A 112,805-nucleotide genomic window follows, 5' to 3' on the forward strand; every position below is an offset into this window, starting at 1 on the left:
AGACGTCAAGGCCCAGGACATCCAGGTCATCGACGTGCGCGAAAAGCACAGCCTGACCGACTACATGATCATTGCCACCGGTACCTCCAACCGCCAGATCAACGCGATGCTGGAAAAGGTCCGCGAAGCCGTGAAGGCCAAGGGCGCCCAACCACTGGGTGAAGAAGGCAAGGGCGACAGCGACTGGGTGCTGCTGGACCTGAACGACGTCATCGTGCACATGATGACTGCCGCTGCCCGCCAGTTCTACGACCTGGAGCGCCTGTGGCAGGGTGCCGAGCAAAGCCGTGCTGCCGATGGCAAGCACCACAGCCCGGACCACGCTCACGAGTACTCCGACAAGCTCAAAGACCGCGAATAAGGGCAGCGCTGTGCGTTTGCGCCTGATCGCGGTCGGCTCGCGCATGCCGAAGTGGGTCGAGGAAGGCTGGCATGAATATGCCAAGCGCCTGCCTGCCGAGCTGTCGCTGGAGCTGGTGGAAATCCCGCTGAACACCCGTGGCAAGAATGCCGACGTCGCCCGCCTGATCCGTCAGGAGGGCGAAGCCATGCTGAGCAAGGTGCAGCCTGGGGAACGCATTGTCACCCTCGAGGTCCATGGCAAGCCCTGGAGTACCGAGCAGCTGGCGACCGAGCTGGACCGCTGGCGCCTGGATGCGCGCACGGTGAATTTGATGGTGGGGGGCCCGGAAGGCCTTGCGCCTGAGGTCTGTGCGCGCGCCGAGCAACGTTGGTCGTTGTCGCCGCTGACCCTGCCGCACCCGTTGGTAAGGATACTCATCGGCGAGCAGATCTACCGCGCCTGGACCGTGTTGTCCGGGCACCCTTACCACAAATGAGTCTGTAAGCAGTCCGATGTCGCAGCCGATCCGTCTCAAGGACCACGAGAAAGACGCCCGCTTGGTGCGCAACCGCGTCGTGGTTGGCGCGGTGGCGATCATGCTGCTTATTTGTGTGCTGATCGCGCGGCTGTATTACCTGCAGATCATCCAGTACGACTACCACTCGACGCTGTCGGAGAACAACCGGGTGCATGTGCAGCCGATTCCGCCGACTCGCGGGCTGATTTTCGACCGCAACGGGGTGATCGTTGCCGACAACCGGCCCAGCTTCAGCCTGTCGATGACCCGCGAACGTGCAGGTAACTGGCAAGAAGTGCTGGATACTATCGTCGAAGTGCTGGAGCTGACTGCCGACGACCGGGCGCTGTTCGAGAAGCGCATGCGTCAGGGCCGTAGGCCTTTCGAGCCCGTGCCGATCCTGTTCGAGCTGAATGAAGAGCAGATCGCCCGGGTGGCAGTAAACCAGTTCCGCCTGCCAGGTGTGGAAGTGGTTGCGCAGCTGGTGCGGCATTATCCGCAGGGGGCGCATTTCGCCCATTCGGTGGGTTATGTGGGGCGCATCAACGAGAAAGAGCTGAAAACCCTTGACCCGGTGAACTACAGCGGCACCCACCATATCGGCAAGACCGGCATCGAGCGCTTCTACGAAGACGCCTTGCACGGCCAGGTCGGCTACGAGGAAGTCGAGACCAACGCCCGTGGCCGTGTGCTGCGAGTGCTCAAGCGCACCGACCCGAAACCTGGCAAGGACATCGTGCTGAGCCTGGACATCAAGCTGCAGGAAGCCGCCGAAGCCGCGCTGGGCGGCCGACGTGGCGCAGTGGTGGCGCTCGACCCGCGTACTGGCGAGGTGCTGGCGATGGTCAGTCAGCCAAGTTTCGACCCCAACCTGTTCGTGACGGGCATCAGCTTCAAGGCCTATGCCGAACTGCGCGACTCGATAGACCGGCCGCTGTTCAACCGCGTGCTGCGTGGCCTGTACCCGCCGGGTTCGACCATCAAGCCGGCCGTGGCGATTGCCGGCCTGGACAGTGGCGTGGTCAACGCCAGCAGCCGGGTGTTCGACCCGGGCTACTACCAGTTGCCCAACTATGACCACAAATACCGTAACTGGAACCGCTCCGGCGATGGCTGGGTCGATCTGGACACCGCGATCATGCGTTCCAACGACACCTACTTCTATGACCTTGCGCACAAGATGGGCATCGATCGGTTGTCCAGCTACATGAACAAGTTCGGCATCGGCCAGCGGGTTTCCCTCGACATGTTCGAGGAGTCCGCCGGGTTGATGCCATCGCGTGAATGGAAGCGTGCCACGCGCCGCCAGGCCTGGTTCCCGGGTGAAACCCTGATTCTCGGCATCGGCCAAGGCTACATGCAGGCCACGCCACTGCAACTGGCCCAGGCCACCGCATTGATCGCCAACAAGGGCGTGTGGAACCGCCCGCACCTGGCCAAGACCATCGAAGGCCAGCCGCCGGTGGACGAAAACCCCATGGACAACATCGTGCTGCGTGACAAGTCCGACTGGGCCAAGGTCACCCACGGCATGGAGCAGGTGATGCACAACGCCCGTGGTACCGCACGCAAGGCGGCTGCTGGCGCCCAGTACCGCATTGCCGGCAAGAGCGGTACCGCCCAGGTGGTGGCGATCAAGCAGGGTGAGAAGTACGACCGCAACAAACTTCAGGAGCGCCACCGCGACCACGCCCTGTTCGTCGCCTTTGCCCCGGCCGATGACCCGAAGATCGTGGTCTCGGTGATGGTCGAGAACGGTGAGTCCGGCTCTGGTGTTGCTGCCCCCGTGGTACGCCAGATCATGGACGCCTGGCTGCTCGACGAAAACGGCCGGCTCAAGCCCGAGTTCGCGCCTGCCACCGTGACCCAGGAATCGGCCCTGTGATGAACAATTTCGATCGCATGCTCTCCAGCGAGGATGTGATGCGTCGGCGCGCCAGCTTTCTGCAGCGCATCCATGTCGACGGCCCCTTGCTGGTCATTCTGCTCACCCTTGCGGCCGGCAGCCTGTTCGTACTGTATTCGGCCAGTGGCAAGAACTGGGACTTGCTGCTCAAGCAGGCCACCTCGTTCGGCATCGGCCTGGTGTCGATGTTCGTCATCGCCCAGCTCGAGCCACGCTTCATGGCCCGTTGGGTGCCGCTGGCCTACCTGACCGGTGTGCTGTTGCTGGTGGTGGTGGACGTGATGGGCCACAACGCCATGGGGGCCACGCGCTGGATCAATATCCCCGGGGTGATCCGCTTCCAGCCCTCGGAATTCATGAAAATCATCATGCCGGCGACCATCGCCTGGTACCTGTCCAAACGCACCTTGCCACCGCATTTGAAGCACGTGGCCATTAGCCTTGTGCTGATTGGCGTGCCGTTCATATTGATCGTACGCCAGCCCGACCTGGGCACCGCGCTGCTCATCCTTGCCTCCGGTGCCTTCGTGCTGTTCATGGGCGGCCTGCGCTGGCGCTGGATCCTCAGCGTGCTGGCAGCGGCAGTGCCGGTGGCGGTGGCGATGTGGTTCTTCGTGATGCACGACTACCAGAAGCAGCGGGTACTGACCTTCCTCGACCCGGAGAGCGACCCGTTGGGCACGGGCTGGAACATCATCCAGTCCAAGGCCGCAATCGGTTCGGGCGGAGTGTTCGGCAAGGGCTGGCTGCTCGGTACCCAATCGCACCTGGACTTTTTGCCCGAAAGCCACACCGACTTCATCATCGCCGTACTGGGCGAGGAATTCGGCCTGGTCGGCATCTGCCTGTTGCTGATTGTCTATCTGTTGCTGATCGGCCGTGGCCTGATGATCACAGCCCAGGCGCAGACCCTGTTCGGCAAGCTGCTCGCGGGCAGCCTGACCATGACCTTTTTTGTATACGTGTTCGTCAATATCGGAATGGTCAGCGGCCTTCTCCCCGTGGTGGGCGTGCCGCTGCCGTTTATCAGCTATGGCGGAACATCGTTGGTGACGCTGCTGTCAGCGTTTGGCGTTCTGATGTCGATCCACACGCACCGCAAATGGATCGCACAGGTTTGAATAAGGTGAAGAATTTCATGCAAGCAGTGCGTAACTGGGCTGCCCGTTGTGCGCCGTGGATCGGCGCGGTGGGCCTGTTCGGCGCTGTACAGCTGGCCCACGCCGGTGATTACCAAGGCTCGCCGCAGGTGGCCCAGTTTGTCGGCGAAATGAGCCGCGACTATGGCTTTGCCCCTGAGCAGCTGATGGGCGTGTTCGCTGACGTGCAGCGAAAGCAGTCGATCCTCGACGCTATCTCGCGCCCGGCCGAACGGGTCAAGCCGTGGAAGGACTACCGGCCGATGTTCCTCACCGACGCGCGCATCGCCCGTGGTGTGGACTTCTGGCGCCAGCACGAGGCGGTATTGGCCCGTGCCGAGCAGGAATACGGCGTGCCGGCACAGTACATCGTCGCCATCATCGGTGTGGAAACGTTCTTCGGCCGCAACACCGGCAACTACCGGGTGATCGATGCCCTGTCGACCCTGGGCTTCGACTACCCGCCTCGGGCTGAATTCTTCCGCAAGGAACTGCGCGAATTCCTGTTGCTGGCCCGCGATGAACAGCTCGACCCGCTCACGCTCAAAGGCTCCTACGCCGGCGCCATGGGCCTGCCGCAGTTCATGCCGAGCAGCTTCCGCAACTTTGCGGTGGACTTTGACGGCGATGGCCACATCAACATCTGGAACAACCCGGACGATGCCATTGGCAGCGTCGCCAGCTACTTCAAGCGCCATGGCTGGGTGGCCGGTGGGGGCGTGGTCAGCCGCGCCTGGGTGGATGGCGCGCGCGCCGACGAAGGCCTGACCACAGGCATCGAGCCTGTGAAAACCGTCGGGGAGTTGCGCACGCTCGGCTGGTCGGTTCATGATTCGCTGCGCGATGATCTGCCGGTTACCGCTTTCCGCCTTGAGGGTGACAATGGCCCCGAGTACTGGGTGGGCCTGAAGAACTTCTACGCGATCACGCGTTACAACCGCAGCGTGATGTATGCCATGGCGGTGCATCAGCTTGCGGAACAGCTGGTTCAAGTACGGGGCGTCAAGTAATGCGCGCAATCATCTCTGCCAATTCTTTCAAGCTGCTCACCTGCCTCGCCGTTGGCGTGGTGCTGGCCAGTTGCTCCTCCAACCGCCCGGCCCAGCAAAGCAGTGGCAACGTCGTGCGCAGTCAGCCAGGCCTGGACATCAACCGGGCACACAAGGACGGCGCGCCGTGGTGGGACGTGGATGTGAACAAGATCCCCGATGCCACGCCGACCGTGCATACGGGCAACTACAAGGCCAACCCGTACACGGTGCTGGGCAAGACCTATTACCCGATGCAGGACTCGCGCAACTACCGCGCCGAGGGCACCGCGTCGTGGTATGGCACCAAGTTCCATGGGCAGAACACCGCCAACGGCGAGCTGTATGACCTGTACGGCATGAGCGCAGCGCACAAGACGCTGCCGCTGCCGGCCTATGTGCGGGTGACCAACCTGGCCAACGGTCGCAGCGTAATCCTGCGTGTGAACGACCGTGGCCCGTTCTATTCCGACCGTATTATCGACCTGTCCTATGCGGCTGCGAAAAAGCTGGGTTACGCCGAGATCGGCACCGCGCATGTGCGCGTCGAGGGTATCGACCCGCAGCAGTGGTGGGCCCAGCGTGGCCAGACGCCGCCGATGGTGCTCAAAGAACCGCAGGTAGCCCAGACCCAGGCGATCCCGGCCAACACCGGGCGTGTCGAGCAATGGACCCCGCCGCCGCAGCAGCACGCAGCGCCGGTGGTGCCGGTGCAGGTGGGGGGCAACAACGTGCCGGCGGGCAACGGCGGCAGCTTCCTGCAGGTAGGCGCCTTTGCCAACCCGGACGCAGCCGAGCTGCTGCGCTCCAAGCTCAGCACCATGGTCAATGCGCCGGTGTTCATCAGCTCGATCGTGCGTAACCAGCAGACCCTGCACCGCGTACGCCTGGGGCCGATTGGCAGCCAGGGCGAGATCCAGCAGGCACAAGACAGCATCCGCCTGGCGAACTTGGGGCAGGCCAAGCTGGTCACAGCAGACTGACCGTTTATATGGGGCGGCCATCAGCGTGGCCGCAACCAAACTGTCGGTTTTGTCATGAATTGCCGGGCGCGCCCATGTACAATGACGGCTTTTGCCCGCAGCGACATAAAGCCGCACGTTCGTGGGCCAGGCCGACGGCCAAAAAACTAGACTGACTGGCGCTGGGCACACGATCTTGCCCAGGGAACATCTCAGACCATTAGCGATTTTCGAGAGACGGATGAACATCACCAACCTTGCCAAACGACTTTGCCTGCCTGTACTGCTGATGATCACGCCTGCCGCCTTCGCGGCTGAGCAGATGACGCCGGCACCACCTCAATTGGCAGCCAAGTCCTACGTACTCATGGACGCGTCCAGCGGCAACGTGCTGGTCGAGAACAACGGTGACGAGCGCCTGCCGCCGGCCAGCCTGACCAAGCTGATGACCGCCTACATCGCCACCCTGGACATCCGCCGTGGCCAGATCGGTGAAAACGACCCGGTCACCGTCAGCGAAAACGCCTGGCGTACTGGCGGTTCGCGCATGTTCATCAAGGTGGGCAGCCAGGTGACCGTCAGCGACCTGCTGCACGGCATCATCATCCAGTCCGGCAACGACGCTTCGGTCGCCCTGGCCGAGCACATCGCCGGCAGCGAAGATGCCTTCGCCGACATGATGAACAAGACGGCTGCCGACCTGGGCATGACCAACAGCCACTTCATGAACCCGACCGGCCTGCCGCACCCGGACCACTATTCGTCTGCGCACGACATGGCCACCCTGGCCCGTGCGATCATCACCGTCGACCCGGCCCACTACGCCATCTATTCGCAGAAGGAATTCTTCTGGAACAACATCAAGCAGCCGAACCGCAACCTGCTGTTGTGGCGTGACAAGACCGTCGATGGCCTGAAAACCGGCCACACCGACGAAGCTGGCTACTGCATGGTGGCTTCGGCCGTTCGCGACGGCCAGCGCCTGATCGCCGTGGTGTTCGGTACCAACAGCGAGCAATCGCGTGCTGCCGAAACCCAGAAGCTGCTGACCTATGGCTTCCGCTTCTTCGAAACCCAGACCTTCTACCAGAAGGGCACCGAGCTGACCCAGGCTCCTGTCTGGAAGGGCGCCACCGGCCAGATCAAGGCTGGCCTGGCCGACGACCTGACCATGACTATGCCTAAAGGCCAATTGAAGCGCCTGCAGGCTTCGATGACCATGAACCCGCAGCTCACCGCACCCATCGCCAAAGGTGACGTGATCGGCAAAGTGGAAGTCAAACTGGACGAGAAAGTGGTTCACAGTGCCGACCTGATCGCCCTCGATGGCGTCGAGGAAGGTGGTTTCTTCCGCCGTATGTGGGATAGCATCCGTCTATTCTTCTACGGGTTGTTCAACTGATACGTGACCTGCATGCCCCCGCGTATCTCGCGGGGGCATTGTTGTTGCCACGGCTTACGAGGCCGTTTCCGCCATGAGCGAACCAGACGTCAAGTCGCATAAAATCGAATTCCCTTGCGACGATTACCCGATCAAGGTAATCGGCGATACCGTTGTCGGCTTCAAGGACACCGTGATCGAAATCCTCAGCAAGCACGCCAAAGTCGACCTCTCCACCCTGGCCGAGCGCCAGAGCAAGGAAGGCAAGTACACCACCGTGCAATTGCACATCGTTGCCGAAAGCGAGAACCAGCTGCACGATATCAACAGCGCCCTGCGCGCTACCGGCATCGTGAAAATGGTGCTTTGATGTCCGCCTGCCTCGGTTTTCGCGAGCTCGGCCTGCAGCCCTACGAACCGGTGCTGGAGGCCATGCGTCGCTTCACCGAGCAGCGCACCCCGGACAGCCAGGATGAAATCTGGCTGGTCGAGCATCCCGCGGTCTTCACCCAGGGCCAGGCTGGCAAGGCCGAGCACCTGCTGGTGCCGGGCGACATCCCGGTGGTGCAGACCGACCGCGGCGGCCAGGTGACCTACCATGGCCCCGGGCAGTTGGTGGCCTACCTACTGCTGGATGTGCGCCGGCTGGGCTTTGGCGTGCGCGAGCTGGTCAGCCGTATCGAGCAGACGCTGGTCGACCTGCTCGCCAGTTACGACGTGCAGGCTTCTGCCAAGCCCGACGCCCCGGGCGTCTATGTCGATGGAGCGAAAATCGCCTCCCTCGGCCTGCGAATTCGCAACGGCCGTTCGTTCCACGGCCTTGCCCTGAACGTGGACATGGACCTTGCGCCATTCCGCCGAATCAACCCCTGCGGCTATGCGGGGCTGGCGATGACCCAGCTGCGCGACCTGGCAGGTCCGATCGAACTCGACGAGGTCAGGACAAGGCTGCGCGGACAGCTGGTCAAGCACCTCGACTACGCTGAGCAGACGACCCTCACGGGCGGAATCGACTGAATATGACAACTGTGCAAGAAGCCGTGCCGAACCTGATACCCACCCAGGATGTCACCCCGCGCCCAGCGCCGAAGAAGGTGGAAGCTGGGGTAAAACTGCGTGGCGCCGATAAGGTGGCGCGCATCCCGGTGAAGATCATCCCCACCGAAGAGCTGCCGAAAAAGCCTGACTGGATTCGCGTGCGTATTCCGGTATCGCCCGAGGTAGACCGCATCAAGCAACTGCTGCGCAAGCACAAGCTGCACAGCGTGTGTGAAGAGGCTTCCTGCCCGAACCTGGGCGAGTGCTTCTCCGGTGGTACCGCCACCTTCATGATCATGGGTGACATCTGCACCCGTCGTTGCCCGTTCTGTGACGTGGGCCACGGCCGGCCGAAGCCGCTGGACCTGGACGAGCCGAAAAACCTGGCGGTCGCCATTGCCGACCTGCGCCTGAAGTACGTGGTGATCACCTCGGTGGACCGCGACGACCTGCGTGACGGTGGTGCCCAGCACTTTGCCGACTGCATCCGCGAGATCCGCGCGCTGTCGCCGGGCGTGCAGCTGGAAACCCTGGTGCCGGACTACCGTGGCCGTATGGACGTCGCGCTGGAAATCACCGCGCAAGAGCCGCCAGATGTGTTCAACCACAACCTCGAAACCGTACCGCGCCTCTACAAGGCCGCGCGCCCGGGCTCGGACTACGACTGGTCGCTGGACCTGCTGCAGAAGTTCAAGCAGATGGTCCCGCATGTACCTACCAAGTCGGGCCTGATGCTCGGCTTGGGCGAGACCGACGAGGAAGTGATCGAAGTGATGCACCGCATGCGCGAGCATGACATAGACATGCTCACCCTCGGCCAGTACCTGCAGCCGTCGCGCAGCCACCTGCCAGTGCAGCGTTTCGTGCACCCGGACACCTTCGCCTGGTTCGCCGAGGAAGGTTACAAGATGGGCTTCAAGAACGTCGCCTCCGGCCCGCTGGTGCGTTCTTCGTACCACGCTGACCAGCAGGCCCACGAAGCCAAGATCAAGCTCTGAGCCTGGTCCGAGGCACGCATGCCGATGCACGCCGAAGGGCGGCATCGGCATTTTTGTTTGTGTACCAAGCGCTGCAAGGAGCCGCAATGAACTGCGCCGAAACCTTACTACCGAGCCTGCCAGCCGCGTTGCCGGCTAACGCCTGCTTTGCCATTGTCGCCCCGGCAGGCGCGGCGCGGCTGGATACGCACAAGGTCAGCCTGTGGTTTGCCGACCGTGGCTACAGCTGCCGCCTTTACCCCGGTGTACACCAGGCCCAGGGCTACCTGGCAGGCTCGGACCAGCAGCGCTTGCAAGACTTGCACGATGCCTTTGCCGATCCGGCCATCGACGCCATCCTGTGCATGCGCGGTGGTTACGGCAGCATGCGCCTGCTCGACCGGCTCGACTTTGACCTGATTCGGCGCAACCCCAAGCCGTTGATCGGCTACAGCGACATTACCGCGCTGCACGCTGCGATCTATCGGCATAGCGGGCTGCTTACCTTCCATGGTGGGATGCTCAATGCCGACCTTCTGGGGGCGAAGTTGCCTCCAACTGAATCGTCGTTGCTGGCGCAGCTGGCTGGGCATGTGCGGGCAGGCGAGCAGATCGTGCACCCGACGGACTATGCCTTGAGCAGTGTATTGGCAGGTGTGGCCAGTGGTCCGCTGCTGGGCGGCAACCTGTCGATGCTGGGTGCGACCATGGGGACGCTGGCCGAGCTGGATACGCAGGGCTGCATTTTGTTTATCGAGGACGTCAACGAGCCGTTGTATCGGGTGGACCGGTTGCTGACCCAGTTGCGCCTGGCAGGCAAGCTGGAAGGGGTCAAGGGCGTGCTGGTGGGGGATTTTGCCGGGATTACCACGGCGGCGCTTGCACCGTTGTTGGTGGAAACCTTTGCGCCTCTGGGGATACCGGTGCTGGCGGGGTGGCGCAGTGGGCATTGTGACCCGAACGTGTGCTTGCCGCTGGGGGCTCGGGTGAGGCTGGACAGTGATCGGCAGGTATTGGTGCTGGAACAGGACCTGTTCAAGGCTTGAGATTGCCGGGGGGGGCGCAACGCCCCCCCCCCGGCAATCTCACTGTTGGCGCAGGCTTTCCAGCAGCTTGTGGGTCGGATACCCATCCGCCGGCCACCCCAGCCCCTGCTGGGCATTGCGAATGGCCTTGCGGGTATTGGCGCCGATAATGCCATCAGCATTTCCGGCCTCATGCCCGTTGCTGTTCAGCAGGTTCTGCAATTCCATACGCTCGCTGCGGCTCAGCGGCAGGTCTTCCTTCGGCCAGCTGCCGGCAATGAAGCCCCAGCCGCTGAAGCGATCCCCCAGCAAGCTCACCGCCAGCGCGTAGGACGACGAGTTGTTGTACTTGAGGATGGCGCGGAAGTTGTCCAGGACCAGGAACGCCGGCCCACGCGCACCCGCCGGCAGCAGCAGGGCTGCAGACAACTGGTTGCTGTTGGCGGGCAGTTGCGTGCCTGCAGGCAGTTTCACGCCCATCGCCAGCCATTCGCTCACCGGTTTGCGCAGCGCGCCATCAGCTTGCCAGAAATCGAAACCAGCCGGCACCTGTACCTCGAAGCCCCACGGTTGGCCACTTTTCCAGCCCGAGCTCTGCAGGTAGTGCGCGGTCGAAGCCAGGGCATCCGGTTTGCTGTTCCAGATATCGCGGCGGCCATCGCCGTCGAAGTCCACGGCATGGGTGTTGTAGGTGGTCGGGATGAACTGGGTCTGGCCCATGGCGCCGGCCCACGAGCCGCGCATGGCTTCAGGCTCGATATCACCATGCTGGATGATTTGCAGCGCAGCGATCAGCTGGTCTTGGGCGAACTGTGGGCGGCGGCCTTCGTAGGCCAGGGTGGCCAGTGAGCGGATCACCGACTTGTTGCCCTGGAACTGACCGAAGTTGCTTTCCATGCCCCACACCGCGACCAGCACCTGGCGGTCCACGCCATAGCGTTGTTCGATACGTGTCAGCAGCTCGGCATTCTGCTCCAGCAGCTTCTTGCCGTTGCGCACGCGCAGGGGCGACAGGGCGCCTTCGAGGTATTCCCATACCGGGCGTGTGAACTCCGGCTGGCTACGGTCGGCCTTGATCACGTCCATGTCAGGGGTGACGCCGAGGAACGCGCGGTCGAAGGTGCTGGGTGAAATCCCGGCTTGCAGGGCCTGTTGGCGGAAGCCGGCCTGCCACTGGGCGAAGGTTTGCAGAGGCTGGATTTCAGTGCTGACGTCAGGCGTCGCGCCGGGCACGGTTACCACGGGAGCGGGTTGCGCAGGGGCCAGCGGCAGTGCGTCGGCGGCGGTGGGTTTTTCCGCGCAGGCCACAAGCAGGATGAAGCTGGAGGCCGCGATCAGCTGGCGGGTTTCCCAACGGGGGAGAAGACGGAAGAGCATGCACAGATCCAGAATTGCAGGTCAGGTGACGACCATACCATGCCTGCGCTTGCGATGCTTTCATGCAGCCAAAAAGTAGGAAGCCTCCCAATCTCTCGATTGGAAGGCTTCGCGGCGGTAGCTGCCTTTGCCCTTGGCCGGTTGTTCCTGGCGGCAGCGGAACAGCGGTTGGGCGATGATGGACTTGGCCTTGTTGGGGCCGTGCTTTTTCGGCTTTTTGCTCATGGCGGGGTTCCCGGGTTGGGTGGTTTTCGGGGCGCACTTTAGGGCTTGGTGCGGGTAGGGACCAATTGATAAAGTTTATGGTCGATCACAGTCTTGTGGGAGCGGGCATGCCCGCTCCCACCGCGACCCCAGTTATTCTGGAGGTAGCGCCAGGCGCTGACCAGCCATCAACAGGGAAAGCCGAGACAGCCCCGTCCAGGGCGACCCCTCGGCCTGCCCCTTGATCTGCGCGTCGATACGCTGGGCATCCTGCAACAACTGAGCCCAGCGTTGCGCCGACAAGCGCTGCAGGGCTTTGCTGACCAGCGGTCGGCGTTTGTCCCAGATCGGCGGGCGGGCCTGGCTGAAGGCCTTGTCCAGCGGTACACCCTGGCTGAACTGTTGGGCTAGCCCAGCCAGCTGGCGCAGCTCACGGGCCAAAGCCCAGAGGATGACCGGCGGTTCTACCCCCTCGCCACGCAACCCCTCAAGCATACGCAGGGCATGTGCAGCTTCGCCATTGAGAATGGCGTCCACCAGGCCGAAGACATCGAAGCGGGCGCTATCAGCAACAGCGGCCTGCACGGTTTCCACGGTGATCTGGTTGCCATCGGCCAGCAGCTTGAGCTTTTCGATTTCCTGCGCGGCTGCCAGCAAGTTGCCTTCCACGCGCGCGGCAATCAGCTCGACAGCGTCACGCTGTGCCGACAGGCCGGCCTGTTGCAGGCGCTGGTTGATCCACTGCGGCAACTGATGCACATCCACCGGCCAGATCTGGATGAACTGGCAATGCGCGCCTTCGATCAACGCCTTGCCCCACTTGGTCTTTTGCGCACTACCGTCGAGCTTGGGCAGGCTGACCAGCAGCAGGGTATCTTCGGCGGGGTTGGCGCAGTATTCCATCAGCGCCGCGGCGCCTTTGTCACCAGGTTTGCCCGAAGGCAGGCGCAGTTCCAGCAGGCGGCGTTGTGCGAACAGGGACAGGCTCGCTCCAGCCTGGAGCAGGGTGCCCCAGTCGAAGTTTGCGTCGGCACTGAACACCTGGCGCTCGTCGAAACCTTGTTGACGCGCGGCATTACGAATGGCGTCTGCGGCTTCCTGGCATAGCAACGGGTCGTCACCGCTGACCACGTAGACCGGTGCCAAGGTACCTTGCAGGTGCTTGTTGAGTTGGGCGGGGGCGAGTTTCATGGGAAACAGGGGGGCACCCGAAGGTGCCCCACACGGGCTTAGTTGCCCGGTACTTCCAGCGGCGACTGCTGAGGCGTTTCGGCCTGCTGACGGCGGGCAGCTTCCAGCGCGGCGGCTTCGGCCTGGGCGCGTTCGTCGGCTTTGCGCTGCAGCTCGTCCAGTTGGGACGGGCTCAGCATCTGTAGGCGAACGACCATGGCGTTGACCAGATCGCGGCGCATTTCTTCACGGGCGCGGTTGGCTTCCTGCTCGGAACCGGTGATGTTCGAGCCGTCGCGCAGGTAGATTTTGCGCACTTCCAGCTTGTCGCTCATCAGCTCCAGGTTGTTCAGGCCCTGAATGCTGTAGTTCAACACCGTGGTCAGCTCGTACTCGGCGGTGCGGTTACCACTGTTGTAGGTGGCCGCGCGCTCGCGCTCCTGTTCGTTGGTCAGTACCAGGCGATACGGTGCGCCAGCATGTACGTTGACGCCGCTACGCTCCAGTACTTCACGCAGCTGGACCACGGTCGGGCCATAGGCGTTGCGCGCGCTGACGTCCATTTCCTTCACGCTCAGCTCGGTAGAGCCGGTGCCGCGCAGCTGGAAACCGCAGGCGCTGAGCATGACCGCCAGGCCGATTACCAGCAAATTGCGTTTGATCATGTTGTTGCTCCCTTGTGGGCCTGTTACGCCCGCCCGCAGTGACTGCGAGCGGGCGCTGCCATCAGTTGGCGACGATGTTGACCAGCTTGCCCGGTACCACGATAACCTTGCGGATGGTCAGGCCATCGATGAAGCGCAAGACGTTCTCGTTGCTGCGGGCAGCGGCTTCGACTTCTTCGCGGCTGGCAGCAGCCGGCATTTCGACCTGGCCACGCAGCTTGCCGTTGACCTGCACCACCAGGGTGATGGTGTCCTGCACCAGGGCTGCTTCGTCGACAGCTGGCCAGCCAGCGTCGATCACGGCCTGCTGGTGGCCCAGTTGCTGCCACAGCTCGTGGGAAATGTGCGGGGTGATCGGTGCCAGCAACAGGGTGACGGCTTCAAGGCCTTCCTGCAGCAGGGCGCGGTCCTGTTCGCTGGCCTGCGGGGCCTTTTCCAGCACGTTCATCACGGTCATCACCTGGGCGATGGCGGTGTTGAACTTGTGGAACTGGCCCACGTCGTTGCTGGCCTGCTTGATGGCTGCGTGGATGGCGCGGCGGATGACCTTCTGCGCGTCGTCCAATGCGGTGACATCCAGCTTGCCCGGCAGGCCCTGGCTGACGTGAGCCTGAGCCAGGCGCCAGACGCGGCGCAGGAAGCGGCTGGCACCTTCGACGCCGGAGTCGGACCATTCCAGGCTCATGTCGGGCGGCGAGGCGAACATCATGAACAGGCGGCAGGTGTCGGCACCGTAGGCTTCGATCATCGACTGCGGGTCGACGCCGTTGTTCTTCGATTTCGACATTTTCTCGGTGCCGCCGATTTCCACCGGCAGGCCGTCGGTCTTCAGGCGAGCACCAATGATCTTGGCCTTGGCATCGCGCTCGATCTCGACATCGGCCGGGTTGAACCAGTCCTTGCCGCCGTTGCTGGCCACGCGGTAGTAGGTTTCGGCCACGACCATGCCCTGGGTCAGCAGGTTCTTGAACGGCTCGTTCGAAGTAACCAGGCCTTCGTCACGCATCAGCTTGTGGAAGAAGCGCGCGTACAGCAGGTGCAGGATCGCGTGCTCGATACCGCCGATGTACTGGTCGACAGGCAGCCAGTGGTTGGCGGCTTTCGGGTCTACCAGGCCCTTGTCGTAGTTCGGCGAAGCGTAGCGGGCGAAGTACCAGGACGACTCGACGAAGGTGTCCATGGTGTCGGTTTCGCGCTTGGCCGCAGTGCCGCATTTCGGGCAGGTGCACTCATAAAATTCCGGCATGCGCGCCAGCGGCGAGCCGGCGCCATCCGGCACCACGTTCTCGGGCAGGGTGACCGGCAGCTGGTCTTCCGGCACCGGCACGTCGCCACAGGACGGGCAGTGGATGATCGGGATCGGGCAGCCCCAGTAGCGCTGGCGGCTGATACCCCAGTCACGCAGGCGGAACTGGGTACGCGACTTGCCCAGTTCCTTGCGGATCAGGGCGGCTTCGATGGCATCGAAGGCGCCGGCGAAGTCCAGGCCGTCGAACTCGGCGGAGTTGATCAGCTGGCCGTGCTCGCCATAGGCGGCCTGCCACTCGCTGCCCACTTCATCGCCCGCGCTGGTGCGCACCACGGCCTTGACCGGCAGGTTGTACTTGTGGGCGAACTCGAAGTCGCGCTCGTCGTGGGCCGGCACGGCCATCACGGCGCCATCGCCATAGTGCATCAGCACGTAGTTGGCGACCCATACCGGCAGCTTCTCGCCGGTCAGCGGGTGCTCTACCAGCAGGGAAGTGGCCATGCCTTTCTTCTCCTGGGTGGCCATGTCGGCCTCGGCAACGCTGCCGCTCTTGCACTCGTCGATGAACGCCTGCAGCGCCGGGTTGCCCTGGGCCGCCTGGGTGGCCAGCGGGTGCTCGGCGGCGACGGCGACGTAGGTGGCGCCCATCAGCGTGTCGGGACGGGTGGTGAAGACTTTCAGGGTGCCTTCGTGGCCGATGGTGGCCTGGTCGTACGGGAACTGTACTTCCATGCCGCGCGACTTGCCGATCCAGTTGCGCTGCATGGTCTTGACCTGCTCAGGCCAGCCCGGCAGCTCGTCGAGGCTTTCCAGCAGCTCGTCGGCATAGTCGGTGATGCGGAAGTAGTACATCGGGATTTCGCGCTTTTCGATCAGCGCGCCCGAACGCCAGCCACGGCCGTCGATGACCTGTTCGTTGGCCAGTACGGTCTGGTCTGCCGGGTCCCAGTTCACGGTACCGTTCTTGCGGTAGATGATGCCTTTCTCGAACAGGCGGGTGAACAGCCACTGCTCCCAACGGTAGTAGTCGGGTTTGCAGGTGGTGACTTCACGTGCCCAGTCGATGGCCAGACCCAGGCTCTTGAGCTGGGTCTTCATGTAGTCGATGTTTTCGTATGTCCACTTGGCCGGGGCGACGTTGTTTTTCATCGCCGCGTTTTCCGCGGGCATGCCGAATGCGTCCCAGCCCATCGGCTGGAGGACGTTCTTGCCCAGCATACGCTGGTAACGGGCAATCACGTCGCCGATGGTGTAGTTGCGAACGTGGCCCATGTGTAGCTTGCCGCTCGGGTACGGGAACATCGAAAGGCAATAGTAGGTGTCTTTGCCTGGCTGTTCGGTAACAGCGAACGATTGTTGCTCGTCCCAGAACTTCTGGGCGGCGGCTTCGATATCACGGGGCGTGTATTGTTCGTGCATGGCTACTTTTGGCTGAGAGAGAAGAGACCTTGTTCCAGGCAGCGGAACCTCGCTGCGTCCGGCACTCCGGTGTCGTTTAGAGTGAACGCCGTAGCATACAGCAGCGCTGCGCATCGTGGGAAACCTTCGTTGCGAATGGCCGCTGGTCGCAGCACCCGGCTGCTTTTCATGGCGCCGCTAAGCTCAGGTGTGGGGGGAGATATTCTTTATCTTCAATTGAGGTGAACGGATGGGAGAGACGCAGCTACCCGCAATGAAACCGGAGCTTTACGAGCGCCTGATCGACCGGCTTGGCCTGGCACTGGAAGTGGCAAGGACCTCGGTACGATTGCGCGACGAGATGCCAGCCGAGCTGGAGTTGCGTGGCCTGAGCCACGCAGAGTTCGAAGTGATCAAGGCTTACCTGGAATCCCTCCCGGAGCGCCACAATGCCTCTGTCGGCAGTTACCCGCAAGCGGAGCCGACATCGGCCAAGATCATCTGGCTCAAGGACAAGAAACGCCCCGCCAATACGGCGAGATCCAGGACGCTGCCACATCGCTAGCCGTTCAGGACGCCAGGCGCGGGCGATCGCGCGCCGGTTCTTCACTATCACACAACTCACGATCGGCGCCGGCCGCACCCTTGTTGACCGGCGCCGATCCTTCTAGGCTGCACGCCTGCCAAGGAGGTGTGGCCGATGCCGATCCGATTCTTCATCAAACAATGGCTGATGCCGCCGGGCATCCTGTTTCTGCTGCTGCTTGCGGCGTGGTGGTTGCGTGCCCGACGGCCACGGTTGGCGGCGTTTTGCTTTGCCGTGGGGCTTGGTGGCCTGTGGCTCATGAGTTTGCCGCTGGTGGTGCAGGAAATCGCCCATAGGCTGGAAAGCGAGCCTCCCTTGGCCGTAAACGACTGGACCGCGCTTGCGCGGCGGGCGGATGCCATTGTGGTGCTGGGCGCAGGGCGTGAGCGCGGAGACCCGGCCTGGGGTGGTAGCGACCAGCCCACGGCCACGGCTTTGGAACGCCTGCGTTTTGCTGCGCAGTTGGCCAAGGCCTCAGGTTTGCCGGTGCTGACCAGTGGTGGGTTGCACTACGGCACGCCGCCGAGCGAAGCGCGGTTGATGGCGGATCGCCTTCACGAAGACTTTGCTGTTGAGGTGAAGTGGCGTGAAGAGGCCAGCCGCACGACCTGGGAAAATGCCCAGTTCACGGCCAAGGTGCTGCAGCCGTTGGGGATTCGTCGTGTGGTGGTGGTGACCCAGGCCTGGCACATGCAGCGCTCGCGCTGGAGCTTTGAGCAGGCGGGGTTCGAGGTGGTGCCGGCGCCGGTGGGGTTCCTGGGGCAGGATCATGCGCGGCCGTTTGGCGGGTTGCTGCCGGAGAGCCGGGCGATGTGGCAGAGCGGGCAGTTGTTCAATGAGGCGGTGGGGTTGGTGGGGTATCGGGTTTTCTATTGAGCCTTGCACTGCCTGTCCCGGCCTCTTCGCGGGCTTGCCCGCGAAGAGGCCGGGACAGGATAACTCAGACGGTTTTGGCGATGCGGCCTGCCAGCAATGCCCAGCCCAGCAGCAATGCGCAGACAATCGCCAACGGCCACGAACGCCATTGCAGGTAAGGCGTCAGTTGTTGCATTGGCACCACCTCACCATACAGCACCGCCTGCTGGAACTGCGGAATCTGCGTGGTAATACGGCCAAACGGGTCGATCAGCGCGGTCACGCCGTTGTTGGTGGCGCGGATCATCCAGCGGCCGGCTTCCAGTGCGCGCATCTGCGCCATCTGCAGGTGCTGCAGCGGGCCGATCGAGGTGCCGAACCAGGTGTCGTTGCTGATGGTCAGCAGCAGGTCGCTGCGTGACGCCAGGCCAGCAGCAAACTCGGGGTAGACCACTTCGTAGCAGATGTAGGGCGCAATCTGATAACCCTTGGCCTGCAGCAGTGGCTGGTCTTCCGGCCCACGGGCGAAGTCCGACATGGGCAGGTTGAAGAACTCGATGGCGCCACGCAGCATGTCCTGCAACGGGACGTACTCGCCAAACGGCACCAGCTTCTGCTTGAGGTAGGTGCCGTCACCCTCACCGGTCACGGTGATGCCGTTGTAGTAGCGGCGCTGATGGTGCACCACTTCCCGCACTGGCACGCCGGTGATCAGCGCTGAATGCCGCTCGGCAGCAAAACGGCCCATTACGTCGATGTAGCCTTGGGCCTGGTCCTTGAGCACCGGCACCGCCGTTTCTGGCCACACCAGCAAATCCACGGGCTTTGAGCTGAAACTCAAGTCACGGTACAGGGCCAGTTGCGCGTCGATGTGCGCAGGGTCCCATTTCAGGTCTTGCTCGACGTTGCCCTGAATGGCCGCCACTTTCAACGGGTCACCTACCGGTTTGGTCCAGGCGTGGCCCTTGAGCGCCAGGCCCAGTGCCCATGGGGCCAACAACAGCAGGCAGCCCACGGCCAGGAACGAGGGGCGGGCACGCAGGCGGTGCAGGTTGCACAGCAGGGCAGCAGTGAGCGCCAGCGTGAAGGAAATCAGCCACACGCCGCCCAGCGGCGCCAGGCCGGCCAACGGGCCGTCCAGCTGGCTGTAGCCGGCGTAAAGCCAGGGGAAACCGGTCAGGAACCAGCCGCGAAAGGCCTCTTGCAGCAGCCACAGCGCCGCGAAGCACAGGGCATCGGCCAGCGGCGCTTCGTTGCGCCGTAGCCAGCGTGCCCACAGCCAGGTGGGCAAGGCAAAGAACCAGGCCAGCGCGGCGAAGAACGCCAGCAGCAGCAGAATCGCCAGCAGCGGCGAGGCACCGCCGTAGGTGTTCATGCTGACGTAAATCCACCAGGTGCCGGCGCCATACAGGCCAAAACCGAACCACCAGCCACGCCACATGGCCTGGCGCGGGCTGAGCTCGCGCAGGCCAAGGTAGAGCATGGCGATGGACAACACGGCCAGCGGCCAGATGTCGAACGGCGCCAGGGCCAGGAGTGTGGAGGCACCGGCCGCCAGGGCCAGCAGGTTACCGGGCCAGCCGGGGCGGGTGATCCAACGCATGTTTGTCCTTAACGGGTGATCGGGGTCAGGCGCAGCAAGTGTATCCGCCGGCTGTCGGCGTTGAGAATACGGAACTTGTAAGACCCGATCTCGGTAGTTTCGTTGCGCTTGGGCAGGTGGCCGAAGGCGCTCATCACCAGGCCGCCAACCGTGTCGAACTCGTCATCGGAGAACTCGCTGTCGAAGAACTCGTTGAAGTTGTCGATCGGGGTAAGCGCCTTCACCAGGAAGTCACCGCTGGGCAGTGGTTTGATGTAGCTGTCTTCCTCGACGTCGTGCTCGTCCTCGATGTCGCCAACGATCTGCTCCAGCACGTCCTCGATGGTCACCAGGCCCGCCACACCGCCGTATTCGTCGATGACGATGGCCATGTGGTTATGGTTGGCACGGAACTCGCGCAGCAACACGTTCAGGCGCTTGGACTCGGGCACGAAGGTGGCCGGGCGCAGCAGGTCCTTGATGTTGAAGCTGTCGCCGTTTTCCTTGAGGATCAGCGGCAGCAGGTCTTTGGCGAGCAGGATCCCGAGTACGTCGTCATGGCTTTCGCCGATCACCGGGTAGCGCGAGTGCGCGGCGTCGATCACCGCCGGCAGGAATTCGCGCGGCGACTGGCTGGCCTTGATGCTGATCATCTGCGAACGCGGGACCATGATGTCGCGAACCTGCAGGTCGGCGACCTGGATGGCGCCTTCGACGATGGTCAGTGCTTCGCTGTCCAGCAGCTTGTTCTGGTGGGCTTCGCGCAGCAGCTCAAGCAGCTCCTGGCGGTTTTTCGGCTCATGGGCAAAAGCCTGGGTCAGTTTACCCAGCCAGGACTTCTGCCCGTTGCTCGATCGATCTTCGCTCATGGCGGTTCTCGTGATCCTTCGTGTATCAGTGTGTGATTGAGTCGGTTTCATCGTCGGCATACGGGTCGGGGTGACCCAGTTCTGCCAGCAATTCTCGTTCCAGGCCTTCCATTTCCTCGGCTTCCTCATCTTCGATGTGGTCGTAGCCGAGCAGGTGCAGGCAACCGTGGATGACCAGGTGTGCCCAGTGCGCTTCGAGCGATTTGCCCTGTTCGGCCGCTTCGCGCTCGACCACCGCCACGCAGATGACCAGGTCGCCCAGCAGCGGGATATCGAGCAGGTCGTCAGGCACGTCGGCCGGGAACGACAGCACGTTGGTCGCGTAGTCCTTGTGCCGGTAGGTGTGGTTCAGCTCGCGGCCTTCGGCTTCGTCGACCAGGCGAATGGTCATTTCCGAGTCGGCACTGCGCTGGCGCAGGGCCAGTTCGCACCAGCGGCGGAAGGCGGCGTCATCCGGGGCGGCAGCGTCCGTGGCCCGTTGAATATCAAGTTCAAGCATCTTTGCCGGGCGCCTCGGGCTTGGCCTGGCGGGCTTCGAAGCGGTCGTAGGCTTCGACAATGCGCTGCACCAGTGGGTGACGAACCACATCTTTGGGTTGGAAGTGGGTAAAGCTGATACCCGGAACGTCTTTCAGCACCTCGATGACGTGTGCCAGGCCCGATTTGGTGCCGCGCGGCAGGTCGACCTGGGTGATGTCGCCGGTGATCACCGCCGTGGAGCCGAAGCCGATGCGGGTGAGGAACATCTTCATCTGTTCCAGCGTGGTGTTCTGGCTTTCGTCGAGGATGATGAAGCTGTTGTTCAGGGTGCGGCCACGCATGTAGGCCAGCGGGGCGATCTCGATCACCTGGCGCTCGATCAGCTTGGCCACGTGTTCGAAGCCAAGCATTTCGTACAGCGCGTCGTACAGCGGGCGCAGGTACGGGTCGATCTTTTGCGCCAGGTCGCCGGGCAGGAAGCCGAGCTTTTCGCCCGCCTCGACCGCCGGGCGTACCAGCAGGATACGGCGTACCTGTTCACGCTCGAGCGCGTCCACGGCGCAGGCCACGGCCAGGTAGGTCTTGCCGGTACCGGCCGGGCCGATGCCGAAGTTGATGTCGTTGGCCAGGATTTCCTTCACGTAGCGCTGCTGGTTGAGCCCGCGCGGGCGAATGTTGCCTTTGCGCGTACGCAGCGACACGCTGACCTCGTTGACGGCCGGGTTGTCGATGTTCTCGACGGCCGACTCCTGCAGGTACAGGTGTACGGTTTCCGGCGACAGGTCGGTGGCCTTGGTCTCGCGGTAGAGACGGCGCAACAACTGTTCGGCAGCGGAAGTGGTCTTGGGTTCGCCGATCAGTTCGAACTGATTGCCGCGGTTGCGGATTTCGATGGCCAGGCGCTGTTCGATCAGGCGCAGGTGCTCGTCGAACTGGCCGCACAGGTTGGCGAAACGGTGGGCCTCGAAGGGCTCGAGGATGAAACGATGGGGTTCTATGGGTGCGTTCAAGGTCGTTTTTAGCCGCTCGACGGCAATGGATGTGAACTCAAGAATAACCCTTGAATGGCAGTGGCGAAAGCACTGAAACGTTCAACGGTATGTAGGGCCGTTACAGCCGACACAGATCAGCAAACCTGTCTGCTATGATGGCCGCCTTTTCTTACGCATGTGTTATCCCGCCGAACATGAGCAAACGCGAACCTGCCATCTATAAAGTGATCTTCCTCAACCAGGGGCAGGTCTTCGAGATGTATGCCAAGCAGATCTACCAGAGCGACCTGTGGGGCTTTCTGGAAATCGAGGAGTTCGTGTTCGGCGAGCGCTCGCAACTGGTGGTGGACCCGAGCGAGGAAAAGCTCAAGAGCCAGTTCGAAGGGGTAGTCCGCAGTTTTGTGCCGATGCACTCGATCGTGCGCATCGATGAGGTGGAGCGTCTGGGCACGGCCAAGATCAGCGAAGCCAAGGGCGGCGGCAATGTCATGCCGTTCCCGATGCCGATGCCGGAAAGGTAAGCCTCAGGGGAGCGGCGAGAACGGCGTACGCCCTTCGGCGTTCTGCAGTTCCAGCAGGTACTTGCGGAAGATCTGGCCGAGCACTTGAGTGGCGTGCTCAAGCTCGTCGCGGGGCATTTGCTCGGTCACTTCGTCGGCCATGTCCAGTGCATCTTCTGCGCCGTTGACGGCGGCCATCTTCAGCAGGATGTAGGCCTGCACGTTGTTGGCCTTGACCCCTTCGCCATGGAAGAACATGGCCCCCAGGCGGTACTGCGCGTCAGCGTGGCCTTGCAGCGAAGCCTTCTGGAACCAGTCCAGGGCTTTGTCGAGGTTTTTCGGCGTTTGCGTGTAGAAGTACTCGCCCAGTTCGAACTGCGCCTGGGCATCCCCTGCGGTTGCCGTCTGCTCGCAGGCCTTGAGGGCGTTTGCCAGGTCTTCAGGCTGAACGTTCAAGGTGCAGCGGCCCGTCGCTGGAATGAGCAACGAGTTACCGCCCTCCGCCAGGGCCAGCAGGGGCTGAAGAAGCAACAGGCAGCCCAGGGTCAGGGCGCGGCCGGTGCGGTTCATGGGGATCGACTTACCTCTGCAAAGCTGCGGCCAAGGTCTCTGGTGGCACATTATGGGATAAGCAGCGCCAACCTTACAAAGTTTTACTCGAATTTCTGCTTGGTTGGGGAAGTCAGCTGATTGTGCATGAATATTTCTTGCCTCCACCGGCCTCTTCGCGGGTAACCCGCTCCTACAATGACCGCGCCACCCGTGAAAGCGACGCAGCCCCTGTAGGAGCGGGTTTACCCGCGAAGAGGCCGGTACAGGCTGACCGTTACTTCAGGGCTGCAAAGGCCTTTTCAGCCGCATCGAGGGTGATCTGCAACTCTTTGTCGCCATGGGCGATGGAGGTGAAGCCTGCCTCGAATGCGCTTGGTGCCAGGTACACGCCACCGTCCAGCATCAAATGGAAGAAGCGCTTGAAGCGCTCGGCATCGCTGGCCATCACGTCTTCGAAGGTGACGATGTCGTCGGCACCGCTGAAGTACAGGCCGAACATGGCACCGGCCTGGGTGGTGACGAACGGTATGCCAGCGGCATCGGCGCGCTGTTGCAGGCCGTCGAGCATGCGGCTGGTGTAGTCGGTCAGCTCGGCGTGGAAGCCCGGACGGCTGATCAGCTTCAGCGTGGTCAGGCCGGCGGCCATGGCCAGCGGGTTGCCCGACAGGGTGCCGGCCTGGTAGACCGGGCCGAGCGGGGCGATGCAGCCCATGATTTCACGCTTGCCACCGAAGCAGCCGACCGGCATGCCGCCACCGACGATCTTGCCGAAGGTAGACAGGTCCGGCTTGATGCCGTAATGGCCCTGGGCGCCGCCCAGGGAAACGCGGAAGCCGGTCATCACTTCGTCGAAGATCAGTACCACGCCGTGCTTGTCGCACTGCTCGCGCAGGCCTTCGAGGAAGCCCGGTGCCGGCGGTACGCAGTTCATGTTGCCGGCCACCGGCTCGACGATGATGCAGGCCACGGTCTGGCCGACGTCGGCCAGGGTCTTCTCGACGGCGGCGATGTCGTTGAACGGCAGGGTCAGGGTGTGCTTGGCGAAGTCAGCCGGTACGCCCGCCGAGCTTGGCACGCCCTGGGTCAGCAGGCCGGAACCGGCTTTTACCAGCAGGCTGTCGGAGTGGCCGTGGTAGCAGCCTTCGAACTTGATGATGGCATCACGGCCGGTGTAGCCACGGGCCAGGCGGATGGCGCTCATGGTGGCTTCGGTGCCCGAGCTGACCATGCGCACCATTTCCATGGACGGCACCAGCGAGCAGACCAGGTCGGCCATGTCGGTTTCCATGGCGGTCGGTGCGCCATAGGACAGGCCGTGCTCCAGCTGCTTGCGTACCGACTCCAGCACGTCCGGATGGCCGTGGCCGAGGATCATCGGGCCCCAGGAACCGACATAGTCGACGTAGCGCTTGTCGTCCTCGTCAACAACGTAGGCGCCTTCGGCATGCTTGAAGAACAGCGGCGTGCCGCCCACGCTTTTGAAAGCGCGCACTGGCGAGTTGACGCCACCGGGGATGTGCTTCTGGGCTTTGGCGAACAGGTCTTCGGAACGGGACATGAAAGTTCTCTCGAAATCAGGATGCGAACAAGGCGTTGAAGGCGCGGGCGCGGCGGGTAACTTCCTGCGCGCTGTCGGCACCGAACAGGCCGTGGATCACCGCCAGCAGGTCGGCGCCGTGGGCGACCAGCGGGGCGGCGTTGTCGAGGGTGATGCCGCCGATCACCGCGATCGGCAGTTTCACCTGGGCGCGTGCCTGCTCCAGCAGTTGGACGTTGGCAGCGGGCGCACCCGGCTTGGTGACGGAATTGAAGAAGCGGCCGAAGGCCACGTAGCTGGCCCCTTCGCTGGCGGCCTGGGCGGCGAGGTCGAGGCTGGCGTGGCAGGTTGAGCCGATGATCGCCTGGCGGCCAAGCAGGGCACGGGCCGGGGTCAGCGGGCCATCGGTCTGCCCCAGGTGCACGCCGACGCCCAGGCGTGCGGCCAGTTCGGCGTCGTCGTTGATGAGCAGTCGGGTGCCGTAGCGCTCGCAGAGCTTCATCAGCCCTTCGGCTTCGCGCAAGCGGCGCGCTGCGTCGTCGCTTTTGTCGCGGTACTGCAGCAGGCACACGCCGCCTTCCAGTGCCGCCTCGACATGGGACAGGAAACGGCCGGCGAGCAGCTGGCTGTCGGTGATGGCGTACAGACCGCGTAGCTTCATGGAAGGCCTCGTATCAGGAGCAGAAGTCCAGGGGCAGGCGGCGCGGCACGTACTGGCCTTTGCCCAGCTGTTCGGCGTCACGCAGGGTGCGCCAGGTGTAGTCCAGTGCGCTGCGTACGGCGCTTACCAGTTGCTCGCCGAGGGCCAGGCGACCGGCCAGGGCGCTGGCCAGGGTGCAGCCCGAGCCGTGATAGCTGCCCGGCAGGCGCTGGCAGGTCCAGGTGTGGTGCTTGCCGTCCTGGGTGTACAGGCGGTTGTGGATTTCGTCTTCGTCGCCGTGACCGCCGGTAATCAGCAGGTGTCTACAGAACGGCAAGAGTTTCTCGGCACACTCGTCGGCGGTGCCCTCGGGCAGTTCGGCGAGGATGCGCGCCTCAGGCAGGTTTGGCGTGGCGATGGTCGCCAGCGGCAGCAGGCGTTCGCGCAGGGCATAGCCCACTTCGTCCTTGCCCAGGCGGCCACCGCCACCGGCACGCAGCACCGGATCGCACACCAGCGGCAGGTGCGGATGGGCAGCCAGCAGCTCGGCTACGGTGTCGACCATCTCGATCGAGCCGAGCATGCCCAGCTTGACGGCGGCCACGGTGGAGTCGGCCAGCACGGCATTGGCCTGGGCCAGTACCCACTCGCGGTCGAGCACGCGGAAGTCGGAAACGTTGACGGTATCCTGCACGGTCAGGGCGGTCACGGTGGGCGCGGCGTGACAGCCTTGGGCGATCAGGGCTTCGATATCTGCCTGCAAGCCGGCGCCGCCACTTGGGTCGTGGCCGGAGAGACAGAGGACAACGGGGCGGGAGCTGTAGGTATTCATGGTCGGCGAGCTTACCACCAAACCTGTTTGGGCGGATCGTCCGACAAACGAGTTTTGTTGATCGTTCGGTCAGAATTGTTTGTTGAATTTTTCTGAAAGTATTGATTTAGAGCCTTTTCTTTGATTTTTGATATGGCCGATTGCCAGGTTGCGAAGCTATGCTAGAGTGCTCGGATAACTCGATAAACGGGTTCTGCAGGATCACGTCGTCTCAAACGGATGGGAGGCAACCGCGACGCGACCGAGCAGGCCATGCTGGGGCTGTATGCGCTATTTGCTGATTGTGCTTCTGGGCTTGCTGCCCGTGCTGGCTGGAGCGGTCGATTTCGACAGCGCTACGCAGCACCTTCCATTGGGCAAGGCCATGCAGGTGTTTGAAGACCTTGATGGCAGTGCCAGCATCGCCCAGGTCAGTGCCCCCGGGTTTGCCAAACATTTCCGCCCCCACGATAAAGACGTGCTGAATGCCGGTTATTCCACCTCGGTGTTCTGGCTCAAGGTCGAGCTGCGCCCGGTTGCCGCGCCCGGCGCTGCCCCTCGGCAGTGGCTACTTGAGCTGGCTTACCCGCCGCTGGACCACCTGGAGCTGTACTTGCCTGATAGCGGCGGTGTCTACCGCCTGGCGCAGCGCACCGGCGATGCCTTGCCCTACGACAGCCGGCAGATCCGGCAGAACAACTACCTGTTCGAGCTGCAGTTGCCGCCAGGCGAGGTGACTACTGCCTACCTGCGCCTGCACAGCCAGGGCTCGGTGCAGGCACCGCTGGCGCTGTGGTCCCCTGAAGCCTATATGGAAGAGCAGCCCACGCGCCTGTATGTGCTGGGGATGATCTACGGCGTGTTGTTGGTGATGCTGGTGTACAACCTGTTCATCTACCTCAGTGTGCGGGACGTCAGCTACCTCTATTACATCCTGTACATCGCCTCGTTCGGTTTCTATCAGGTGTCGGTGAACGGTGCGGGTGTCGCTTATTTCTGGCCTGACAGCCCCTGGTGGGCGAATGCCTCGACACCACTGTTCATCGGTGCGGCAGGCTTGTTCGGTTGCCAGTTTGCCCGGCATTTCCTGCAATTGGGCAACATCAGCCGCGGCTTTGACCGTTTGCTGCAACTGCTGATGCTGGGTGGCGCGCTGGTCATGGTAATGGCGGTGAGCGTGCCCTATGGCATTGCCCTGCGCATGGCCACGCTGCTGGCCTTGCTGTTTACCGTGAGCATCTTCAGTGCGGGGCTGTACGCCTGGTGGCGGGGCTTGCGCGTGGCGCGTTGGTTCATCATCGCCTGGACGGCCTTCCTGCTCGGCGGCCTGGTCAACACCCTGATGGTGCTGGGCTACCTGCCGAACCTGTTCATCACCATGTATGCCAGCCAACTGGGTTCGGCGCTGGAGGTGGCACTGCTGTCGCTGGCGCTGGCCGACCGCATCAACAGCCTGCGCGAGCAGCAGGCGCAAACCTTGCGCGAATCCGGACGCACGCTGGAGCAGTTGAACCTGCAACTGGCCAGAAGCAACCGGTTGAAGGATGAGTTTCTGGCCAGTGTGACCCACGAACTGCGCACCCCGATGAATGGTGTGATCGGCTCGCTGGAACTGATGCACACCCTGCCGATGGAGGCCGAGATGGCCCAGTATCACCGCACGGCGGTGGGGTCTGCGCAGGGGATGATGGACATGGTCGATGCCATTCTCACCTTGTCTGAATTGCAGGCCGGTCGCCTGCGTGCGCAGCCGGCGCCGTTCAGCCTGCGCACACTGCTGCAGGGTTTGCGCGCCGGTTATGCCGGGCAGGCCTTGGGCAAGGGCTTGTACCTGAGCCTGGATATCCCGGCTGACCTGCCGGATGCGCTGGAGGGCGATGGAGAGAAATTGGCCCGCTGCCTTGGCTGCCTGGTGGAGAACGGGTTGAAGTTCACCCACCAGGGCGGGGTGATGATCCAGGTGCGCGGGCGCCGGGTAGGGCCGGGGGATCTGGCGTTGACCTTTACGGTCAGTGACAGCGGGATTGGTTTTGATGACCTTGAGCAGTCGACCCTGTACCAGCGGTTCTTCCAGGTGGATGGGTCGATGACCCGGCGCTATGGCGGGTTGGGGATTGGCTTGTCGATCTGCCGGCAGATGGGGGAATTGCTGGGCGCGCGGTTGGCGCATGAGTCGACGCGTGGGTTGGGGAGCCGGTTCGAGTTGAGTTTGAACATGGCGATTTCGCAGGTGCAGATGAGCCCGAGCATCCTGCAGGCGCGGCGTTCGCTTTGAAGGTGTGGGATTGGGGCAGGGCGGACACCTGTCAGCCCTGACACATCCTCAAATCATGCCCCCACCCCACGTTTCGTCATTAATGCCCCTTTGACTCCCCCGCAACCAGTGCTTCACTGGGGCTCTCAAGCCTACCCGGATCCAGGAGCCCCCGATGAACCTGCACCAGTACGCTGAAACCCACGAAGTCACCAACCAGCCTCCGCCCCTCGACGGCGCCAACCTCTACCGCCTCGACCTGCCGCTGCAGGACTGGTCCCGGCGTTTTGGCGCAGGCTGGGCCGAGTCGCGGATCGACGCCTATGGTGCCTTGGCTGGCGGCCCGCTGATGCAGGCCGGTTTCCTGGCCAACGCACACAAACCCGAATTCGTCAGCCACGACCGCTATGGTCATCGCATCGACCTGGTCGAGTTCCACCCCGCCTACCACGAGCTGATGCGCACCGCCGTCGAACACGGCCTGCCTTCTTTGCCCTGGGCCGAGGCCCGTGCTGGCGCCCACGTGGCGCGGGCTTCCATGACCTACCTGCACAGCCAGGCCGAGGCCGGGACCGGCTGCCCGTTGACCATGACCTTCGCCGCCGTGCCGGCGTTGCGCCTGCAACCCGAGCTGGCCGAGTACTGGCTGCCGAAAATCCTGGCCTGCGAATATGACCCTCGCAACATCGGCGACCGGCACAAGGCCGGGGTTACCCTGGGCATGGCCATGACCGAGAAGCAGGGCGGCACCGATGTGCGCGCCAATACCACGCGGGCCTATCCGGTGGGCGCTCCCGGCCCGGGCCAGGCCTACGAGCTGGTGGGGCACAAGTGGTTCTGCTCGGCGCCCATGTGTGATGCCTTCCTGACTTTGGCCCAGACCGAAAAAGGCCTGAGCTGCTTCCTGCTGCCGCGTCATCGCCCGGACGACAACCGCAATCAGTTCTACATCCAGCGGCTGAAGAACAAGCTCGGCAACAGCTCCAATGCCTCCAGCGAGGTGGAGTTCCGGGGGGCGCTGGCATGGATGATTGGCGAGGAAGGGCGGGGCGTGCCGACCATCATCGAGATGGTGGCCATGACCCGCTTCGACTGCATGGTCGGCTCCAGCGCCTTGATGCGCCAGGCGCTGACTCAGGCGGCTCACCACTGCGCGCACCGCAAGGTCGGTGGCCGGGTGTTGAACGAACAACCGCTGATGCAGAACGTGCTGGCCGACCTGGCGCTGGAAAGCGAGGCCGCGCTGGCCCTGAGCCTGCGCATGGGGCAGGCGCTGGAGCAGCTCGACGACCCGCAGCAGGCGCATTTCGCACGGCTGGTCACGGCCGTGGGCAAGTACTGGATCTGCAAGCGAGCGCCGGCCATGATCAACGAGGCAGCCGAATGCCTGGGCGGTGCGGGTTATGTGGAGGACAGCATCCTGCCGCGGCTGTACCGCGAAGCACCGGTCAACTCGACCTGGGAAGGCTCGGGCAATGTGCAATGCCTGGATGTGTTGCGGGCGTTGTCCAAGGAGCCGGGTGTGCTGGACGCGTTGTTCGCCGAACTGGGCGACGGGCATGGCGACCCACGGTTGGCCGCGCACATCGGTAACCTCAAAGGGGCGTTTGCCGACACGGGCGACATGCAGTACCGGGCGCGGCAGTTGACTGAGGACATTGCCCTGGCGTTGCAGGCCAAGCTGTTGCTGGAGGCGGGGAATGCGGTGGTGAGTGATGCGTTTATCGGAAGCCGGCTGGCGGGGAGCGGCCGGGTGTACGGAGCGTTACCACGGGGTGTAGATGTCGAGGCTCTGGTTACAAGGGCTACGCCCACCTGGCCGCTGTAGGTGCGGACGTGCCCGCGAATGCATGCAACACCGATCAATGGGGATGTTTTTACCCAAGAAGGCAGGCAAGATGGTCCACATGCATGTCCAGACAGGAAGCACAGTGTGAGCCACGCTTTTGTAGTCGTTGATACTCCCGAACAGGCCGTCGACCGTCTGGCGGCCTTGCATGAACAGGCCACCGGGGCCCTGAGCCAGGCCCTCAAGCGTTACCTGAAGGACCGTACCGAGCCGGGCGCCGATGAGCGGGACCTGTTCCGCTACCCGGCACTGCGCCTGACCTACCACAGCCACGGCGAAGTGGCCGCCACCACGCGGGCCTATGCCAAGGTCCAGGTGGCCGGCACCTACAGCGTTACCGTCACCCAGCCAGCCGCGTTCCGTAGCTACCTGCTGGAGCAACTGCGCCCATTGATGCACGACTACACCGTCACGGTAGAGGTCGGCGTCAGCGAACAGAACATCCCTTACCCCTACGTGGTCGACCAGGGCGACGAGCTGGCCGGCAGCGGTATTACCGCCGCGCAACTGGCGCGGGTGTTCCCCAGCACCGACCTTTCGGCCGCCACCGACAATATCGCCGATGGCCTGTACGACTGGGACCGTGCCGAAATTTTTCCGCTGGCACTGTTCGACGCCGCCCGCGTCGACTTCTCGCTGCGCCGCCTGGTGCACTACACCGGCAGCGACTGGCGCCATGTGCAGCCATGGATACTGCTGACCAACTATCACCGCTATGTCGACCAGTTCATCAGCCATGGCCTGGAGCAGCTGCGTGACGACCCGCGTTTCGTGCGCATGGTGCTGCCGGGCAATGTGGTGATCGAAAAGGGCATGGACCACGGTGAAACCCAGGCGCTGGTGGCCAGCGTGATCTGGCACCGCTACCAGATGCCGGCCTACCACCTGATCGCCGCCGACGGCGACGGCGTTACCTTGGTCAACATTGGTGTCGGCCCGTCCAACGCCAAGAACATCACCGACCACCTGGCCGTGCTGCGCCCGCACTGCTGGCTGATGATCGGCCACTGCGGCGGGCTGCGGCAATCGCAAACCATCGGCGACTATGTGCTGGCCCACGCCTACATGCGCCGTGACGGCATTCTCGACCGGGTGGTGCCGCCGAACATCCCGATTCCGGCCCTGGCCGAAGTGCAGCTGGCCTTGCAGGAGGCGGCTGCGCAGGTTACCGGCGAGCGTGGCGAACAGTTGAAGAAGCGCCTGCGCACCGGCACCGTGCTGACCTACGACGACCGCAACTGGGAGCTGCGCTGGGCTCAGGAACGCCCGCTCATCAACCTGTCGCGTGCCGTGGCGGTGGACATGGAAAGCGGTACCATCGCCGCCCAGGGTTACCGCCTGCGTGTGCCGTACGGCACCTTGCTGTGTGTGTCCGACAAGCCGCTGCACAGCGAGATCAAGCTGCCGGGCTCGGCCAACGCCTTCTACAACCGGGCGGTGAGCCAGCATCTGAAGATCGGCATTGCCGCCCTCGACCTGCTGCGCACCGAGCTCAACTCGCTGCACTCGCGTAAACTGCGCAGCTTCGATGAGCCGCCGTTCCGCTGAGGATCCATGTCACTGCCACCCCGTAACAAGCCGCGCCGTCCCCAGGCGCGGCCTGCCGCCGGCCCACGTCGCCAGCCGAAGGCGCCACCGGCCGAGCCGCGCCTGATCCTGTTCAACAAACCGTTCGACGTGCTGACCCAGTTCAGCGACGGCGACGGGCGGGCGACGCTCAAGGACTTCATCGACATCCCGGGTGTGTACCCGGCAGGGCGGCTGGACCGCGACAGTGAAGGCTTGCTGTTGCTCACCAACGATGGCGGGCTGCAGGCGCGCATTGCCGACCCCAAGCACAAGCTGGCCAAAACGTACTGGGTGCAGGTGGAGGGGGAACCGAGCGACGAGCAGTTGCAGCGCTTGCGTAATGGCGTGGAGCTGAACGATGGGCCTACCTTGCCCGCCGAGGCACGGCGGCTGGACGAACCCGAGCTGTGGCCGCGCAACCCGCCGGTACGGTTTCGCAAGAGCGTGCCAACCAGCTGGCTGGAGCTGGTGATACGCGAAGGGCGTAACCGCCAGGTGCGGCGGATGACGGCGGCGGTGGGGCTGCCGACCTTGCGTCTGGTGCGGGTACGGATCGGGGATTGGGCGCTGGATGGGTTGGAGCAGGGCTGCTGGCGCGACGTCCCCACCAGGCTTTAGGCCCTGAAGGTTCTACACGCCTTCCAGAAACCCCACCACCACGCTCTTGATGATAAAGGCCAACACCCCCAGCCCCAACACGAAGAACAGGATCAACGTACCGAACTTTCCGGCCTTGGACTTTTTCGCCAGGTCCCAGACGATGAAACCCATGAAACCGATCAGCACGGTGACCAGGATGATCATCATCCATTCTTCGAATACGGCGGGATCCATCGGTGTTCTCCAGGCAGTCTGAGCAGCCGATCATACGCCGGCTGCCATGGGCAATTAACGCAGGTGGGTCAATGGCATCTCGGTACTGGCCAGCACCTGGTTGAGCACGAAACTCGAACGCACGCTGGTGACGCCTTCGATACGCGTCAGGCTGCCTAGAAGCAGTTTCTGGTAGTGGTCCATGTCGGGTACCACCACTTTAAGCTGATAGTCGGCATCCATGCCGGTGACCAGGCTGCATTCGAGCACCTGTGGCAGGTTGCGGATGGCTGCCTCGAAGGTTTCGAAGCGCTCCGGGGTGTGGCGGTCCATGCCGATCAGCACGTAGGCGGTCAGGCTCAGGCCCAGCTTTTTGCGGTCGAGCAGGGCCACCTGGCGCGAGATGTAGCCGTCGTCCTCCAGTTGCTTGACCCGACGCGAGCATGGCGAAGGCGACAGGCCGATGCGTTCGGCCAGCTCCTGGTTGGAAATGCGCGCATCGCGCTGCAGTTCGGCGAGGATGCTCAGGTCGTAACGGTCAAGTTTGCTCATGGCATTTGCCCTTTTCTGTTCGTATTGCGGCGAATTATCAATCCAGGGTGAAAAATTGCGCAAGTGCTATTTATCCGAGCAATCTTCGCAATCCTCTGCCGCAACCTGTCCGGTATCTTTACCACCAGAATCACTGCCCGGACATCAGTCCACGGCGACGCGCCCTAGGCGGGCGGTCGCGGCCAGCCATCCAACAGGATCTGCAGGCCCCCGGGCTACACACCCTCCAGAAGACGGTGTGAGGTGAGCCGGCGCCACAAGTGCCGAGCACGGACGACAATTCCTGAAGGGAGGCCCTGCGGCCTCCCTTTTTTCATGTCTGGAAATTTAATTGGCCTGTGTGACGGGCGCGGTAGACTGGCTGTGGTTGCTGTATTTTCTACCGAGAGGAATACCATGAAGTCGCGCATCTGGCAGTTGGCAGGTGTTGGTTTGCTGGGTTTGAGCATCAGCCTCGGGGTACTGGCCGAAGGGCCGGGCGAGGGGCATGGCGAACGCGGCCAGCAGGTGCAAGGCGAGGGCGGGCCAGGCCGCTCGCTCAACTCGCGCGATGAAGTGCGCCAGACCCAGCCGCCGCGCCAGGGTTATTACCAGGACATTCCCCATCGCCATGGCGACGACCACCACTGGCAAGCCGGTGGCCCACGGCCCGGCGGTGACTGGCAGGGGCGCCCGGATGGCCATGGCAATGGCTGGGGGCCTGGGCCGCAGTATCGCCCGGGCCACACCATTGATCATTTGCCCGACCGTTACTGGAAGGTGCCCTACCGTGGCGCGGATTACTTCTATTCTGGTGGCTACTGGTACCGCCCACACGGTGGCAGTTACATCGTGGTGGCCCCGCCCTACGGCGTACGGGTCAGTTACCTGCCTTCCTATGCGCGTGAGGTCTGGCTGGGAGGGGCGCTGTTCTTCCTGGTGGCCGATACCTATTACCAGTACCTGGCGGACAGCCAGGAGTACGTGGTGGTCAACCCGCCGGTCGGCGTACCGGCGCCCGTGCCGGTGGCACCGGCAAACGGCGGCTATGACGTGGTGGCTTACCCGATGTATGGGCAGGGGCAACAGCAGCAGGACCAGGACCGCTACCAGTGCCATCGCTGGGCGGTGAGCCAGTCTGGCTTCGACCCCGCGACGGCGACGTATGCGCCACCTGCCAATGTGCTGGACAACTACCGGCGGGCGCTGGGGGCTTGCTTCAGTGGGCGAGGCTACAGCATCAACTGATCGCTATACCGGGTCTGCGTGCACCATCACATCCGCCTGTGGATAACGCTGGCGGATTACCTTTGATGCCTCAACGCACAACCCGTGCGCCTCATGCAGCGGCAGCTGCCCCGGCAGCTCCAGGTGCAACTGCACGAACCACTGGTTGCCCGATACCCGCGTGCGCAAGTCGTGCACGCCTTTCACGCCGGGAATGGCCAGTACCAGTGCGGCCATGCCTTCACCAACATCGCCGGGCAGTTCCTTGTCCATCAGGATCGCCGTACTTTCGCGGGCAATCTGCAGCGCGCTCCAGAGGATGTAGCAGGCTATGCCAAGGCCGAACAGCGCATCCAGTTGCGGCCAGCCAAAACGCGCCAGCAACAGGGCCAACAGGATGCTGCCGTTCAGCAGCAGGTCCGAGCGGTAGTGCAGGGAGTCGGCCCGCACGGCGGTGGAGCCGGTCAGGCGAATGACCTTGCGCTGCAATGCCAGCAGGGCAAGGGTCAGCACCAGTGACAGCAGCATCACGGCAATGCCGATACCGGTATCCCCCAAGGGTTGCGGTGTATGCAGGCGTTCGGCTGCCTGCACGCCGATCAGCACCGCACTGACGGCGATGAACAGCGCCTGCGCCATGCCTGCCAGCGCTTCGGCTTTGCCGTGGCCAAAGCGGTGGTCGTCGTCGGCCGGTCGCAGGGCGTAATGCACCGCCAGCAAGTTGAGAAACGAGGCAACGGCATCCAGTGCCGAGTCGGTCAGCCCGGCCAGCAAGCTCACCGAGCCGCTCAGCCACCAGGCCAGCGCCTTGCTCAGTACAAGGATGCTGGCCACCGTCAGTGATGCGCGGGTGGCCAGGCGTAGCAGGCGCTGGTGTTCAGCCGGGGTGATCATCCGTGGTCAATGTCCGTGGGGGTTTCAGGCTGCCGGCACCAGGCCAAGGCTGGCCAGTTGCTCGACGCTGCCGCGGTGCTGGATCAGCCTCGGGTCGTTCAGCGGCAGGCGTTGGCCCAGCTCGCTTTCAAGAATGGCCTGCAGCTTCAGGTTGTCGACCTTGCCGTCGGGGCTGACGGCTTCTTGCAGTTTGGTCGGGTCGACCTGGGCGGTGCGGCCACCCGGGTAGTAGATGGCGCCCGTGGCGAAGTCGATGCCGAAGGCGATCAGGCCCGGGATCACGTAGAACAGGATGCCAATGGCGTCCATTGCGGCAACCACAGGGTCGATCTTGCCGCCGATCTGGCCGCGCCGGTCTGGATAGAAAATGGTGCCGCAGGCCGTCAGTTGGGTCAGCAGGGTGGCGATGAGGGCGCCACCGATGACGCGGGTCGAGATGCGCATGTAAATCTCCGAGAAGGTATTCAGCAGGGCAAGCGAAGCGCCTGCGCCTGAAGCTTAAGACCATGATAGAGCAGGCTGGGTTCGCCGTTATACTCGCGAGACTGTTCGAGGACCACCATGATTTCATTACCGATCGATGCCGTCTTGCCCGCCTTGCGCCAAGCCCTGGAAAAACGTGACGAAGCGGTGCTTGAAGCACCACCAGGCGCCGGCAAGACCACCCGCGTGCCGCTGGCGCTGCTGAACGAGCCGTGGCTGGCCGGGCAGACCATTCTCATGCTGGAACCCCGGCGTCTGGCCGCGCGGGCGGCTGCCGAGCGGCTGGCCAGCGAACTGGGCGAGCAGGTGGGCCAGACCGTGGGCTACCGCATTCGCCTGGACAGCAAGGTCGGGCCGAACACCCGCATCGAAGTGGTAACCGAAGGTATCCTCACTCGCCGCCTGCAGGCCGACCCGGCGCTGGAAGGCGTAGGCTTGCTGATCTTCGATGAGTTTCATGAGCGTAGCCTGGATGCCGACCTTGCCCTTGCGCTGAGTCTTAATGGCCGCGAACTGCTGCGTGATGACCCGCCGCTGAAAATGCTGCTGATGTCTGCCACCCTGGAGGGCGAGCGGCTGTCGCGGCTGCTGGACGATGCCCCGGTGGTTCGCAGTGAAGGGCGCATGCATCCGGTGGACATCCGCTGGGGGCGGCCGTTTCAGCCGGGCGAATTCATCGAGCCACGGGTGGTGGACAGCGTGTTGCAGGCGCTGGCCGACCAGGCTGGCAGCGTGCTGGTATTCCTGCCCGGCCAGGCGGAGATCCGCCGGGTGCACCAAAGCCTTCAGGAGGCGCTGGGTGAGCGCCCCGAGATCCTGTTGTGCCCGCTGCACGGCGAACTCGACCTCAATGCCCAGCGCGCCGCCATCGACCCGGCGCCCAAGGGCCTGCGCAAGGTGGTGCTGGCGACTAACATCGCCGAAACCAGCCTGACCATCGACGGCGTGCGTGTGGTGATCGACGCAGGCCTGGCCCGCGTGCCGCGCTTCGACCCCGGCAGCGGCATGACCCGCCTGGACACCCAGCGCATTTCCCGCGCCAGTGCCACCCAGCGCGCCGGGCGTGCCGGCCGCCTGGAGCCTGGTGTCTGCTACCGCCTGTGGTCCGAGGCCCAGCATGACCAGCTGGCCGCCTATGGCAGTGCCGAGATCCTTCAGGCCGACCTGGCCGGCCTGGCCCTGCAACTGGCGCGCTGGGGCGTTACCCCCGAGCAGTTGTGCTGGCTCGACCAGCCGCCGCCTGCTGCATTCGCCCAGGCCCAGGACCTGCTGGCGCGGCTCAATGCCTTCAAGCCCGGCAGCCGTGACAGCCTCAGCGAACATGGCCAGGCCATGGCCGAACTGCCAGCTCATCCACGCATCGCGCATTTGTTGCTACGGGGCCAGAACCTGGGCCTGGCACAGATGGCGTGCGATGTGGCTGCGTTGCTGGGGGAGCGGGATATCCAGCGGGGCGGTGGCGCCGACTTGCACAGCCGGCTGGCGCTGGTGAGCGGCGAGAGCAAGGCTGCGCGTAGTGGCCAGGGCGGCGTGCAGCGTGCCCGCCAGCTGGCTCGCCAGTACCGCGGCCTGCTGCGTGGCAAGCCTGGGGCTGCGGTCGCCGACCCCGAACACCCGCGTTGGCTGGGCGCGCTGCTGGCGCTGGCCTACCCCGACCGTGTCGCCCAGCAGCGCCGCGAGGGCGGTGCGGAGTACCGGCTGGCCAACGGCCGTGCAGCGCTGTTCGCCGAGGTCGATGCATTGATGAAGTGCCCATGGTTGGTGATCGCCGACCTGGGGAGCCGCCAAGGGCAGCGCGAAGAGCGGATCTACCTCGCCGCCGAGTTCGATCCAGCCTTGCTCGACGGTGTGCTGGCCGAGCAGGTCGAGCGGGTCGATATCCTGGATTGGGACGAGCGTGAGCAGGTGTTGCGCGCAGAGCGTCAGGTCAAGGTTGGTGAACTGGTGCTCAGCCGTGAGCCGCTGCCGGGGCTGGATGATGACGCCAGGGCAAGGGCGCTGCTTGGCCTGGTCCGGCGTAAAGGCCTGAATCTGCTGACCTGGACCCCGGAGTTGCGCCAGTGGCAGGCACGGGTGGCACTGCTGCGTCAGCTCGACGTGGAAAAGACGGGCAACAGCGAGTGGCCCGACCTGGGGGACGAGGCGTTGCTCGCCAGCCTGGAAGACTGGCTGCAGCCTTATCTGGGCAAGGTATCGCGCCTTAGCCACTTCGCCGCACTGGACCTGCCGTCGATGCTGCGTAACCTGTTGCCCTGGCCGCTGCCACAGCGGCTGGAAGAACAGGCACCTGCGCACCTGGCCGTGCCTTCCGGCTCCCACATTCGGCTGGACTACAGTGAAAACCCGCCGATTCTCGCCGTGCGCCTGCAAGAGCTGTTCGGCCTTGCCGATACCCCACGCATTGCCAATGGCCGCCAGCAGGTCAAGCTGCACCTGCTGTCACCGGCCCGCCGCCCGGTGCAGGTGACCCAGGACTTGGCCAATTTCTGGCGTACGACTTATGCCGAGGTGAAGAAGGACCTGAAAGGGCGCTATCCAAAGCATTATTGGCCAGATGACCCGCTGGTGGCCGAGGCCACCGCGCGGGCCAAGCCTCGCGGAACCTGAAGGCCTGGTTGACTGCGGTCAGCCAATCGGTTTGAGAAGGAACGTAAGTACCACACCTTGCTCGACGTTCAGCAGCGCCACAAGGTCTCCGTTGATGTGGGGATCATCCATGATGCCCCCCACCCGGTAGCCTCGATGGTCGCGCAGATGGCAAACCAGGCCTTCCTCGGTCAATTGCAGCGGTTCGATTTTCCAGTCGTCGGTGACTTGGGCAAACCAGTAGAAACCCAGGTAGCCATTGAGGCTTACACCCAGCTTTTTGGCCTCTGGGCGCCCTGGAATGCTGATGTGGTAGTGCAGGCGGTTTTCGCTGCCTGACTGGTAATGAAAGTCCATCGTCGGCGAGTCCTGTTTGCCGCCGGCCTGCAACCAGTCATCCTCAGGGGTGACGCCCCAACTGAACTTGTCGGTGCTGCGGCTCAGGCGCAGTGGGATGTTGCCTTTGGCGCCGCGCACGTACAGCTTGCCGCGAAACGATCTGGCAAACCCGGTTTGAATGGCTTCGTTCATGGTGTGCTCCACGATTGGCATTGAGGGGGCACCCTAATGCCAAGTGCGCAGACCACAGCAGATCGAAGGCCTTCCCGTGTTGGTTCAAGTGCTGGCTTCGCTCTCCAGCAGCATGAACAGGCGGTACAACACCACCGTGCTGAACAGCTGCAGGAAGCCGCTGAGGCTGTCCATGGCCAGCTCCATGCCGGGCGATGGCTCGGGGAAGGCCATCAGCAGCAGCCCGTCGATCAGCCAGATCGGTGCCAGCACGGCCACCACGCAGATCATGATGCGCATGAAGTGCCCGGTGGTCATGGCTGCGCTTTCGCGCATCGCCTGCACCACGGGGCGGCCGCGCAGTACCAGCAGGTACTCGGCGAACACCAGGTTGATCATGATCCACACGCCCGGGAAGATGAACAGCGCCAGGCCCGCCATGATCAGCAGTGAGCTGATGAGGATCAGCAGGGCCAGCTGCGGCCACAGTTGCAGGGCGCGGGCGAACAGGTCGCGCTTGGCGATGTCCTGGCCGTTGCTGCGGGTGTGCAGGTAAAGGATCAGCGCGGCGCTGTACAGTGGGTAGAACAGCAGGCTGACCAGCATGCCGTAGGCCGGTGATGCCTGGTCGCCCAGCTGCCGGTACAGCAGTTGGGTGAGCAGGGCTTCCAGCACCACCAGCGGCAGGCACAGCTGGAGGATGTTCGGCAGGTGGCGGCGGAAGAAGTACAGGGAGTCGCGCAGAACGCTCAGCGGATTCATCAGTCAACATCGCATGGCAGTTAAAACAGGGGCCTAACTTTAGCCCAAAGCGGGCTTGCGGCTGTCACTTGCTGAAAAAAGTTTCACCGCAGCGGTGATTGAATCCTGCGCCTGTACGCCCCATCTTTGACGCTGTCCGTTGTCCCGCTACCCCACGAGGTCGCCCCATGAACACTGAAGAACAAACCCTGATCGACGGCCTGTTCGGCCGCATCAAGCAAGCCGAAGACCCGAGCCAGCCGCGTGACGCGCAGGCCCAGGCGTGTATCGAGCAACACCTGCGCCAGCAGCCGGCGGCGCCTTACTACATGGCCCAGGCCATCCTGGTGCAGGAGGCGGCAATCAAGCGCCTCGACGAGCAGAACAAGCAACTGGAGGCCGAGTTGCAGCAGGCCCGGGCTCAGGCCCAGGCCGCACAAGCCGCCACCAGTGCGCCAAGCAATGGCGGTGGTGGTTTCCTGTCCAGCATCTTTGGTTCGGGTGGGCGTAACGCGGCCCCGGCTGTGCAGCCTCAGCGCCCTTCGGCGCCGCCTGTAGCGTCCGGTGGTGGCTGGCGCGAGCCGTCGGCACCTGGCTTCTCCCAGCCGCAAGCGCAACAGCCCGGCTTTGGCGCGGGGCCAGCGCGCAGTGGTGCCAGCAGCTTCTTGGGCGGCGCCATGCAGACAGCAGCAGGTGTAGCCGGTGGTGTGTTGCTGGCGCAGGGCATCAGCAGCCTGTTCAACCACAACTCGCAGCCGCAAGAGGTGGTCGAGGTGATCAAGGAAGAGCCGACACCGGCCAGTGACAGCGGCGGCTGGAACGACCAGGGCGGGCAGCAGCAAGTGGCTGACAACGGTGGTTGGGGCAATGACCAAGGCGGTTATGCCGACACCGATTACGGCAGCGATGATGGCGGGTTCTTCTCGGACGACGATTCGTACGTCTGACAGGTCTGGCATACTGCTGGCATTTCTGGGGGCTGCTTTGCAGCCCTCTGTATTCCAGGCCGACCATGAGGTTCAAGGTGAAAAAGATCGCGCTGTTCGCCGATGTGCAGAACCTCTACTACACCGTGCGCCAGGCCCATGGCTGCCATTTCAACTACACCGAATTGTGGGCCGACGTCAGCCGTGAAGGCCAGATCGTCGAAGCCGTGGCCTATGCCATCGACCGTGGCGACAGCAAGCAACAGCAGTTCCAGCAGATCTTGCGCAACCTCGGTTTCGATGTGCGCCTCAAACCCTTCATCCAGCGCAGCGACGGCTCGGCCAAAGGTGACTGGGATGTGGGTATCACCCTGGATGTAATCGATGCAGCCAGCCGGGTCGACCAGGTGGTGCTGGCCTCTGGTGATGGCGATTTCGACTTGCTGCTGGAGCGGGTGATCCAGCGCCATGGCACCGAGGCCGTGGTATATGGCGTGCCGGGGCTCACCGCCTTGTCGCTGATCCGTGCCGCCACCCGTTATGTGCCCATCGAGGGTAAGCTATTGCTCAAACATTGAGGCCCTTGCATGGAACGTATTGCTGTCATCGACTTTGAAACCACCGGTATCACCCCCAGTGCAGGTTGCCGTGCCACCGAAGTGGCGGTGGTGATGCTGGAGGACGGGCGCATCGTCGAGCGCTACCAGAGCCTGATGAACGCGGGCGTGCCGGTACCGGCCTTCGTTGCCGGGTTGACCGGGATCACCACTGCCATGCTGCGCAGCGCGCCGCCGGTGGACAAGGTAATGAACGAAGTGGCCGAGTTTGTCGGCGACACCCCGTTGCTGGCACACAATGCGGCGTTCGACCAGAAGTTCTGGGATTACGAACTGAGCCGCATCGGTCGTAGCCGCCGCCAGTCGTTCGCCTGCTCCCTGCTGTTGTCGCGGCGCCTGCTGCCAATGGCGCCGAACCACAAGCTGGGCACCCTGACCCGCTGGGCCGGGCTGCCGGACACCGGTACCGCGCACCGGGCCATGGCCGATGCCGAGATGGCGGCCAACCTGTTGCAACACCTGGCCGGTGAACTGCGTCAGGCCCATGGTATCCAGCAACTTTCACACGACTTCCTGTGCCGCTTGCAGAAAGTGCCCGCCGCGAAGATTCGCGAAACCTTGGCCAAATTCCGTTAAGGCTTCCCCCCACCCAAACCGAACGCACCAAAAGTGTGCCGCTCATTTGCGCCGGTTCTGTAACGTATCTTCACTCAGGCAGGCCGTTAAACTGAGTCACCCGTAAACGGATTTCGAGTTTTCCCATGCCTGCCGCCCGTCGTTTCCCACTGTTGCTCATTGGTGCTTTCCTGGCCTTGTACCTGGTCTGGGGGTCTACCTACCTGTTCATTCGCATCGGCGTGGAGAGCTGGCCGCCGATGCTCATGGCCGGCGTGCGCTTCCTGATTGCCGGGGGCCTGCTGTACGGTTTCTTGCGCTGGCGTGGCGTGCCGGCACCGACCTGGCCGCAATGGCGGGCAGCGGGAGCGATCGGCTTTTTGCTGCTCAGTTGTGGCAACGGCGGTGTGACCGTGGCCGAACACGCTGGGGTGGCGTCGGGTGTGGCGGCGCTGGCAGTGGCGACTGTGCCGTTGTTCACTTTGCTGTTTGGCCTGCTGTTCGGGCACCGTAATTCGAAGCTGGAGTGGGCGGGCATCGCTTTGGGGCTGGTGGGCATCGGCATGCTGAACATGGGGTCCAACTTGCAGGCGAGCCCGATTGGTGCGGCGCTGATCATTTTCGCGGCGGCGTCGTGGGCATTCGGCTCGGTGTGGAGCAAGACCTTGCCGTTGCCTCAGGGGCCGATGGCCAGTGCTGCGGAAATGCTGGTGGGTGGTGCGGTGCTGTTGCTGGGCAGCGTGCTGTCGGGCGAGCGCATGACGCAGATGCCGACTGCCGCTGGCTGGGGAGCGCTGGCCTACCTGGTGTTCTTCGGCTCGATCCTGGCGTTCAGTGCCTACATGTACCTGCTCAAGCATGTGCGCCCGGCTGCCGCCACCAGCTATGCCTACGTCAACCCGGCAGTGGCTGTGCTGCTGGGCATTGTCTTTGCCGGTGAACAGATTGGTGCCGAAGAGTGCGTGGCCATGGCAGTGATCATCGGTGCAGTGGTGCTGATCGGCCTGCCACAGTGGCGCAAGGCGCCCCAGCCCCCTCAGCCGTTGAAAGGCGAAATCTGCAAGTAGGCAGGGGCGATGCGGTAAACTTGCCGCCTTCGCTGAACCCCCTGACGGTATTGCCATGAATTTCGCCAAACTCGGCCTGATCGAACCGCTGCTGCGCACGCTGCAGCAACTGGACTACACCACCCCGACCCCGGTGCAGGCCAAGGCCATCCCTGCCGTGCTGGCTGGCCGCGACCTGATGGCCGCAGCCCAGACCGGCACCGGCAAGACTGCGGGCTTTGCCTTGCCTGTGTTGCAGCGCCTGGCGCTGGAGGGTGAAAAAGTGGCCAGCAACTCGATCCGTGCGCTGGTGCTGGTGCCCACCCGCGAGCTGGCCGAGCAGGTGCACAACAACGTGCGCGAGTACGCCGAGAACCTGCCGCTGAGCACTTACGCGGTGTACGGCGGGGTCAGTATCAACCCGCAGATGATGCGCCTGCGCCGTGGCGTCGACCTGCTGGTGGCCACCCCGGGCCGCTTGCTCGACCTGTTCCGGCAAAACGCGGTGAAGTTCAACCAGGTGCAAACGCTGGTGCTGGATGAAGCCGACCGCATGCTCGACCTGGGCTTTGCCGAAGAACTGCAATCGGTGTACGCCGCGCTGCCACGCAAGCGCCAGACGTTGCTGTTTTCCGCCACCTTCTCCGACCAGATCCGCATGCTGGCGGGGCTGGCGCTGAATGACCCGCTCAGCATCGAAGTGAGCCCGCGCAATGCCACGGCCGCCAGCGTCAAGCAGTGGCTGGTGCCTGTGGATAAAAAGCGCAAGGTCGACCTGTTCTGCCACCTGCTGCGCAAACAGCGCTGGAAGCAGGTGCTGGTATTTGCCAAGACCCGCAATGGCGTTGACCAGCTGGTAGAGCGCTTGCTGGCCGAGGGTGTGAATGCCGATGGTATCCACGGTGACCGGCCGCAAGCCACCCGCCAGCGCGCGCTGGACAGCTTCAAGGCCCGCGAGGTGCAGGTGCTGGTGGCGACCGACGTGGCTGCCCGTGGCCTGGACATCGATGATCTTCCGTTGGTGGTCAACCTCGACTTGCCGATCGTGGCCGAGGATTACGTGCACCGCATCGGCCGTACCGGGCGAGCCGGCAACAAGGGCGAGGCCATTTCGCTGGTGTGCGCTGATGAAGTGCAACTGCTGGCGGCCATCGAAGTGCTGACTCGCCAGACACTGCCGCGCCATGAAGAGCCGGACTTCATCCCCGATCACCGAGTGCCGATGACCGATGCCACTGGCCAGGTGATCAAGAAGCCGAAGAAGCCCAAGAAGCCGAAAGAGAACAGCGCCAAGCGTGGGCTGGGGCGCTGGATGGACAGCACTGAAGCGGGTAATGCGGAGCCGGCGGTCAAGGCGGTGCGCAAGGTGCCAAGCTTCAATGGTGGGCCGCGTAAGCGTAAGCCTTGAGATTTTTGGGGCCGCTTTGCGGCCCCGGCAATCTATCAGGAATCCCGTGCCAGCCAATCCGCCGCCGCCCGCCCGGCGCGCAAGCCGCTGGCAAAGCACGCCGTCAGCAAATACCCCCCGGTCGGCGCCTCCCAGTCCAGCATCTCGCCGGCACAGAACACCCCCGGCATGCCCTTGACCATCAACCCCTCATCCAGCCCCTCGAAGCGCACCCCGCCAGCACTGCTGATCGCTTCATCCAGCGGCCGCGTACGCACCAGTGTGATCGGCAATGCCTTGATCGCCTGAGCCAGCGCCTGCGGGTCGGCAAAGGTCGCCTGATCGGTCAGCTCGCGCAGCAACGCAGCCTTCACTCCGTCAATCCCCAACTGGCTGTGCAAGTGTTTGGCCATGGAGCGCGAGCCGCGTGGCTTGGCCAGTGCCTGGGCAATCTTGTCCACAGGCTTGTCCGGCAGCAGGTCGAGCAACAGCAGCCCACGGCTTTCGCGATTGATGGCCTCGCGCACCAATGCCGACCAGGCATATACCAGGCTGCCCTCCACCCCTTGCGCGGTGAGGATGAACTCGCCCTTGCGCGGTGCGTTGCCCGGAACGCTGAGGGCAATGTTCTTCAGCGGTGCGCCCGCGAACTTGTCCTTGAGCAGTGCGCTCCAGCCCTCAACTTCAAAACCGCAGTTACTCGGCTGCAAAGGCGAGATATCCACAGCCCGTTCGGCCAGCAGCGCTTGCCAGCTGCCGTCGGAGCCCAATCGCGCCCAGCTGCCACCGCCCAGCGCCAGCACTACGACCGCAGCCTTCACCGCACGCTCGCCCTGTGGATAAGCAATCCGTAAGGCGCCATCCGCGTCCCAGCCCAGCCAGCGGTGTCGGGTGTGGATAACTACCCCGGCGTCGCGCAGGCGCTTGAGCCAGGCACGCAGCAGTGGCGCGGCTTTCATGTCGGTGGGGAACACCCGGCCCGAGGTACCGACGAAGGTCTCGATGCCCAAACCGTGAATCCACTGGCGCAAGGCGTCGGCATCGAAGTCGCGCAGCAGCGCATCGATTTCGCCCTGACGCCCGGCATAGCGGGCAACGAAGGCCGGGTAGGGCTCGGAGTGGGTGATGTTCATGCCGCCAACACCCGCCAGCAGGAACTTGCGGCCCACGGAAGGCATGGCATCGAACACCTCGACCGCCAGGCCCGCGTGGGCCAGTGCTTCTGCGGCCATCAGGCCGGCAGGGCCGCCACCGATGACGACAGCGAGGGGAGAGGAGGCGGGGTTGAGATCGGGCATGGTGGGCAGCAGGCTGTGGAAAAGAGGCGCATTCTAGCGCAGCGCTGCCCATGGAAGCACTGGTCAAAAAATAATCAGTATCCTGCAGGCCTTGCCCGCAAAGGGCTACAGCGCCTTTCCCGCAGGTTATCCACAAGCGGCTCCACAGTCATTGTGAACAACCGATGACCCGTGCAGCGCTGTGGTGAAGAATGCCGTGGCGCCTGGCCAAGGCCTCGCGGTCCTTGCTGTAGCCGCCGCCGATCACACCCACCACCGGGATATCGCGGCCCAGGCAATGGCGCAGCACTGCTTCGTCACGGGCAGCAACGCCAGCGTCGGTCAGTTGCAGGTAACCCAGCGCGTCGTCCTTGTGCACATCGACGCCAGCGTCATACAACACCAGGTCGGGTTGGTAGAGGGGCAGCAGGTAGTTGAGGGCGTCGTCCACCACCTTCAGGTAGGCTGCGTCGCCCATGCCGCGTGGCAGGGGGATGTCCCAATCGCTTTGTGCCTTGCGCGCCGGGAAGTTTTGTTCGCAATGCAGCGACACGGTGATGGCCTCGGGTGTGTCTTGCAGAATGCGTGCGGTGCCGTCGCCCTGGTGCACATCGCAGTCGAAGATCAGCACCCGGTGTACCCGGCCAGCCTCCAGCAGGTAGCGGCTGATCACGGCCAGGTCGTTGAAAATGCAGAAGCCGGCGGGGTGGTCGTAATGGGCGTGGTGGGTGCCGCCAGCGAGGTGGCAGGCGATGCCGTGCTGCAGCGCCATTTCGGCGGTCAGCAGCGAGCCACCTACGGCGCGTACGGTGCGCCGGGCCAGGGCTTCGCTCCAGGGCAGGCCGAGGCGGCGCTGGTCCTCGCGGGACAGTTCGCCGTTCATGTAGCGTTCGATGTAGCTGCGGTCGTGGGCCAGGGCGAGGATGTCGTTGGGGCAGATGTCCGGGCGCAGCAGGGCCTGATCAGTGGTCAGCCCGCTGTCGACCAGGTGGTCGTGCAGCAGGCGGAACTTGTCCATCGGGAAGCGGTGTTCGGCGGGGAACTCCGGGCTGTAGTCTTCGTGGTAGATCAGCGGCAGCGGCATGGGGTGTTCGCAATCGGGGCCAGTGCTGATCTTGCCAGTTATCGCCCTGCGCTGGCCAATACGCGTTGCCAGTCCGGCTCGTTAAGGCGCCCGAGGATACGCGCCTTGCCGTTGCCATCCACCGACACGAACAGGGCGCTGGCATAGCCGCTTTCACGCTCGCCCCCCACAACGTTCTGCTGGCGGGCGAAATGGTCGATGCAGCCGTTGTGGGTTACCAGCACCAGGTTATGCCCGGGCCGTTTATGGGCCAATGCCTCACTGGCGAATTGCTTGTCGCAACCTTCCAGCCAGTCCTCGCTGGCCACCGCCTGGCCGAGGATGAAGTGCGCGGTTTGCCGGGTACGCAGTTTCGGGCTGCTGAGCAGGTCGGCATTGTCCAGGCCCAACTGGTGCAGCCCCTGGCCAACGCGGCCAGCGGCCTGGCTGCCGGCCACGGTGATGCCGGTGGGGTCGTCCAGGCAGGGGCCGGGCGCGCTGTCGCAGCGTTCGGCGTGGCGGATCATCACGATCACTGCGCCATCGGCCCAATCCTGCAGCAGGCCGCTGTCACTCAGTTGTTGCTCGTTGCCAAGGTCCACGATATGCGTCCTCGTCGCCAGCCAGGTGGTCAACGCCGCCACGACCATGCACAGGCCAAGGGCGGCACCGAGGGCTTTGCGGGACAGGCGTCGCTTGCGCCGGGCGTGGATGGCAGGGTGCCCCAGGGTATTGCTCGATAGCATGCGTTGCTCCATTTGGCATGGCCGCGCCTGGCGCGGCAGTGATGGCGGCATCCTGCCAAGCGCCCTGTCGGGAGGCAGTGAAGGGCATGTGAAAATTGCATTCGGCTGATGGCGGCTGGGTGAAACCTGCGCCCGCGCCTACGCTGTAAACTGCAACACGGCAAAACCGGAGCAGGCCCGATGACCCCCATTCTTGAACTGGAAAGCGCACGGCTGGTGCTGCGCCAATGGCATGACGACGACCTGCGCGAGTTCGCCGCGCTGTGTGCAGACCCCCAGGTAATGCGCTACTTCCCGGCGCCGCTGACGCGCCTTGAAGCGGCTGCACTGATTGGCCGCGTGCGTGGGCACTTCAACGAGTACGGTTTTGGTTTATGGGCGCTGGAGCGCAAGGACAGCGGTGCGTTCATCGGCATGACCGGGTTGTTGCATGTCGGCTTCGATGCCGATTTTGCGCCGGCTGTGGAGATTGGCTGGCGCCTGGCACGGCGGCACTGGGGCCTGGGGTTCGCCAGCGAGGCGGCGTGGACCTGCCTGCGTTGTGCTTTCGCCCAATTGCGCCTGGAAGAGGTGGTGTCGTTCACTAGCGAGAGCAACCTGCCGTCGCAGAAGGTGATGCAGGCCATTGGCATGCAGCAGGACCTGAACGGCAGCTTCGAACACCCCCGCCTGCCCGAGGGCCACCCGCTGCGTCCGCATGTGCTGTACCGCATCGACCGCGCGCACTGGGAAAAGACCCTGCGTGCCTGAATGCACGGCCATGCCCGGCGCGAATGACAAACCCTGTATCATTTGCCCTTATCAAAGAGCGCTGTAGAGACGTGTTGCCTTGCGAGGAGAACCCCCAATGAGTCATGTGTTGGACGACCTGGTCGACCTGTTGAGCCTCGAAGCCATCGAGGAGAACCTGTTCCGTGGACGTAGCCAGGACCTGGGCTTCCGCCAGCTGTACGGTGGGCAAGTGCTGGGCCAGTCCTTGTCGGCGGCCAGCCAGACGGTAGAGGACGCTCGCCATGTGCATTCGTTGCACGGCTACTTCCTGCGCCCGGGCGATGCCAGCCTGCCGGTGGTGTACTCGGTTGACCGCGTGCGCGATGGCGGCAGCTTCAGCACCCGGCGGGTGACGGCGATTCAGAAGGGCCAGACCATCTTCACCTGCAGCGCGTCGTTCCAGTACGACGAGGAAGGTTTCGCGCACCAGGCGCAGATGCCAGACGTGGTCGGCCCGGAAAACCTGCCCACCGAGGTGGAGCTGGCCCGCGCCATGGCCGACCAGCTGCCAGAGCGCATTCGCGACAAGGTGCTGTGCGCCAAGCCGATCGAAATTCGCCCGGTCACCGAGCGCGACCCGTTCAACCCCAAGCCTGGCGACCCGGTGAAGTACGCCTGGTTCCGCGCCGACGGCAACCTGCCCGACGTACCTGCCCTGCACAAATACATGCTGGCCTACGCCTCGGATTTTGGTCTGCTGACCACTTCGCTGTTACCGCATGGCAAATCGGTGTGGCAGCGCGACATGCAGATCGCCAGCCTCGACCATTCGCTGTGGTTCCATGGCAACCTGCGTGCCGACGAGTGGCTGCTGTATGCCACCGACAGCCCATGGGCCGGTAATTCCCGCGGTTTCTGCCGTGGCAGCATCTTCAACCAGGCCGGGCAACTGGTGGCATCGTCGAGCCAGGAAGGCCTGATTCGCCACCGTAAGGACTGGGCATGAGCCTGGGCGAGGTACGCAACTGGGTGTTCGACATGGACGGCACCCTGACCGTGGCCGTGCACGATTTCGCCGCCATCCGCGTGGCGCTGGACATCCCGGCCGAGCACGACATCCTCACCCACCTGGCGGCCTTGCCGGCAGCCGAAGCGGCAGCCAAGCATGCCTGGCTGCTGGAGCACGAACGCGACCTGGCGCTCGCCTCCACAGCGGCCACCGGGGCGGTGGAGCTGGTGCGTGAGTTGGCCGAGCGTGGTTGCCGGCTGGGTATTCTCACCCGCAATGCACGTGAGCTGGCGCATGTGACGCTGGAGGCCATCGGCCTGGCGGACTGCTTCCCGGTGGAGCACATTCTGGGACGTGACGAGGCCGCACCTAAGCCGAGCCCGGATGGGTTGCTGAAGATTGCCAGTGCCTGGGGCGTGGCGCCGAGCGAGCTGGTGATGGTGGGGGATTACCGGTTCGACCTGGACTGCGGGCGCGCGGCGGGCGCGCGGACGGTGCTGGTGAACTTGCCGGATAACCCATGGCCGGAGCTGGTGGATTGGCATGCTGCCGATTGCCGGAAATTGAAGGTGATGCTGGGTTGACCGTTGTGTCGCCTGTACGGGCCCTTTGGCGGGCATGCCCGCGAAAGGGCCTGACCTGTCTATGCTGAACTCCACTCTTTCCCCTGATACGGAGACCCACCCATGACCAGCAAAGCCATCTACGTACAACCCGGCGGCGGCTACGACAAGGTAGAGGTCGGCACCCGCGAGGCTGCCGCGCCCGAGGCCGGCGAGATCACCGTGCGCTTGCACGCCAGCTCCCTCAACTACCACGACTTCGCCGTGGTCAGCGGCATGTGGGGCCCGAGCGAGCGGCGCATCCCCATGGCCGATGGCGCCGGCGAAGTGGTCGCGGTGGGGGCTGGTGTCACCGAGTTCCAGGTTGGCGACCACGTGGTCAGCACCTTTTTCCCCGACTGGCTCGACGGCCAGGCCAATGTCGAAGGCTTTGCCAGAGTGCCCGGCGACGGCATCGATGGTTATGCCCGTGAACAGGTCACTGCCCGCGCTACCGCGTTTACCCTGGCACCCAAGGGCTTCAGCCACGCCGAGGCGGCTACGCTGACTACAGCCGGCCTTACCGCCTGGCGTGCGTTGATGAGCGATGACCACCTCAAGCCGGGCGACACGGTGCTGGTACAGGGCACGGGTGGCGTGTCGATCTTCGCCCTGCAGTTCGCCAAGCTGGCCGGCGCCACGGTAATCGCCACCTCGTCCAGCGATGCCAAGCTGGAGCGCCTCAAGGCCCTGGGTGCCGATCACCTTATCAATTACAAGAGCACCCCTGCCTGGGGTGAAAAAGTGCGCGAGCTGACCGGTAATCGCGGCGTCGATCATGTGATTGAAGTGGGCGGCCCGGCGACGTTGGAGCAGTCGATGATTGCCGCGCGCATTGGTGGGCATGTGTCGCTGATCGGCATCCTCACCGGTGTGGCAGGGCAGTTGCCGCTGGTACAGGCGCTGGTGCGACAAATTCGCCTGCAAGGTGTGCTGGTGGGCAGCCGCGCGCAGCAACAGGCGATGGTGCGGGCAATCGATGCCAACGGGCTGCGGCCAGTGGTGGACAAGCACTTCGAGCTGGAGCAGATCGTCGAGGCGTTCCGTTACCAGGAAAGCAACCGGCATTTCGGCAAGATTTGCCTGACCTGGTGAGGTGAGCCGGCCGAATGTAACGGCCGGGTGGGCACAACATCTAATCCGGCAGCAACCGGTCACGGCTGTTGGACAGGTGCAGGCAGATCGCCGCCCGCGCTGCATCCGGGTCTTGCCGGCGGATGGCATTGAGCACGGCCTCATGCTCCAGGTTCGCCAGGTAAGCCTGCCGCGCCAGCTTCGCCCCACCGCGTTCGGCCAGCGCCATGCGGTTGCGGGGGATCAGGCTGTTGCCCAGTTGCAGCAGCATCTCGGTGAAGTACAGGTTACCCGTGGCCTCGGCAATCAACAGGTGGAAGCGCCGGTCCGCCTCGATGCAGCTGTCACCAGCCGCCGCCAGGTCCTGGTAGTCATCCAGTGCCTGGCGCATGCGAGCCAGGTGCCCCTCGTCACGGCGCAGCGCGGCCAGAGCAGCGGCCTGGCCTTCCAGGCCAATGCGCAGCTCCAGCAGGTCGCGCACATTGGCTGCGCTCTCCGCGCCGATGCGCAGCCCCGCCTGCGGCTGGCGCTCCATCACGAAGGTACCGATACCGTGGCGCGGCTCCACCAGCCCCGAGGCCTGCAATTTCGACAAGGCTTCACGCACCACCGTGCGGCTGACGCCATGCTCGCGCACCAGGGTGTTCTCCGAGGGCAATTTGTCCCCAGGCCTGAAGGTACCCAACAAAATCTGTTGGGTCAGGCTGGAGACCAGGTCATGGGCGCGGCTATGGCCGCGTTTGTGCGTGTGTTCGGGTTCCATGGTGTGAGCCACTTCTTGTTGTACTTGTACGACAAGTTAAACCATTAAAATATTTTTTGCCGTTTTTTCCTGTCGCCAATCCCACGAGTAGCCACTTTGATTTTGCACGATCGCAGCAATTTGGCATTGTGACAGCTTGTATTTTGCCTATTTGTCGACTTTGTTGATCTTGTCGTACAACTTCGCTGGGCATATGCTCATCCCACTGCCATGTCAGACAACCCAGACCCGCACAAAAACAATTAGTGGGAGATTCACAAGTGAACGACACCCTCGCTCCGTCTGCCCGGACTGAAGGCGACGCGTTGGCCAGTGCCGTGGCCAAGGTCAAGCGCCACGTCCTGCCGCTGTTCGTCATCATGTTCATCGTCAACTACCTCGACCGCGTCAATATCGGTTTCATCCGCCCGCACCTGGAAAGCGACCTGGGTATCAGTGCCGCGGCTTATGGCTTTGGTGCCGGCTTGTTCTTCATCGGCTACGCCCTGTTCGAAGTGCCTTCGAACATGTTGCTGCAGAAGGTGGGGGCGCGGCTTTGGCTGACGCGCATCATGTTCACCTGGGGGCTGGTGGCCACGGCCATGGCGTTTGTGCAGAACGAAACCCAGTTCTACGTGCTGCGCTTTTTGCTGGGTGTTGCCGAAGCGGGCTTCTTCCCCGGTGTGATCTACTACTTCACCCGCTGGCTGCCAGGTGCGGAGCGCGGCAAGGCGATTGCCATCTTCCTCAGCGGCTCGGCGCTGGCCTCGCTGATTTCCGGGCCGCTGGCCGGTGCGCTGATGCAGATTCAGGGCCTGGGTATGCATGGCTGGCAGTGGATGCTGTTCATCGAAGGCATGGCCTCGGTGGTGCTGTGCTTCTTCGTGTTCTTCTGGCTGGATTCCAAACCACAGGATGCCAAGTGGTTGAGCCAGGCCGAGCAAGACGCGCTCGTGGCTACCATCGACCGCGAGCAGCGAGAGCGCGAAGCGGTGGGGGCGGTCAAACCATCGGCCTGGAGCCTGCTGAAGGACCGCCAGATTGTCCTGTTCTGCCTCATCTACTTCTGCATCCAGCTGACTATCTACGCTGCCACCTTCTGGTTGCCGAGCATCATCAAGCGCATGGGTGACCTCAGCGACTTGCAGGTAGGCTTCTTCAACTCGATCCCGTGGCTGATCTCGATCCTGGCCATGTATGCCTTCGCTGCCGGTTCTGCGCGCTGGAAGTTCCAGCAGGCGTGGGTGGCCGGGGCGCTGGTGGTCGCTGCCATCGGCATGTTCGTGTCCACCACCGGCGGGCCGGTGTTTGCCTTCGTGGCCGTGTGCTTCGCCGCCATCGGTTTCAAGTCGGCGTCGTCTCTGTTCTGGCCGATTCCACAGGGTTACCTGGACGCCCGCATCGCGGCGGCCGTGATCGCCCTGATCAACTCGGTCGGCAATCTTGGTGGCTTCGTCGCCCCTACCACCTTCGGTTTTCTGGAGCAGCAGACCGGCTCGATCCAGGGCGGCCTGTATGGCCTGGCGGTGACCTCGGTGCTGGCGGCCATAGCCATCTTCTTTGTACGCACTCGCCCGAAGGGCGCCCCTTCTGACGACCTCAAGGCCCGTTCGGCCCTGGGCCAGACCCACTGATGACTGCGAGACAACAACCATGAATATGCAGACCAATCCCGCCGTTCACACCAGCACCCCAGTGGTCACCGACCTGCGCGTGATCCCTGTGGCTGGCCATGACAGCATGCTGCTCAACCTCAGTGGCGCCCATGGCCCGTTCTTTACCCGCAACGTAGTGGTGCTGCGCGACAGCGCTGGCAACACCGGACTGGGTGAAGTGCCGGGTGGGGAAAAAATTCGGCAAACCCTGGAAGACGCCCGCAGCCTGGTGGTCGGCCAGCCGATCGGCCATTACCAGCGCGTGCTCAATGCCATGCGCCAGAGCTTCGCCAACCGCGACTCGGCGGGGCGCGGGCTGCAAACCTTCGACCTGCGCATTACCGTGCATGCGGTAACCGCCATCGAATCGGCGCTGCTCGACCTGCTCGGCCAACACCTCAACGTGCCGATGGCGGCATTGCTGGGTGAAGGGCAGCAACGCGATGCCGTGAAGATGCTGGGTTACCTGTTCTACATCGGCGACCGCCAGCAGACCGACCTGGCCTACCGCAACGAAGCCGATGCCGAGGATGACTGGTTCCGCGTGCGCCACGAAAAGGCCCTGACCCCGGAAGCAGTGGTGCGCCTGGCGGAGGCCGCCAAGGCGCGTTATGGATTCAGTGACTTCAAGCTCAAGGGCGGTGTACTGCGGGGAGAAGAAGAGATGGAGGCGGTAACGGCCCTGGCCGAGCGCTTCCCCGAAGCCCGTATTACCCTCGACCCGAACGGTGCGTGGTCGTTGAAGGAAGCCATTGCCCTGTGCCGCGACAAGCACGACGTGCTGGCCTACGCCGAAGACCCGTGCGGTGCCGAGAACGGTTACTCGGGCCGCGAGGTGATGGCCGAGTTCCGTCGCGCCACCGGCTTGCCGACCGCCACCAACATGATCGCCACCGACTGGCGGCAGATGGGCCATGCAATCCAGTTGCAGTCAGTGGACATCCCGCTGGCCGACCCGCACTTCTGGACCTTGCAGGGTTCGGTACGGGTGGCGCAGATGTGCAATGACTGGGGGCTGACCTGGGGTTCGCATTCGAACAACCACTTCGACATTTCGCTGGCGATGTTCACCCAGGTGGCGGCTGCGGCGCCGGGCGAGATCACTGCGATCGACACCCACTGGATCTGGCAGGATGGCCAGCGCCTGACCCGCGAGCCGCTGCGCATTGTCGACGGGCATGTACGGGTACCGGCACGGCCGGGGCTGGGGGTGGAGCTGGATGAGGATCAGCTGGCCAAGGCGCATGAGTGCTACCGCAACATGGGCCTGGGCGCGCGGGATGACAGCGTGGCGTTGCAGTTCCTGATTCCGGGGTGGAGCTTCGATAACAAGCGGCCTTGCCTGGTGCGTTAAAGCTGCCGGTCTCTTCGCGGGCTTGCCCGCGAAGAGGCCATCACCTTTTATCCTGCTTCAAAGAAGGTCCGCGCCATCTCTACAAATGTCCCCAGCACCGGGTTGGGGTTATCCCGGCAGTAGGCCAAAAATATCTCTGCCTGCTGCTCCATCCCCACCAGCGGCCTGAACACCACCTGTTCCAGGCGCAGCGCCTGCGCCGAGGCCGGTACCACCGCGCACCCCAACCCCACATTGACCAGGCCCAGAATAGAATGCGTCTGCCCCAGCTGGTGCAGGTACTTCGGCTGCACTTCGTGCCGCGCAAACAGGTTGGCGATGCGGTCATGGAAGTAGCGCCCTTCGTTGGCGCTGTACATCACGAAAGGCTGCTCATCGAAGTCGCTTGGCCTGATCCGCTCGCGCGGTGCCAGCGCATGCCCGGCGGGCAGGGCGGCGACGAAGGGTTCGCGGTGAATCGGCAGGTACTCCACGCGCGCACTGGGCAGCACCTGGCGCACCAGGCCGACATCGATCAGACCGGCTTCCAGGTCGTGCACCTGGGTACTGGAAACCCGTTCACTGAGCACCAGTTCGATATCCGGCAGCGTCTGCCCGGCATGCACCAGCAAGCGCGGGATCATGCTGTAGGCCCCCACCGCAGTGAAGCCCAGGGTCAGCCGGCCTGCCTCGCCATGGGCGATGCGCCGTGCCGAGTGGCTGGCCGAGTCGGCGATTTGCAGGATGCGCCGGGCGTCTTCAAGAAAGCTCTGGCCCGCCAGGGTCAGCCGCGCCTGGCGGTTGTTACGCTCAAGCAGCAGTACACCCAGGGAATGTTCCAGCAGTTGTATCTGCCGGCTCAAGGGCGGCTGGGTCATGTGCAGGCGGGTGGCGGCACGGCCGAAATGCAGCTCTTCGGCAACGGCCACGAAGCAGCGCAACTGGTGCAGCTCCATGATTCAATTCCTGAATTATTCGATCCAGCATCTATATTAGACCTGTATCAATTGCAGGCCTAGCATCGAGTCATGTCTTCGAACTGCCGGATGCTCGACATGAACGAAAATGCCATCGAAGTGCTGCTGACCCAGCCAGTCCCCGAGGCCATCGATGCCCAGCTGGTCAGCGCTTATCAGGTGCATCGCCTGTATCAACAGCGCGACCCGCAACAGCTGATCAACGACGTTGGCCCACGCATTCGCGGTGTGGTCACTGGCGGTGTCAAAGGGCTGTCCAATGCGCTGATGGATCAGCTGCCCGCGCTGGAGATCATCGCCATCAGCGGCATCGGTACCGACGCCGTGGACCTGCGCCATGCAGCCAGCCGCGGCATCCATGTCACCACAACACCGGGTGTACTCACCGCCGACGTGGCTGACCTGGCGATGGGCCTGATCATCAACACCTTGCGCCGTTTGGGCGAGGGCGAACGGCTGGTGCGCGATGGTTTGTGGGGCAAGGTCGACCTGCCGCTGGCGCGGCGGGTCAGTGGTATCGACCTGGGCATTGTCGGGCTTGGCCAGGTGGGCAAGGCGATTGCCCGGCGTGCGGCGGCATTCGACATGCGCATTGCCTACAACGGGCGGCGTGAACAGCCGGAAACGGGCTACCGCTATGAGGCTGACCTGGTCGAGCTGGCGCGGTCGGTGGACGTGCTGGTGGTCGCTGCCTCCGCCGATGGCGGGCAGGTGTTGGTAACAGCCGAGGTGCTGGAGGCACTGGGGCCGAATGGTTACCTGATCAACGTGGCGCGCGGCAAGTTGGTGGATGAAGACGCGCTGGTCGAGGCATTGCGCGAGCAGCGTATCGCCGGCGCCGGGCTGGACGTGTTCGTCGATGAGCCGCAGGTGCCGCCGGCCTTGCGTGACCTCAACCAGGTCAGCCTTCAGCCGCATCGGGGTAGTGCCACGTTGCAGACTCGGCTGGAGATGGGGGGCATGGTCTTAAGCAATCTGGAGGCTTGCTTCCGGAGTGAGATGCCGCCGAATCGGGTGGTTTACCGCTAGGGCCTCTTCGCGGGCGTGCCCGCGAAGAGGCCAGTACAAGCAGCTCAAAGGCCCAAGGGCCACACCTTCTCTTCACAAGAACAATCGCTTCCATCGAGAAGCAAGAGGGTCCACATGAACAGCAAATCCGCCGTCGCCGCACCGCAGGCCGTGGCCGGGATCGGTCGCCATCGCTTCCTGGTCCTGGCGCTGATCTTCGTCATCACCGTCATCAACTATGCCGACCGCGCCACCTTGTCTATCACCGGCACCGAGGTGCTCAAGGACCTCGGCCTGGACCCGGTCATGCTGGGCATGATCTTTTCTGCGTTCGCCTGGGCCTACGCCCTGGGCCAGGTGCCCGGGGGCTGGTTGCTCGACCGCTTCGGTGCCCGCCGCGTGTATGGCATCAGCCTGATCCTCTGGTCGCTGTTCACGCTGCTGCAAGGGACTGTCGGCTGGATGGGTTTGGCCGGTGTGTCTGCTGCGGTCGCGCTGTTTTCCATGCGCTTCATGCTGGGCCTGGTGGAGTCGCCTGCGTTCCCGGCCAACTCGCGCATCGTCAGTTGCTGGTTCCCCACCCGTGAGCGTGGAACCGCCTCGGCGCTGTTCAACTCGGCGCAGTACATGGCTGTGGTGGTATTTGCCCCGCTGATGGCGTGGATGACCCATACGCTGAGTTGGGAGCACGTGTTCATCTGGATGGGGGTGTTGGGGCTGGTACTGAGCGTGGTGTGGTTCCGCCTGTACCACGAACCGCACAGCGCGCCAGGCTTGAGCCGCGAAGAGCTGGATTACATGCGTGAAGGCGGCGCGCTGGTCGACCTGGAAAAGGAACGCAAGGCGACCCAAAGCAAACCGACCCGTGCCGAAGTGATGCAACTGTTCACCAGTCGCAACCTGTGGGCGGTGTACCTGGGCCAGTACTGCATCACGGCGTTGACCTACTTCTTCATCACCTGGTTCCCGATCTACCTGATCAAGGGCCGTGGCATGACCATCATGGAGGCAGGCTGGGTGGCTGCGTTGCCGGCCATCTGTGGCTTCACGGGCGGCATCCTTGGCGGGTTCGTGTCCGATTGGCTGATCCGCCGTGGCGTGCATCCGTCCAGGGCGCGCAAGACGCCGTTCATCGTTGGCATGGCGCTGTCCACCAGCCTGGTGCTGGCCAACTACATGGATAGCAACGCGGCGGTGATTGCCATGATGACCCTGGCCTTTTTCGGTAAGGGCCTGGCAGCGGTAGGTTGGGCAGTGCTGTCGGATGTGGCGCCGAAGAAGATGGTCGGCCTGTGCGGCGGTGTGTTCAATGGCATCGGCAACGTTGCCGGTATCGTCACCCCGCTGGTGATCGGTTATGTGGTTGCCAGCACCGGCTCGTTCCATAACGCACTCTGGTTCGTGGCCGCCCATGGCGTGCTGGGGATCCTCGCTTACCTGTTGCTGGCCCGACGCTTCGAGCGCACCGGGCAGGCGTAGGCAGACGCCTTGGCAACAGAGGCCCCGGGAGACCGGGGCTTTTTTGTGGCCGCTCAAACGTGGGCAGACCAAGTGACACATTCAAATGAAAAACAAAAGCTTCAGACGGCCCGATGGCGCGATCGGGCATGCCATTCGCGCCATCTGGCGTTAATGGAATTGCCCTGTCGTGATCGAACAGTTCCGGGGCGTTCTCGTGTAATTTCCCACAGCCCTACGGGGCTTAAATGAAGCCCGAACCGCAATGACACCTTGCTCTGTGATGCGTGCCAAATATCAACAACAGCGCGCGAGCAACCTGTCGACTTATTAATTTGAAAGGAGATATTTTCGCCTACGCCTGCCCGTCCATCCTTGTGTCAGCAAAAAGAGAACAACATCAATGAACACCGTGGGATCTGATGGCAACCTTGCACAAGGTTTCAAGCCACGTCATGTAACGATGCTGTCCATCGCCGGCATCATCGGCGCCGGACTTTTCGTAGGCTCTGGCCATGCCATCGCGGCGGCCGGGCCAGCTACCATAATTTCCTATTTCGTGGCCGGGACCCTGGTGGTTCTGGTTATGCGCATGCTCGGCGAAATGGCCGTGGCGCACCCTGACACCGGGTCGTTTTCCACTTATGCCGACCAGGCCATCGGCCGTTGGGCCGGCTACACCATCGGCTGGTTGTACTGGTGGTTCTGGGTGTTGGTGATCCCCATCGAAGCGCTGGCCGCCGGGCATGTGTTGAACGCCTGGTTCCCCCAGGTGGACAGCTGGATCTTCGCCCTGGCCTCGGTACTGCTGCTCGCTGGCACCAACCTGTTCAGCGTGGCCAAGTACGGTGAGTTCGAGTTCTGGTTCGCCATTCTCAAGGTAACGGCGATTCTGGGTTTCATCGGGCTGGGCTTTGCCGCGCTGATGGGCTGGCTGCCTAACCGCGAGGTCAGCGGCCTGAGCAGCCTGATGGCCGAGCACGGCGGCTTTACGCCGAAGGGTTGGTCGGCAGTGGTGGGCGCGTTCATTACCGTGATGTTCAGCTTCATCGGCACCGAGGCGGTGACCATCGCTGCGTCCGAGTCCAGCGACCCGTCGCGCAACATTGCCAAGGCCACCCGCTCGGTGATCTGGCGTATCAGCACCTTCTATATCCTGTCGATCTTCGTGATCATCTCGGTGGTGCCATGGAACGACCCGCAATTGGCCGTGGTGGGCTCGTACCAGCGTGCGCTGGAAATCATGAACATCCCCAATGCGGCGTTCATGGTCGACCTGGTGGTGCTGGTGGCCGTGACCAGCTGCATGAACTCGTCGATCTACATTGCTTCGCGCATGATGTACTCGCTGGCCAAGCGCGGTGACGCCCCGGCCTTCCTCAACAAGACCTCCAAGGTTGGCGTGCCACGTGCTGCAGTGTTTGGCAGCACCCTGATCGGCGCGGCCATCGCCATCCTCAATTACTTCGCGCCGAAGGGCGTGTTCGAGTTCCTGCTGGCCAGCTCTGGCGCCATCGCCCTGCTGGTGTACATGGTCATCGCCATCTCGCAGCTGCGCATGCGCCGCCGCCTGGAGCGGGAGAACACCGAGCTGAAGTTCCGTATGTGGCTGTTCCCGTACCTGACCTGGGCGGTGATCATCTTCATCGCCGGGGCGCTGGCGGTGATGATGTACACGCCTGAGCACCGGGCGGAAGTGAGTTCGACCTTGGGCCTGGCGATCGTGATTTCCTTCCTGGGGATCGTGACTTCGCGGGGCCATGCGCAACCGGTGGGGGCGCGTTCGATGGGGTGATTGAGTTCACCTGGCTGTAAAACAAAGGGCACCCGAGGATGGGTGCCCTTTGTTTTTTTAAGCGCTCGCCCGGCGCTGCTGCTTTTCCGAAGTGCTCTGACTCAAGCAAGGCCAAAAGGTGGTCTATGAGTATCAAAAGCATGGCGTTTTGCAATTATTTTTACCCGGCTCACAACTATTTCAATCGACCAGTGTCATTCACTGCAGGCCGGAGAAGTCGTGCCCGGTAGGCTGCCCTGCACGGGTGCTGTCATGGGATTTGGGTGTGGTTCGCAGGCATGGTGGCAAAAAGCTGCTATCGCAAAAAAATGTGTGGATGGTGGAAAATCACATTTTTGCCATGTTCAGTCACTATCGTGACCGACTGAAGTAGCCTCAAGGCAGGTGATGGCTCACCCGTCTTGCACACTTCGAGCGCTGAATCAGATGGATTCAAGGAATGCTATAAAGCCCTTGTTTTAAAAGGGTTTTATTGAAATTGCCCCAGCGTGATAGGGCCGTTGAGGAGAAGGGCTGGACCAGGTTCCCGCCTTGTCATGGAGGATATGCTGCAAACCCCGCTGTCAATCTCGCCGATTTTACCCGGAAATATGCCGGAAGCCCCGTCTGCTATGGCCTGCGCGGCCGTTGTCTGAAACCTGACCTTTAATTTTGGTGCTCGCCGAGAGCGCCGAAAGGGTTGTGTTTTGACTATCTAAAATATCGGTGACGTACATTTTTTTGATATCAATGTGACAGCATGCATGTGCTGTTTCCAGATGATGCTTTGCAGTCAGTTTTATCCCGTGAGTGCCCGTAATTAGCGGCTTTCAGCGCTACTGGAGGCGCGCGATGGCGCTACCGCTTGCGTAAAAATCTGTATGGCATGACTGACTGAAGGCTGACGTAGGCGTGTCAAAATACGTCGCGCATTGCGTGTATTTCTTCTCTATGTCAAAATTTCGCTGTTGCACCTTTCTAAGTTTTAAATGAAAATGCTGCTTCATGGAGCGAGATATGGACGAACTCGGATCAACCACAACGTCATGGGGCAGCGGGACAGGCGATGACGTGGATGTGCGCGCATTGCGGCGCTACAACCGCATGCTGGGTGTAATGCTGGATATCGGTGAGTGGGCTTGCCTCGCCTTGCTCCCCTGCGTTGCCGTTGCGGCCATCTGGCTGGTGACGCAAACGAATTTTGAAAATGTCGTGTTCTATGACGGAACCGACTCGATTTGCATTTACGACGGAACGACAGGGGAAATCCGCAATGTCGAGTAAGGAAACCCAACGCGGAACCCCTGGTGGTGAGGCGCCGAAGGCCCGGCAGGGCACTGATGAAGAAAAGCTGCTTGAGCTGGCGCTGGATGATACGCCGGGCGAGGCAGCCGCCACCGTTCGCGAAGTCAAACGCCTGCAACTGGAATGCCTGGACCTCAAGCGCCGCAACAAGCGCGTCTGGGGGCAACTGCTTGCCCTTACCTGCGTATTTGGCGTGACCATCGCTGCCGTGGTGTTCTGGTACCCGAAGTACCGCTGGATTCCGACCATCGACAACCACGCCATCTGCGAGGTCTCGACCGAGAGCAACCCGCGTGTCACCCCGGCGACACTGGCCGAGTACGCCAAGGACGCAGTGGTGAACTCGTATTCCTACGACTACGTGAACTACCGCTCCAACCTCAATGCCGCGGGTGCCCGCTGGTACACGGATGAAGGGCGCAAGGCGTTCCTGAAGACGCTTGACGACTCTGGCAACCTGGAGCGTGTGCTGAAGGGGCGGATGATCCTGCGTGCCATGGCCACGCAAATACCTCAGGTTGAAGAAAGCGGTGCGCTGGCAACCGGGCAGAACTACTGGCTGGTTCAGGTACCGATTGCCATCGAGTTCTACGTGGGCGGTGATCAGCAGGCTCGCTCGCGTCAGGACTTCCTCGCAGCCGTCACCATCGTTCAGATCCCAGCCTCGGCTACCAACACCAAAGGCATCGCCGTCGATTCTGTTCAGCTGTCGCCGTACACCTCAAGGAAGTGACCATGAAGAAGCATCTGATCGCATCGTTGCTTGCGAGCGCTATCGCCATGCCCGCATTTGCCAACGAGGCGCAAAATGCGCCTGCCGCCGAAGGTAGCGTGGGCCAGGTTGACGCAGCGCAAGGCAGCGACGCGCCGCCCTTGCCGCCGATGAATGGCCTGGGCCGGCAGGTCTCCAGTGTTGCTCAAGTGGTGTACCCGCGCCCGGAAGATGTCATCAGTGACACGGTCCAGGATGTGCAGGACTCGCAGCTGACGTCGTCGCAGGTGGAGCTGATCAAGCAGCTGTGGCTCGAGCGTGAAAAGCAGAAGGCCACGGCCTACGTAAGCCCGGCCAAGCCGGTGACCCGCACGCTTGCACTGAACCTGGATCCGGGCGTTTCCCCGCCCATCGTTCGCCTGAGCAAGGGGCAGCAGTCGTCGATCGTGTTCTCCGACTATGCCGGGCAGCCATGGATGATCCAGAACGTGTCGATCAACCGCGAGCTGTTCAGCGACGGGCGCGAGCGTGGCGGCCAGAACGGCCAGGGCGGCAATGTCGCGCCGACCAATATCCTGACACTGGACCCTGCCACTGCGGCCGCATACGGCAATGTGACCGTCACCCTGCGCGGCCTGGCCACACCGATCATCCTGATCCTGGCTGCCGGGCAGGAAGAGGTGGACATGCGCGTGGATGCCAAGGTGCCTGGACGTAACCCGGATGCCGAGGCCACTGTGGCCATGTTGGGGATGCCGAGCATCGACGATGCGCTGACCTACTTCCTGGATGGCGTACCGCCCAAAGAGGCCAATCGCCTGAAGGTGACCGGGCTGGAGGGCGTGGAAGCCTGGAGCTATGGCCCGAACATGTATGTGAAAGCCAAGGCCGATGCGCAATACCCCGCGTACACCAACGCTGCCCGTAGCACCACGGGTGTGGCGGTTTACCGCTACGCCGGTTTGCAGAACAGCGTCACGTTCACGACTGGCGGGCAGGCCGTAACCGTCTTCATCGAGCAAGGGAATCTGCAATGAGTGATCACAACATGCCGCCGAGCGACTCGGGCTTCGATGAAGACGACGAGCACCTGGTGGCCGACCGTGACGGGCCGGCGGGCTCGCATGTGAGGAAGGCGCGCAAGTCCGATGAGATGCAGCGCAACCTGAAGGCCGTGTTTGGTTCTGGCGTCGGCAAGGTTTCGCTGATTGCCGCCGGCCTGGTGGTGCTTGCGCTGGGTGCGCTGGCCTACAACGGCATGACCGGCAAGGACGAACCGGCCGGCAAGGCATCCACCGTGGATGTGCCGCGTGCGCCGCAGCCCGAGGTGTCGGTCGACCCTATCTCCGCTGCCGAGGCGGAGCGTCGCGCCCAGCGCAGCTCGCTGGAAGCCGAGCAGGCTGCCGAGCGCGGTATGTCGTACCAGCCGGGCTTCGATCCCAACATCGTTCAGTCTACCGGCAAGGAACTGGGCCGTGGCCAGAACGCCCAGTTCAATGTGCCCGGGCAGCCGTACAACGACGCAAGCACGCAACCGCCGCCGATTTATGTCGGGGCCGGACAGCCGCCCCGCGAGACCGCGCAGGTTGCACCGCGCGCTGGCGTGAACAATGCCCAGGCCGACGAGCAGGAACGCCGGCGCTTGGAGGAAGAGCTGAAGAAGGCCGAGCAACAGCGCGACCTGTACGTTAACGAACTCAAGACCGAGACGCTGAAGTCGATCAAGCAATTGATGGGCGAGTCGGAAAGTGCGAAGGGCTTTGCAGATAAAAGCAGCTTCAGCACCGTCAGCTACTACCCGACCGAACGTGCGGGTAACGGCGACCGTGATGTCGCGCTGCGCACGGCCAAAGACAAGAAAGACCCCAACGATATCGAAGCCGTGGGCGACACCGACCGGGAGCTGCTCATCAAGACGGGCACCATCATGTATGCCACGCTGGATGCTGAGGTCAACACCGACGATGGCGGTGACGTGCTGGCAACCATTCGTGGCGGCAAATGGAATGGCGCCAAGCTGATCGGCAAGATCGAGCAGGCGCCGGACAACATCCGCGTGAAGTTCACCATTCTGGCGCCGCCGGTGAACGATCCCCGTCCGACCATGCGCATCAGTGCCGTGGCCCTGCGTGAGGACGATGCCAAGCAAGGTATCGCCGAAACCAAGGACCACCACACTATGTCGCGCTATTTCGCCCTGGGGGCTGCCTCGCTGTTGTCCGGCTACGGTCGTGCCTACCAGCAGACCGCGGGCACCACGATCATCAGCCCGAGTGGTGTAGTGGCCCAGACCACTACCGAGCCTTCGACCAAGCAGGTCATCGGTTCGTCGGTGGGCGAGATGGGTACCGCAATCGCATCGGAAGTGCGCCGCGGGTTCAACCGTCCGGCTACCTATGCAACGCCTGCGAACAAAGGCTTCGGCCTGTTCTTCCTGCAAGACGTTCACGATCAATCTCGATAAGGAGTTCGACATGAAGAACTGGTCGTTCGGAAAACTCATCGGCGTTTTTGCCGGTAGCTTCGTGGCGCTCATCGTGGTTGCCGTGGTCGTGATGAAGGCGACATCGTCGCCAGTAGCCAAGGCCAGGCGCATGGCGCAAAACCCGACTCAATCGGTGCAACAGCCACGCATGGATGTACTGAGCATCGAGCTGGCCAAGTCCAGGGAGCAAGCGCAAGCGGCGTTGCAGGCCCAGGAGAACAGCGAGAAGCAGTTGAAGATCGTGCGCGAGGAATCCCAGCGTAATACCCAGCTGCTACTGAGCCAGATCAAGGCGCTGGACAACAACCTGACCGGGTTGAATCAACGCATGGACTACTTCGAGCAAAGCCGCCAGCGTGTGGAGATCGTCAAGCCGCCGCGCAGGGAGCCGGCACCTGTTGTCTCGCAGGCGCGCGCCAGAAGCGTCCACCCGATCCCGCAGTCGAGTGGCTACAAAGTGCAGGCCGTGGTCGGGCACCGGGCCTGGGTGAAGAATGGCGACAGTGAAGACAGCATAAAAGCTGGCGACACGTTGCCACCGGTTCAACGCGAATTGAAAGTGCTTTCGGTTGATCGCGACAGCGGCATTGTAGTGACTGCACCTGCTCTTTAAACAAGGACGTTCTCATGGCGGCCGGATTTGCCGATCTCGTAGATGTAATGGTCAATATCGGGAAAGTGATCCCGACGGCGATCATGATGTGCCAGGGTATTGCCGCGCTTATCGGTCTTTACCTGACAGGTGCTGCATTAATTGAAATATGGGGCGTTACCCATGACAACGCATTGAAGTATGTGGCCGGGCGACAGCGTTTCTCTGTCGGCTCTGCCTGTGTGCAGTTGGTCATTGGCTCGATCTTGCTGGCCATCGGCACTCTGGAATGGATGGGCATCATGTCGCGCACCTTGACCGGGGATTATGCCAACTCGCGCATGCTGTCTTATTCCTCTACCGGCACCACGTTGCAAGAGCAGGCACAACTGGCCACGCTGGCCCTGCTGGGCATCATGCAGGTGGTTGGCCTGATTGCCATGGTGAAAGGCTGGTTGACGGTAAACGGTTATTACAACAATCAGACCCAGGCCGGCCTGGGCACCGCCAGCGGATGGATCATCGGCGGTGTGCTGGCGTGGAACTTCAAATGGTTCAGCGATGTACTCAACAACACCATCGGATTCAATCTGGTGGGTCTTTTCACGCCGTGGTCGTAACGGCTTTTCGAACTAAGAAACCCAAGGAGCGTCACTCATGAAAGCACTCAAAACCCTGAAAGCTGCTTACGATTCGGCCAAAGTACGTGCGACCACAGCAGTTATCGGTGCCCTGGCAGCACCGTCGGCATTCGCCATTACCAAGACTGACCTGACCCAGGATACGTCGGGCGGCAAAACTGCTGACGACGTCATGACCAACATCGACAACACCGCCCAGGGCGGCGCCACGCTGTTGATCTCGCTGGTGTCGATTGGTGGTTTCGTGGTTGTCGCCATTTCGCTGTACACCCTGTGGAAAGCCTCCAAGGACGAGCGTGAGAAGCCGATGTCGGCCATTGTCGGCCTGTTCATCGGTGGCCTGATGGCCGCTGTCGGCACCGTGATGTGGATCATGCGCAACACCGTGGTCAACTAAGGCTGCCCGCCGCTGACCCTAGGGCGGGGCGCAAGGCCCCGCATTCTCAACACGGTTTCGGGATTATCGGACATGAGCGAAACAAACTCGGCTCAGGGCGGGGCATTCACTGTGCCTACGCTGGCGAGTGGCTATGTAAGCCGTACTGCCAATCAACCGGTATTTGGTGTACGCCGGCCACTGTGGCGCTCGGACGATGATCAACGCAAATTGTGGCGGGACGAGCACAGTAAGGTTCGCACTTCGGTGTGGCAGCGTGATAACTACACGTGCCGCTTCTGTGGTTTTAAATCCGCTAAGTATCAGGAACTTCATGCACTGGACGGTAATGCCGAAAACTGTACGAAGGAAAACCTGATTACCGCCTGTAACTTGTGCCGTCAGGTTCATCATCTTGGTGCATGCGCCATGAATGGCACGGGTTTTTTCGTCGCGGTTCAAGAATTGACGCAAACCGAGATCAATAACATTGCCCGGTGCATCTATGTCAATGAGCTGCTGGGGGATGTGGCTGTCAACGAAAAGCTGACCAGTCTGCTGGCCGCTTTCCAGTTTCGTGGTAGCGACACACTCAAGGAAATATTCGGTGGGGAAGTCATCACCGTGTTAGGTGTGGCAGAAACCCTGGCCAGCAAAACACTTGTCAGTGATGAAGAATATGAACGACGCGCCGAGTGGTTGGCCCCCTTGCGGCTGTTTCCAACCAAGAGCGCGTTCAAGGACGGGCAGCTCGACTATTACGCGGCTAATAACCGTGCACTGTTTCTGCCCGACAACTGGTCGGCATTGACCGGCCAGTTACTCAAGAACTTTGCTTGATGCACAAGCACGCAGCGCTGATCAGCCTCGCCGTTGAGCACGTTATCAAGGGAGAACAAGGACATGTTTAACAAACTCGAGGCGGTGATCCTGACGGTTCTGAGCCAGCTCAAGGCCGACGTGCAGGACTATTGCGACCTTGAAACGGTCGATGGCGGGCAATCCATCGTCGCCAACGACGGTTCGCTGGCGTCCATCGTGCGCTTCAACGGCACCAAGAGCGTACTGGGGCGTGAGCAGTTCGAACGGCTTGTCAGCCTGTTGGAGGCCTCACTTTCCGTGTACTTCAAGGTGCGCGGCCATCACCTGCAGATCGTTTTCAGCCGCGACCTGGATGCCACTGCGCCACTGGAGCAGAACGCCCAGCAGCAGGCGGCCACCGCCGAACGGCTTAACCTGAACGTCCGACACCTGATCAATGAGGGTGTCAGCAAGTATGCACAGTATGTGTATGACGAAGAGTGCTACCTGGTGTTCTGGTCGCGGCCCGCACTGCTTGACCAGACCGAAAGGGCAATGGCCCGCGAGGCCCTGAACGAGTTCAGGAAGGCGTCGGAGTGGCCGGCCACTGCGGATGCGCAAAACCTGCTGCGTCCCATTTCCTACCTCAAGGACCGCCATCTTTCTTTCGTTACCAAGATTTCCGAGGATCTGACGTCTCCCGAATTCGGCTGCTCGGTGGATGTACTCGACGTCAGCGAAGCGATCCGCGCCATCCGCGCCAAGGTTAACCCCGATATCACGCCGCGTACCTGGAAGCCCTATATTCCAGGCAGCCCCATTCCCATGCGCTGGAAAACCAGCAAGCGCGGTGGCGACATGTCGGAGTTCATGTACCCGACGCTGCCCAGCCAGATCATGGTTACCTCGGCTGAAATCGGCAGTGGCGAGCGCACCAGTCTGCTGCCAGACCCTACCAGCGTACGGGTAGGCTCGCGTGTGTATGCGCCTTTGCTGATGTCGATTCCGCCGGCAGAACCGCAATATTTCAACACCTTGTTCAACAGCCTCAACCGCGCCGAAACCCAGGAAAACGGGGTGTCGAGGGCCTTGCCATACTCGGTTTCGATCATGCTGTCTTCCGATGGCATGAGCGTGCTGGCCTGGAAGAGCCTGTTCGCCCAGTTGCTGTCGGTAACGTCCGAGCAGAACCGCAACATCAACCTGGCCACCAAGGAGCTGCGTGAACGGGTGCGCGACGGTGAGTGCATGGTCAAGCTGCAGGTTGCCGCGATGACCTGGGCCAGCCCGGACGAGAAGGGTGTGAAGGAGCTTGCACTGCGCAAGTCGAAGCTGTGGCGCACGCTGGAGGCGTGGGGGCAGCCGGTGTTCATCGAGCGCACGGGCAACCCGATGCAGGCGTTCCAGTCCAACTGCCTGGCCTTGACCACCAAGCACCTGGGTGACCCTGCCGCCGCCCCGCTGGGCGATGCCGTGGCCATGCTGCCGCTGACCCGGCCGGCTTCGCCGTTCCAGGAAGGTTCGACCATCTACCGTAGCCTGGACGGGAAGATCCTCAAGTACCAGCGCTTCTCGTCGCAGCAGACCACCTGGATCACCCTGATCGCCGGCAAACCGGGTTCGGGCAAGTCGGTGCTGATGAACAACAACCACTTCGAGTCCTGCCTGATGCCTGGCCTGACCGGCCTGCCCTACATCGGCATTACCGACATCGGTATTTCCTCGTCCGGCTTCTGTGACCTGGTGCGCGACAACCTGCCGCCACGGCTTCATCACCTGGTGGTGTACAAACGTTTGCAGAACGCCAGGAAGGACTGCATCAACCCGCTGGATACCCCGTTGGGCCAGCGCTACCCGCTGCCGAAGGACCGTGAGTTCAACAAGAACTTCCTGACCATCCTGGTAACGCCGCCCGAGCGTGAGAAGCCCTATGAGGGCATGAGCAACTTCGTCGGCCGCATGGTCGACCTTGCATACCGGCGCAAGGACGACAAGATCGAGCGGGCCAGCCCGGAAACCTACAAGCCGGGGCACAACGATGTGGTGGACACTGCCGTGGCGCAGCTTGGATACCGCATTCTGCCGGCGACCACCTACTGGGAGCTGGTCGATGCGATGTTCGACGCCGGCATGGTCTACGAGGCCGAGGTCACCCAGCGCTACGCAGTGCCGACCCTCAACGACTTGGTGGCAGTCGCATCGACCGAAGAGGTTCGCGCCGAATACGAAGGCTCCGGCGAGGTCGGGCGTAGCCTGGTTGACGCGTTCATCCTCGGTATTCGTGAGGCTGTCGGCGACTTCCCGGTGTTCTCCGATCACACCCGCTTCGATGTAGGCAGTGCCCGCATCGTGGCGCTCGACCTGCAGGACGTTGCGCTGCAAGGTTCTGCGTCGGCCAAGAAGCAGACGGCCTTGATGTACATGATCGCCCGCCAGTGCTTCATGAAGAAGGTGGCGTTCTCGAAGGAAGACTTCCCGTTCTTCACCGAGAAATACCTGCCGTTCTATGAGCGCCTGGTGGCGGACCTGGTGGATGAATACAAGGTCATGTGCATGGACGAATTCCACAAGACCGGTGGCCACGTGGGCCTGCAGGAACAAATGCAGACCGACGGCCGTGAGGCCCGTAAGTGGAACATGGAGATCATCCTGGCCTCCCAGCTGATGGAAGACTTTGGCCAACTCACCAAGATCGCCACCGCCACCTTCATCCTCGACTCGGGGACCAAGGAAACCCGCGACTGGCTGAGGAAGAACATCGGCCTGTCCGACACCGAAGAACATGCGCTGGTCAACTTCGTCCACGGTGCCAACAAGCACGGCTGTACCTTCCTGGCGCGGTTCGAAACCAAGAACGCCACCTACAGCCAGCTGTTCACCATGTCGGCCGGGCCGATGCGCTTGTGGGCACTGACCACCACCGCTGAAGACCGCAAGCTGCGCACCATGCTCTACGAGCATATGCCACGCCCCGATGCGCTCGCGTTGCTGGCCCGCCGCTTCCCGTCGGGTGGCTGCAAGGACATGGTGGAGCGGCTCAAGCGCGAGACGTTCAAGGACGTCGAGTTCGTCGATGACGACATGGAGCAGTCCGTGATCGCGCGCATCGCCAAGGATCTGGTCGCTGACTACATCAGCGCCAGTGCATACGAAGACGTAGTGTAAGGGAGTGACAGATGGCTCAGTACAAGGGCGCATCCCGTCAGCATGAAGTCAGCAGCAGCCGGCGGCGCAAAGACACGCGCCTGGCTGGGCAGCGCTTCAGTGATTTTTTCCAGTCTGCTGACGGCGCAGTCTTCGGCACGTTCGCGCTGCCGATCCTGGCGCTGATTTCGATCAAGGTGCCCTTTTCGGGTGAGCTGCTGTTGCTCTTGGCCTGGGCGTTCAAGCGCAAGTTCGTTGATGTGGACAATCGTGCATTCGACTTCCCTTATCGGGTACCCAAGCTGGCGGACGTCAACGACGGCTCGTACAAAGGCAAGAAGAAAGGCGAGGGCGTGACCCTGTTCGGCAATGACCTGGAGACCCGGGAGCAGATCTACGCCGGCGACAGCGACCTGAGGACGCACCAGCTGGTACTGGGCACCACCGGCTCCGGCAAGCCGCAACCCAAGCACGCCAAGGTGCTCACCCCGAAGGGCTGGGTGCAGATGGGGCAGATAAAGGTCGGGGACAGTGTATGCACGCCCGACGGCAAGCAGGCGGCAGTACTGCGGGTGATCGAGCAGGGTATCCAGCCGATCTGGACAGTTGCCACGCGCGACGGCCGCCGGGCCCAGTCCACCGGTGACCACCTGTGGCGGGTACTTACCCGCGGCCAGGACGGCAGCGAAGAAGCGCACACGGTGACCACCGATGCCATCCGCGAGCTGATGGGGCGTGGCGTGGTGGTGATGCTCCCCAAGGTGCGCAAGAAGCGTGGCTCTGCCAAATTCAACGGCTGGGTCGAGGTGTGGAAGGTGACGGCTGCCGGTCAGGCGCCTTGCCAGTGCATCGAGATCGACCACCCGCACCACCTTTACATCACTGACGACAGCCTGGTTACCCACAACACCGAGCTGCTGCTCGGCATCGTGTTCAACGCACTGGTGCAGAACACAGGCTTCATCTACGTCGACGGCAAGGGCGACCCCAAGCTACAGAAGGAGATCTTCCGCCTGTCCCGTTACCTGGGGCGCGAAGATGACCTGCTGATCATCAACTTCATCACCTCCGGCCGCGACTTTGTGGAAAAGCAGGTCGACAAGGTGACCAACAACATGAACATGATGGGGAACACCTCGTCGGGCATGTTGATCGAGCTGATCGTATCGCTGATGGACGACTCGGGCGGTGGCGGCGATATGTGGAAGGGGCGGGCGATCATGTTCGTGGCAGCCTTGACGCGGCCGCTGACCTACCTGCGTGACAAGGGTCACATCAATTTGTCGCCCGAGAAGTACCTGGAGTACTTCGAGCTGAACGTGATCGAAGAGCTGGTGTGGGAGCACGGCGGCAAGTACGGCGAGATGTTCGATGTGATCGTCGCCCCGCTGCGTTCTTACCTGCTGACGCTGCCGGGCTACCAGAAAGCCAAGTACAAGCAGCAGGAAACCAAGACCCTGGAGCAACACGGCTACATCGTCATGCAGCTGGGGCGGATCTTCAACGACCTGACCTTCAACTACGGGCACATCTTCAAGACCCGCGTCGGCGATGTCGATTTCTATGACGTAGTGATCAACCGCAGGCTGCTGGTGGTACTGCTGCCAGCGCTGGAGCGTGCCCCGGACAGCATGCGCATGCTCGGCAAGATGATCGTCGGCAGCATCAAGCAAATGATGGCCGGCTGCCTGGGCAACCGGGTGGAGGGTGTGGTGCGCGAAATCATCGACAGCCGACCGACCGGGTCGAAGTTCCCGTTCTATACCATCCTGGACGAATACGGCTATTACGCCGTGGTCGGCTTTGCCGTGGCGCCAGCTCAGGCGCGTAGCCTGGGCTTCAGCGTCACCTTCGCCGCGCAGGACTTCTCCTCGCTGAAGAAATCCAGCGCCGAAGAGGCGGATGCCACCTGGGAAAACACCAACATCCGCGCCGTCGGGCGCTTGACCTCGGGGACCGAGTCGGAAACCTGGCGACGCGTGCAGGGCGCGGCCGCCGAGTCTTCACAGGCCATGCTGGGCAACTTCGAACGTATTGCGGGTAACGAAAAGCTCAGGCAGTCGGACAACATTGCCATCGAGCAACGCAGCCGGCTGAACTACGACGACGTCGCCATGCAGGAAAACGGCGAGTTCACCTTCCTGGTCGGCAAGAAATCGCAGAATGGGCAAACCGGCGGGGTTGCCCTTATCCGGGGCATGGGCTTCTACACCGCCGGGCCGGCACCGAAAGAAATGCGCATCAACGATTTCATTCCGGTCGAGCCGCCCGAGCCGTCGGACCTTCCGCAAAACAGGCAGTCGCGCCAGGTATTTGTGGACAGCCTGAAAGACGGCTCGTTCGCCAGGCGGGTGCGGGCGGTGGTGAAAGGGGATCCTGTGTTCGCGCGCATGCACAGTGCGTTTGAACACAATTATGCAGACCCGGACCGGCCGCTGCTGGGGCGGCTGGACACGTCGTTCGCCGTGCTTGGCGCTTACCTGACTGGCGAACTGAAAAAACCGACTGCTCCTGCACCGCTGCCGCAGAAGCAGGTGCCGGAGACGGTGCCCGCTGCCCCCGCCGTTGCAGTGCAGGAGAATCCGGCAGGCCCGGCTGCGATCCAGGCCAGCCTGCTGGCTGTGGCTGACCTGATCGTCGGGAACATGACTGCGCCCGTGGCGCCGGCGGTTGCTGCTGCAGAGGCGCCTGCGCTGGATGATGAGTGGGCCCGTGAGCTGGCCATCGTCATGCCGCAGCAACTGCTCGACATGCAGGTGATGGCGGCCGGTGAAGGGTTTGCATCGCTGTCGGACAAATGGGCGGCCGAGGAGCGGATCAAGGAAGTCTGCGATGCCATTGCCCGCGAAACGGCCTATCACGTATCGCCTGAACCTGAGCCGCAGGATGTGGCGGGTATGCGTAAGCGGCTGAGTGACCTGCAAGCGCAATGCCGGGCAATGATGAAGGATCGACCAGGCGAATAGCCGTCTGGCCCCTCGTCCACTGGTCGGAAGTGGATATAAGTAGCTGTCATAAATTGACGACGATAGATATCTAACAGATAATCAGAAACTAGAATTTTTGCATGCCAGGGTGATGTGATGGGGTTGTTCGATTCAGGGAAGAAGGCCGCAAAGTTCGCGTTCATCACCATGCCGATGGCGGCGCTGGGCGTGAACCAGTTGCGCATGGGCAACCAGCACATCAAGTCGCTGTGGCGGTCGAACTTCAGCCCCACCTGCCCTGAGTGCGAGCGGGGCATCCTGCTCAAGACCGAGGGCGGCCATCAGGAGCTGGAGCAGAGCCCGGCAGGCAAGATGCGAGTGCTGCACAGTTGGGGTTGCAACCATTGCGACTTTGCCTTGTTCGAAGAGGACGATGTCAGGAAGGTCCGTGAACATGCTGCGCGCTACCGCAACGAGCGGGTGAAAGCGCAGCTGACGACCATCGAACGGGACGAGATCGACCGTATCGCACGCAACCACAAGCTGCATTCCAGGGCGTTTTTCATTGCCAGCTTGTTCGCCGTTGCCGGGTTCGTGTACATGCTGGCGACCGGCGCAGGCATCATGATCGCCCTCAACTGGTTGTCGATTGGTTTTGCGCTGTGGGTATTCGGCATGAAGAAGTCCTACCGCAGCTGGCAGGTCTCGACGGGGCAGCTGTTTGTCGAAGGCGCGTTCTGGTTCTGGTTCCAGCATCAGAAATGGATCATCTGAGCATGATGCGCAACAGGCTCCAATGGCCAGTCGCCTTGCTCGCGCTGTGGTCTGCTCAGGCGCTGGCCGATGACTTCTATGCGGTGCGCCCGGCCGATATCGATTGCGTGGTCCAGGCCGCCCAGCGCCAGGGTGTGCCGGCCAACGTGCTGCTTGCCATCTCCAGCAAGGAAAGCGGCAAGAACGGGCAAAGCGTGTCGAACAGCAACGGCACCTTCGACCTTGGCCACTTCCAGATCAACACCACCCACTGGGGGCCCAAGGGTGTGTTCGCCTCGTATCCGGCCATTACCAAATCCGATGTCGCCTGGCGCGGCTGCTACAACGCGGAGCTGGCGGCCTGGTTGCTGCGCCAGAAACTTGCCGAAAACAATGGCCAGGACTTCTGGACACGCGCTGCCAACTATCACTCGCGGACCCGCAAATACAACGACATCTACAAGAAAGACCTGATCCCGCTGGCGGTGAAATGGGGCAAGTACCTCGAACGGCAACGCCATGACCGGCTGGTGGTGAGCTACCAGTAACGGGCCGCCGCAGGCCCCGGCACAGGGTCGATCAGAATGACAACTTCAGGAGTTTTTACATGAAAGGAATGCTCATGGGTGTTCGCGGCTGCAAAGCTGGCAGCGTGCTGCTGGCGCTGGTCGCATTGGGGGGCTGTGCAAGCTCGTCCAAGCCGACCACGGAAGACACCGAGGCGTTTGCCAGCCGGATCATCGCAGACAAGGTGTCGGTGGCGGTCAACTCGCAACACAACTACGTTTCGCGGCTGAATGCTGACCGGGTGCAGGCCGCCTCACGGCAGGCTGCGGTCGATACCGACCAGGTGGATATCGACTTCATCGGCAAGCCGCAGGAGTTGCTGCAGACTTTTGCCAGCCGTTACGGCTATGCCTATGTCGAGAGCGGCAAGCGTGTAGACCTCAAGCCCATCAACGTGTGGGTACGCAAGGCCACCCCGATCAACGTGCTCAAGGATGTCGGTGCACAGATCGACACCGGTGCCGACGTGGTGCTCGACAAGAGCACCAACACCCTGCGCCTGATCTACAAACCGGTGCCATTGGCGCTGGGGAGGGGCTGAACATGGCGATGGACATGCCCCCGATGACCCTGGAGGACGCCGAGCGCCTCTATGACAAGCCCGCCTACGTTCAGCAGCAGGGTGACAGCGGCGATGCCAGGTCGGCTGTCGAAGCCATGCGGGAAGAGAAGAACCAGGCCTCGGCGGCGCGCGGCGAGGCCATTCTGGATGCTGCATTGCAGGTGGGCGTGAAGGCGGGCCTGGCCTGGCAGCTTACCAATATCAACAAGGCGCTGAAGTTGCGCGAGCGCGAGTTCGATACGGTCTACGACTTCAGCAGCCTGATGATCCAGGACCGCGTGGTGCCACCGGTAATTACCGAGGCGCGCCACCTGTACAACCAGGACGGTAACTACACGTTGCGGCTCTCCGGCGCCGCCTACAAGATCGAGTCGCAGGCACGCTTTTCTTCCGTTCCGCCAAGCTGGCGCGAATACCTGAGCTTCCCACTGCCCACTTTCGATCGCACATCACTGGTTTCTGCGCTGGTGCCGCGCTCTGATGAAGAAGAAAAGGTGTGGAAACTGGCTGTGCGTGAAGGCTGGAAGCAAGGTGTCGAGCAGGCAAACCTGATGCTGACCTACGGCTTCGACCGAATGAACCGCGATATCGATGGCATGCGCCGTTTCAGTGAGTTTGCCCGCCACGGCCAGGTCACCCTGCCGATTATCTCCGGTGCCTCGATCCCGGTTACCAAGGAAGGGCGCTCGATGGCGGTAGATGAAACCCTGCTGCGCATCACGGCGCTGCCCGACTTCAATGACAACATGAATGTGTGGCGCAGCTCGATTGCCACCTCCACCACTGCCGACCCGGTGCGCCGTGCTGTGCCAACCCGGGCAACCAGCCCGACGCCGTCGCCCGCCGCTTACCCTCAGCCTGCGGCTGCCAAGGCATTTGCGGCACCGGGTGGGAGTGGCTTGCGCGCCCAGCCTGGCGCTGAAGGCGGGGCGCAATGAAGCAGGACTTCCACGATGACGTGATGATGCTGGAACCGGGCGCGCTGATTGAGCGCCTGGAACGGCTGACCAGCTACGAAGACCCGTTTCGCTTCGACCGCGCCGACCAGTTCAAGGCGATGATGCTGGAAACCCTGACCCATGGCGTCAGCGACATCTTCATCCAGCCTGCGCTGCCGGTGGTGGTGAAGAAGTACGGGCGCTTGTATGCAGTCACCCGGCGTGCGCTCGATGTCGGGGAAGTCAACGAACTGCTGAAGATGGCGGCCAACCGCGACACCGCCACCACCGATATCGTCTCCGGCACGGCGGTCAACGAGCGGTATGAGTTGTTCGACCCTCAACGCAAGGACGCCCGAGGGGCTCGCCTGCGTTACGCCTACCGGGTGAACGCTTCGCCCATCGCCTGCCATGGTGATACGTCCTGCCAGATCGTCATCCGGGCCATTCCTGATGATCCGCCACGCATCCAGGATGTTGGCCTGAGCGAGGACATCGTCAGGATGGCGACGCCGCGCGATGGCATAGTCTATGTGGCCGGGGCTACCGGCCATGGCAAGACCACGACGTTCGCCGCCATCAACCGCTTCATCCTGGAAAACGAAACGCCGATCAAGGGCAACCTGATCAGCCATGAAGAGCCGATCGAATTCACCTACGACAAGATCCAGAGCAAGCATTCGATCTTCGTGCAGTCGCAGATTCCTACGCACTTCAAGGATTTCTACCGGGCGAACCGCGAGGCCATGCGGCGTGCGCCGGGTCTGTGCGTGATTGGCGAGTTGCGTGACCAGGAAACCATCCGCGCGGCGGTGGAGTTGTCGCTCACGGGGCACCCGGTGTTTGGCACGGTCCACGCCAAGGATGTGGCGGCCATCATGCGCCGGATGATTTCCCGCTTTCCCGAGCAGGAGCGGGCGACCGCCATCTATGACCTGGTCGACACCAGCCGTTTCATGATGGCGCAGAAACTGGTGCCAACGGTGGATGGCAAGCGCACCGCTGCGCGCTCATGGTTGAGGTTTACCGAGCAGGTGCGTGACACCTTGATGGACCTGACCGACATGGGGCGTGTGACCCAGCGGGTCGCCGAGTTCGTGCGGGATGAAGGGCATACCTTCGCGGCCGAAGCAGACCGCCTGCTGGCGGCAGGCTTGATCACAGAAGCGACTGCCCGCGATCTGCGCCACGGCTGAGCCGGCGCATTCAGGTGGTGGCTGTCAAAGCGAATTTAGGGAGAGGTTATGGCAACAGGTCGGTATCACTGGAGCAGATGTGCTCCACCCGCACGGTTCTTCGTGATCAACGCGAGCGCCGCCCTGCCTTGGTTGACGTTGTTGCTGGTGCCGTCGTTGTGGAAGTTTCTGCTGCCGCTGGCCTTGGTCATGACGGGCGGGCTGGTCTACATCGAGGTGGTCAGGAAGATGACCGTGCGGGCTGTCGTTCGTCAGGTCGCGGTGTTCATGGTGGGGCGCGTGCGCACCACGCACAACATCCTCAAAGAGCTGGTCAGGTAGCGCAGTCATGACCGGTAAATTTCTTTGTGGCGGCGAGAGGAGGCATTGAATGAAGCAGCAAGGAGGCGGGCAAAAGAGTTTCACCTGGGATGACCCGGCCATATTGCTTGGGATCATCGCGGTGCTTTACCTGGGTGGGTGGGGTGCCTGGTATTTTGCCCACGAAAAGATTTCCGCCACCTACACCTACATTCGTTATGTGGAACTCTGGTTGCCGAGCGTGCTGGGCGATGTTGCAGAAATCCCGGGTGTTTCCTCGATCAGTGAATGGGTCGGGCGCATGTGTGCGCCTGACGGTATCGTCGGCGCGTGCCAGCGCGACTTTTCCAGGGTGGCGTGGGGCGAAATCACGTCCTCTTCGCTGCTCATGAACGGGTTCTTGCTCGTGTTCATGGTGATTTTCTCGATCCGCATGTTCATGCGTATCAACAAGACCCACCCCAAGCTCAGGTTCACCAGGACGCACAACATCCAGAGCTATGTGCAAGAGAACAAGGTGCAGTACCCGCACCTGCGCATGTTCGCCGAACTCGACCTGATCGCCCAGCCGCTGGATCACCCGGTATTCGGCATGTCACAGACCTCTCGCCAGTTTGCCTATGAGCATCTGTTGATCAGTGGCTGGCAGGCGCAGCCTGACCGAAGCTGGGCGCCGACCCTCGACCGCGAGAAGGCCACGGACGTGATGCGCCAACAGCTGGGCCAGCACTGGACCCGGGTTGGCAACCTGTCGCCGGCAGAAACCCTGCTGGTGGCAATCGCACTGCCACGGGTGGTCGCCACGGACACGTCGCTGGACGACAGTGCCTTCAAGGCGGCGATGGCTGACAGCGACGACATGATTGCGTGGTGCTGGGACCAGTTCAAGGCACCTTCGGGCAAGGGGGCAGGTTCTGCTGAGCCTTATGCATGGCTGAAGCCTGACATACCGCTGGAGAAGCCGAGGGCAATCATCCAGAAATACATCAAACACCCCAATGCCAGTGCGATCCTGCATGCTCACGCGTTCGTCAGGACCATCATCTTCGCCATGTTCTTCCAGGCCCGGCGCCTGGGGGTGCTGCCGCCTGCCGAGATGCGCTGGCTGCGATTCTTCGACCGGGACATGTGGTACGCCCTGCAAACGATCGGGCGACAAGCTGGGTTCCCCGAGGCGCCGGGCATCCTGTCGCACTTCCTCTATGAGTGCAAGGCGGGCGTATCGCTGGCGGAGCCTCAGCTGGACAAGGCAGTCAATGGCCTTGAGTTGGCCATGTCGGCATACAAGTACTCTGACGCGGACAAGAAGCGCTATGAGGACTTGCAGCAGCAAAGGCATGCCTCGGCTGAGGCGGCGGCGCGCGATGCAGGGCCGTCATGAAGCGTTGATTTCTAGCTAATGGGCGATCACCCAAGGCCATCTAGAAGATGGCCTTTTTTTATTTTTTGGTGCCTTTTTCTACATTCTTGTTAGAATACGGTCGTATTGGATTCTTAATAAGGACATCGAGCCATGAAAGGTGTGATTGCAAGACCTATTGCCGTGCTGGCGGCGCTTGCGGCGGGGGTTTCAGTCGCCCATGCCGCCCCCACGCAAACGGCAGATCTCTCGTCTTTCATCACCGCTCAAGCTGCTGCGCCAGCGGCTCCGGCCCAGCAGGAACTCGATGACCTGACCGCGCAGCGGGTGTCGCGCTATGGCCGTATCGTCAATGCCCGCCCTGTCGGCCTGGGTGGCTTGACCGCCTGGACCGTGGAGAAAAACGGCCACCAGGTGGTGCTGTTCAGCACCCCGGACTCTGCGGTCCTGTTCACCGGCGTAGCCTGGAATGCGGAAACGGGCACCAACATCTCCGACGCCTTCCTGCCGGGTGCTGCCCAGGCAGCAAGCCCTCTTTCAGCATCTCCTCCAGTGGCTGCCGCGGCGGCCGCACCTGTCGCGCCGATGATGTCGCCGGTTGCCGCGCCGAATGTGCGCGAGGCCGCAGCCATGGACGGTAGCTTCAAAGGGGCTATCCCCGAGTCGATGAAGACAGTTGACACCCTGGCTGGGGTCAAGGAAGGCAAGGGCGGCATTGGCGATACCGTCTACATCATCATCGATCCGCGCTGCCCGTACTGCCGCGAGACGTACAACTTAACAAGGGCGTACGCGGCAAAGGGCCACTCCATCAAGTGGATTCCGTCCGCTGCGCTGGGCAACCCGGCCGATGGCGTGCCGCTCGCCGCCACGATCCTGCAGGCCAAGGACCAGAAAACGCTTGCGCGGGTGCTGGGCAAACATGAGCAGATCCGCTCCGAGCCAACACCGGAAACAGTTGAGCATCTCAGCACCAACCTGGCGTTCCTGTTTGCCGCATTCGAAAACAACGGCAAGGAACAGGCGGGTGTGCCGGCTGCCTTCTTCATCGATCACCGTACAGGGAAGCCAAGGATGATGACGGGCCTTTCGCAGGCCGTCGTACTTGAAGACATCTTTGGAAAACTTTAAGGAGCAAAGTACATGAAAGCCAAAGCGCCGAACTTCGAGTTCGATCCCAGCATTCGCATCTTCGGTTCGGGCGAGCACTTGCTGGTGGTGTTCGACAGCCAATGCCCCAACGATGTATTGCGTGCAACGCGGACGGTGCGCATTCCCAAGGGGTTCCAGCAGTTGACCCTGGTGGTTGGCGGTTTCGACATGGCTGAAGACGACGGCCATCAGCGTCTGTTGAAGGGCAGCGTCAGCCTGGCAATCCAGGACGAAGCTGGCGTGCAGGCGAACCACGAGTTGGCCGCTCTGCAGCTGGTGTTCCATGCCGAAGCCGATCGCAAGGGCGCGCTGGCCCCGCACATTGATCCGGCGCTGGTCGCCTACATCGTGCGTCAGGCGCTTTCGGAATGCTTGAACGAGGCACTTAACAGTTACTTCCAGCGCGACGAAGCCGAACGGATGGTCGTGCTGCCTGAGGCCTCCCAGCCTGTTGCGGTGGGTGCGTCGCAGTATGCTGCTGCAGCCCCCCAGCCGTCGCGCAAAGCCATGCGCGAGCAGGCCGCCAGTGATGCTGCACGGCAGGCCAGGTCGCGCCGGCGCAAGACGGCTTTGGCTTGGCTTGTCCCTCCATTAGTCGTGGTTGCGGTCATGGCGACCCTGTCTAACCTTGCTTCCTCTCGGTCGCCGATTGAAAATGCTGTCGCGCAGCAGATGGCGAACGACCCGGAGTCGATCAAGGCGCAGGTGGAGCTGACCAAGCAGACACTTCAGTCCATGGGCCTTGACCCAGGTCAGGGGGGTGATCTCGGGTGCCTGGCGCCGCAATGATTACCTGCTCCCATCCCCAAGGAAGCCTTCGGCTGCTGTTCTGCTTGAGCGGGGTGTTTGCTCCCCCGCAGGCACTTGAAGACTATTTTGGATTGGAAAACCTTAGGTACGTATATGCGACCAGCGAATGAAGTGAAAGACGGGGCCAAGTTATTGTCGCTGGCCCAAGGGCTGCGGTCCCTGCTGGTCCCCTCGCCGGATGTATTGGCAGACACCGTCAAGGAGTTGCACCCGCTGGTCAACTTGTCCGACAAGGTGCTGCCGCTGAAGTCGTATTTCAACATGGTCCAGGACATCCAGCGGACCAAGCATACCCATGCGGCCATGCGTGCGGCGGGCGAGCCGCTGAGCCGCGAAGCCGTTCAGCAGGGTGTGTCGCGCAAGCTCTGCACCGAAGACATCTTCATGGTTGCCTGTTCTTTCCTGGAGGTGGAAATCGGCAAGCAAGGCTCGGTCTACTACCTGAGCGGCGAGTCGCCTGATTTCAAGGAGACCAAAAAGAACCGAAACCCGCTCGACTTGTCCGATGAAGTCGTGCTGAAGAGCCTCTCAAGTGGCCTGGCCCGCCCGGACACCGATCGCGGGGCAGTGGAGCGAGGCCAGATCGACAGCGGTTTCAACCACCTGGTGCGTCTGAACCAGCTGCATAACCTGATGCTGGAGTCGGTTCGCCTGATGAAGGCGGACGAACGCCTGACCAAGGTTGATATCCGCAAGAAGTTCAACATCTCGCACACCGATTACGAGCGCATGATGTCGATGGCGCGCCGTTCGGGGCTGATTTCGTTCCGTAACCGCAAGAAGGATCCGTCCAACGCTTACACCTTGCGCAACGACAATCACGAGCGGGTTTCGGAGCACGCCAAGAACTTTGGCCACACGCCGCAGAAAATGCTGAACAAGATTCTTGATGACTTCTTCGGGATGCTGGAAAAGCGCAAAAAACACGAGGACTGATGTTGATGGGGACCCAGGGCCATAAGGATGTCGGGCCGGCAATAGGTGCAGAAGAACGGGCTCGTGTAGCGCGGGCCGCCAGGCAAGTGGTGGCGTACGCCAATTTTCTGCGCTGGACGGCAAACTTCAAGCGGGACGAAGTGCTGCGCCATCCCGAACACGATCGTGTGATGTTGCTCTCGCCCATGCAAAGTGGGCGATTCAGCTTTGCGCTGGAAGGCGACACCCTGTACGTGGGTGTCCAGCCATTCGAGGCCGCCTGGGCTTCGTGCATGCCTTTCGAGGCCGCCTACGTTTCCGATCGGCTGTACCTGTCGGTCGAAGGTGTCAGCTTCATGGACTCGCGCATGCCGCCACTGGCGCTCGGCATCTTTGTCGACGAGGGCAGCAAGCGTGCGCTCATGGCCAATGCCAGGTTCGTGCAGTTTGTGCAGGTGGGCGTACGTGATGGCTACGTGGTCGAGGTGGGTGAGCTCTGTGGCGACCCTGTCGAGATGCGTGCAGGTGACGTGGTGCGCCAGCTGCGCGAGACTCGCCAGGCGAAGGTCAGGCAGCAAGACATGGGGCGGTTCTTCTGATCGCGCTCAAGCAGATTTTTCAAGTAAGGACACGAGCATGACCAAGTGCAAACTCATCCTGCCCCTGCTGGCGGCTGCGGCAATGGCAGGCTGTGTAACCACCGAGCAGATGCCGGACGGGACCACCAAGATTCGCTTTTCGGACGAGGCTGTCAGTTCGCTGACTTCGATGATGCCCAATGCCCTTGTGACCGGGGTTGCGGGAGGGGCCGGTGGTGGGGCGGTCAACCTTATTCCCACTATAAGTCCGTTGGGGACCGGTGAGCCACTGTACCTCAACGGGCAGTTCGAGCTGCAATGCGCATCTGCTTTGCTTTACAGCGCAAAGTCTGGTCGGCCGCTGGAGGCGCAGATTAGTAACAAATGCCGCTCCAGCTACTTCTTGCGCCAGGAGCAGCTCAGGATGGCGGGCAAGCCCTATGATCGAGGGGCGCCAGCGTATGAGCCGTCCAATCCGCCAAATGAATACTGGGCCAAAGTGGTGGGTCGCACGGTAAGCCAGTTGGCGGCTACGGATAAGTTCACTGCGCGGTTTGCCGGGTATCCGCGGATCGAGAACGGTGGCGCTATCACGATTGCCGTACGTTTGCTGGGGGAAACCCAAGGGACTTACGCTGCATTGGCGACCACGCCAGCGCGTACGCCGGTTGTTCTGGATGATGCGCAGTTCGAGCTGGGGATGCGCCAGCGTGCGGCTAGTGTCAGCAACCAGGTCGTGGATGCTATCGCGTGCGATGCGGTGCTTGCGTACAGCAAGACCGTGGACAAGGGGCCTAGGCCATCAAGCATTTCTGCCAGTGCATACACGCGGTATGAGGTGTTGTTCACTGTTGCATCCATGGGGTGCAAGGACAGTACCCGGCAGTTCAAGACTGCTTCGCGATAGGGTGCGAGTTCGCCGGCCTTTTGCTGGTGATGGCAGGCACAAAAAAACCGGACGCTGGTCCGGTTTTTTTGTGCCTGCATTTGTGGCTAGGGGTTCATGTTCCAGGTGTCGTCTGCTGCTGCCGCTGACTCATTGATCCCTGTACCGTGCGCATCGGCAGCGGTCAGCCAGTCCTGGCTGACGTCTGCCTGCTGGGCAGCGCGTTCGTGGGCAAATTCGCGATCCAGAATGGAGCCCTCGATTGACGTTATGAGTGCTGGGGATGCCTGGCCATATTCGCCCAGTAGCGATCGTGTTGCTTCTGGCGGCAGTTGGCTGATGGCGTTACGCAGTTCGCGGCCGTATTCGGCCAGTACGGGTTGCTTGGCGATGACGGTTTCCGTCGATTGAGAAGGAAATACGGAAGCGGTGAAGCTCTGAAACGCCTGTGCAGTCGGCATGGCCTGTGATCCTTACATGCTGTAGTCGTTGCTGCTCTCGCTGCGTGGCAATGATGCGTTGGCATAGCGGGCGAAGGTCTTGTCCAGGTCGGCCGCCAGGTAGCGTTGTTCGCTGTCGCGCAGCATTCGCTTCATGCCGTCGGCATCGGAAGAGGCTGCAATTACCTGCTCGCGCACGCTGGCAAGCAAGCCTTCCCGATCTGTCCGCGAGCCAGGCGTGTTGTCGATCGCCTCGAATGCGTCGAGCAGTGATTGGTGCAGATCGGCCTCTGCGCCACTTTTCCGTGATGGGCTGGCCGCTTCGAGGTTTACGCTGCCGATCACGGCACGGTGGATAGCGGTGAATACGTTCACTTCGGCTTCCCGGCTTTGCATTACCCGATCGGAGCTCAAGGTGTGGGGAGGTGTAGCGCGCAGGTATGCAGACTCCTGGTCGGCCAGTGTGTCGATCGTCTGGCGGATTTTCTGGCCGTCGGGGCCTTGCCGCAGAGCGGCTTGCGCTACGTTGCCAAAACTGATTGCAGGGTTGCCCGAGGCCTCGATCGCTTTTTCGCGCATTAACCCGGCGCCGATCACGAATCGGCTCGCATCACGTATTGATAGCTGCATCTATGTCCGTCATTTGTTCACAGGGCTTGAGCGTGCCCGATTCAGTCGCCAGTCCGCCGCGAGCCTGGAGGTTCGCTGCTTGAGTGACCATAGCATTTTTACTGTTATTTTTCTTGTGCTTGAGTCGGATAAATCGGTTTTCTGGCGGTTTAAGGTATCCCTTGGACGGCTGGGTGCCTTATGCCTGGAAAATGTTCGTCAGGCGATGGGTAAGCTCATTCGCCCATTAAATGGGGGGTTGACGCCAATCATGCCGCTCGCCTGCTGCGCTGGCCAGTAGGTGAAATGTCTATTTACACAACTTTACAAAGCCGATTGAGCGGCTTTTTGAGGGGGTGTCACGCGGAATTTTCCAGAAAAGGTCGAGTGATAAGCACCTCTCCAGGTATCGAAAAGTTACTTGTGCTGACGGGGCGAGCGATATGCGCGGAAAACAGGTTGTCTGGAATTTTCCACTTTTATCGTGTTTTTGACGCTTTATTGCGTCATTTTTTTGGATTTTATCGCTTCCCGAATTTCCCTGTCTGTTCCCGCCTTGTCGTGATGATCAAGTCTTTACCGTTTCTTGTTAATTTTCTTTCGTATCAATATTTTGATTTTTTGACGATTTGTGGTTTAAGATTGCCATGTTTTTTATATCTGAAGGATCATGGTTCGTAGGTCAGCACCATGGCTCAGGCTGCAAGCCCCTGTGCAGGCCAGCACGCGCAGGGCTGATGCCGCTCAACTCAAGGACGACGGAGCATTCCAAAGGAATTCGTCGCGAACGATTTAGATCAACCGTCCGCTATTCGATTCAGGTAGGTATTCCCAATGGCTCAGATGCCGTTTTCACCGTGCAGCGATCCAAGCGACTGCAGCGACCAGTCAGTCAAGATGCTTGGCAGGATTTTTGGCCCGGTAATCGATACCTTGGTCAATGGCACCGACCCCAACACTGTGCAGGCAAGCGCAAACATCCTCGCGACGATGTTCGGCTTCTTCAATAGCGGAATCCTCATCATCGGTTCGCTTATCGTTTCCTACGTTGCCGTGATGGGTGTAACCAACACGGCCAACGATGGGGAGGCGATGGGCAAGAGCTGGTCCTCGCTCTGGACGCCTGTGCGGATCGTGGCGGGTGGCGCTGTGCTGCTGCCGACGACAAGCGGTTTTTCATTCATTCAGCTCATTGTCCTGATGTTTTCCCTGTGGGGCGTCGGCTTTGCCAACGGCACCTACAAGGCGGGGATGGCCATGGGCGTCCTGTCGCCGAACGGTATCGTCGAGGGGGTCAACTCACCGGGCAACTTCTATGGGTTGCGCGATTTTGCCCGCAGCTACCTGGCAGCGACGTACTGCGCCACGGCGGCCAATTCGATCTATGCGAATAACCCGGCGTCCGGTGCAGCCCCTGAGGTCAGGGCTGAGTCGTCCCAGGACAAGCTCGTCACGACAAATGGCCGCACCGAGTACATCTTCGAGATCAAGGACCGCAACAAAATTACCAACCTGGCAGGCGGTGCGCCTTTTTGTGGCACCGTGAAGGTGGCGGTTTACGCGGCACAGCCCCAGACAGAGGCGATGGAGACGGCGCTTGAGTCATTGCGGGTGAACGTGCAGGGCAAGAAGCGTGAAGCCGCGACGGGCATGATGAAACAGTTGGACAGCTGGGTGAGTACCTGGCCTGCGACTATCAACGACTCGGGCTGGGACGCAGTGGACTCCGACCAGTTCAATGTCATCGTGAACGAGGCTGAACAGAAGGTCGCGACACAGCTGTACTCCCAGGTGAACAGTGACAAAGGCGATGTGGAAGGTGGCCTCAAGGACTTCCTGGATACACTCACGAATGATGGCTGGGCTGCGGCGGGCGGATGGTTCCAGCGTGTTGGCATGGTCCGCGGCCAGATTGCTGGCGTGCTGTCAGAGCCGGTCGGTTCGGTCAGCGCTCCCTCCCTTGGCGCATTGCCTGCCGACGCTCGGGCGTCTTTGCTGACCCACAGCGTAACCACGGTCACCGAGGCAATCGACAAGAAGGCGGAAGAGAAGCCCGGGTACAAGCAATCGACCACGTCCAAGCCGGAGGACATAGCCAGCCTCATTCCCAAGGACCCCAACAGCGATATCAATGTCGGCTCTTTGAAAGCTGACATGGACTCCAAGATGTCATCGTTCGTCAACGGCGTAATGCTGAACGTGGTGGAGATTGCAACGGGGGCGGGCAGCAACGGGCAGACGCCATTGTGCGGCACGGCCGGGCAGATGGGCGGCTCGATGAACCGCATGAAATGTGTGGGAGATTACTTGACCGTTGCGCGCGCCGGCATTCTTGTGGCCGATGTGGCTATCAAGACGGCCGGCACAGCGATACGGGTGGTTGCAGGCGCGCTTTCATCGGTCAAGGGCTTGGGTAACGGGCTTGATCTGGACAAGGTCGTCACCCCTCTCTGGGACTGGGTATTGACGGTGCCAGTCAAGCAACTCGCCCTGATGGCATCCTATATCGAACCCTTGGCGTTCTACTTTGCAGTCTTTCTCCCTAGCTTGCCTTACACGCTGTTCATGATCGTCTTTGTTGGATGGGTACTTGCTGTACTGCAATCGATTATTGCTGCGCCGCTGTGGGCGGTGATGCACATGACGCCGGATCGAACGTTCGTGGGATCCCAGACGCAGGGCTACCTGTTGCTGCTTTCGCTGTTCGCTCGCCCTGCGCTGGCTGTTCTTGGCCTGTTTGCTGCGGTGCTGGTGTCTGACCCGGTGATCGACTACATCGCCCAGGGCTTCTTCGCCATGCGGGGTGCTGTGGTGTCCTCGTCAGGTGGTGTGGGTGCCATTTCGGAATTCCTGACCTTTGCCTGGTGGTTCATGGTCTTCGGGCTGACGTTGTTGCCCGTGCTGTACATGATCTTCGGCTTGCCCCAGACATTGCCTGACCAGGTGCTGCGCTGGATTGGTGCAGGCATAGGTGACCTGGGGGAGACCAATGCCGTGGGCCAGATGCGTGGTGGCATGGCTTCGGTGGGTGCTGGAATACAGGGGTCCGGTACAGGCATGCGCCTGGGGCATGACAAAGGCAGGCTGCCACCGCCAGACGGCAATTCACCAGGTGGTGGGCCTAAAGGGGGCGGGTCTCGCGGTGGTTCGGGTGGTAATGCGGCGCTGGTCAGCGCGAACGGGCAGGGTGTCGGGGGCTCGTCTTCCGGTGACTCGGGCGCGAAAGCCCAGGCAGAATCGGGTGACAAGCGCACGCTGGGTGAAAAGCGCAGTGAGGCAGCCGGTGTAGCGTTGGGGCGGGCGATTACGGGGGGTACTGCCGCTACCGGCAGGACACTGGGCAGGGCAGGTAGCGTCGCCTTGTCCGCCGGGCGTGCTGGCGTGGAGTCATTCCGCGAATCAGGTTCGGCCTCCCTGGGGGGGCGAGTGCGTGATGCTGTTGCCAATGGTGCGCTGACAGCGGGGGCAGGCATGGCTTCTACTGCAGTTGCTGCGGGAGCCGACTACAAGCAGGCCTTTTCGACGGCAGGTGCCGAAGGCAAGGCCGCTTACAATGAAGGCGCAGACGCTCGAATCCAGGCATTCAAGGATTCGCTGAAGGGGGGCTCGGCGCCTGCAGGGAGCCGTGCAAATGACGATCAGACTGCCACGTCGGAGGCAGGGGCGGGCAGTGCCGGCTCCGATAATCGACAGTTCAATGACACCTCGCTCCCCGCGGGTGCCGGCTCGGAAAGCGCCAAGGATGGCGATGAAGAGGGCCAGTGAAGGGCTGGCTGGCACATCGCCATCGGTCGGCGGGAATTTTCCGCGCCACTGGTTGTCTTGGACGAAGACGCGCAATCGTGTGCGCACCCTGATACGCAACCCGGATCGCTTGGCGGAGACTTCGCATGGCTGAGAATCAACTGGAAGACCAGCTTCGACGGCTTCTCACCGGCCTGGCCGATCAGGCCATCGTGCGTGGTGAGCAGTTCATCTATGACGGCGGGGAGTTATATGCCGATGATGTAGCGGAAATTGGCCTGGTGGCGGTGTTGTGCATTGCCCAGTCGCTGTCCGAGCGCGTCGGTTTGGGTAGCTTTGGCTATGCGTTCCAGTTGGCTGCGCCCGCCAACCCGATTTTCCCCATTCACGCCACTGCACCCGCGGTGCTGCCTGACTTTTTCAGGGTGGCCCCCTTTGTTTCTGCGGTTTTTCATGGCGAAGTACTGGAGGCGAAGGGCGACTTCACGCTCCTTTATCATGCTGCAGCGCGACGTATGCAGACGCCTTCGAATGTGCCCTAGAAACTTGGATTTCTGAAAGCACACCGTTTTTGAATATGGATTGACCTGGCATGCAATCAACTTCCTTTTCCCTGCGCTCATTTTCATGAGCTGATCTGTTCTGGAGCCCTTCATGCAAGATGATGAAAACACCGGCCAAGACTCAGGCGCCGATACGGAGTTGCCGGATGGCGTTTTTGCGCCGATGTCGGGCTATACCCACGAAGACCTGCTGGCGGTTGCCCAGATACCTACCCAAGCCTTCCTGGAAGCACAGGGCGTCGACCCTGGCCTGATTCGCGAAACCATCATTGCCCTGGTCTCTCATCTGTACGCCAAGTTCGAAGAGCAGGGTGTCGAGTACCAGATCGCGACGTGGTATCAGAAACCGTATGACAACCTGGACAGGCGCAAGCGCAGCATCATCAGTATGGCCGAAGAGTTCGGGGTGCTGGCACTGCGTGCATCGGCAGACGCTTTGCGAGGGTCGCCGTTGATGGCCAGGGGGCGTGAGTTCTGGGAGCCGCTCATCGACCAGGCCGGGTTTGCCATACGCGATCACATTCTGAAGTTGAATGCGGACTGATCCGACGTTTGTTCATAGGGATATGGCATGAGCGATTCATTGCACGTCACGGTGTACTTTGATGGTACGGGCAACAACAAGGACAATGACCAGCCCAAGGGTACCCATACCAATGTTGCCCGGCTTTACGAGCGGGACCGTGCGCAGGGGACCAACCTTGCCCGCAATTCGGCTCACGTGGCGCTGAAGTACGAGGGCAGGCAGCATTATGGGCTGTCGGAAAAGATCTACTTCGACGGGGTTGGAAGCCAGAGAGTCCAAGGGCCCAAGGCCATGTTCGAAGGTGCCACGGGCAGCGGCAGCCAGAACCGGATCGAGCAGGCCTATGAAACCCTTGTCCGGTTTCACAACAAGAACCCGGAATTCCAGGTCGATGTGAATGTGGTTGGCTTCAGCCGTGGTGCCGCGCAGGCCCGTGCCCTGGCCAATGTGTTCATCGAGCGCGGCGTGCCGATGCTCAATGACCAGTGGAAAGCAACGGGCGAGTACCTGATCCCGCCCGGAGAGGCGCGTATCAACAAATTGGGGTTGTTCGATACTGTCGCGTCTTATGGCAACCCGAAAACGGAAAGCCATGTGGCGAAGAATCTGGCTATTCACGAGAACGTCGCTTCGACCACACACCTGATCGCGATGAATGAGTACCGCGATACGTTCCCGTTGACCAGCGCGTTGCGAAACAGCGACAACTCCCGGATAACAGAGCTCAAATTCGCAGGGGCACATTCGCAGATAGGCGGCGGTTATCGTAATGACGTGCTGGCGGCCGGGCCACTGGCGGTCATGTACGAGGCGCTGGTGTCCGCTGGCGTGGAGCTGCAGCCGCTGCTGCCAGAAGATAGGCAGCGAGTCGAGCAATACAATGTGCTGATCAAAGACCTCGAACGGGTGCAGGAGGCCTTGATCGATTCGCGGCTCAGAAAGGGCAATGAAGCATTCAGGCGAAACCCGGATGGCTCGCTTGAGGTGATTGACAATACGCCGTTCTTCTTTCAGCGCGGTACGTTTGACAAGTCCAAACGGCAGAGTCAGCCGTTCGCGCAGGCTGTAGAGGGCCGAAAAGTCATTTTCGAAAACGATGACAGTCTCGGCAAGCTCGCTGTCCAGCGGGTGGGCAAGCAGGTAGGGCAGTTGCTCTGCGGGCTTGGAGACAAACTCAAGGATGCGATGTTCGAGCGTGCCGAGGCTCCAGTCAGCCTTGAGCAAGCGCGGGCGGAACTGTTCGATGAGTTGGCCGCGGAGGGTGTGAAGCCAGAAATTGTGGCCTTGGCTCAGGTATCGGAACTTTCCGAGTTAATGTCGAACTCGAAGCCTGAAAAGGAATACCTGCAAACGCTGGGGCTTGAAGCGGTTGCTGTGCCGAAGCCGGGGCTAACGGCCAGCCACGCAGTTGTGAAAATCGACTCCAGAAGCTCATCAGCATTTGCTGATCTGGGTTTTGAATACGAGGCCAGCCGTATTGTCGCTGATGCCGCAATGGGTGCACTTGCCAGGGCGCCTCTGGATATTGATGATCCATTCATGCTGCACGACACCAACGGCAATGTGGTGGGTACCTTGGAGGCCGTGCACAAGGTGCCTTCGTTCGACATCGAGAGCGGCGTGTTGATTGCGATAGATATGCAGCATGTTGCGCCGGCGGCACAGGCCGGATTCCTCTACGACGGCTTCAGGCAGGCTGCGGAGTGGATTTCCGGGCGACCGGAAGGGCTGTTGAAGGACGGCTACGAGCTTGTAGGTGCGGATGGAAAATCATCGGTCCGGTGCGTGGTTGCCCGCCCTGAATCTGCTGAGCTGGAGCGCACTGCGCACTGGAGCGCTCCCGAGCCGTGAGTAAGCGAAGCTTGGCACTGTTGTAATACGGGTGTTTGCAAGCATTAGCCTTAAGGTTTTTTGTTGCCCGCTTGCTTAGAATGCACCTGTTGCCGACGGTGGTCGGTCAGTCAATCGGTAAGGGCTAGAAGATGAAAATCCACAAATACCAGCCAGGCACTTTCATCGAGGTCGATGACATGGCGGGTGGTCGCCGCGTTGGGATGGTCTGCAAGGACGGCGTGACGTTTTGGGATTTGCTCGATTCCGAGCGCTGCACGCCGCTGACCATTCATCCTTCCATGAAGCCGGAAGAACTGGGAAATCTGGTCCAGTTCAGCCAGGCTAAAGCCTTGGGCAAGGCGCTCCAGGCGTTGGTCAGCCACCTGCAGGCAGTGGATGATCAGCGGCTGGGCAGTGATCCGCTGTTTGTCATGCGTGCGCTTTGGTTCGTGGGGCAGAAGGCGAGCGGTGAGGCATATGTGCCCGATGCCGGGACGCTATTATGGGCCTGCGAGCAGGCCCAGGCCCAGGCGCAATCGGCGGAGCACATTCACCAGTTGGCCGGCCAGTATTGCTCGGTGTAGGCCGGCATGACATTGCTCGCTCGCGCCTTGGTGAGGCCTGTCAGTCAGGGGTCGGTGCGTCGGGCGTTGCCTGTTTGGCAAGTTTGCGCTCGTGAAGCCTGGCATAGCCGTCCACAGTAGCGCGCAGGGTGTTCAGCGCGTGCCCGGAGGTGGCCCCAGGGCTGTGTCGGGCCAGCGCATCGTAAACGCTCTGGGCGTCGAGCCGATGAACGCCAAAGGCTTCGTCCATGGTCGCCTGCTCCACGGCTTGCCAATCCACTTGCGTTGCCAGCTCGTTGCGAAGACGGGCTGCGGCGTGCTTGCCGAACAGGTGCGCGACACCGGCTTTCGCCTCCAGCTCAGGCAAGGCTTCAATGCGCAGGCGCATCTCATCCTGACGGGGCCGGCGCTCTGCTGCTGCGCCCTGGGAAGCAAGTTCCACCACCACGTCGCCCACATTGGTAAAACCTTCGCTGGCGAAGACTTCTGCCACTTTGCGTGAGCGCGCTTCGTCTCTTGGCAGGAAGATCGCCAGGCCGTTGTCGTATGGCTGCGGCAGGTCTGCCCAGTAGTGGGTGGCCCTGAAGTCGCGCAGGGCATCGAGCGCTTCAGCAAAAAACGCATCTTTGGCAATGGCGTAGATGGCGTACTGATCATTGAGTTGAGCCGCAGCCTCGGCATCCAGGCCGTGGCGAACCAGGCGACCTTGCAGCGCAACGGGTTGCTGCAACTGGCCGGCGATATGCCGGGCGGCGACGAAATGGTGCGAGCCACCGCTGTTGGCAAGGTACAGCCCATCGTCCCAGCTGTACTGGAGCAGGAAGTCGCTACTGCCACGAACGATACCGATCTCAGGCCAGCGCAGGTTTTGCGCAAGCCCTTCCTGGCTTACATCCCGGATGAACGGCTGGCAGGCCTGTTCAGCCATCTGCTGCATGGAGAAAAAACGGTACAGCTCGGATTTGGAGGCGGACAGGCCAGTGACATCACCAATGTCGCAGTTGAATCCTGCCGAGGTTTCGGTCTTGCCCAGTCGGGCCAGCGCCGGAATGTGCCGGTGCTCGCTTTGATAATGGCCGCCGCTGGTGCGCCAGCCCCTGACTTCGCCGCGTTTCTCGCTGCCTTGGCCATGAGGCCATTCATGCCAGCGCACCACGCTGGATGAGGCGATGACGGCAGCGGTGTCATCCACTCGCATCCGAATACCCGGCGTATCCGCAATCACCTTGCGTAGCCGGGCGGGGATGCCCAGGTCGTCCTTGACTGTTTCCAGGAACTTTGCAGCCAGTGTTCTGAAACTCATGGTGTGACTCCATTCGGCGCCAGTCGGCGCTGGGTATTACTGTGTGACGCGTTTTACGGCGTCCGCCGCCTCGCGTGCCGTGCGTTTCAGTGTTTTGGCTACCGTGCGCATGTTGTTCGAGCAACTGATGTAGGTGTCGTTGCCATCGACGTAGAGCCACAGGTCGTGGTTGCCAACTTCCTTCTTGTAATCGCCGAACTGGTCCTTGGGGATGTCGGACAGCCTGGCGACGGTCTGGATGCTTTCACCAGTGAATGCGCCGGCGTAAGTATCGAAGTCGCCTTCACCATTGGAGCCGGGGTGCATCGATAGCCGAGTGATGGCGCGGCCGAAAACATCCACTGGGTTGGGAACGGTGTATTCGCCGTCGGACAAATCCGAAGCCTGCACGATGGCCTTGCCGTCGGCGGCGTGGATCAGGGTTTCAAACTGCTCGGGTGATACGCTGCGCTCGCAGGTAAGCACCTGGGAAAGACGTGCCCTGGCCTCCGACTGGTCGATCTTTGCGGCATGAGCTGTAGAGCAGGCGAGCGAAACCAGCAGCGGCAGGGCGAGTTGCAGGGCTTTCATGCGTCAGATCCTTCTGGAAGACAAATTGCTATCAATTTAGCTTGTTAGAAAAACGTTTTTTGTATGGTGTGAGTTTGCGCTACGCCTTGCGTATGGTCAAGTGAGCGCCTCCCTATGGCAGGGATTCAAACCTTGACGGCACAGGGCCTCAAACTCATACTAGCCATTAGAATAAACATTTTTCTGATAGGTCATTTTGACAGTTGACAGGATGTCGAGCGCTGGCGAGTACCCTTCGTTACCGGTTGCACAGACGTTTGTACTGGAACCTGGCGTTCTGGCCCTTACAAGGAGTTTCATGGCATGTCCTACCCGCTACCTCCACTTGCCGTGGTGCCGGGCCTGAGGCTGGTTGGCGATCGCCGCGCCGCCTTGTGGCTGTTGTCGGTGCCTTTGCTGGTGGCACTTGTGGCGTTTGCCATCGCAGTCGTTGCAACCCTGATGGGTGAAATGGCCGAAGGTTCGCCACGCTTTTATGCCGCTGCGCTTTCCCTGTCTGCACTGTTGCTGAGTGTGATGCTGCTGCCCGCCTACCTGCTCAGCCTGGGCTGGTACGCATGGTGGACGCGCGACGGTGACCACCAGAGGCTGCGTCTGGGCCTTTGGCTTGCACCGCTGGTGGCGCTTCTGTTCGCGTGGTTCCCGGCCACGCTGGTGCCCGGTCTGCAGCCACTTGGCCAGGATGCCGTCGACCCGCTGCGCACCTATTTGCTGGCAGGCATGCTTACCCTGATGCTGGGGTATGCCTGGTCCGTCATCGTTTACCTGATCTTGCGGTACTGGAGAGATGTATGAGCACCATTATTGCCACCCCTCGCCGGGTGCTGCCGCTGATGCTGGCCGTGATGTCGGCAGTACTCGCCCCGAGGGCTTTGGCGGGGTTCGAGGTAGTAGAAAGCGCTGCTGCGCCGGTCCCCTACCACTCATCTACTGTCCAGGGCGGTGATACGGCGCAGATGCAGCAAACCATCCATGCGTTGAACGTCGAGATCCAGAGCCTGCGGGTTCGCCTGGCAGCAGCAGAGGCCGATGCCAATGGTAGCCGTCAGGAGTTGCTGGCGATTCGGGCGCGGCAGGACCAGATCCAGTCTTCGATCAACCACATGACCCTGAACTTCGCCTTTGGCCACTCGCGCTTCAACCCCAGTGCCGAGGATGGCGATATTCTGGTGCGCTCTGCGCAGGACGCGCTACAGGTGAAGATCATTGGCTTTACCGACAGCGTCGGCACGGTCGAGGCGAATCGGCGTGTTGCCTTGCTGAGGGCACAAGCCGCAAAAACATATCTGGTGCGGCGCGGTGTGGCGGCAGCGAAGATCAGTGCCGAGGGACAAGAGGGCGACTACATTGCCTCGAATGAGACCGCGAGTGGCCGCGCCGCCAATCGCCGGGTTGAGTTCGAGTTTTTCGGCCAGTACCAGGCAAGTGCGGCCCCTGCTCGATAGCGGCGGGGCCATGCCTGCAAGTCAGGCCTGCAAGCGCATGTCGTCGAGGAACAGTCGCGCCTCGGCGGCAGCGGCAATGGTAGCGTCTGCAGGTGCCTCCCAGGCTACGCCGTTGTAGCGCAGGCTGTAGCTTTCGCGGCAGGAATGAAAGCCGATATGGGCCCAGTCAATGCTTTCACTGCCCGTCCATTCACCCAGAATCTCTGATCGCGCCGGGCCGGCTGCCCGCCGTTTTTCGATCTGCGCGACCACGTTGGCGAACAGGCGCAGGTTTTCGAGGTCGATGCTGACCGAGGCGGGACCAATGTTCAGCACGCCACCGACATTGCCGGGCGCTGGGTGAAATGCACAGTGAAACGGATGGGTCATGGGTACTTCCTATGAGGTCTGGGCTGCAAACATACAAAACACAAACAACTGAAAGTTGGACCTGTCTTCAGGTTGAAGTTCAGTCTAGTCCAGACGGTGTGAGAGAGTTTGAGCATGTATTCGCTGTACGAACTTGAAGCTTTTGTGGCGCAGGCCATCAGTGGCGATGTCTTCGAGCAATCGGGCGGTGGTTTCGTCGGGGTAATGGCCAAGAGTGTGCCTGCCATTCAGAAAGACATTCCGGCAGCGTTCGAGATGTACACACTGCTGGGGCATTTTCTGAAGTCGCTCCCGCTTCGCCAAGGTAGGCTAACCTTCGACGCCGCAACGCTCATGCTGGAGCCAGGTATCGTGGTGGACAGTGAGGAAGGCAAGGTGGTGGCATTGCTGCCAGTCCAGGCCCATCAGTTGAGTGAGGTGGCGTTCTGGCTGGCCGACGCACTGCCTAGTCGAGAGGTCAAGGCCATGCCCGGAATGCTTGCGTTGATGTTCACTGTAGAAACCCATGACGAGGTGAAACACCTGCTGCCGGAATGGCTGGCTGCATTTTATGTCCAAGGTGACGGCAGGCACTGCGTTCCAATCCTTGCCCTCAAATCGGTGTTGGAAGATGAGCGCTTTGGCGGGGATTGGGTTGCGGTTGCCCTTCACAGGCTGACTGAATTCGCCCTGCCCCAGGCAGATGCCCAGCAGGCTGCCGGGGCCGAAATCAGAACAACCAGGTAACCGCACTGCCCTGTACCAGGCTTTGCCGGTGGGCATGCATGACGACATGCGGATCGAAGGAGGTAGCAAATGGATCACAACTGGGGTGCGGGCAGGCGCGGTGGCGGCCTGGACGGCGGTTATACCGGGTCGCTTGACCATGCGATCTCCAACCTGCATGTCGGGCGGAGCCAGGGGCGTCAGGAAGGGCGCAAGGAGGGTTTCGATGAAGGGCATTCCCACGGCTATTCGCAAGGGTGGGACGCCGGTGCGGCGTGTGCCAATGAAAAACTGGAGCCGCTGAGGGGCTACGTCCGGCAGTATTTCGAGGAGGCAGTGCAGCTAAGGGCCGTTGTCGAGCGCCAGGAGACAATGATCGACCTGATGTACCAGCAGCTCTCCCAGGTCGCCAAGGCAGGCAAGCACGCCGCGAGCGGGCAGGGGACTGGAATGTCGGAAGCGCTCGAGGCGTTGCAAAGCACCAATGACTTGTTGCAGGCAAGGGTTGAGGTAATGGATGAGCATTATGCAGCAGCGCTCGAGCAGTCCAGGTTGCGAGACCAGCAGTACAAGCGCAGCTTGGTGTTCATGCAGGCGGTGCAAGGGCTGCTCGAGGAGCTCGTCGCCGACGATACCCCTGAGGCACTGCACATCCGGCAGCGTTTTGTTGAGCGTTACCAGAACCAGGTTGCCCATGGGTTACGAGGCGGGGATATCCAGGTTGCCCCGGAACTGGACGAGGTGTTCCAGAAGCTGTTGCCCGAAACCCAGCAATTCATTTTGAGGATGCAGCAGTCCGTCGCCCCAGGGCAGGACGCTGAGGGCTCCGATCCAATGCTTTAGGCCCTCGGGCAGGGCCAGCACTTATCGAGGGCCTTGCCAGGCTATGGGAGCGGTTGATCCGCGGGTGGGGTTGCTGGAGGCGGGTAGGGCGACTCGTGGCCAGGGTTGGCTGGCGCGTCTGGGCTACCTGGGGCGTCGACAGGTGCGCAGACCAAGGCAGTGCGCACCTGCGCCGGATACTGCTGCACCTGATACCCGTAGGCAGGCGGTTGGCGTACCTCGGGCGCCTGGCACGTGCCTTCGATCACGCCCTGCTGCGGCGTGGAAAAATCACAGCTTTCACCTTCATAGCGATTGGCACACGAACGGTAGGCAGAGACCGGCGTCACCTGCTTCGGCACGGGCACATAGATAGTGGTGTTGCGCGGTAGCTCTTGCCATTGCTCTTCAGCCCCTGCGGGAGGGGCCTGAGTTTGAGCAGTACTTGCCAGGGCCGATGCACTGAACGCCAACACCAGTGGCAGGATCGCTTTCACGGGCGCCTCCAGGGTCACATGCCAGGTTCGTAGTCCGAACCACTGCGGTGCGAGGGGGCCGGGTCGCTGTGGTCCAGGCCGGCATTCACTTCCACGCCGCGTTCTTTCATTTCGCTGATCATGTACTCGTAGCCGACGGTGAAGTGAGCCAGGTCGTACCCTGGGTCGGCATCCTTGATTTTCGAGGTCAGCTGAACGATTTCAAGCTTCACCGGGTCCGGGGTCTCGTCGGTATCCCAGTTGGTCGAGTGGTTTTCCAGGTTGTTCAGGTGGAAGGCCTGGCTGAAGGGCTTGCCGTCCACCGTGATCTCCTTCGCCAGCTTTTCATACAGGTTTTTACCGCCCAGGCCTTCGTCCAGCTTGGCATCGACTACCCGCAGGAAGTCCAGGTGGGCCTCCGGTGTGGCGGTGATTTCTTTCCAGCTGCTGTACTCGGTCATTCCGTTCTCCTTGCTAGGATGAATGCGTTTGCCTTCATGGCTCATTTCGGCATCGACTGGCCTGGCAGCATGCGGGCCTCATGGCGCCATGTCGTTGTCCTGCGAACCACCACCGGGCCTGTTGCGTACCAGGTTGACGATCCCTTTCACCATTTCTTTCAGTCGCTCGAAGATGCGCTGCATGGACTCTTGCAGTCGCTCCAGGTGCGATTGTGTTTCCCCTTCGAATGCAGGTGTGTCCGCCGCATTGCGATGGATGCTGTCACTGGACGTCTCGAGGCGATTCTTGAGCTTGTCGTAATGCGGATTGCCTTCGGTTTCGGGGTTCAGCAACTCTTCCTGCGCACGCCCGTATTGCCGGGTCCAGCCGGTGAGGGCCTTGTCCATGGCTTTTTTCTGGTCTTGGGCGTCAGGTGACTGCCCGACGGCGTCCACAAATGCCTCGTGCAAGTCGGTGAATTCACCGTCAGGCTTCATCTTCTCGATCACTTCGGGCACGGTCAGGCCGGCTTGCTCGGCACGTGCTTCGATCTGCTCACGAACCTGCGGCATGTTTTGGGCATTCCAGAAAGCCGTGTGGGCCTTTTCGTAGTTGCTGGCGGCTTTTTCGACCTGGTCCACCCGGTATTCGGACAGGCGAGGAAGGACCTGCACACGACCAGTCAATTCGTCGGCAACCGCTGGCGCCGGTGCGGTGTTGGCATCCTGGGTTTTCGCCCCCCCCTGCAAGGCATCGGCGAGGGCGCCTGCACCCTTGCCGATCCCTTGCAGGGCGGCCCCGGTCAGCGAGGCTACGCCACTCACAAGTTCGGCGCTGCCACGCAGCAGGGACTCTGTGCCGTTTGGCTGGTGCTGTGGCTGTTGGGCCTCTTTCGCGCTTGCAACATCCTTGTGCTCATTGAGCGACTCATTGATGCGCCGCACTTCCTCGGGGTCGAGTGAAGCACCTTTGGCCTTCATCTCGCCTACTACCTTCATCAGCGCATCGAGCGCGCCTGGATCAATTTCAGCAGCAGCTTGTGAAGCGGTGTTGACGGGTGATTGTGCAGTCCCCGGCGTTTGCTGTTTGCCCGCCTCGGCGTTGAATGCCTTCAGGGCTGCAGCATCGATCGTTTGCACGTTCCAGGTTCCTTGCCTGTGATCCAGGCGCAGGGGGGCGCCCAATTGCGCGGGCGTGCTACTCATGGCCCGCTCAAGCGCAGGGTCCTGGAAGGTCAGGTTACCTTCAGCGGTTTTCAGGGTGATGCTGTAAACGTTTTCGCTGACACCGTCTTTGTTCAAGGGTGCTGCGCCATGATGGACCAAAATGCCTGCATAACTCCGCCCTGGCTGGGCTGTTTGCCCGGCAGCAGAATCAGCGACGGCTTGATCAGGCTTATTGAGGTCTTTGGGTTCCATCTGTGTTTACCTTTCGTGGGCGCCGCGTTATTCAATGGATCTGGACACAGCTCCTTGCTGGGCGCGGTCATGCGCCCAATCGGTCTGTGCCCTTTGACCTGCCAATTTCTGCGACGCGTAAACGGCAAGTAATGCTTCAACTTTTTCCTTCTTGCGATAAATCGCTTCCGCCAAGTAATTGCTGACACCTGTCGCCCGGTTGTAGTCCACCCACAGGGCGCGGCTGGAAACATGCGTGATGCTGTTGTTCCACTCGGCATCGCTGAACCGTCGGGTGGCTTCGGTCATTATCATTTCCGAAACCGACATGGCGTCGTAACCACCGATGGGGGCTGTCGGCAAGGCACCATAGCCATCGGAGTCGGACAAGTACATCGCAGGTGTTTTTCCATCTGCTTCTGCCAGCGCTGCATCGGCGTTTGCCGCTGCCACTTGCACGGGCTCGGCGGTGGAGTCTGGCGCAACGCCGCCAGAAGGTACATTGCCGAAAAGTTTTTCGTGCTGCGCCTTGGTGTCCTTGCCCAGAATAGGGTAGTGCTCCGGGTGACCGTCCTGAATGGCGTAAGTTTGGCAGAAATAGGGGGCCGGGTCAGTCTTCCAGCCAATCCCGTCCTGGCGGTTGAACACCGGCGGTAGCTGGGCTGGGTTGAAGGGGCCGCGCTGTGCGTTTTCGGAAAACGCCTTGGCCCGTGCTGTGTCCTTGCTGGATGTGCCGTAGGTGAAGTGCAAGTGCTTGGTCATCGAGCTGCTGGGGGTGTTGCCCGAAAGACCCAACTGTTGGCCGGGTTTTACCTTGGCCCCGCGTTTGACCCCATTGGCAAAGCCGCTGAGGTGGTAGTAGGCGACGATATCGCCATTGTCCCGCTTGATCAGTACGGCGTTACCTGCAGACCCACGCAACCCGGCGAAAGTGATTTCACCTTCGGTAGTGGCGTACACCGGCTGCGAAGCCCCGCTGGTGGAGAAGTCCAGGCCATCGTGCATATGCGCTTTCTTGTTGGCCGAGCCAAAGTTGCCGGCGCCGCCGCCCCGAAACTTGCCGAAACGGCCAGAAACAATTTCCTTGTCGGTCGGCGATACCATGCAGGTATCTGCAACAGCAATGTGAGCGCCGGCCATCAGCCCCAAGGTCACAACGCCACGCAAGATCGTTTTTCTCATCCCTGGTGCTCCGTCACTTCACGCTTTGCTGCATGTTTTGCCTGGCCGCATCTGTCGATGCTTTGCTGGTCTGTCCGCCAGCCGTGCTGACGTTCATCGACACCAGCGATGCCAGCTGGGCCTCCATGCTTTCGTACTGGCGGTACTGTTTTTCCTGGATGGCCAGGTCCAGTGCCTTGATCTTCAGCAGCTCGACCAATGCGCCGCGCTCGTTCTGTGCGGCCATCACCCGTGCCCAGCTGTCGTACTCGGCCGTGTTGCCGGAGTAGCGCTTCACTTCGTTACGGAAATGCACCGCCAAGGGCAGGTCGGTGCCTGTTTCCTTGCCTTCAACGCCCGAGTAGTCGAGCTGGATTGCCTTGAGGCTGGAAAGTGCAGGTGAAATCAGCGCGTCCTTCCGGGCCTTGGAAAGGGCGTAGTCCTCGGCGGCGGACGATTGGCCCGCCGATGTCGGCACCGGGCCGTCAGGCAGGCCGGCAACGTTGTTCACGAACCCGACCTTGGCCTGATACAGGGTTTCATTTTCCATGGCAGGTTCGAACAAGGTGGCCACGGTCAGGTCGGCGCCCGGCATCGTACCCACCGATTTGCACAGGCCCGAATCTGCCTGGTCCTGGGTGCAAAATGGCTTGCGCGCCTCTATCAGCGCTGTCTGGGCGCTGATCGGTTCGGCGTAGGTCCCGGGGGCGGCCACGATCTCTGCCTTGACCCGTTGGCGAACCTCGGTGCCCATGTCGGCATCGCGGTTGCTGATCAGTGTTCGGGTCGAGAAGACTTTGCAGGGCGAGAAGCCTTGGCCAAATTCGCCGCCATAGTCGAACCGCGCCTGCTTCACCCGTTGCGTCTGGGCCAGTATCTTGAGGCCGGTGGCTGTCTGCTGGGCCGCATTGCGCCCGGCCTCGGCGACGGTGTTGGCTGCCAGTGCCTTCTGCTTGGTCATGACTGCAATGGCGGAGGTCAGGCGCTGGCTTTCGGTTTCGAGCAGGGCCGAGAGGGATGCATCGACCGCGGACACTGCGCCGTTAAGCGCCTGGGTGGCAGCCGTGAACGCCGGAGCCACGGTGTTTTCCTGGTACTGAGGAGGGCAATAGGCCCAGGCGAGTGTGGAGGTGAGGGCCAGTGAAGCGCCGAACGACACCTTCCATTTGCGCGCCTCGCGCGTTTCGTCGAATTCCTTTTTCATGGCGACCTCACTTCACCGACCGTGCAGCGTTTTCAGACAATACCTTCTGGTACCGCGCTTCCAGCGTGGCGTCGAGGCTATCGGAAGAGGCAACTACCAATGTTGCCAGGTTGGCCAGTAGGCGCTGGTTCTGCTCGTACTGCTGCTGATGAATCCAGACCTCGAGCCCACCCATCTTGGCGGCCTCCATCAAAAGCCCGCGCTGGGTCTGGCGCGCCAGGTTGCCCGACCACTGCTCCGCTTCCTTGCCGCCGAAGTACTGGTTTACACGCAGCTTGAGCACCTCATTGGGCGATTTGTCGCCGAATGCCTTGCTACGGGTGTTGGCGGCATTGATCATCGACAGGCTGTAGGCTGGTATCGACAGCATCGAGTCCTTGCGGTTTTTCTGCATCATGTAGGTTTCACCGGCCGGTGTCGCGCCGGCGTCCTTGGTCAGTGCCTGGTCGGGCGGGCCGATGACATGCTGGATATAGGCCGTGCGTGCTTCGGTGGTCAGCGAGTTTTCTTCCGCAGGTTCGAACAGCAAGGCAGCGTTCGTGTCCCCGCCGGGCAACGTACTGAGTGAGCACAGACCGGCGTTTGCCTCCGCCTCGGTACAGAACTTGTCGCGATGCTGTTTGAGGCGTTGCTGCATGGCCTGGCCCGTCGAGCTGACCAGGCGCCCCGGGGACGCATCCAGTTCACCCACCGATGCCTTGGCCTTGGCCGCCATGGTGCTGAAGGCAATGTCCATCGACTTGTTTTTCGCCACAGTTCCGCAAGGGTCGAAGCCCTGGCCGGTCGCGGCGTTGAAGTCGAGGTAGGCTTGAGCAACGGCTGAGTTCTGTTGCTGGGCGCGGACAGCGTTGACCAACTGCTCGGAGGTTTGCCGGTTGTTGTCTGCAACCACGTTCGCAGACAGCGCCTCTTGCTTGGTGGCAATGGCCACTGCCGAAATGATTTGCTCGAACTTGTACGTCATCTGACTGCCGAAGCTCGTGCCAAAGGCACCAATGTTGGCAGAGACCGTGCCAGTCAGGAGCTCTATCTGCGCAATCGTCCAGGCTTCTGCCGGGCCGAAACCGTACAGGGCGCCGTAGGAAACACTCGAAAGCATCGTCGACCCTACGACAATGCTGGCCAGTTTGAGCCGAAAATTCATATCACTGCCCTGTGAGCATTGGCACGCGACGGTCCGTCACTTGCCCTACAAGAGAATTGGCCGCCATCGCACTCATCGCCGAATCGGCAAGCTGTTGCGACTGGGCTGCATTGCACGCCACCGAGGTGCAGTCGATGTGCGCTTCTGCACGTTGATCGGTGATCATCGCGGTGTAGGCATACGCTGCAGCCTCGCCTTCAGGGGCGAGGGTTTTCTCGCTGAAGGGGCCGGCGTAATCGGTGTCCCACCCCTGCATGCCGTTGGCATTGAGTGAGCACATACCCTGCCTGGCCTCGGACACGGTGCAATAGGTATCGCGGTGCATGGCCAGGGTTGCTTGGTCCGCAGCGGCCTTGGAACCGACACGCTGGGAAGCGTAGGTGGCCATCAGCCGCGCGGTATCCTTGTCACGCTGTGAGACAGCTTCGACGAACAGCTTGCCTTGCTCCTGGGCTGTGCACTTGATGCTGACCGGCTGCCCGACTGCGGAGTCGAACGTGGTTGCAGCCTTCATGACCCGGTCGGACATGTCGATGGCCCCTACCGCGTTGGCCAGCTGTTTCTTCGAATCGCTGTCCACCTGCGATACAACGTTGGCCGACAGCGAAGTTTGCTTGACCGTTACCGACCAGGCACTCATCTCGGTCTGCATGGTGCTGATGAACGTCAGCACCGAAGCCCAGGACAGTGCCTGTGCAGGCAGTGCCGTAGCGCCAAGGCCAAGACCAACGGCCAGAACAGCCGCGACTTTCTTCATTGCCTGCCCCTCTTAGTTGAACAGGCCGGCAGCCGAGCTGGAGGACCCGCTGCTCGAACTGGAAGGCGCGCTACTGGTGCTGCTTGAGGAGGTGCCGGACGAGGTGCTGGCTGCAGGCGCTACGGTATTGGTTGTCGCTGCGTTGCTTGTAGTTGTACCTCCGCCAGTGCTGGCTCCACCGCCGAAGTCGGTCTGTACATAGTTGAACGGGTTTACATCCACTGTGTAGGTAGCCTCGTAACCGGCAGCTGCGTTGTGATAGCTGCTGCCCAGGTTCGGGTCGAGCGAGGTCATGCCCTTGCTGACCAAACCGTTGGTCAGGCCATTCAGGTCGCCCAGCGAAGTGCCGCTGCTGACCTTGCCAATGGCCTGGTTGATCGGGCTGGTGACCATCGACGTAACCTGCTGGATTGCCGTACAGACCTTTTTCTGTGCGTACTGCAGAACAGCAGCCTGTGCAGAAGCCAGGATGCTACCCAGGCTCGGGATAGAGCCGGACAGGTCGAACAGGCTGCTCAGGCCGCCGAAGCAATCTGCCGTGGCGCTGAACAGAGACTCGACATTCGGTGTTGCCGATGCCAGCTCGGTATGAATCTTCAGCGCATCGTTGATGGAGGCGCCAATCGTCCCTTGCTTCGTGCCATCGGCGCAGTCCTGCGCATCGGCCTTGATCGCATCGGCTACCACGGAGTCTTGCTGCGAAATCAGGCTGCTCGATGTATCGCCCAAGCTGCTGGTGGCGGCGAACGCTGGGCCGGCCAGCATCAGCCAGGCCCCCAGCACGCCACCGAGGACTGCGCGTTTGCCCACAGATTTGCCTACCGCCACAGCGACAGGGTTCAGCCGTCCGTTATACATCTGCGTAACTCTCCATGATCTGTGATATCTCGCGCAGCCGCTCCCCGGAGAAAATCTCGCTGAGCAGGTGAGCTTTGCTGAAGGCATCCAGCCGGTGACGAAAAGCCATCAGCGCTGCGGGTTGCGACAAATCGCCCGCCAGCAGTGGCGCCAGCGCCCTAGTGAATGCTTCGTTGCGTTGCGCGACATACCGGACCAGGTACATGCAGCGCGAAGAGGTGAGGTGGGCCAGCAGTTCGGCGAAATGCTGCGGAACCTGGTGCAGCGCGCGCGCGTACGCTTCGACGAAGGCCTGGATCTCCTGCATCAGTAACTGGATTTCGAACTGCTGAGCGGGGGCATCCTCATCGAAATCCACTGCCCACCGGTCAAGGCGGTCCATGGTCATCAGGAAACTCACCAGCCGGGCATTGCGCGACGACTTGGCGAAATGCCCAAGAACGCCATGTGCCGTGAGGTCAAGCTGGTCGATCGGCGGTGTGCCCGCGTCGGAGGTTGTGTATTCGTCCATTCCCTGCACTCGATTAAAGCATACTGAAATACGCTAAAATGCATCCTGTTTCTTATTCTCTATCAAAAATGTTGGCGTATCAACTTTTTGACAGGCTGGAAGCAAGAAAAGCCGAGGGCAATTGGCCATTATTTTCAAGTGATTGTGGGGAGGCGCCAGCACATGGGGCTGGCGCGGCAGGCACATTTATTTGACTTGTGGAGGGGATGCAGCGGCAGCTTGCGAAGCGCTACCAGTATCAGGAGCCGACGAAATAGCCAAAGCCGCTCATTTAAAAATAAATGAGGTGATTTCTCATTCTCGTTCGGCTTGTGTAGATAAGGCCGGATTACAGGCCAGTCAGCCGACCCCCGACACGGAGCGAGAGAATGAGTTTTTCCCCGGTTTCACAGCGCACCCCATTGAATCGTGCCCTGCACGCCGCACTCTTTGGTCTGGTTGTCAGCACTTACGCGCTACCGTCGTTGGCGCAGCCTTCGAGCGCTGACCACAGCAACCTGCTCAAGCAGTGGAACATTCCTGCCGGCCCACTGGCGCCGGCACTCGACCGCTTTGCGCGGGAGGCGGGGATCAGCCTTTCTTTTGAAGCGCAGAACGTGGCCAACCGCAACACCCAAGGGGTGCAGGGCGCGCTGGATACCCAGTCGGCATTGTCGTCGTTGCTGCAAGGGACCGAGTTGCAGCTTGAACAGCAAGGCCCTGCTGCCTACCTGGTGGTGCCGCAACCAAAGCCTGTCGGCCCTTTGGAGCTCGGTGCGACCGAGGACTATCGCCTTGCGCCCATCATCATCAACTCCAAGGTCAAGGCCAGTGCCGATGACGACATCAACTCGGTGGTTGCCAAGGAACTGTGGGTAGGTGGCAAGGTGGCGACCAGCATCCTCAATACGCCAGCCTCCGTGTCTGTGGTCACCAGCAAGGAAATGCAGCAGCGCAGTGTCAGCACCACGGAAGAAGCGCTGCAATACACCCCTGGCGTGGTCAGCGACTTCTACGGCTCGGACGACCGCAACGACTACTTCCAGATTCGCGGCTTTCAGGCCACCACGTACCGTGACGGCCTGACCTTGAGCTCGATGCGGGGTGTGCGCGAAGACCCTTACGCATACGAGCGCATCGAAATTCTGCGAGGCGCCAACTCCACCCTGTTCGGCCCGGCAGACCCGGGGGGCTCGTTGAACTTCGTGACCAAGCAGCCGCGCTTCGAAAAGTTTGGCCAGGGTTACGTGACCTATGGCTCCTATGACCATGCCGAGACCGGCATCGATGTGGGTGACGCCCTGAACGACGAACAGACTTTGGCCGGCCGCTTCACTGCCAAGATGCAGAACAGCGACCGCGAGTACGACCATTCGCAGGACGACAACCGCTTCGTGATGGGTGGCCTGACCTGGGCACCTACCGACTTCACCTCGGCCACGGTGATCCTCGACTACCTGAAGACCAACAGCTCGCCAAACAGCGGTGGCTACCCACTGGACAAGGAATACGACCGCAGCGATTTCTACGGCGAGCCCGGCTACAACTTCCACGATGTCGAGCGCACCAGCCTCAGCGGCAACATCACCCACGACTTCGACAACGGCTTTACGCTGCGCAGTAACCTGCGCTACAGCGAGTTGAGCGATGACTTTGGCTATGTCTACCTGAGCGACAGCGCTTCGCGGGTGGGTACCACCATACCGCGCTATGTATTCGGTACTGACAGCGATGCCGACCAGCTCAACGGTAACCTGATGCTGCAATACGATGCCCAGTTCGAGCACATCGACAGCAGCACCCTGGTGGGTGTGGAATACCTCGACTCGAGCACCAAACAGAGCTCCGTCTACAGCCTGGCCCCCTCCATCGATATCGCCAACCCGGTATTCACCGGCGTGCCGGGCGGTGTTACGCCCTATACCCGCAAGAAAAACGACGCCACCACCAAGGCCGTGTTCCTGCAGCAGAACCTGTCCTTCTACGACCGCCTGATCGCAACAGCGGGTGTGCGTAATGACTCCATGGACCTGTCCAGCACGGAGTACGTCGGCGGGGTGAACAAGCAAAGCGACAACTTCTCTGAAACCTCCTACCGTGGCGCGCTGACGTACATCGTCAACGATGAAGTTTCCACTTACGTGAGCATGGTGGAGTCGGTTTCGCCTCCGCAGGTTGGCGTAACGCCGCAGACCGGCAGGCAGTACGAAGTGGGCGTGAAGTACTCGCCACTGGGCATGGATGCGTTGTTCTCTGCTGCCGTTTATGACCTGACCCAGGAAAACGTCACCATCGCCGTCGTGCTGCCGAGCGGCATCATCGAGCAGCAGACGGTGGGTGAGTCACGTGCACGTGGCCTGGACCTGGAAGCCAAGGCGCAAGTCACGCAAAACCTCAGCCTGATCGGTGCCTATTCCTACATGGAAACGGAGGTGCTGCGCGGTGCGCTGTATGACGGCACTTCGCTCAAGGGCAAGGAATTCACCGTGGCGCCGAAGCATACGGCTTCGCTGTGGAGCTACTACGACATTGCCAACACGGATGTGAGCGTTGGTCTGGGGGCTCGGTACGTAGGTGGCTATTACATGGATGCTGCCAACACCAAGAAAAGCGACGGCACCACACTGTTCGACGCGGCGCTGAACTACAAGATTGCCAAGGGGACAGACCTTGCACTGAATGTGAGCAACCTGTTTGACGAACAGCATGTGGTGGGGTCGGGGACGGCGAACTATTACAACCCGGGGCGGGAGGTTACGGCCAAGTTGAGTTATAGCTGGTAAGGCGAGGGGCAATGCTGTAGCGCCCGCAGCGTGGCGGGCATTGCCCCTGCTCCCGACATCCGGGCGCTAGTACTTCATCAACCACGGGTCCAGCGCCTGGAGGTTGCTGACCACCAGTTGCTGGGCCTCGGGCAGTATCGCCATGTTGCGGTGATCGATCTGATACCGCTGCAACACATACTTCACCAATGCCCTGCGGCTGGGCACCACCAGTTGCCCATTCGTCATGCCGTAGTCGATTTCGATGATTGCCTTCTGCGCCGCGTTCAAGCGCCAATCAGGCTCGAAGATGATCGGCACTTCGACATTCCAGTCTTCATCCTGCTCGCGGGTGTTCGGAGAGGCGTCGAGCAAGTCTGGTTGCCCGCGCAGGCGGCTGAGGACGAAGTCGCGGTACTGGCCGTTCTTTTCACAGTAAGCCCGGACGTGCCAGCGCATGCCGGTGTACACCAGCGTGTGCGGGGCGATCAGGCGCACCTCGACGTTGGGGGTGTTGAAGGACACGTATTCGGTTTCCAGCCGCCGGCCTTCACGGCAAGCCTTGAGCAAGGGGCGCAGCACCTCTGGCCGAATGGGGCGGTCAGGCACCTCCAGCACCCGGGTGTGTGCGTAAGCCAGTGCCAGCCCATCGATGTGCGGGGCGCGTTCACTGTTCTGGTACAGCAGGTGCAGATAGGCGCTGGCGCTGTTGTCGATGAACAGCGGCTCGAACTGTTCGCTCGGCACATAGCCCTTGATCTGCTTGTCATACGTCAAGTTTTCGGGCGCATGCTCGGTGATGTAGGTGTTGATGTCCTTCGACGCTTGCTGGCGGCTGATGCCAAAGCTCTGCATCAGGTGGCCCGTGGTCAGCCGCCCTTCCCACCAGGCAACGGTTTCGATCAGACGATAGCGAAGTGCCAGGTCCCAGCGTACCTGCTCGATGGATTGATTGCGTTTCATACCCTCTCCATGTGCGCGATTACTTTACCTGTATAAGTCTACATTCTAGACGTGTAATTTTGAATTACATATCTTTGGTTCGTCTTCGGAATACATCGGGGGCTGCACAGGATATGAGCATGACAATGCCGGAAGTGGTTGCGACGGGGGCCCTGGTGGCGATGGGGATCATTCTGTTGGTGCTGATTCAGCAGGGGTTGAGGCTGGGTGAGCTTGGGAAGAAGGTGGAGCACTGCCAGCGGGATTTGCGCTGGTTGCAGATTTGGGAGATGGAGAACCGTGAGCTGAGGGCGGCGGTGCGGGCGGAGCGGGAGCATGTGGCGCAGTTGCGGCGCAAGGTGGTGATGCTGCAGGACCTGGCCTCTGCGGATGATCGTCAAGGATGAACAGAATCGAACGGATCAGAGGCTGCCTGCTTGGAGGCGCCGCTGGAGATGCACTGGGCTGCGCCGGGGGAAGCGGAATCCCTAGCATAACATATTGAAAAATATTAGTTTTTTTGTGACGAATTTTCTTTTGGAATACCACAGGGAATGCTAGATGTATTGATTGTATTGCCCAACAATCTCGTGCACCCCATGACTTAACTGGACGCCGCTGATAGTGCAAGTCCCGGTTACCCAATCTCTGCTTTGAAAATCATGATAGAAAGCGGCAATGCCTAAGCGACTCTGGTTCTTTACGGCGTTCGCGGAGGTCTTCGGTTAGGGATTGCCTGGCGAATTGGGTTAGAGCACTTTAAGTCTTCTCCAAGGAAACTCGGACAATGTCAGATCAGGCGAGCATGATTAATCCAGCTGAGCGCTCTGCCGATGACCATCTAAGCAAAGAGGAAGCGTGACCTCCCGGACTGAGTACTCATGCCCGAGACCTCTGCCTCGGAAATTCCAACCCCCGCAGAATACCTTCTGAGGAACGCTAATAGCACATATCTCTCTGCCGCGCTGGTGGTGGCCTACCTGACAAGCGTGGATTCTTCCAGGAAAATCTATGGTTGCGGGCACCGGATGCCTATGGTTTCGACCACTTGCGGATCCGTATGCGAGCAAGCACTTGCTCAGGCATAGCTACAATTTTACCGACCCTGTCGGGCTCTGGGGAGACCAAAGCAGAGGTGAAGCGGAGGCGACCATCAGTTCGGCGCCTTTTTATGGCGGTGCGGGTTCACTGCAGAGGGAACATATGCATAATGGCACTTCGACCACGTCGGACATCGCTATTGGATTCGTATGCTGTATGTATATACAGCTTGATGAGTGGGCGCCGTAGCTAGTTGTCAGCTGATGAGCACGCAGAGGAATGGAACCTAGATGCAGGAAGGCGATAGGTAAAATGGATGATTTGAGTTCGCTACCCCCAATTTATTTTCCGTCTGACGATAACATCGACGAAAAACTATTTGCACCGATATCCAAAAAGTCTCAATCGATGGACTGTATGGTAGGGTATTTTGCTAGTAGCTATTTCAGTGAGCTACCTTTAGCAGTTTCTAGCTACTTGAACATTTCGTCTGAAAGAAAAATGCGCTTTTTAATTAGTCCAAATCTTAAAGAAAATGATTTGGCAGCACTTGAGGGCGCATTCAGCAATGGCGAAGATTTTTTTGAGATTTTATTTCCAAATAGTTTTATTCAAGCCTCAGTATTGAAAGAGTACTCTGTTAAGGCACTTGCATACCTAGTGTTGACAGGAAGGGTAGAGCTGAAAGTAGCGATAAAGACAGAGGGGATTTTTCACGCAAAATGCTGGATTTTTAGAACTCTCGAAGGGGAGTTAGCAATTCACGGCTCAAGTAATGCTACTGCTGGTGGCATGGTTAGAAATTTTGAGCAGCTCGCGCTCAGTCGTGCCTGGCTTGGAGAGGAGTCCAGGCAAGTATGTTCTGCACTGAAAGACAAATTTAATCAGATCTGGTCCGGGAAGCAGCAAGGCATAACTACAGTATCGTTGAATGAAGCGACAGTTAAAGCGCTTCGCACATACGTATCCGTAGAAAGTTTTGATATAGCGGAGTGCCATAAAAACATACAGACTTTGCTAAGTAATGGAAATCCTACAGATGTGGCTTCTACAGAAGTTGCTCCTGCCGTGCCATCCCTGTCCGTTCCCGCATACATAAATTATGAAGAAGGCGAATTCAAGCATCAAGGTGATGCGGTCTCAGCATGGTTTCTCAATAACGGAAGTGGAATTTTATCTATAGCAACGGGTGGTGGGAAGACATATACTTCTTTAATCGCTGCGACACAGGTGCTTAAAACAAAAAAGGCGATTCTAGTTATAATATCGGTACCTACAAAAGCCTTGATGAGCCAATGGGCCGGTGATGTGCGCGAGTTTGGAATTGAAGCCGCAGATTCGAATGGAAAGTCTCAGGCTTGGATCACTAGATGTCTAAAAACTCAACAAAGAAACCTCAGGCTAGGCGTTTCGAAAACTGAGGTAATGATCGTAACTCATCAAGCCTTGGTTAGTGGTATGTTTGATGATGTTGGCGGTAATGGATATTCCACTCTGTTGATAGCTGATGAAGTGCACAATCTTGGAAGCGAAAGTGCAAAAATCAATATGCCACACAGATTTGATTATAAAATCGGATTGTCTGCCACATTTGAGCGGCAGTTTGATCCGTTAGGCACTGAATTTTTGCTGTCTTATTTTGGTGGTGTTGTATTTGAATATGGTTTGAAGTCCGCTATCGGTAACTGTCTTGTGAACTTCGACTATTATGCGAGCTTTGTTTATTTGACGGCTGAAGAAGAAGAGGAGTTTCAGGAGCTAACATATGAAATCAAGAAGGTTTCTTATGCTGCGAATGACACAGAAGGCGCTGCTAAAGAAAAGTGGCAACGACTTTGCCTCCGGCGCAGAGCTTTGACAGAGTCCGCTAAAAATAAAGTAGAAACGTTGTTTTCGGTCTTGCCGTCAGACCCGGAAAAAATTAAGAAGACACTAATTTTCTGCACTGATAAAAACCCAGCGCAGTTAACTAAAGTTAATGAGCGCCTAAGAAGCCTCGGCGTCAGATTTCATCAGGTAACCGCAGAGGAAACAGCTGATAACCGATCACTTCAATCAGTGGTTTCAAGCTTTTCTAACGATGAGTTACAAGTTCTAACATCTAAGCGTGTATTGGATGAGGGATTCAATGTTCCTCAGACTGAGACCGCCTATTTATTGGCTAGTAATACTGTAATCAGGCAATGGACACAGAGGTTAGGGCGAGTGCTTCGGACCTCAAAAAAAACGGGAAAAAATCATGCGACAATTCATGATTTCATTGTGCTGCCTGTTGTAGATGGTGAGGCTGACGATGACCTTAAATCGCTATTAGAGTCAGAATACCGGCGAGTACAGTTTTTCTCGGAGCATAGCTCAAATTTTATGCATTCGAGTGGCGGATATTATGCAGGAAAAAGGCTACTTAGCTTGTTGGGGGCTTTATGAGTATATCGCACAAAAAAATAAACTCTATGATTGAGTCAGTCATTTTTGAGTCAAATCGAGGCGCAGCACAGCAAAAACTCTTTAGTGATTTATGCCAAAAGATTTACCTAATAGAGTCAAGTGTTGGCGAAAATTCATCGCGGGGCGTTATATCAGATATAAAAGATGAAATCGCGCGGCGTTCATCAGATATCTTAGGGGCCGAAGTGTGAAGCTACTAGAAGCGACTATAAAAAATTTTAGACTGTTAAAAGAGTTGACCCTGGACTTTTCGGTAGACCCTGAAAAGCCACTAACTGTTATTCGCGCCGCCAATGAAACAGGGAAGACCACATGCCAGAATGCTTTAATGTGGTGCTTATATGGGTCAAAAGCTCTACCTAGGAAGGGTGAGTATTCACTATTCCCATCTGATGCATCGGCTCGTGGTGAGAAGCGTGTTGAGGTCTCCGTAGAAATAAGATTTGAGGTAGAGCACGCTACTGGTCTTGGCAAAGGTAGGCACCAGATAAGCACACAGCGCTACCATCTGATTAGATCATGTGTTGAAAATGCTCCAAAGGAGGGAGCGAAACCTCGGCATAGCGAGGTTAGGGCTCTATGGAGAAGTGGTTTAACGGGAGATGTCAAAGTTCCAGATCTTGAAGTAGACGATATCATTGAAGGTGCTCTTCCCGAATCGTTGAAAGATGTGTATTTCACTGATGGCGATAGCGCGATGTCGTTCATTGAAGCTGCGGCCTCACAGAGTATTAAACGACAGAGAGTAACCAACGCGATTGAGGCGCTGCTAGGACTTACTACTCTAGAAAAAACTGTCAGTCACCTAGGGACAGTAGTAGCTCGTTTTAGCCAAGAGATTGATAATAAGAACTATGCTAAAGAGCTGGAAATTTTAAACGATAGAATTAACGGGCTTCAAGAAGATATAGAGGAATGGAAAGCTAAGCGGGAAGAGGCAGAGCTCAATATTGCAGAAGTCACTAGGGAGCATGCTTTAGTTGAAAGTAAGATAGAAGAAGCTCTTTTGCGCGGCGATAAAGAAAAGCTCGTAAAGAAAAAAGCTCAGGCGCAACAAAATATTAGCAGACTTTCCGAAAATGCTAAGCAGCAACTAAAAGTTATATCATCGCTTGCAAGTGGAGAAGAGCTCTCTTTAGCTATTTTGGAAGGGGCAATTGTTAAGGTTAAAGATAACTTAAATAAAAGGAATCAGAGCAAGCAGCTTCCTAAAGTTAATGTTCCGATCCTAGAAGAGCTATTGGATCGTGATTCTTGCTTCTGTGGAAGCGATTTAACTGCAGATTCATTAGAGGGGCGCTCTAGAAGGTCAAAAATATCTGGCGCGATTGAAAAAAGCCGTGCTTCAGATCTAGTTCAAGAATCTGCGTCAAGTCTGTTCTACCGAATCAGAAGCGTTGATCCAGCTGTAGGGGCCCCTCGCTGGATAAGTCGCTATTCTGAAATGCATCTAAGCTATAGTCAACTACTCTCATCTGTAACTATGTCTGAAAGGGAGTTGCAGGAAGTAGAGGAAGATCTGAGCACTGTACAGGGCTCTCATGTGCCTGAGCTCAAAGATCAGCGCTTAAAGCTTTTAGCTGAGTTGCAAAAATTGCGCTCAGACGAGGGGACTCATAGTTCCCGGATACACGAAGCGACGGAGAGGTTAAAAGATGCAGATCGGGAAAGAGAGGTAGTTAGGAAAAAATTAGGAAAGACAAATACCTCAACGATTAACTATGATCTAGCGAAGGAAGCACAAGTTGTATTCTCGACAATAATTGATAGGCTCAGGCATGAAGAGCTGAAAAAAGTTAGTGTTGAGATGAATAGAATTTTTCTTTCAATGATTGGTTCTGAGGGGGAGAAATCGCAATTTGGTTTGATTCAAAGTGCTGAGCTAACTGACGAGTTTGATATCATGGTTTACGGGCCTGATAAGCATCGTCTCAACCCAGATCAAGATTTGAATGGTGCCTCAAGGCGCGCAATTACGTTATCGTTTATTCT

108 protein-coding genes (2 of these 108 cut by a window edge) are annotated in these 112,805 nt (G+C 61.0%); 69 read left to right on the plus strand and 39 right to left on the minus strand.

Annotation, left to right across the window (positions count from 1 at the left end; genetic code table 11):
• From rsfS to B9A31_RS03690, 11 genes are all read left to right on the plus strand, one after another.
• Positions 1 to 361: the 3' portion of a ribosome silencing factor gene (gene rsfS, locus B9A31_RS03640; RefSeq protein WP_016712189.1), read on the plus strand. The gene continues 59 nt to the left of window position 1, outside the view; 361 of the gene's 420 nt are visible here — the last part of the coding sequence; its start codon lies beyond the left edge, outside the window; the stop codon is at positions 359 to 361.
• Positions 362 to 371: 10 nt separating this feature from the next.
• Complete coding sequence (gene rlmH, locus B9A31_RS03645) at positions 372 to 839, plus strand: 23S rRNA (pseudouridine(1915)-N(3))-methyltransferase RlmH (RefSeq protein WP_003249722.1); 468 nt, start codon at positions 372 to 374, stop codon at positions 837 to 839.
• A gap of 16 nt (positions 840 to 855) precedes the next feature.
• A complete protein-coding gene (gene mrdA, locus B9A31_RS03650; RefSeq protein ID WP_016712188.1) occupies positions 856 to 2,745 on the plus strand; it encodes a penicillin-binding protein 2 in 1,890 nt (629 codons plus the stop codon).
• A gap of 38 nt (positions 2,746 to 2,783) precedes the next feature.
• Positions 2,784 to 3,887, plus strand: a complete 1,104-nt coding sequence (gene rodA / locus B9A31_RS03655) for a rod shape-determining protein RodA (protein WP_042131952.1) — start codon at positions 2,784 to 2,786, stop codon at positions 3,885 to 3,887.
• 17 nt (positions 3,888 to 3,904) lie between these two features.
• Positions 3,905 to 4,915, plus strand: coding sequence for a lytic murein transglycosylase B (gene mltB / locus B9A31_RS03660; RefSeq protein WP_025754323.1), 1,011 nt, complete (start codon positions 3,905 to 3,907; stop codon positions 4,913 to 4,915).
• On the plus strand, positions 4,915 to 5,916 hold the full coding sequence (locus tag B9A31_RS03665; RefSeq protein WP_016712185.1) for a septal ring lytic transglycosylase RlpA family protein: 1,002 nt from the start codon (positions 4,915 to 4,917) through the stop codon (positions 5,914 to 5,916). Before mltB ends, B9A31_RS03665 begins: the two co-directional genes overlap by 1 nt.
• Before the next feature lie 220 nt (positions 5,917 to 6,136).
• The gene (locus B9A31_RS03670; protein WP_016712184.1) at positions 6,137 to 7,297 is read left to right on the plus strand and encodes a D-alanyl-D-alanine carboxypeptidase family protein; all 1,161 of its coding nucleotides are present in this window, start codon (positions 6,137 to 6,139) and stop codon (positions 7,295 to 7,297) included.
• Positions 7,298 to 7,370: 73 nt separating this feature from the next.
• Positions 7,371 to 7,646: a DUF493 domain-containing protein gene (locus tag B9A31_RS03675; protein WP_003249736.1), complete on the plus strand. Its 276-nt coding sequence runs from the start codon at positions 7,371 to 7,373 to the stop codon at positions 7,644 to 7,646.
• Positions 7,646 to 8,293, plus strand: a complete 648-nt coding sequence (gene lipB, locus B9A31_RS03680) for a lipoyl(octanoyl) transferase LipB (protein ID WP_019098023.1) — start codon at positions 7,646 to 7,648, stop codon at positions 8,291 to 8,293. Before B9A31_RS03675 ends, lipB begins: the two co-directional genes overlap by 1 nt.
• A gap of 2 nt (positions 8,294 to 8,295) precedes the next feature.
• On the plus strand, positions 8,296 to 9,312 hold the full coding sequence (gene lipA, locus B9A31_RS03685; RefSeq protein ID WP_019098022.1) for a lipoyl synthase: 1,017 nt from the start codon (positions 8,296 to 8,298) through the stop codon (positions 9,310 to 9,312).
• Between the two features lie 86 nt (positions 9,313 to 9,398).
• On the plus strand, positions 9,399 to 10,337 hold the full coding sequence (locus tag B9A31_RS03690) for a S66 peptidase family protein (RefSeq protein WP_019098021.1): 939 nt from the start codon (positions 9,399 to 9,401) through the stop codon (positions 10,335 to 10,337).
• Positions 10,338 to 10,376: 39 nt separating this feature from the next.
• Here B9A31_RS03690 and B9A31_RS03695 read toward each other — a convergent pair whose 3' ends face one another.
• The 5 genes from B9A31_RS03695 to leuS all read right to left on the minus strand — a co-directional run bounded on the left by B9A31_RS03695 (position 10,377) and on the right by leuS (position 16,400).
• Entirely contained in the window at positions 10,377 to 11,693 is a 1,317-nt protein-coding gene (locus B9A31_RS03695; protein WP_025754321.1) for a lytic murein transglycosylase, read from the minus strand.
• 60 nt (positions 11,694 to 11,753) lie between these two features.
• Complete coding sequence (gene arfA, locus B9A31_RS03700; RefSeq protein ID WP_016712179.1) at positions 11,754 to 11,918, minus strand: alternative ribosome rescue factor ArfA; 165 nt, start codon at positions 11,916 to 11,918, stop codon at positions 11,754 to 11,756.
• Between the two features lie 132 nt (positions 11,919 to 12,050).
• Entirely contained in the window at positions 12,051 to 13,088 is a 1,038-nt protein-coding gene (gene holA, locus B9A31_RS03705) for a DNA polymerase III subunit delta (RefSeq protein ID WP_019098019.1), read from the minus strand.
• A gap of 38 nt (positions 13,089 to 13,126) precedes the next feature.
• Positions 13,127 to 13,732, minus strand: a complete 606-nt coding sequence (lptE, locus tag B9A31_RS03710) for an LPS-assembly lipoprotein LptE (RefSeq protein WP_016712177.1) — start codon at positions 13,730 to 13,732, stop codon at positions 13,127 to 13,129.
• Positions 13,733 to 13,793: 61 nt separating this feature from the next.
• Positions 13,794 to 16,400, minus strand: a complete 2,607-nt coding sequence (gene leuS, locus B9A31_RS03715) for a leucine--tRNA ligase (RefSeq protein ID WP_019098018.1) — start codon at positions 16,398 to 16,400, stop codon at positions 13,794 to 13,796.
• 229 nt (positions 16,401 to 16,629) lie between these two features.
• Here leuS and B9A31_RS03720 point away from each other — a divergent pair, with 229 nt between their 5' ends.
• Entirely contained in the window at positions 16,630 to 16,944 is a 315-nt protein-coding gene (locus tag B9A31_RS03720) for a hypothetical protein (RefSeq protein WP_019098017.1), read from the plus strand.
• Positions 16,945 to 17,079: 135 nt separating this feature from the next.
• Positions 17,080 to 17,841 carry a YdcF family protein gene (locus B9A31_RS03725; RefSeq protein WP_027610063.1) on the plus strand — a complete coding sequence of 254 codons (762 nt, stop codon included), beginning with the start codon at positions 17,080 to 17,082 and terminating at the stop codon, positions 17,839 to 17,841.
• 64 nt (positions 17,842 to 17,905) lie between these two features.
• Here B9A31_RS03725 and lnt read toward each other — a convergent pair whose 3' ends face one another.
• Genes lnt through B9A31_RS03745 form a run of 4 tightly spaced genes read right to left on the minus strand, consistent with a single transcriptional unit; the run spans position 17,906 to position 21,761 of the window.
• Complete coding sequence (gene lnt, locus B9A31_RS03730; protein ID WP_019098015.1) at positions 17,906 to 19,423, minus strand: apolipoprotein N-acyltransferase; 1,518 nt, start codon at positions 19,421 to 19,423, stop codon at positions 17,906 to 17,908.
• A gap of 8 nt (positions 19,424 to 19,431) precedes the next feature.
• Positions 19,432 to 20,271, minus strand: coding sequence for an HlyC/CorC family transporter (locus B9A31_RS03735; RefSeq protein WP_016712172.1), 840 nt, complete (start codon positions 20,269 to 20,271; stop codon positions 19,432 to 19,434).
• Between the two features lie 25 nt (positions 20,272 to 20,296).
• Positions 20,297 to 20,770, minus strand: a complete 474-nt coding sequence (gene ybeY, locus B9A31_RS03740; RefSeq protein ID WP_019098014.1) for an rRNA maturation RNase YbeY — start codon at positions 20,768 to 20,770, stop codon at positions 20,297 to 20,299.
• A complete protein-coding gene (locus B9A31_RS03745; protein ID WP_016712170.1) occupies positions 20,763 to 21,761 on the minus strand; it encodes a PhoH family protein in 999 nt (332 codons plus the stop codon). Before B9A31_RS03745 ends, ybeY begins: the two co-directional genes overlap by 8 nt.
• Positions 21,762 to 21,937: 176 nt before the next feature.
• On the opposite strand from B9A31_RS03745, the gene B9A31_RS03750 reads away from it, so the two are divergent.
• Complete coding sequence (locus tag B9A31_RS03750; RefSeq protein WP_016712169.1) at positions 21,938 to 22,264, plus strand: DUF1820 family protein; 327 nt, start codon at positions 21,938 to 21,940, stop codon at positions 22,262 to 22,264.
• Positions 22,265 to 22,267: 3 nt separating this feature from the next.
• On the opposite strand, the gene B9A31_RS03755 is transcribed toward B9A31_RS03750, so the two are convergent.
• The 4 genes from B9A31_RS03755 to B9A31_RS03770 form a co-directional block, all read right to left on the minus strand.
• The gene (locus B9A31_RS03755; protein WP_016712168.1) at positions 22,268 to 22,813 is read right to left on the minus strand and encodes a tetratricopeptide repeat protein; all 546 of its coding nucleotides are present in this window, start codon (positions 22,811 to 22,813) and stop codon (positions 22,268 to 22,270) included.
• Positions 22,814 to 23,069: 256 nt separating this feature from the next.
• Positions 23,070 to 24,353: a glutamate-1-semialdehyde 2,1-aminomutase gene (gene hemL / locus B9A31_RS03760; RefSeq protein WP_019098013.1), complete on the minus strand. Its 1,284-nt coding sequence runs from the start codon at positions 24,351 to 24,353 to the stop codon at positions 23,070 to 23,072.
• A 16-nt stretch (positions 24,354 to 24,369) separates the two neighbouring features.
• Positions 24,370 to 24,993: a thiamine phosphate synthase gene (thiE, locus tag B9A31_RS03765; RefSeq protein WP_027610064.1), complete on the minus strand. Its 624-nt coding sequence runs from the start codon at positions 24,991 to 24,993 to the stop codon at positions 24,370 to 24,372.
• Positions 24,994 to 25,006: 13 nt separating this feature from the next.
• On the minus strand, positions 25,007 to 25,804 hold the full coding sequence (locus tag B9A31_RS03770) for a hydroxymethylpyrimidine/phosphomethylpyrimidine kinase (protein WP_027610065.1): 798 nt from the start codon (positions 25,802 to 25,804) through the stop codon (positions 25,007 to 25,009).
• A 265-nt stretch (positions 25,805 to 26,069) separates the two neighbouring features.
• Here B9A31_RS03770 and B9A31_RS03775 point away from each other — a divergent pair, with 265 nt between their 5' ends.
• The 4 genes from B9A31_RS03775 (at position 26,070) to B9A31_RS03790 (ending at position 32,073) form a co-directional block, all read left to right on the plus strand.
• Positions 26,070 to 28,058 carry a sensor histidine kinase gene (locus B9A31_RS03775; RefSeq protein WP_084296661.1) on the plus strand — a complete coding sequence of 663 codons (1,989 nt, stop codon included), beginning with the start codon at positions 26,070 to 26,072 and terminating at the stop codon, positions 28,056 to 28,058.
• A 154-nt stretch (positions 28,059 to 28,212) separates the two neighbouring features.
• Entirely contained in the window at positions 28,213 to 29,865 is a 1,653-nt protein-coding gene (locus B9A31_RS03780; protein WP_027614886.1) for an acyl-CoA dehydrogenase family protein, read from the plus strand.
• Positions 29,866 to 29,970: 105 nt separating this feature from the next.
• Positions 29,971 to 31,434 (plus strand): AMP nucleosidase, encoded by a 1,464-nt coding sequence (gene amn, locus B9A31_RS03785; protein WP_016712161.1) that lies wholly within the window; start codon positions 29,971 to 29,973, stop codon positions 31,432 to 31,434.
• A gap of 6 nt (positions 31,435 to 31,440) precedes the next feature.
• A complete protein-coding gene (locus B9A31_RS03790) occupies positions 31,441 to 32,073 on the plus strand; it encodes a pseudouridine synthase (protein WP_084296662.1) in 633 nt (210 codons plus the stop codon).
• A gap of 12 nt (positions 32,074 to 32,085) precedes the next feature.
• Here B9A31_RS03790 and B9A31_RS03795 read toward each other — a convergent pair whose 3' ends face one another.
• Positions 32,086 to 32,289 carry a DUF2788 domain-containing protein gene (locus tag B9A31_RS03795; protein ID WP_003249787.1) on the minus strand — a complete coding sequence of 68 codons (204 nt, stop codon included), beginning with the start codon at positions 32,287 to 32,289 and terminating at the stop codon, positions 32,086 to 32,088.
• 54 nt (positions 32,290 to 32,343) lie between these two features.
• Complete coding sequence (locus B9A31_RS03800) at positions 32,344 to 32,820, minus strand: Lrp/AsnC family transcriptional regulator (RefSeq protein WP_016712159.1); 477 nt, start codon at positions 32,818 to 32,820, stop codon at positions 32,344 to 32,346.
• A 396-nt stretch (positions 32,821 to 33,216) separates the two neighbouring features.
• On the opposite strand from B9A31_RS03800, the gene B9A31_RS03805 reads away from it, so the two are divergent.
• Positions 33,217 to 34,047: a DUF6515 family protein gene (locus tag B9A31_RS03805; protein ID WP_019098009.1), complete on the plus strand. Its 831-nt coding sequence runs from the start codon at positions 33,217 to 33,219 to the stop codon at positions 34,045 to 34,047.
• 3 nt (positions 34,048 to 34,050) lie between these two features.
• Here the strand turns inward: B9A31_RS03805 and B9A31_RS03810 are convergent, their stop codons facing one another.
• Both B9A31_RS03810 and B9A31_RS03815 read right to left on the minus strand, forming a co-directional pair.
• Complete coding sequence (locus tag B9A31_RS03810) at positions 34,051 to 34,920, minus strand: cation diffusion facilitator family transporter (RefSeq protein WP_025754314.1); 870 nt, start codon at positions 34,918 to 34,920, stop codon at positions 34,051 to 34,053.
• 24 nt (positions 34,921 to 34,944) lie between these two features.
• Entirely contained in the window at positions 34,945 to 35,364 is a 420-nt protein-coding gene (locus B9A31_RS03815; protein ID WP_019097005.1) for a hypothetical protein, read from the minus strand.
• A gap of 117 nt (positions 35,365 to 35,481) precedes the next feature.
• Between B9A31_RS03815 and hrpB the strand changes: the two genes are divergently transcribed.
• Positions 35,482 to 38,010 carry an ATP-dependent helicase HrpB gene (gene hrpB, locus B9A31_RS03820; protein ID WP_084296663.1) on the plus strand — a complete coding sequence of 843 codons (2,529 nt, stop codon included), beginning with the start codon at positions 35,482 to 35,484 and terminating at the stop codon, positions 38,008 to 38,010.
• An 18-nt stretch (positions 38,011 to 38,028) separates the two neighbouring features.
• On the opposite strand, the gene B9A31_RS03825 is transcribed toward hrpB, so the two are convergent.
• Both B9A31_RS03825 and B9A31_RS03830 read right to left on the minus strand, forming a co-directional pair.
• Positions 38,029 to 38,520 (minus strand): hypothetical protein, encoded by a 492-nt coding sequence (locus tag B9A31_RS03825; RefSeq protein ID WP_019097500.1) that lies wholly within the window; start codon positions 38,518 to 38,520, stop codon positions 38,029 to 38,031.
• Positions 38,521 to 38,604: 84 nt separating this feature from the next.
• Positions 38,605 to 39,261, minus strand: coding sequence for a YciC family protein (locus B9A31_RS03830; protein ID WP_016712138.1), 657 nt, complete (start codon positions 39,259 to 39,261; stop codon positions 38,605 to 38,607).
• A gap of 167 nt (positions 39,262 to 39,428) precedes the next feature.
• Here B9A31_RS03830 and B9A31_RS03835 point away from each other — a divergent pair, with 167 nt between their 5' ends.
• The 5 genes from B9A31_RS03835 (at position 39,429) to B9A31_RS03855 (ending at position 43,792) form a co-directional block, all read left to right on the plus strand.
• On the plus strand, positions 39,429 to 40,187 hold the full coding sequence (locus B9A31_RS03835) for a DUF2076 domain-containing protein (protein WP_019097499.1): 759 nt from the start codon (positions 39,429 to 39,431) through the stop codon (positions 40,185 to 40,187).
• A 65-nt stretch (positions 40,188 to 40,252) separates the two neighbouring features.
• Entirely contained in the window at positions 40,253 to 40,744 is a 492-nt protein-coding gene (locus tag B9A31_RS03840; protein WP_020371263.1) for an NYN domain-containing protein, read from the plus strand.
• A 9-nt stretch (positions 40,745 to 40,753) separates the two neighbouring features.
• Positions 40,754 to 41,359: a 3'-5' exonuclease gene (locus tag B9A31_RS03845; protein WP_084296664.1), complete on the plus strand. Its 606-nt coding sequence runs from the start codon at positions 40,754 to 40,756 to the stop codon at positions 41,357 to 41,359.
• A gap of 125 nt (positions 41,360 to 41,484) precedes the next feature.
• Entirely contained in the window at positions 41,485 to 42,405 is a 921-nt protein-coding gene (gene yedA, locus B9A31_RS03850; RefSeq protein WP_016712134.1) for a drug/metabolite exporter YedA, read from the plus strand.
• A 55-nt stretch (positions 42,406 to 42,460) separates the two neighbouring features.
• Complete coding sequence (locus B9A31_RS03855; RefSeq protein ID WP_016712133.1) at positions 42,461 to 43,792, plus strand: DEAD/DEAH box helicase; 1,332 nt, start codon at positions 42,461 to 42,463, stop codon at positions 43,790 to 43,792.
• A 35-nt stretch (positions 43,793 to 43,827) separates the two neighbouring features.
• Here B9A31_RS03855 and B9A31_RS03860 read toward each other — a convergent pair whose 3' ends face one another.
• From B9A31_RS03860 to B9A31_RS03870, 3 genes are all read right to left on the minus strand, one after another.
• A complete protein-coding gene (locus tag B9A31_RS03860; protein ID WP_084296665.1) occupies positions 43,828 to 45,069 on the minus strand; it encodes a TIGR03862 family flavoprotein in 1,242 nt (413 codons plus the stop codon).
• A 148-nt stretch (positions 45,070 to 45,217) separates the two neighbouring features.
• Positions 45,218 to 46,132, minus strand: a complete 915-nt coding sequence (locus B9A31_RS03865; RefSeq protein ID WP_019097496.1) for a histone deacetylase family protein — start codon at positions 46,130 to 46,132, stop codon at positions 45,218 to 45,220.
• A gap of 38 nt (positions 46,133 to 46,170) precedes the next feature.
• The gene (locus tag B9A31_RS03870) at positions 46,171 to 46,857 is read right to left on the minus strand and encodes a lipopolysaccharide core heptose(II)-phosphate phosphatase PmrG (protein ID WP_019097495.1); all 687 of its coding nucleotides are present in this window, start codon (positions 46,855 to 46,857) and stop codon (positions 46,171 to 46,173) included.
• Between the two features lie 180 nt (positions 46,858 to 47,037).
• Between B9A31_RS03870 and B9A31_RS03875 the strand changes: the two genes are divergently transcribed.
• The 4 genes from B9A31_RS03875 (at position 47,038) to B9A31_RS03890 (ending at position 50,274) form a co-directional block, all read left to right on the plus strand.
• Entirely contained in the window at positions 47,038 to 47,607 is a 570-nt protein-coding gene (locus B9A31_RS03875; protein WP_019097494.1) for a GNAT family N-acetyltransferase, read from the plus strand.
• A 97-nt stretch (positions 47,608 to 47,704) separates the two neighbouring features.
• Positions 47,705 to 48,574 (plus strand): acyl-CoA thioesterase II, encoded by an 870-nt coding sequence (tesB, locus tag B9A31_RS03880; protein WP_019097493.1) that lies wholly within the window; start codon positions 47,705 to 47,707, stop codon positions 48,572 to 48,574.
• Positions 48,571 to 49,161, plus strand: a complete 591-nt coding sequence (locus B9A31_RS03885) for an HAD family hydrolase (protein WP_027614892.1) — start codon at positions 48,571 to 48,573, stop codon at positions 49,159 to 49,161. Before tesB ends, B9A31_RS03885 begins: the two co-directional genes overlap by 4 nt.
• A gap of 102 nt (positions 49,162 to 49,263) precedes the next feature.
• Positions 49,264 to 50,274 carry a zinc-dependent alcohol dehydrogenase family protein gene (locus tag B9A31_RS03890; protein WP_016712125.1) on the plus strand — a complete coding sequence of 337 codons (1,011 nt, stop codon included), beginning with the start codon at positions 49,264 to 49,266 and terminating at the stop codon, positions 50,272 to 50,274.
• 40 nt (positions 50,275 to 50,314) lie between these two features.
• Here B9A31_RS03890 and B9A31_RS03895 read toward each other — a convergent pair whose 3' ends face one another.
• Positions 50,315 to 51,016 (minus strand): FadR/GntR family transcriptional regulator, encoded by a 702-nt coding sequence (locus tag B9A31_RS03895; protein WP_019097491.1) that lies wholly within the window; start codon positions 51,014 to 51,016, stop codon positions 50,315 to 50,317.
• A 260-nt stretch (positions 51,017 to 51,276) separates the two neighbouring features.
• Here B9A31_RS03895 and B9A31_RS03900 point away from each other — a divergent pair, with 260 nt between their 5' ends.
• A complete protein-coding gene (locus B9A31_RS03900; protein WP_016712123.1) occupies positions 51,277 to 52,629 on the plus strand; it encodes an MFS transporter in 1,353 nt (450 codons plus the stop codon).
• Positions 52,630 to 52,648: 19 nt separating this feature from the next.
• Entirely contained in the window at positions 52,649 to 54,004 is a 1,356-nt protein-coding gene (gene gudD / locus B9A31_RS03905; RefSeq protein ID WP_084296666.1) for a glucarate dehydratase, read from the plus strand.
• Between the two features lie 47 nt (positions 54,005 to 54,051).
• Here gudD and B9A31_RS03910 read toward each other — a convergent pair whose 3' ends face one another.
• Positions 54,052 to 54,939, minus strand: coding sequence for a LysR family transcriptional regulator (locus B9A31_RS03910; RefSeq protein ID WP_028699928.1), 888 nt, complete (start codon positions 54,937 to 54,939; stop codon positions 54,052 to 54,054).
• A gap of 99 nt (positions 54,940 to 55,038) precedes the next feature.
• On the opposite strand from B9A31_RS03910, the gene B9A31_RS03915 reads away from it, so the two are divergent.
• The 25 genes from B9A31_RS03915 to B9A31_RS04035 all read left to right on the plus strand — a co-directional run bounded on the left by B9A31_RS03915 (position 55,039) and on the right by B9A31_RS04035 (position 82,221).
• The gene (locus tag B9A31_RS03915; RefSeq protein WP_084296667.1) at positions 55,039 to 55,989 is read left to right on the plus strand and encodes a 2-hydroxyacid dehydrogenase; all 951 of its coding nucleotides are present in this window, start codon (positions 55,039 to 55,041) and stop codon (positions 55,987 to 55,989) included.
• A 114-nt stretch (positions 55,990 to 56,103) separates the two neighbouring features.
• Complete coding sequence (locus tag B9A31_RS03920) at positions 56,104 to 57,447, plus strand: MFS transporter (RefSeq protein WP_025754303.1); 1,344 nt, start codon at positions 56,104 to 56,106, stop codon at positions 57,445 to 57,447.
• 382 nt (positions 57,448 to 57,829) lie between these two features.
• Positions 57,830 to 59,221: a GABA permease gene (gene gabP, locus B9A31_RS03925; protein WP_019097486.1), complete on the plus strand. Its 1,392-nt coding sequence runs from the start codon at positions 57,830 to 57,832 to the stop codon at positions 59,219 to 59,221.
• A gap of 996 nt (positions 59,222 to 60,217) precedes the next feature.
• Complete coding sequence (locus B9A31_RS03930) at positions 60,218 to 60,484, plus strand: hypothetical protein (RefSeq protein WP_019097485.1); 267 nt, start codon at positions 60,218 to 60,220, stop codon at positions 60,482 to 60,484.
• On the plus strand, positions 60,474 to 61,238 hold the full coding sequence (locus tag B9A31_RS03935) for a DotI/IcmL family type IV secretion protein (protein WP_019097484.1): 765 nt from the start codon (positions 60,474 to 60,476) through the stop codon (positions 61,236 to 61,238). The genes B9A31_RS03930 and B9A31_RS03935 overlap by 11 nt, the downstream gene beginning before the upstream one ends.
• Positions 61,239 to 61,240: 2 nt before the next feature.
• A complete protein-coding gene (locus B9A31_RS03940; protein ID WP_019097483.1) occupies positions 61,241 to 62,254 on the plus strand; it encodes a DotH/IcmK family type IV secretion protein in 1,014 nt (337 codons plus the stop codon).
• Positions 62,251 to 63,681 carry a DotG/IcmE/VirB10 family type IV secretion system protein gene (locus tag B9A31_RS03945; protein WP_084296668.1) on the plus strand — a complete coding sequence of 477 codons (1,431 nt, stop codon included), beginning with the start codon at positions 62,251 to 62,253 and terminating at the stop codon, positions 63,679 to 63,681. The genes B9A31_RS03940 and B9A31_RS03945 overlap by 4 nt, the downstream gene beginning before the upstream one ends.
• 10 nt (positions 63,682 to 63,691) lie before the next feature.
• On the plus strand, positions 63,692 to 64,315 hold the full coding sequence (locus B9A31_RS03950) for a type IV secretion protein DotF (RefSeq protein WP_084296669.1): 624 nt from the start codon (positions 63,692 to 63,694) through the stop codon (positions 64,313 to 64,315).
• 14 nt (positions 64,316 to 64,329) lie between these two features.
• Positions 64,330 to 64,914, plus strand: a complete 585-nt coding sequence (locus B9A31_RS03955) for a hypothetical protein (protein ID WP_019097480.1) — start codon at positions 64,330 to 64,332, stop codon at positions 64,912 to 64,914.
• Between the two features lie 37 nt (positions 64,915 to 64,951).
• The gene (locus tag B9A31_RS03960) at positions 64,952 to 65,332 is read left to right on the plus strand and encodes a hypothetical protein (protein ID WP_019097479.1); all 381 of its coding nucleotides are present in this window, start codon (positions 64,952 to 64,954) and stop codon (positions 65,330 to 65,332) included.
• A gap of 72 nt (positions 65,333 to 65,404) precedes the next feature.
• Entirely contained in the window at positions 65,405 to 66,151 is a 747-nt protein-coding gene (locus B9A31_RS03965; RefSeq protein ID WP_019097478.1) for an HNH endonuclease, read from the plus strand.
• Between the two features lie 63 nt (positions 66,152 to 66,214).
• Positions 66,215 to 69,277, plus strand: a complete 3,063-nt coding sequence (locus B9A31_RS03970; protein ID WP_019097477.1) for a type IV secretion system protein IcmB/DotO — start codon at positions 66,215 to 66,217, stop codon at positions 69,275 to 69,277.
• Positions 69,278 to 69,288: 11 nt separating this feature from the next.
• Positions 69,289 to 72,222: a type IV secretion protein DotL gene (locus tag B9A31_RS03975; RefSeq protein WP_027610077.1), complete on the plus strand. Its 2,934-nt coding sequence runs from the start codon at positions 69,289 to 69,291 to the stop codon at positions 72,220 to 72,222.
• Between the two features lie 117 nt (positions 72,223 to 72,339).
• Entirely contained in the window at positions 72,340 to 72,957 is a 618-nt protein-coding gene (locus B9A31_RS03980) for a hypothetical protein (protein ID WP_019097475.1), read from the plus strand.
• Positions 72,958 to 72,959: 2 nt separating this feature from the next.
• On the plus strand, positions 72,960 to 73,484 hold the full coding sequence (locus B9A31_RS03985; RefSeq protein ID WP_019097474.1) for a transglycosylase SLT domain-containing protein: 525 nt from the start codon (positions 72,960 to 72,962) through the stop codon (positions 73,482 to 73,484).
• A gap of 59 nt (positions 73,485 to 73,543) precedes the next feature.
• Positions 73,544 to 74,044 (plus strand): DotD/TraH family lipoprotein, encoded by a 501-nt coding sequence (locus tag B9A31_RS03990; protein WP_256576174.1) that lies wholly within the window; start codon positions 73,544 to 73,546, stop codon positions 74,042 to 74,044.
• A gap of 14 nt (positions 74,045 to 74,058) precedes the next feature.
• The gene (locus B9A31_RS03995) at positions 74,059 to 75,003 is read left to right on the plus strand and encodes a type IV secretory system conjugative DNA transfer family protein (RefSeq protein ID WP_232062834.1); all 945 of its coding nucleotides are present in this window, start codon (positions 74,059 to 74,061) and stop codon (positions 75,001 to 75,003) included.
• Entirely contained in the window at positions 75,000 to 76,199 is a 1,200-nt protein-coding gene (locus tag B9A31_RS04000; RefSeq protein WP_019097471.1) for an ATPase, T2SS/T4P/T4SS family, read from the plus strand. Before B9A31_RS03995 ends, B9A31_RS04000 begins: the two co-directional genes overlap by 4 nt.
• A 102-nt stretch (positions 76,200 to 76,301) precedes the next feature.
• On the plus strand, positions 76,302 to 76,520 hold the full coding sequence (locus tag B9A31_RS04005) for a hypothetical protein (RefSeq protein WP_019097470.1): 219 nt from the start codon (positions 76,302 to 76,304) through the stop codon (positions 76,518 to 76,520).
• A gap of 49 nt (positions 76,521 to 76,569) precedes the next feature.
• Positions 76,570 to 77,880: a secretion/conjugation apparatus DotM-related subunit gene (locus tag B9A31_RS04010; protein ID WP_025754296.1), complete on the plus strand. Its 1,311-nt coding sequence runs from the start codon at positions 76,570 to 76,572 to the stop codon at positions 77,878 to 77,880.
• A 132-nt stretch (positions 77,881 to 78,012) separates the two neighbouring features.
• Entirely contained in the window at positions 78,013 to 78,990 is a 978-nt protein-coding gene (locus B9A31_RS04015; protein ID WP_025754295.1) for a thioredoxin domain-containing protein, read from the plus strand.
• Positions 78,991 to 79,002: 12 nt separating this feature from the next.
• Positions 79,003 to 79,800 (plus strand): hypothetical protein, encoded by a 798-nt coding sequence (locus B9A31_RS04020; protein WP_084296671.1) that lies wholly within the window; start codon positions 79,003 to 79,005, stop codon positions 79,798 to 79,800.
• Between the two features lie 114 nt (positions 79,801 to 79,914).
• Positions 79,915 to 80,757: a hypothetical protein gene (locus B9A31_RS04025; RefSeq protein WP_019097465.1), complete on the plus strand. Its 843-nt coding sequence runs from the start codon at positions 79,915 to 79,917 to the stop codon at positions 80,755 to 80,757.
• A complete protein-coding gene (locus B9A31_RS04030) occupies positions 80,757 to 81,335 on the plus strand; it encodes a hypothetical protein (protein ID WP_237616591.1) in 579 nt (192 codons plus the stop codon). Before B9A31_RS04025 ends, B9A31_RS04030 begins: the two co-directional genes overlap by 1 nt.
• Before the next feature lie 37 nt (positions 81,336 to 81,372).
• Positions 81,373 to 82,221 (plus strand): hypothetical protein, encoded by an 849-nt coding sequence (locus B9A31_RS04035; RefSeq protein WP_084296672.1) that lies wholly within the window; start codon positions 81,373 to 81,375, stop codon positions 82,219 to 82,221.
• 86 nt (positions 82,222 to 82,307) lie between these two features.
• On the opposite strand, the gene B9A31_RS04040 is transcribed toward B9A31_RS04035, so the two are convergent.
• Together B9A31_RS04040 and B9A31_RS04045 are read right to left on the minus strand one after the other, a co-directional pair.
• On the minus strand, positions 82,308 to 82,661 hold the full coding sequence (locus B9A31_RS04040; RefSeq protein ID WP_019097462.1) for a hypothetical protein: 354 nt from the start codon (positions 82,659 to 82,661) through the stop codon (positions 82,308 to 82,310).
• Between the two features lie 12 nt (positions 82,662 to 82,673).
• Complete coding sequence (locus B9A31_RS04045; protein ID WP_232062831.1) at positions 82,674 to 83,237, minus strand: hypothetical protein; 564 nt, start codon at positions 83,235 to 83,237, stop codon at positions 82,674 to 82,676.
• An 846-nt stretch (positions 83,238 to 84,083) separates the two neighbouring features.
• Between B9A31_RS04045 and B9A31_RS04050 the strand changes: the two genes are divergently transcribed.
• From B9A31_RS04050 to B9A31_RS04070, 5 genes are all read left to right on the plus strand, one after another.
• On the plus strand, positions 84,084 to 87,014 hold the full coding sequence (locus B9A31_RS04050) for a DotA/TraY family protein (protein ID WP_025754291.1): 2,931 nt from the start codon (positions 84,084 to 84,086) through the stop codon (positions 87,012 to 87,014).
• A gap of 125 nt (positions 87,015 to 87,139) precedes the next feature.
• Complete coding sequence (locus tag B9A31_RS04055; RefSeq protein ID WP_019097458.1) at positions 87,140 to 87,535, plus strand: hypothetical protein; 396 nt, start codon at positions 87,140 to 87,142, stop codon at positions 87,533 to 87,535.
• Between the two features lie 112 nt (positions 87,536 to 87,647).
• Positions 87,648 to 88,100 carry a hypothetical protein gene (locus B9A31_RS04060; protein ID WP_019097457.1) on the plus strand — a complete coding sequence of 151 codons (453 nt, stop codon included), beginning with the start codon at positions 87,648 to 87,650 and terminating at the stop codon, positions 88,098 to 88,100.
• 27 nt (positions 88,101 to 88,127) lie between these two features.
• Positions 88,128 to 89,933, plus strand: coding sequence for a phospholipase effector Tle1 domain-containing protein (locus B9A31_RS04065; RefSeq protein ID WP_084296673.1), 1,806 nt, complete (start codon positions 88,128 to 88,130; stop codon positions 89,931 to 89,933).
• A 131-nt stretch (positions 89,934 to 90,064) separates the two neighbouring features.
• Positions 90,065 to 90,499: a hypothetical protein gene (locus B9A31_RS04070; protein ID WP_027610084.1), complete on the plus strand. Its 435-nt coding sequence runs from the start codon at positions 90,065 to 90,067 to the stop codon at positions 90,497 to 90,499.
• A gap of 40 nt (positions 90,500 to 90,539) precedes the next feature.
• Here B9A31_RS04070 and B9A31_RS04075 read toward each other — a convergent pair whose 3' ends face one another.
• Positions 90,540 to 91,781 (minus strand): DUF6685 family protein, encoded by a 1,242-nt coding sequence (locus B9A31_RS04075; protein ID WP_025754288.1) that lies wholly within the window; start codon positions 91,779 to 91,781, stop codon positions 90,540 to 90,542.
• Positions 91,782 to 91,817: 36 nt separating this feature from the next.
• Positions 91,818 to 92,351, minus strand: a complete 534-nt coding sequence (locus B9A31_RS04080; protein WP_027610085.1) for a hypothetical protein — start codon at positions 92,349 to 92,351, stop codon at positions 91,818 to 91,820.
• Positions 92,352 to 92,654: 303 nt separating this feature from the next.
• Between B9A31_RS04080 and B9A31_RS04085 the strand changes: the two genes are divergently transcribed.
• The gene (locus tag B9A31_RS04085; protein ID WP_019097452.1) at positions 92,655 to 93,146 is read left to right on the plus strand and encodes a hypothetical protein; all 492 of its coding nucleotides are present in this window, start codon (positions 92,655 to 92,657) and stop codon (positions 93,144 to 93,146) included.
• Positions 93,143 to 93,796, plus strand: coding sequence for an OmpA family protein (locus B9A31_RS04090; protein WP_025754286.1), 654 nt, complete (start codon positions 93,143 to 93,145; stop codon positions 93,794 to 93,796). The genes B9A31_RS04085 and B9A31_RS04090 overlap by 4 nt, the downstream gene beginning before the upstream one ends.
• A gap of 21 nt (positions 93,797 to 93,817) precedes the next feature.
• Here B9A31_RS04090 and B9A31_RS04095 read toward each other — a convergent pair whose 3' ends face one another.
• Positions 93,818 to 94,165: a hypothetical protein gene (locus tag B9A31_RS04095; RefSeq protein WP_019097451.1), complete on the minus strand. Its 348-nt coding sequence runs from the start codon at positions 94,163 to 94,165 to the stop codon at positions 93,818 to 93,820.
• A 114-nt stretch (positions 94,166 to 94,279) separates the two neighbouring features.
• On the opposite strand from B9A31_RS04095, the gene B9A31_RS04100 reads away from it, so the two are divergent.
• Both B9A31_RS04100 and B9A31_RS04105 read left to right on the plus strand, forming a co-directional pair.
• Entirely contained in the window at positions 94,280 to 94,891 is a 612-nt protein-coding gene (locus tag B9A31_RS04100) for a hypothetical protein (protein WP_019097450.1), read from the plus strand.
• Between the two features lie 69 nt (positions 94,892 to 94,960).
• A complete protein-coding gene (locus B9A31_RS04105; RefSeq protein ID WP_025754284.1) occupies positions 94,961 to 95,713 on the plus strand; it encodes a FliH/SctL family protein in 753 nt (250 codons plus the stop codon).
• Positions 95,714 to 95,754: 41 nt separating this feature from the next.
• Here the strand turns inward: B9A31_RS04105 and B9A31_RS04110 are convergent, their stop codons facing one another.
• From B9A31_RS04110 to B9A31_RS04150, 9 genes are all read right to left on the minus strand, one after another.
• Positions 95,755 to 96,189 carry a hypothetical protein gene (locus B9A31_RS04110; RefSeq protein WP_019097448.1) on the minus strand — a complete coding sequence of 145 codons (435 nt, stop codon included), beginning with the start codon at positions 96,187 to 96,189 and terminating at the stop codon, positions 95,755 to 95,757.
• Between the two features lie 14 nt (positions 96,190 to 96,203).
• Positions 96,204 to 96,629 carry a hypothetical protein gene (locus B9A31_RS04115; RefSeq protein WP_019097447.1) on the minus strand — a complete coding sequence of 142 codons (426 nt, stop codon included), beginning with the start codon at positions 96,627 to 96,629 and terminating at the stop codon, positions 96,204 to 96,206.
• 78 nt (positions 96,630 to 96,707) lie between these two features.
• Positions 96,708 to 97,910, minus strand: coding sequence for a hypothetical protein (locus tag B9A31_RS04120; protein ID WP_177325278.1), 1,203 nt, complete (start codon positions 97,908 to 97,910; stop codon positions 96,708 to 96,710).
• Positions 97,911 to 98,054: 144 nt separating this feature from the next.
• Positions 98,055 to 99,146, minus strand: coding sequence for a M23 family metallopeptidase (locus B9A31_RS04125; protein WP_232062873.1), 1,092 nt, complete (start codon positions 99,144 to 99,146; stop codon positions 98,055 to 98,057).
• A gap of 55 nt (positions 99,147 to 99,201) precedes the next feature.
• Entirely contained in the window at positions 99,202 to 100,371 is a 1,170-nt protein-coding gene (locus tag B9A31_RS04130; protein WP_019097443.1) for a hypothetical protein, read from the minus strand.
• Positions 100,372 to 100,378: 7 nt separating this feature from the next.
• On the minus strand, positions 100,379 to 101,515 hold the full coding sequence (locus B9A31_RS04135; RefSeq protein WP_019097442.1) for a hypothetical protein: 1,137 nt from the start codon (positions 101,513 to 101,515) through the stop codon (positions 100,379 to 100,381).
• Between the two features lies 1 nt (position 101,516).
• Positions 101,517 to 102,272 carry a hypothetical protein gene (locus tag B9A31_RS04140; protein ID WP_019097441.1) on the minus strand — a complete coding sequence of 252 codons (756 nt, stop codon included), beginning with the start codon at positions 102,270 to 102,272 and terminating at the stop codon, positions 101,517 to 101,519.
• A gap of 12 nt (positions 102,273 to 102,284) precedes the next feature.
• The gene (locus B9A31_RS04145) at positions 102,285 to 103,130 is read right to left on the minus strand and encodes a hypothetical protein (RefSeq protein WP_019097440.1); all 846 of its coding nucleotides are present in this window, start codon (positions 103,128 to 103,130) and stop codon (positions 102,285 to 102,287) included.
• Positions 103,123 to 103,641 carry a type IVB secretion system protein IcmW gene (locus B9A31_RS04150; protein ID WP_084296674.1) on the minus strand — a complete coding sequence of 173 codons (519 nt, stop codon included), beginning with the start codon at positions 103,639 to 103,641 and terminating at the stop codon, positions 103,123 to 103,125. The genes B9A31_RS04145 and B9A31_RS04150 overlap by 8 nt, the downstream gene beginning before the upstream one ends.
• Positions 103,642 to 104,009: 368 nt before the next feature.
• Here B9A31_RS04150 and B9A31_RS04155 point away from each other — a divergent pair, with 368 nt between their 5' ends.
• A complete protein-coding gene (locus B9A31_RS04155; protein ID WP_025754278.1) occupies positions 104,010 to 106,403 on the plus strand; it encodes a TonB-dependent siderophore receptor in 2,394 nt (797 codons plus the stop codon).
• A gap of 66 nt (positions 106,404 to 106,469) precedes the next feature.
• On the opposite strand, the gene B9A31_RS04160 is transcribed toward B9A31_RS04155, so the two are convergent.
• On the minus strand, positions 106,470 to 107,345 hold the full coding sequence (locus tag B9A31_RS04160) for a WYL domain-containing protein (RefSeq protein ID WP_084296675.1): 876 nt from the start codon (positions 107,343 to 107,345) through the stop codon (positions 106,470 to 106,472).
• 119 nt (positions 107,346 to 107,464) lie between these two features.
• Between B9A31_RS04160 and B9A31_RS04165 the strand changes: the two genes are divergently transcribed.
• The 3 genes from B9A31_RS04165 to B9A31_RS04175 form a co-directional block, all read left to right on the plus strand.
• Positions 107,465 to 107,731 carry a hypothetical protein gene (locus tag B9A31_RS04165; protein ID WP_019097436.1) on the plus strand — a complete coding sequence of 89 codons (267 nt, stop codon included), beginning with the start codon at positions 107,465 to 107,467 and terminating at the stop codon, positions 107,729 to 107,731.
• Between the two features lie 946 nt (positions 107,732 to 108,677).
• Positions 108,678 to 110,792 (plus strand): DEAD/DEAH box helicase family protein, encoded by a 2,115-nt coding sequence (locus B9A31_RS04170; protein WP_159453274.1) that lies wholly within the window; start codon positions 108,678 to 108,680, stop codon positions 110,790 to 110,792.
• Positions 110,793 to 111,000: 208 nt separating this feature from the next.
• A protein-coding gene (locus B9A31_RS04175; RefSeq protein ID WP_159453275.1) for an AAA family ATPase crosses the window boundary here: on the plus strand, positions 111,001 to 112,805 show its 5' portion. Its footprint extends 331 nt past the window's final position; 1,805 of the gene's 2,136 nt are visible here — the first part of the coding sequence; the start codon lies at positions 111,001 to 111,003; its stop codon lies off the right edge, out of view.

The organism is Pseudomonas sp. URIL14HWK12:I5 (assembly GCF_900176445.1).
GTDB lineage: Bacteria > Pseudomonadota > Gammaproteobacteria > Pseudomonadales > Pseudomonadaceae > Aquipseudomonas > Aquipseudomonas monteilii.

Excerpts from the sequence above, each read along its gene's own strand:
- mrdA (WP_016712188.1), top strand. The coding sequence starts at position 856 with ATGTCGCAGCCGATCCGTCTCAAGGACCACGAGAAAGACGCCCGCTTG.
- rodA (WP_042131952.1), top strand. The coding sequence starts at position 2,784 with ATGCGTCGGCGCGCCAGCTTTCTGCAGCGCATCCATGTCGACGGCCCC.
- mltB (WP_025754323.1), top strand. The coding sequence starts at position 3,905 with ATGCAAGCAGTGCGTAACTGGGCTGCCCGTTGTGCGCCGTGGATCGGC.
- B9A31_RS03665 (WP_016712185.1), top strand. The coding sequence starts at position 4,915 with ATGCGCGCAATCATCTCTGCCAATTCTTTCAAGCTGCTCACCTGCCTC.
- B9A31_RS03670 (WP_016712184.1), top strand. The coding sequence starts at position 6,137 with ATGAACATCACCAACCTTGCCAAACGACTTTGCCTGCCTGTACTGCTG.
- B9A31_RS03675 (WP_003249736.1), top strand. The coding sequence starts at position 7,371 with ATGAGCGAACCAGACGTCAAGTCGCATAAAATCGAATTCCCTTGCGAC.
- lipB (WP_019098023.1), top strand. The coding sequence starts at position 7,646 with ATGTCCGCCTGCCTCGGTTTTCGCGAGCTCGGCCTGCAGCCCTACGAA.
- lipA (WP_019098022.1), top strand. The coding sequence starts at position 8,296 with ATGACAACTGTGCAAGAAGCCGTGCCGAACCTGATACCCACCCAGGAT.
- B9A31_RS03690 (WP_019098021.1), top strand. The coding sequence starts at position 9,399 with ATGAACTGCGCCGAAACCTTACTACCGAGCCTGCCAGCCGCGTTGCCG.
- B9A31_RS03695 (WP_025754321.1), bottom strand. The coding sequence starts at position 11,693 with ATGCTCTTCCGTCTTCTCCCCCGTTGGGAAACCCGCCAGCTGATCGCG.
- arfA (WP_016712179.1), bottom strand. The coding sequence starts at position 11,918 with ATGAGCAAAAAGCCGAAAAAGCACGGCCCCAACAAGGCCAAGTCCATC.
- holA (WP_019098019.1), bottom strand. The coding sequence starts at position 13,088 with ATGAAACTCGCCCCCGCCCAACTCAACAAGCACCTGCAAGGTACCTTG.
- lptE (WP_016712177.1), bottom strand. The coding sequence starts at position 13,732 with ATGATCAAACGCAATTTGCTGGTAATCGGCCTGGCGGTCATGCTCAGC.
- leuS (WP_019098018.1), bottom strand. The coding sequence starts at position 16,400 with ATGCACGAACAATACACGCCCCGTGATATCGAAGCCGCCGCCCAGAAG.
- B9A31_RS03720 (WP_019098017.1), top strand. The coding sequence starts at position 16,630 with ATGGGAGAGACGCAGCTACCCGCAATGAAACCGGAGCTTTACGAGCGC.
- B9A31_RS03725 (WP_027610063.1), top strand. The coding sequence starts at position 17,080 with ATGCCGATCCGATTCTTCATCAAACAATGGCTGATGCCGCCGGGCATC.
- lnt (WP_019098015.1), bottom strand. The coding sequence starts at position 19,423 with ATGCGTTGGATCACCCGCCCCGGCTGGCCCGGTAACCTGCTGGCCCTG.
- B9A31_RS03735 (WP_016712172.1), bottom strand. The coding sequence starts at position 20,271 with ATGAGCGAAGATCGATCGAGCAACGGGCAGAAGTCCTGGCTGGGTAAA.
- ybeY (WP_019098014.1), bottom strand. The coding sequence starts at position 20,770 with ATGCTTGAACTTGATATTCAACGGGCCACGGACGCTGCCGCCCCGGAT.
- B9A31_RS03750 (WP_016712169.1), top strand. The coding sequence starts at position 21,938 with ATGAGCAAACGCGAACCTGCCATCTATAAAGTGATCTTCCTCAACCAG.
- B9A31_RS03755 (WP_016712168.1), bottom strand. The coding sequence starts at position 22,813 with ATGAACCGCACCGGCCGCGCCCTGACCCTGGGCTGCCTGTTGCTTCTT.
- hemL (WP_019098013.1), bottom strand. The coding sequence starts at position 24,353 with ATGTCCCGTTCCGAAGACCTGTTCGCCAAAGCCCAGAAGCACATCCCC.
- thiE (WP_027610064.1), bottom strand. The coding sequence starts at position 24,993 with ATGAAGCTACGCGGTCTGTACGCCATCACCGACAGCCAGCTGCTCGCC.
- B9A31_RS03770 (WP_027610065.1), bottom strand. The coding sequence starts at position 25,804 with ATGAATACCTACAGCTCCCGCCCCGTTGTCCTCTGTCTCTCCGGCCAC.
- B9A31_RS03775 (WP_084296661.1), top strand. The coding sequence starts at position 26,070 with ATGCGCTATTTGCTGATTGTGCTTCTGGGCTTGCTGCCCGTGCTGGCT.
- B9A31_RS03780 (WP_027614886.1), top strand. The coding sequence starts at position 28,213 with ATGAACCTGCACCAGTACGCTGAAACCCACGAAGTCACCAACCAGCCT.
- B9A31_RS03790 (WP_084296662.1), top strand. The coding sequence starts at position 31,441 with ATGTCACTGCCACCCCGTAACAAGCCGCGCCGTCCCCAGGCGCGGCCT.
- B9A31_RS03795 (WP_003249787.1), bottom strand. The coding sequence starts at position 32,289 with ATGGATCCCGCCGTATTCGAAGAATGGATGATGATCATCCTGGTCACC.
- B9A31_RS03800 (WP_016712159.1), bottom strand. The coding sequence starts at position 32,820 with ATGAGCAAACTTGACCGTTACGACCTGAGCATCCTCGCCGAACTGCAG.
- B9A31_RS03805 (WP_019098009.1), top strand. The coding sequence starts at position 33,217 with ATGAAGTCGCGCATCTGGCAGTTGGCAGGTGTTGGTTTGCTGGGTTTG.
- B9A31_RS03810 (WP_025754314.1), bottom strand. The coding sequence starts at position 34,920 with ATGATCACCCCGGCTGAACACCAGCGCCTGCTACGCCTGGCCACCCGC.
- B9A31_RS03815 (WP_019097005.1), bottom strand. The coding sequence starts at position 35,364 with ATGCGCATCTCGACCCGCGTCATCGGTGGCGCCCTCATCGCCACCCTG.
- hrpB (WP_084296663.1), top strand. The coding sequence starts at position 35,482 with ATGATTTCATTACCGATCGATGCCGTCTTGCCCGCCTTGCGCCAAGCC.
- B9A31_RS03825 (WP_019097500.1), bottom strand. The coding sequence starts at position 38,520 with ATGAACGAAGCCATTCAAACCGGGTTTGCCAGATCGTTTCGCGGCAAG.
- B9A31_RS03830 (WP_016712138.1), bottom strand. The coding sequence starts at position 39,261 with ATGAATCCGCTGAGCGTTCTGCGCGACTCCCTGTACTTCTTCCGCCGC.
- B9A31_RS03835 (WP_019097499.1), top strand. The coding sequence starts at position 39,429 with ATGAACACTGAAGAACAAACCCTGATCGACGGCCTGTTCGGCCGCATC.
- B9A31_RS03840 (WP_020371263.1), top strand. The coding sequence starts at position 40,253 with ATGAGGTTCAAGGTGAAAAAGATCGCGCTGTTCGCCGATGTGCAGAAC.
- B9A31_RS03845 (WP_084296664.1), top strand. The coding sequence starts at position 40,754 with ATGGAACGTATTGCTGTCATCGACTTTGAAACCACCGGTATCACCCCC.
- yedA (WP_016712134.1), top strand. The coding sequence starts at position 41,485 with ATGCCTGCCGCCCGTCGTTTCCCACTGTTGCTCATTGGTGCTTTCCTG.
- B9A31_RS03855 (WP_016712133.1), top strand. The coding sequence starts at position 42,461 with ATGAATTTCGCCAAACTCGGCCTGATCGAACCGCTGCTGCGCACGCTG.
- B9A31_RS03860 (WP_084296665.1), bottom strand. The coding sequence starts at position 45,069 with ATGCCCGATCTCAACCCCGCCTCCTCTCCCCTCGCTGTCGTCATCGGT.
- B9A31_RS03865 (WP_019097496.1), bottom strand. The coding sequence starts at position 46,132 with ATGCCGCTGCCGCTGATCTACCACGAAGACTACAGCCCGGAGTTCCCC.
- B9A31_RS03870 (WP_019097495.1), bottom strand. The coding sequence starts at position 46,857 with ATGCTATCGAGCAATACCCTGGGGCACCCTGCCATCCACGCCCGGCGC.
- B9A31_RS03875 (WP_019097494.1), top strand. The coding sequence starts at position 47,038 with ATGACCCCCATTCTTGAACTGGAAAGCGCACGGCTGGTGCTGCGCCAA.
- tesB (WP_019097493.1), top strand. The coding sequence starts at position 47,705 with ATGAGTCATGTGTTGGACGACCTGGTCGACCTGTTGAGCCTCGAAGCC.
- B9A31_RS03885 (WP_027614892.1), top strand. The coding sequence starts at position 48,571 with ATGAGCCTGGGCGAGGTACGCAACTGGGTGTTCGACATGGACGGCACC.
- B9A31_RS03890 (WP_016712125.1), top strand. The coding sequence starts at position 49,264 with ATGACCAGCAAAGCCATCTACGTACAACCCGGCGGCGGCTACGACAAG.
- B9A31_RS03895 (WP_019097491.1), bottom strand. The coding sequence starts at position 51,016 with ATGGAACCCGAACACACGCACAAACGCGGCCATAGCCGCGCCCATGAC.
- gudD (WP_084296666.1), top strand. The coding sequence starts at position 52,649 with ATGAATATGCAGACCAATCCCGCCGTTCACACCAGCACCCCAGTGGTC.
- B9A31_RS03910 (WP_028699928.1), bottom strand. The coding sequence starts at position 54,939 with ATGGAGCTGCACCAGTTGCGCTGCTTCGTGGCCGTTGCCGAAGAGCTG.
- B9A31_RS03915 (WP_084296667.1), top strand. The coding sequence starts at position 55,039 with ATGAACGAAAATGCCATCGAAGTGCTGCTGACCCAGCCAGTCCCCGAG.
- B9A31_RS03920 (WP_025754303.1), top strand. The coding sequence starts at position 56,104 with ATGAACAGCAAATCCGCCGTCGCCGCACCGCAGGCCGTGGCCGGGATC.
- gabP (WP_019097486.1), top strand. The coding sequence starts at position 57,830 with ATGAACACCGTGGGATCTGATGGCAACCTTGCACAAGGTTTCAAGCCA.
- B9A31_RS03930 (WP_019097485.1), top strand. The coding sequence starts at position 60,218 with ATGGACGAACTCGGATCAACCACAACGTCATGGGGCAGCGGGACAGGC.
- B9A31_RS03935 (WP_019097484.1), top strand. The coding sequence starts at position 60,474 with ATGTCGAGTAAGGAAACCCAACGCGGAACCCCTGGTGGTGAGGCGCCG.
- B9A31_RS03940 (WP_019097483.1), top strand. The coding sequence starts at position 61,241 with ATGAAGAAGCATCTGATCGCATCGTTGCTTGCGAGCGCTATCGCCATG.
- B9A31_RS03945 (WP_084296668.1), top strand. The coding sequence starts at position 62,251 with ATGAGTGATCACAACATGCCGCCGAGCGACTCGGGCTTCGATGAAGAC.
- B9A31_RS03950 (WP_084296669.1), top strand. The coding sequence starts at position 63,692 with ATGAAGAACTGGTCGTTCGGAAAACTCATCGGCGTTTTTGCCGGTAGC.
- B9A31_RS03955 (WP_019097480.1), top strand. The coding sequence starts at position 64,330 with ATGGCGGCCGGATTTGCCGATCTCGTAGATGTAATGGTCAATATCGGG.
- B9A31_RS03960 (WP_019097479.1), top strand. The coding sequence starts at position 64,952 with ATGAAAGCACTCAAAACCCTGAAAGCTGCTTACGATTCGGCCAAAGTA.
- B9A31_RS03965 (WP_019097478.1), top strand. The coding sequence starts at position 65,405 with ATGAGCGAAACAAACTCGGCTCAGGGCGGGGCATTCACTGTGCCTACG.
- B9A31_RS03970 (WP_019097477.1), top strand. The coding sequence starts at position 66,215 with ATGTTTAACAAACTCGAGGCGGTGATCCTGACGGTTCTGAGCCAGCTC.
- B9A31_RS03975 (WP_027610077.1), top strand. The coding sequence starts at position 69,289 with ATGGCTCAGTACAAGGGCGCATCCCGTCAGCATGAAGTCAGCAGCAGC.
- B9A31_RS03980 (WP_019097475.1), top strand. The coding sequence starts at position 72,340 with ATGGGGTTGTTCGATTCAGGGAAGAAGGCCGCAAAGTTCGCGTTCATC.
- B9A31_RS03985 (WP_019097474.1), top strand. The coding sequence starts at position 72,960 with ATGATGCGCAACAGGCTCCAATGGCCAGTCGCCTTGCTCGCGCTGTGG.
- B9A31_RS03990 (WP_256576174.1), top strand. The coding sequence starts at position 73,544 with ATGAAAGGAATGCTCATGGGTGTTCGCGGCTGCAAAGCTGGCAGCGTG.
- B9A31_RS03995 (WP_232062834.1), top strand. The coding sequence starts at position 74,059 with ATGCCCCCGATGACCCTGGAGGACGCCGAGCGCCTCTATGACAAGCCC.
- B9A31_RS04000 (WP_019097471.1), top strand. The coding sequence starts at position 75,000 with ATGAAGCAGGACTTCCACGATGACGTGATGATGCTGGAACCGGGCGCG.
- B9A31_RS04010 (WP_025754296.1), top strand. The coding sequence starts at position 76,570 with ATGAAGCAGCAAGGAGGCGGGCAAAAGAGTTTCACCTGGGATGACCCG.
- B9A31_RS04015 (WP_025754295.1), top strand. The coding sequence starts at position 78,013 with ATGAAAGGTGTGATTGCAAGACCTATTGCCGTGCTGGCGGCGCTTGCG.
- B9A31_RS04020 (WP_084296671.1), top strand. The coding sequence starts at position 79,003 with ATGAAAGCCAAAGCGCCGAACTTCGAGTTCGATCCCAGCATTCGCATC.
- B9A31_RS04025 (WP_019097465.1), top strand. The coding sequence starts at position 79,915 with ATGCGACCAGCGAATGAAGTGAAAGACGGGGCCAAGTTATTGTCGCTG.
- B9A31_RS04030 (WP_237616591.1), top strand. The coding sequence starts at position 80,757 with ATGTTGATGGGGACCCAGGGCCATAAGGATGTCGGGCCGGCAATAGGT.
- B9A31_RS04035 (WP_084296672.1), top strand. The coding sequence starts at position 81,373 with ATGACCAAGTGCAAACTCATCCTGCCCCTGCTGGCGGCTGCGGCAATG.
- B9A31_RS04040 (WP_019097462.1), bottom strand. The coding sequence starts at position 82,661 with ATGCCGACTGCACAGGCGTTTCAGAGCTTCACCGCTTCCGTATTTCCT.
- B9A31_RS04050 (WP_025754291.1), top strand. The coding sequence starts at position 84,084 with ATGGCTCAGATGCCGTTTTCACCGTGCAGCGATCCAAGCGACTGCAGC.
- B9A31_RS04055 (WP_019097458.1), top strand. The coding sequence starts at position 87,140 with ATGGCTGAGAATCAACTGGAAGACCAGCTTCGACGGCTTCTCACCGGC.
- B9A31_RS04060 (WP_019097457.1), top strand. The coding sequence starts at position 87,648 with ATGCAAGATGATGAAAACACCGGCCAAGACTCAGGCGCCGATACGGAG.
- B9A31_RS04065 (WP_084296673.1), top strand. The coding sequence starts at position 88,128 with ATGAGCGATTCATTGCACGTCACGGTGTACTTTGATGGTACGGGCAAC.
- B9A31_RS04070 (WP_027610084.1), top strand. The coding sequence starts at position 90,065 with ATGAAAATCCACAAATACCAGCCAGGCACTTTCATCGAGGTCGATGAC.
- B9A31_RS04075 (WP_025754288.1), bottom strand. The coding sequence starts at position 91,781 with ATGAGTTTCAGAACACTGGCTGCAAAGTTCCTGGAAACAGTCAAGGAC.
- B9A31_RS04080 (WP_027610085.1), bottom strand. The coding sequence starts at position 92,351 with ATGAAAGCCCTGCAACTCGCCCTGCCGCTGCTGGTTTCGCTCGCCTGC.
- B9A31_RS04085 (WP_019097452.1), top strand. The coding sequence starts at position 92,655 with ATGTCCTACCCGCTACCTCCACTTGCCGTGGTGCCGGGCCTGAGGCTG.
- B9A31_RS04090 (WP_025754286.1), top strand. The coding sequence starts at position 93,143 with ATGAGCACCATTATTGCCACCCCTCGCCGGGTGCTGCCGCTGATGCTG.
- B9A31_RS04095 (WP_019097451.1), bottom strand. The coding sequence starts at position 94,165 with ATGACCCATCCGTTTCACTGTGCATTTCACCCAGCGCCCGGCAATGTC.
- B9A31_RS04100 (WP_019097450.1), top strand. The coding sequence starts at position 94,280 with ATGTATTCGCTGTACGAACTTGAAGCTTTTGTGGCGCAGGCCATCAGT.
- B9A31_RS04105 (WP_025754284.1), top strand. The coding sequence starts at position 94,961 with ATGGATCACAACTGGGGTGCGGGCAGGCGCGGTGGCGGCCTGGACGGC.
- B9A31_RS04115 (WP_019097447.1), bottom strand. The coding sequence starts at position 96,629 with ATGACCGAGTACAGCAGCTGGAAAGAAATCACCGCCACACCGGAGGCC.
- B9A31_RS04125 (WP_232062873.1), bottom strand. The coding sequence starts at position 99,146 with ATGGCCGGCGCTCACATTGCTGTTGCAGATACCTGCATGGTATCGCCG.
- B9A31_RS04130 (WP_019097443.1), bottom strand. The coding sequence starts at position 100,371 with ATGAAAAAGGAATTCGACGAAACGCGCGAGGCGCGCAAATGGAAGGTG.
- B9A31_RS04135 (WP_019097442.1), bottom strand. The coding sequence starts at position 101,515 with ATGAATTTTCGGCTCAAACTGGCCAGCATTGTCGTAGGGTCGACGATG.
- B9A31_RS04140 (WP_019097441.1), bottom strand. The coding sequence starts at position 102,272 with ATGAAGAAAGTCGCGGCTGTTCTGGCCGTTGGTCTTGGCCTTGGCGCT.
- B9A31_RS04145 (WP_019097440.1), bottom strand. The coding sequence starts at position 103,130 with ATGTATAACGGACGGCTGAACCCTGTCGCTGTGGCGGTAGGCAAATCT.
- B9A31_RS04150 (WP_084296674.1), bottom strand. The coding sequence starts at position 103,641 with ATGGACGAATACACAACCTCCGACGCGGGCACACCGCCGATCGACCAG.
- B9A31_RS04155 (WP_025754278.1), top strand. The coding sequence starts at position 104,010 with ATGAGTTTTTCCCCGGTTTCACAGCGCACCCCATTGAATCGTGCCCTG.
- B9A31_RS04160 (WP_084296675.1), bottom strand. The coding sequence starts at position 107,345 with ATGAAACGCAATCAATCCATCGAGCAGGTACGCTGGGACCTGGCACTT.
- B9A31_RS04165 (WP_019097436.1), top strand. The coding sequence starts at position 107,465 with ATGACAATGCCGGAAGTGGTTGCGACGGGGGCCCTGGTGGCGATGGGG.
- B9A31_RS04170 (WP_159453274.1), top strand. The coding sequence starts at position 108,678 with ATGGATGATTTGAGTTCGCTACCCCCAATTTATTTTCCGTCTGACGAT.